Source organism: Aminobacter sp. SR38 (assembly GCF_014843375.1).
Classification (GTDB): domain Bacteria; phylum Pseudomonadota; class Alphaproteobacteria; order Rhizobiales; family Rhizobiaceae; genus Aminobacter; species Aminobacter ciceronei.
In genome coordinates, this window is sequence record NZ_CP062112.1 from 3,766,319 (window position 1) to 3,877,785 (window position 111,467).

At 63.7% G+C, this 111,467-nt stretch carries 112 protein-coding genes and 1 tRNA gene (1 of these 113 cut by a window edge); 63 read left to right on the forward strand and 50 right to left on the reverse strand.

What is annotated here, in order from left to right; all coding sequences use genetic code 11:
* From IG197_RS18455 to tkt, 3 genes are all read right to left on the reverse strand, one after another.
* On the reverse strand, window positions 1-1,836 hold the 5' portion of the coding sequence (locus tag IG197_RS18455) for a potassium/proton antiporter (RefSeq protein ID WP_067957175.1). Its footprint begins 24 nt before the window's first position; only the first 1,836 of its 1,860 coding nucleotides appear in the window; the start codon lies at window positions 1,834-1,836; its stop codon lies beyond the left edge, outside the window.
* A gap of 288 nt (window positions 1,837-2,124) precedes the next feature.
* Window positions 2,125-3,135: a type I glyceraldehyde-3-phosphate dehydrogenase gene (gene gap / locus IG197_RS18460; protein ID WP_192314028.1), complete on the reverse strand. Its 1,011-nt coding sequence runs from the start codon at window positions 3,133-3,135 to the stop codon at window positions 2,125-2,127.
* A gap of 22 nt (window positions 3,136-3,157) precedes the next feature.
* The gene (gene tkt / locus IG197_RS18465; protein ID WP_192314031.1) at window positions 3,158-5,146 is read right to left on the reverse strand and encodes a transketolase; all 1,989 of its coding nucleotides are present in this window, start codon (window positions 5,144-5,146) and stop codon (window positions 3,158-3,160) included.
* Between the two features lie 282 nt (window positions 5,147-5,428).
* Here tkt and IG197_RS18470 point away from each other — a divergent pair, with 282 nt between their 5' ends.
* Complete coding sequence (locus IG197_RS18470; protein WP_192314034.1) at window positions 5,429-5,701, forward strand: DUF4164 domain-containing protein; 273 nt, start codon at window positions 5,429-5,431, stop codon at window positions 5,699-5,701.
* Window positions 5,702-5,708: 7 nt separating this feature from the next.
* Complete coding sequence (locus IG197_RS18475) at window positions 5,709-6,071, forward strand: cell division protein ZapA (RefSeq protein WP_192314037.1); 363 nt, start codon at window positions 5,709-5,711, stop codon at window positions 6,069-6,071.
* Between the two features lie 109 nt (window positions 6,072-6,180).
* On the opposite strand, the gene rpoH is transcribed toward IG197_RS18475, so the two are convergent.
* Entirely contained in the window at window positions 6,181-7,080 is a 900-nt protein-coding gene (gene rpoH, locus IG197_RS18480) for an RNA polymerase sigma factor RpoH (protein ID WP_192314040.1), read from the reverse strand.
* A gap of 185 nt (window positions 7,081-7,265) precedes the next feature.
* Window positions 7,266-8,294: an RluA family pseudouridine synthase gene (locus IG197_RS18485; RefSeq protein ID WP_192314044.1), complete on the reverse strand. Its 1,029-nt coding sequence runs from the start codon at window positions 8,292-8,294 to the stop codon at window positions 7,266-7,268.
* Window positions 8,295-8,318: 24 nt separating this feature from the next.
* Here IG197_RS18485 and IG197_RS18490 point away from each other — a divergent pair, with 24 nt between their 5' ends.
* From IG197_RS18490 to IG197_RS18500, 3 genes are all read left to right on the forward strand, one after another.
* Window positions 8,319-8,699, forward strand: a complete 381-nt coding sequence (locus IG197_RS18490) for a fimbrial protein (RefSeq protein WP_067957196.1) — start codon at window positions 8,319-8,321, stop codon at window positions 8,697-8,699.
* On the forward strand, window positions 8,696-9,103 hold the full coding sequence (locus tag IG197_RS18495) for a VOC family protein (protein ID WP_192314047.1): 408 nt from the start codon (window positions 8,696-8,698) through the stop codon (window positions 9,101-9,103). Before IG197_RS18490 ends, IG197_RS18495 begins: the two co-directional genes overlap by 4 nt.
* Before the next feature lie 89 nt (window positions 9,104-9,192).
* Window positions 9,193-9,267, forward strand: a tRNA-Glu gene (locus tag IG197_RS18500).
* A gap of 340 nt (window positions 9,268-9,607) precedes the next feature.
* Here IG197_RS18500 and IG197_RS18510 read toward each other — a convergent pair.
* Complete coding sequence (locus IG197_RS18510) at window positions 9,608-9,844, reverse strand: hypothetical protein (protein ID WP_067957254.1); 237 nt, start codon at window positions 9,842-9,844, stop codon at window positions 9,608-9,610.
* Window positions 9,845-9,868: 24 nt separating this feature from the next.
* Here IG197_RS18510 and IG197_RS18515 point away from each other — a divergent pair, with 24 nt between their 5' ends.
* Both IG197_RS18515 and IG197_RS18520 read left to right on the forward strand, forming a co-directional pair.
* The gene (locus tag IG197_RS18515) at window positions 9,869-10,360 is read left to right on the forward strand and encodes a hypothetical protein (protein WP_192314050.1); all 492 of its coding nucleotides are present in this window, start codon (window positions 9,869-9,871) and stop codon (window positions 10,358-10,360) included.
* 83 nt (window positions 10,361-10,443) lie between these two features.
* The gene (locus tag IG197_RS18520; protein WP_192314053.1) at window positions 10,444-10,614 is read left to right on the forward strand and encodes a hypothetical protein; all 171 of its coding nucleotides are present in this window, start codon (window positions 10,444-10,446) and stop codon (window positions 10,612-10,614) included.
* 47 nt (window positions 10,615-10,661) lie between these two features.
* Here the strand turns inward: IG197_RS18520 and IG197_RS18525 are convergent, their stop codons facing one another.
* The 3 genes from IG197_RS18525 to IG197_RS18535 all read right to left on the reverse strand — a co-directional run bounded on the left by IG197_RS18525 (window position 10,662) and on the right by IG197_RS18535 (window position 11,827).
* Complete coding sequence (locus IG197_RS18525; RefSeq protein ID WP_192314056.1) at window positions 10,662-11,114, reverse strand: GFA family protein; 453 nt, start codon at window positions 11,112-11,114, stop codon at window positions 10,662-10,664.
* 52 nt (window positions 11,115-11,166) lie between these two features.
* Complete coding sequence (locus IG197_RS18530) at window positions 11,167-11,466, reverse strand: DUF982 domain-containing protein (RefSeq protein WP_154385688.1); 300 nt, start codon at window positions 11,464-11,466, stop codon at window positions 11,167-11,169.
* A gap of 112 nt (window positions 11,467-11,578) precedes the next feature.
* Window positions 11,579-11,827, reverse strand: coding sequence for a DUF982 domain-containing protein (locus tag IG197_RS18535; RefSeq protein ID WP_192314059.1), 249 nt, complete (start codon window positions 11,825-11,827; stop codon window positions 11,579-11,581).
* Window positions 11,828-12,145: 318 nt separating this feature from the next.
* Here IG197_RS18535 and IG197_RS18540 point away from each other — a divergent pair, with 318 nt between their 5' ends.
* A complete protein-coding gene (locus tag IG197_RS18540) occupies window positions 12,146-13,024 on the forward strand; it encodes a hypothetical protein (protein WP_157097006.1) in 879 nt (292 codons plus the stop codon).
* A gap of 173 nt (window positions 13,025-13,197) precedes the next feature.
* On the forward strand, window positions 13,198-13,872 hold the full coding sequence (locus tag IG197_RS18545; RefSeq protein WP_067957269.1) for an outer membrane protein: 675 nt from the start codon (window positions 13,198-13,200) through the stop codon (window positions 13,870-13,872).
* Window positions 13,873-13,951: 79 nt separating this feature from the next.
* On the opposite strand, the gene IG197_RS18550 is transcribed toward IG197_RS18545, so the two are convergent.
* Together IG197_RS18550 and IG197_RS18555 are read right to left on the reverse strand one after the other, a co-directional pair.
* Window positions 13,952-14,446, reverse strand: coding sequence for a hypothetical protein (locus IG197_RS18550; protein WP_192314062.1), 495 nt, complete (start codon window positions 14,444-14,446; stop codon window positions 13,952-13,954).
* A gap of 359 nt (window positions 14,447-14,805) precedes the next feature.
* Window positions 14,806-15,033, reverse strand: a complete 228-nt coding sequence (locus IG197_RS18555) for a hypothetical protein (RefSeq protein WP_067957276.1) — start codon at window positions 15,031-15,033, stop codon at window positions 14,806-14,808.
* A gap of 709 nt (window positions 15,034-15,742) precedes the next feature.
* Between IG197_RS18555 and IG197_RS18560 the strand changes: the two genes are divergently transcribed.
* The 8 genes from IG197_RS18560 (at window position 15,743) to phoB (ending at window position 25,879) form a co-directional block, all read left to right on the forward strand.
* The gene (locus tag IG197_RS18560) at window positions 15,743-16,099 is read left to right on the forward strand and encodes a putative quinol monooxygenase (protein ID WP_067957278.1); all 357 of its coding nucleotides are present in this window, start codon (window positions 15,743-15,745) and stop codon (window positions 16,097-16,099) included.
* Window positions 16,100-16,343: 244 nt separating this feature from the next.
* Window positions 16,344-19,289: a response regulator gene (locus IG197_RS18565; RefSeq protein WP_192314065.1), complete on the forward strand. Its 2,946-nt coding sequence runs from the start codon at window positions 16,344-16,346 to the stop codon at window positions 19,287-19,289.
* Window positions 19,290-19,579: 290 nt separating this feature from the next.
* Window positions 19,580-20,617 (forward strand): PstS family phosphate ABC transporter substrate-binding protein, encoded by a 1,038-nt coding sequence (locus IG197_RS18570; protein WP_192314068.1) that lies wholly within the window; start codon window positions 19,580-19,582, stop codon window positions 20,615-20,617.
* Window positions 20,618-20,719: 102 nt separating this feature from the next.
* The gene (gene pstC, locus IG197_RS18575; RefSeq protein ID WP_192314082.1) at window positions 20,720-22,186 is read left to right on the forward strand and encodes a phosphate ABC transporter permease subunit PstC; all 1,467 of its coding nucleotides are present in this window, start codon (window positions 20,720-20,722) and stop codon (window positions 22,184-22,186) included.
* Window positions 22,183-23,499, forward strand: a complete 1,317-nt coding sequence (pstA, locus tag IG197_RS18580) for a phosphate ABC transporter permease PstA (RefSeq protein ID WP_182573774.1) — start codon at window positions 22,183-22,185, stop codon at window positions 23,497-23,499. The genes pstC and pstA overlap by 4 nt, the downstream gene beginning before the upstream one ends.
* Before the next feature lie 24 nt (window positions 23,500-23,523).
* Window positions 23,524-24,348 (forward strand): phosphate ABC transporter ATP-binding protein PstB, encoded by an 825-nt coding sequence (gene pstB, locus IG197_RS18585; RefSeq protein WP_154385679.1) that lies wholly within the window; start codon window positions 23,524-23,526, stop codon window positions 24,346-24,348.
* A gap of 38 nt (window positions 24,349-24,386) precedes the next feature.
* Window positions 24,387-25,091 (forward strand): phosphate signaling complex protein PhoU, encoded by a 705-nt coding sequence (gene phoU, locus IG197_RS18590; protein WP_067957295.1) that lies wholly within the window; start codon window positions 24,387-24,389, stop codon window positions 25,089-25,091.
* 98 nt (window positions 25,092-25,189) lie between these two features.
* A complete protein-coding gene (phoB, locus tag IG197_RS18595) occupies window positions 25,190-25,879 on the forward strand; it encodes a phosphate regulon transcriptional regulator PhoB (protein WP_067957297.1) in 690 nt (229 codons plus the stop codon).
* Between the two features lie 26 nt (window positions 25,880-25,905).
* Here phoB and IG197_RS18600 read toward each other — a convergent pair whose 3' ends face one another.
* Window positions 25,906-27,147 carry an ROK family protein gene (locus tag IG197_RS18600; RefSeq protein WP_192314085.1) on the reverse strand — a complete coding sequence of 414 codons (1,242 nt, stop codon included), beginning with the start codon at window positions 27,145-27,147 and terminating at the stop codon, window positions 25,906-25,908.
* Window positions 27,148-27,397: 250 nt separating this feature from the next.
* Between IG197_RS18600 and xylF the strand changes: the two genes are divergently transcribed.
* The 4 genes from xylF (at window position 27,398) to IG197_RS18620 (ending at window position 32,463) form a co-directional block, all read left to right on the forward strand.
* Entirely contained in the window at window positions 27,398-28,438 is a 1,041-nt protein-coding gene (xylF, locus tag IG197_RS18605; protein WP_154385677.1) for a D-xylose ABC transporter substrate-binding protein, read from the forward strand.
* A 140-nt stretch (window positions 28,439-28,578) separates the two neighbouring features.
* Complete coding sequence (locus tag IG197_RS18610) at window positions 28,579-29,931, forward strand: sugar ABC transporter permease (RefSeq protein ID WP_192314088.1); 1,353 nt, start codon at window positions 28,579-28,581, stop codon at window positions 29,929-29,931.
* Window positions 29,932-29,952: 21 nt separating this feature from the next.
* Window positions 29,953-30,741, forward strand: coding sequence for an ATP-binding cassette domain-containing protein (locus IG197_RS18615; protein ID WP_192314091.1), 789 nt, complete (start codon window positions 29,953-29,955; stop codon window positions 30,739-30,741).
* Window positions 30,742-30,861: 120 nt separating this feature from the next.
* Entirely contained in the window at window positions 30,862-32,463 is a 1,602-nt protein-coding gene (locus tag IG197_RS18620) for a CHASE domain-containing protein (RefSeq protein ID WP_192314094.1), read from the forward strand.
* A 72-nt stretch (window positions 32,464-32,535) separates the two neighbouring features.
* Here the strand turns inward: IG197_RS18620 and IG197_RS18625 are convergent, their stop codons facing one another.
* The 5 genes from IG197_RS18625 to IG197_RS18645 all read right to left on the reverse strand — a co-directional run bounded on the left by IG197_RS18625 (window position 32,536) and on the right by IG197_RS18645 (window position 35,576).
* Window positions 32,536-32,781, reverse strand: a complete 246-nt coding sequence (locus IG197_RS18625; protein ID WP_067957313.1) for a YMGG-like glycine zipper-containing protein — start codon at window positions 32,779-32,781, stop codon at window positions 32,536-32,538.
* Window positions 32,782-32,941: 160 nt separating this feature from the next.
* Entirely contained in the window at window positions 32,942-33,262 is a 321-nt protein-coding gene (locus tag IG197_RS18630) for a hypothetical protein (protein ID WP_067957315.1), read from the reverse strand.
* Between the two features lie 98 nt (window positions 33,263-33,360).
* Window positions 33,361-34,332, reverse strand: coding sequence for a sensor histidine kinase (locus IG197_RS18635; RefSeq protein WP_331461904.1), 972 nt, complete (start codon window positions 34,330-34,332; stop codon window positions 33,361-33,363).
* Window positions 34,333-34,541: 209 nt separating this feature from the next.
* Window positions 34,542-34,706, reverse strand: a complete 165-nt coding sequence (locus tag IG197_RS18640; protein ID WP_018429836.1) for a DUF1328 domain-containing protein — start codon at window positions 34,704-34,706, stop codon at window positions 34,542-34,544.
* 75 nt (window positions 34,707-34,781) lie between these two features.
* Complete coding sequence (locus IG197_RS18645; protein WP_067957319.1) at window positions 34,782-35,576, reverse strand: response regulator; 795 nt, start codon at window positions 35,574-35,576, stop codon at window positions 34,782-34,784.
* Window positions 35,577-35,771: 195 nt separating this feature from the next.
* Between IG197_RS18645 and IG197_RS18650 the strand changes: the two genes are divergently transcribed.
* The gene (locus IG197_RS18650) at window positions 35,772-35,969 is read left to right on the forward strand and encodes a NepR family anti-sigma factor (protein ID WP_154385735.1); all 198 of its coding nucleotides are present in this window, start codon (window positions 35,772-35,774) and stop codon (window positions 35,967-35,969) included.
* 6 nt (window positions 35,970-35,975) lie between these two features.
* Window positions 35,976-36,524 (forward strand): RNA polymerase sigma factor, encoded by a 549-nt coding sequence (locus tag IG197_RS18655; RefSeq protein ID WP_067957322.1) that lies wholly within the window; start codon window positions 35,976-35,978, stop codon window positions 36,522-36,524.
* Here IG197_RS18655 and IG197_RS18660 read toward each other — a convergent pair.
* Entirely contained in the window at window positions 36,510-36,893 is a 384-nt protein-coding gene (locus IG197_RS18660) for a response regulator (RefSeq protein WP_067957325.1), read from the reverse strand. The genes IG197_RS18655 and IG197_RS18660 overlap by 15 nt on opposite strands.
* 147 nt (window positions 36,894-37,040) lie before the next feature.
* Between IG197_RS18660 and IG197_RS18665 the strand changes: the two genes are divergently transcribed.
* Window positions 37,041-37,802, forward strand: coding sequence for a Crp/Fnr family transcriptional regulator (locus IG197_RS18665; protein WP_192314100.1), 762 nt, complete (start codon window positions 37,041-37,043; stop codon window positions 37,800-37,802).
* Window positions 37,803-37,874: 72 nt separating this feature from the next.
* Here IG197_RS18665 and IG197_RS18670 read toward each other — a convergent pair whose 3' ends face one another.
* On the reverse strand, window positions 37,875-38,987 hold the full coding sequence (locus IG197_RS18670; RefSeq protein ID WP_192314103.1) for an AI-2E family transporter: 1,113 nt from the start codon (window positions 38,985-38,987) through the stop codon (window positions 37,875-37,877).
* Between the two features lie 122 nt (window positions 38,988-39,109).
* Here IG197_RS18670 and IG197_RS18675 point away from each other — a divergent pair, with 122 nt between their 5' ends.
* Window positions 39,110-39,436, forward strand: a complete 327-nt coding sequence (locus tag IG197_RS18675; RefSeq protein WP_067957331.1) for a YqjD family protein — start codon at window positions 39,110-39,112, stop codon at window positions 39,434-39,436.
* Between the two features lie 69 nt (window positions 39,437-39,505).
* Window positions 39,506-39,958: a hypothetical protein gene (locus tag IG197_RS18680; RefSeq protein ID WP_192314106.1), complete on the forward strand. Its 453-nt coding sequence runs from the start codon at window positions 39,506-39,508 to the stop codon at window positions 39,956-39,958.
* A 12-nt stretch (window positions 39,959-39,970) separates the two neighbouring features.
* Here IG197_RS18680 and IG197_RS18685 read toward each other — a convergent pair whose 3' ends face one another.
* Window positions 39,971-41,407 (reverse strand): sensor histidine kinase, encoded by a 1,437-nt coding sequence (locus IG197_RS18685; protein ID WP_246765187.1) that lies wholly within the window; start codon window positions 41,405-41,407, stop codon window positions 39,971-39,973.
* 126 nt (window positions 41,408-41,533) lie between these two features.
* On the opposite strand from IG197_RS18685, the gene IG197_RS18690 reads away from it, so the two are divergent.
* Window positions 41,534-41,704 carry a hypothetical protein gene (locus IG197_RS18690; RefSeq protein WP_169808314.1) on the forward strand — a complete coding sequence of 57 codons (171 nt, stop codon included), beginning with the start codon at window positions 41,534-41,536 and terminating at the stop codon, window positions 41,702-41,704.
* Between the two features lie 211 nt (window positions 41,705-41,915).
* Window positions 41,916-42,863 (forward strand): PRC-barrel domain-containing protein, encoded by a 948-nt coding sequence (locus tag IG197_RS18695; RefSeq protein ID WP_192314109.1) that lies wholly within the window; start codon window positions 41,916-41,918, stop codon window positions 42,861-42,863.
* 56 nt (window positions 42,864-42,919) lie between these two features.
* Here IG197_RS18695 and IG197_RS18700 read toward each other — a convergent pair whose 3' ends face one another.
* Complete coding sequence (locus IG197_RS18700) at window positions 42,920-44,476, reverse strand: alkaline phosphatase family protein (RefSeq protein WP_192314112.1); 1,557 nt, start codon at window positions 44,474-44,476, stop codon at window positions 42,920-42,922.
* A 231-nt stretch (window positions 44,477-44,707) separates the two neighbouring features.
* Here IG197_RS18700 and IG197_RS18705 point away from each other — a divergent pair, with 231 nt between their 5' ends.
* The 5 genes from IG197_RS18705 (at window position 44,708) to IG197_RS18725 (ending at window position 48,278) form a co-directional block, all read left to right on the forward strand.
* Window positions 44,708-45,640 carry a VOC family protein gene (locus IG197_RS18705; protein WP_192314115.1) on the forward strand — a complete coding sequence of 311 codons (933 nt, stop codon included), beginning with the start codon at window positions 44,708-44,710 and terminating at the stop codon, window positions 45,638-45,640.
* Between the two features lie 10 nt (window positions 45,641-45,650).
* The gene (locus IG197_RS18710) at window positions 45,651-46,277 is read left to right on the forward strand and encodes an alpha/beta hydrolase (RefSeq protein ID WP_192314118.1); all 627 of its coding nucleotides are present in this window, start codon (window positions 45,651-45,653) and stop codon (window positions 46,275-46,277) included.
* On the forward strand, window positions 46,274-46,573 hold the full coding sequence (locus tag IG197_RS18715) for a GNAT family N-acetyltransferase (RefSeq protein ID WP_192314121.1): 300 nt from the start codon (window positions 46,274-46,276) through the stop codon (window positions 46,571-46,573). The genes IG197_RS18710 and IG197_RS18715 overlap by 4 nt, the downstream gene beginning before the upstream one ends.
* Before the next feature lie 337 nt (window positions 46,574-46,910).
* Window positions 46,911-47,321: a hypothetical protein gene (locus IG197_RS18720; RefSeq protein WP_192314124.1), complete on the forward strand. Its 411-nt coding sequence runs from the start codon at window positions 46,911-46,913 to the stop codon at window positions 47,319-47,321.
* 183 nt (window positions 47,322-47,504) lie between these two features.
* Complete coding sequence (locus IG197_RS18725) at window positions 47,505-48,278, forward strand: glucose 1-dehydrogenase (protein WP_192314126.1); 774 nt, start codon at window positions 47,505-47,507, stop codon at window positions 48,276-48,278.
* A 2-nt stretch (window positions 48,279-48,280) separates the two neighbouring features.
* Here the strand turns inward: IG197_RS18725 and IG197_RS18730 are convergent, their stop codons facing one another.
* On the reverse strand, window positions 48,281-50,365 hold the full coding sequence (locus IG197_RS18730) for a PAS domain S-box protein (protein ID WP_154385669.1): 2,085 nt from the start codon (window positions 50,363-50,365) through the stop codon (window positions 48,281-48,283).
* Between the two features lie 128 nt (window positions 50,366-50,493).
* On the reverse strand, window positions 50,494-51,273 hold the full coding sequence (locus IG197_RS18735) for a response regulator (protein WP_154385668.1): 780 nt from the start codon (window positions 51,271-51,273) through the stop codon (window positions 50,494-50,496).
* Between the two features lie 199 nt (window positions 51,274-51,472).
* Between IG197_RS18735 and IG197_RS18740 the strand changes: the two genes are divergently transcribed.
* Window positions 51,473-52,198, forward strand: coding sequence for a response regulator transcription factor (locus IG197_RS18740; protein WP_192314128.1), 726 nt, complete (start codon window positions 51,473-51,475; stop codon window positions 52,196-52,198).
* Between the two features lie 22 nt (window positions 52,199-52,220).
* On the opposite strand, the gene IG197_RS18745 is transcribed toward IG197_RS18740, so the two are convergent.
* Entirely contained in the window at window positions 52,221-52,385 is a 165-nt protein-coding gene (locus tag IG197_RS18745) for a hypothetical protein (protein WP_192314130.1), read from the reverse strand.
* A 759-nt stretch (window positions 52,386-53,144) separates the two neighbouring features.
* Here IG197_RS18745 and IG197_RS18750 point away from each other — a divergent pair.
* The gene (locus IG197_RS18750; RefSeq protein ID WP_192314132.1) at window positions 53,145-53,606 is read left to right on the forward strand and encodes a L,D-transpeptidase; all 462 of its coding nucleotides are present in this window, start codon (window positions 53,145-53,147) and stop codon (window positions 53,604-53,606) included.
* A gap of 38 nt (window positions 53,607-53,644) precedes the next feature.
* On the opposite strand, the gene IG197_RS18755 is transcribed toward IG197_RS18750, so the two are convergent.
* The gene (locus IG197_RS18755; RefSeq protein WP_192314134.1) at window positions 53,645-54,589 is read right to left on the reverse strand and encodes a GDP-L-fucose synthase; all 945 of its coding nucleotides are present in this window, start codon (window positions 54,587-54,589) and stop codon (window positions 53,645-53,647) included.
* Window positions 54,582-55,673 carry a GDP-mannose 4,6-dehydratase gene (gene gmd, locus IG197_RS18760; RefSeq protein WP_192314136.1) on the reverse strand — a complete coding sequence of 364 codons (1,092 nt, stop codon included), beginning with the start codon at window positions 55,671-55,673 and terminating at the stop codon, window positions 54,582-54,584. The genes IG197_RS18755 and gmd overlap by 8 nt, the downstream gene beginning before the upstream one ends.
* 592 nt (window positions 55,674-56,265) lie before the next feature.
* Between gmd and IG197_RS18765 the strand changes: the two genes are divergently transcribed.
* The 9 genes from IG197_RS18765 to IG197_RS18805 all read left to right on the forward strand — a co-directional run bounded on the left by IG197_RS18765 (window position 56,266) and on the right by IG197_RS18805 (window position 66,814).
* Window positions 56,266-58,107 (forward strand): ABC transporter permease, encoded by a 1,842-nt coding sequence (locus IG197_RS18765; protein WP_371746554.1) that lies wholly within the window; start codon window positions 56,266-56,268, stop codon window positions 58,105-58,107.
* 1 nt (window position 58,108) lies between these two features.
* Entirely contained in the window at window positions 58,109-59,239 is a 1,131-nt protein-coding gene (locus IG197_RS18770) for an ABC transporter ATP-binding protein (protein WP_067957374.1), read from the forward strand.
* Between the two features lie 104 nt (window positions 59,240-59,343).
* On the forward strand, window positions 59,344-60,471 hold the full coding sequence (locus IG197_RS18775; RefSeq protein ID WP_067957376.1) for an ABC transporter substrate-binding protein: 1,128 nt from the start codon (window positions 59,344-59,346) through the stop codon (window positions 60,469-60,471).
* Between the two features lie 67 nt (window positions 60,472-60,538).
* Window positions 60,539-61,681: an ABC transporter substrate-binding protein gene (locus tag IG197_RS18780; RefSeq protein WP_067957379.1), complete on the forward strand. Its 1,143-nt coding sequence runs from the start codon at window positions 60,539-60,541 to the stop codon at window positions 61,679-61,681.
* Between the two features lie 88 nt (window positions 61,682-61,769).
* Window positions 61,770-62,576 (forward strand): HAD family hydrolase, encoded by an 807-nt coding sequence (locus IG197_RS18785; protein ID WP_192319855.1) that lies wholly within the window; start codon window positions 61,770-61,772, stop codon window positions 62,574-62,576.
* Window positions 62,573-63,427 (forward strand): inositol monophosphatase family protein, encoded by an 855-nt coding sequence (locus IG197_RS18790; RefSeq protein WP_192314138.1) that lies wholly within the window; start codon window positions 62,573-62,575, stop codon window positions 63,425-63,427. The genes IG197_RS18785 and IG197_RS18790 overlap by 4 nt, the downstream gene beginning before the upstream one ends.
* 139 nt (window positions 63,428-63,566) lie before the next feature.
* Window positions 63,567-64,391, forward strand: coding sequence for an inositol monophosphatase (locus IG197_RS18795; protein WP_192314141.1), 825 nt, complete (start codon window positions 63,567-63,569; stop codon window positions 64,389-64,391).
* A gap of 36 nt (window positions 64,392-64,427) precedes the next feature.
* Window positions 64,428-65,060 carry a dual specificity protein phosphatase gene (locus IG197_RS18800; protein ID WP_192314144.1) on the forward strand — a complete coding sequence of 211 codons (633 nt, stop codon included), beginning with the start codon at window positions 64,428-64,430 and terminating at the stop codon, window positions 65,058-65,060.
* Window positions 65,061-65,089: 29 nt separating this feature from the next.
* On the forward strand, window positions 65,090-66,814 hold the full coding sequence (locus IG197_RS18805) for a metallophosphoesterase (protein ID WP_192314147.1): 1,725 nt from the start codon (window positions 65,090-65,092) through the stop codon (window positions 66,812-66,814).
* On the opposite strand, the gene IG197_RS18810 is transcribed toward IG197_RS18805, so the two are convergent.
* Together IG197_RS18810 and IG197_RS18815 are read right to left on the reverse strand one after the other, a co-directional pair.
* Window positions 66,772-67,827 (reverse strand): substrate-binding domain-containing protein, encoded by a 1,056-nt coding sequence (locus IG197_RS18810; RefSeq protein ID WP_192314150.1) that lies wholly within the window; start codon window positions 67,825-67,827, stop codon window positions 66,772-66,774. The two genes, IG197_RS18805 and IG197_RS18810, sit on opposite strands and share 43 nt — an antisense overlap.
* Window positions 67,828-67,962: 135 nt before the next feature.
* Entirely contained in the window at window positions 67,963-68,454 is a 492-nt protein-coding gene (locus IG197_RS18815; protein WP_192314152.1) for an NUDIX hydrolase, read from the reverse strand.
* Window positions 68,455-68,650: 196 nt separating this feature from the next.
* On the opposite strand from IG197_RS18815, the gene IG197_RS18820 reads away from it, so the two are divergent.
* From IG197_RS18820 to IG197_RS18830, 3 genes are read left to right on the forward strand one after another with little or no spacing between them, the layout of a single operon-like run.
* Window positions 68,651-69,676 (forward strand): ABC transporter substrate-binding protein, encoded by a 1,026-nt coding sequence (locus IG197_RS18820; protein ID WP_192314155.1) that lies wholly within the window; start codon window positions 68,651-68,653, stop codon window positions 69,674-69,676.
* A gap of 3 nt (window positions 69,677-69,679) precedes the next feature.
* Window positions 69,680-71,935: an iron ABC transporter permease gene (locus IG197_RS18825; RefSeq protein WP_192314158.1), complete on the forward strand. Its 2,256-nt coding sequence runs from the start codon at window positions 69,680-69,682 to the stop codon at window positions 71,933-71,935.
* Window positions 71,935-73,005: an ABC transporter ATP-binding protein gene (locus tag IG197_RS18830; protein WP_185910313.1), complete on the forward strand. Its 1,071-nt coding sequence runs from the start codon at window positions 71,935-71,937 to the stop codon at window positions 73,003-73,005. Before IG197_RS18825 ends, IG197_RS18830 begins: the two co-directional genes overlap by 1 nt.
* Before the next feature lie 94 nt (window positions 73,006-73,099).
* Here IG197_RS18830 and IG197_RS18835 read toward each other — a convergent pair whose 3' ends face one another.
* From IG197_RS18835 to IG197_RS18870, 8 genes are all read right to left on the reverse strand, one after another.
* Window positions 73,100-73,537, reverse strand: a complete 438-nt coding sequence (locus tag IG197_RS18835) for a YqaA family protein (protein WP_192314161.1) — start codon at window positions 73,535-73,537, stop codon at window positions 73,100-73,102.
* Between the two features lie 10 nt (window positions 73,538-73,547).
* Window positions 73,548-73,943 carry a Cu(I)-responsive transcriptional regulator gene (cueR, locus tag IG197_RS18840; protein ID WP_154385653.1) on the reverse strand — a complete coding sequence of 132 codons (396 nt, stop codon included), beginning with the start codon at window positions 73,941-73,943 and terminating at the stop codon, window positions 73,548-73,550.
* 166 nt (window positions 73,944-74,109) lie between these two features.
* On the reverse strand, window positions 74,110-75,672 hold the full coding sequence (locus tag IG197_RS18845) for a multicopper oxidase family protein (RefSeq protein WP_192314164.1): 1,563 nt from the start codon (window positions 75,670-75,672) through the stop codon (window positions 74,110-74,112).
* A 73-nt stretch (window positions 75,673-75,745) separates the two neighbouring features.
* Entirely contained in the window at window positions 75,746-76,180 is a 435-nt protein-coding gene (locus IG197_RS18850) for a hypothetical protein (RefSeq protein WP_192314167.1), read from the reverse strand.
* Between the two features lie 41 nt (window positions 76,181-76,221).
* The gene (locus tag IG197_RS18855) at window positions 76,222-77,235 is read right to left on the reverse strand and encodes a 2Fe-2S iron-sulfur cluster-binding protein (RefSeq protein ID WP_192314170.1); all 1,014 of its coding nucleotides are present in this window, start codon (window positions 77,233-77,235) and stop codon (window positions 76,222-76,224) included.
* Window positions 77,236-77,237: 2 nt separating this feature from the next.
* Complete coding sequence (locus IG197_RS18860; RefSeq protein ID WP_192314172.1) at window positions 77,238-77,501, reverse strand: glutaredoxin domain-containing protein; 264 nt, start codon at window positions 77,499-77,501, stop codon at window positions 77,238-77,240.
* 109 nt (window positions 77,502-77,610) lie between these two features.
* Complete coding sequence (locus tag IG197_RS18865; protein WP_192314174.1) at window positions 77,611-80,133, reverse strand: heavy metal translocating P-type ATPase; 2,523 nt, start codon at window positions 80,131-80,133, stop codon at window positions 77,611-77,613.
* Window positions 80,134-80,149: 16 nt separating this feature from the next.
* Entirely contained in the window at window positions 80,150-80,428 is a 279-nt protein-coding gene (locus IG197_RS18870) for a hypothetical protein (protein ID WP_192314177.1), read from the reverse strand.
* Here IG197_RS18870 and IG197_RS18875 point away from each other — a divergent pair.
* The 7 genes from IG197_RS18875 to IG197_RS18905 all read left to right on the forward strand — a co-directional run bounded on the left by IG197_RS18875 (window position 80,403) and on the right by IG197_RS18905 (window position 85,889).
* Complete coding sequence (locus tag IG197_RS18875; RefSeq protein WP_067957421.1) at window positions 80,403-80,600, forward strand: heavy-metal-associated domain-containing protein; 198 nt, start codon at window positions 80,403-80,405, stop codon at window positions 80,598-80,600. The genes IG197_RS18870 and IG197_RS18875 overlap by 26 nt on opposite strands.
* 238 nt (window positions 80,601-80,838) lie before the next feature.
* Complete coding sequence (locus IG197_RS18880; protein WP_192314180.1) at window positions 80,839-81,684, forward strand: cytochrome c oxidase subunit II; 846 nt, start codon at window positions 80,839-80,841, stop codon at window positions 81,682-81,684.
* Window positions 81,685-81,754: 70 nt separating this feature from the next.
* Window positions 81,755-83,527, forward strand: coding sequence for a cytochrome c oxidase subunit I (ctaD, locus tag IG197_RS18885; protein WP_154385645.1), 1,773 nt, complete (start codon window positions 81,755-81,757; stop codon window positions 83,525-83,527).
* On the forward strand, window positions 83,524-84,228 hold the full coding sequence (locus IG197_RS18890) for a cytochrome c oxidase subunit 3 (protein WP_192314183.1): 705 nt from the start codon (window positions 83,524-83,526) through the stop codon (window positions 84,226-84,228). The genes ctaD and IG197_RS18890 overlap by 4 nt, the downstream gene beginning before the upstream one ends.
* Window positions 84,229-84,240: 12 nt before the next feature.
* Window positions 84,241-84,963, forward strand: a complete 723-nt coding sequence (locus tag IG197_RS18895) for a heme-copper oxidase subunit III family protein (protein ID WP_154385643.1) — start codon at window positions 84,241-84,243, stop codon at window positions 84,961-84,963.
* A 9-nt stretch (window positions 84,964-84,972) separates the two neighbouring features.
* Entirely contained in the window at window positions 84,973-85,353 is a 381-nt protein-coding gene (locus IG197_RS18900) for a cytochrome C oxidase subunit IV family protein (RefSeq protein WP_154385642.1), read from the forward strand.
* Window positions 85,354-85,493: 140 nt separating this feature from the next.
* Window positions 85,494-85,889: a cytochrome c family protein gene (locus IG197_RS18905; protein ID WP_067957437.1), complete on the forward strand. Its 396-nt coding sequence runs from the start codon at window positions 85,494-85,496 to the stop codon at window positions 85,887-85,889.
* A gap of 440 nt (window positions 85,890-86,329) precedes the next feature.
* On the opposite strand, the gene IG197_RS18910 is transcribed toward IG197_RS18905, so the two are convergent.
* The 9 genes from IG197_RS18910 to IG197_RS18950 form a co-directional block, all read right to left on the reverse strand.
* Window positions 86,330-86,935 (reverse strand): histidine phosphatase family protein, encoded by a 606-nt coding sequence (locus IG197_RS18910; RefSeq protein WP_192314186.1) that lies wholly within the window; start codon window positions 86,933-86,935, stop codon window positions 86,330-86,332.
* Complete coding sequence (locus tag IG197_RS18915) at window positions 86,935-88,029, reverse strand: ABC transporter ATP-binding protein (RefSeq protein ID WP_192314189.1); 1,095 nt, start codon at window positions 88,027-88,029, stop codon at window positions 86,935-86,937. The genes IG197_RS18910 and IG197_RS18915 overlap by 1 nt, the downstream gene beginning before the upstream one ends.
* Entirely contained in the window at window positions 88,026-89,771 is a 1,746-nt protein-coding gene (locus IG197_RS18920; RefSeq protein WP_192314192.1) for an iron ABC transporter permease, read from the reverse strand. Before IG197_RS18920 ends, IG197_RS18915 begins: the two co-directional genes overlap by 4 nt.
* Window positions 89,772-89,890: 119 nt before the next feature.
* On the reverse strand, window positions 89,891-91,000 hold the full coding sequence (locus IG197_RS18925) for an ABC transporter substrate-binding protein (protein ID WP_371746555.1): 1,110 nt from the start codon (window positions 90,998-91,000) through the stop codon (window positions 89,891-89,893).
* A 31-nt stretch (window positions 91,001-91,031) separates the two neighbouring features.
* Window positions 91,032-91,871: a MurR/RpiR family transcriptional regulator gene (locus tag IG197_RS18930; RefSeq protein WP_246765188.1), complete on the reverse strand. Its 840-nt coding sequence runs from the start codon at window positions 91,869-91,871 to the stop codon at window positions 91,032-91,034.
* Window positions 91,872-92,027: 156 nt separating this feature from the next.
* Complete coding sequence (locus tag IG197_RS18935) at window positions 92,028-92,501, reverse strand: hypothetical protein (protein ID WP_067957455.1); 474 nt, start codon at window positions 92,499-92,501, stop codon at window positions 92,028-92,030.
* Window positions 92,501-93,382: a MurR/RpiR family transcriptional regulator gene (locus tag IG197_RS18940; protein WP_067957457.1), complete on the reverse strand. Its 882-nt coding sequence runs from the start codon at window positions 93,380-93,382 to the stop codon at window positions 92,501-92,503. Before IG197_RS18940 ends, IG197_RS18935 begins: the two co-directional genes overlap by 1 nt.
* Window positions 93,379-94,443 (reverse strand): ABC transporter ATP-binding protein, encoded by a 1,065-nt coding sequence (locus tag IG197_RS18945; RefSeq protein WP_192314201.1) that lies wholly within the window; start codon window positions 94,441-94,443, stop codon window positions 93,379-93,381. Before IG197_RS18945 ends, IG197_RS18940 begins: the two co-directional genes overlap by 4 nt.
* Window positions 94,444-94,448: 5 nt before the next feature.
* Window positions 94,449-95,219 (reverse strand): SDR family oxidoreductase, encoded by a 771-nt coding sequence (locus IG197_RS18950; protein ID WP_192314203.1) that lies wholly within the window; start codon window positions 95,217-95,219, stop codon window positions 94,449-94,451.
* Between the two features lie 189 nt (window positions 95,220-95,408).
* On the opposite strand from IG197_RS18950, the gene IG197_RS18955 reads away from it, so the two are divergent.
* From IG197_RS18955 to IG197_RS18970, 4 genes are all read left to right on the forward strand, one after another.
* Window positions 95,409-96,644, forward strand: a complete 1,236-nt coding sequence (locus tag IG197_RS18955; protein WP_192314206.1) for a sugar ABC transporter substrate-binding protein — start codon at window positions 95,409-95,411, stop codon at window positions 96,642-96,644.
* A 74-nt stretch (window positions 96,645-96,718) separates the two neighbouring features.
* A complete protein-coding gene (locus IG197_RS18960; RefSeq protein WP_154385636.1) occupies window positions 96,719-97,588 on the forward strand; it encodes a carbohydrate ABC transporter permease in 870 nt (289 codons plus the stop codon).
* Window positions 97,585-98,412 (forward strand): carbohydrate ABC transporter permease, encoded by an 828-nt coding sequence (locus IG197_RS18965; protein WP_067957467.1) that lies wholly within the window; start codon window positions 97,585-97,587, stop codon window positions 98,410-98,412. Before IG197_RS18960 ends, IG197_RS18965 begins: the two co-directional genes overlap by 4 nt.
* A 35-nt stretch (window positions 98,413-98,447) precedes the next feature.
* Entirely contained in the window at window positions 98,448-99,923 is a 1,476-nt protein-coding gene (locus tag IG197_RS18970; protein ID WP_192314208.1) for a M81 family metallopeptidase, read from the forward strand.
* Window positions 99,924-99,957: 34 nt separating this feature from the next.
* Here IG197_RS18970 and IG197_RS18975 read toward each other — a convergent pair whose 3' ends face one another.
* From IG197_RS18975 to IG197_RS18995, 5 genes are all read right to left on the reverse strand, one after another.
* Window positions 99,958-100,878, reverse strand: coding sequence for an ABC transporter permease (locus tag IG197_RS18975; RefSeq protein ID WP_192314211.1), 921 nt, complete (start codon window positions 100,876-100,878; stop codon window positions 99,958-99,960).
* Window positions 100,878-101,945 (reverse strand): ABC transporter permease, encoded by a 1,068-nt coding sequence (locus IG197_RS18980; protein ID WP_192314214.1) that lies wholly within the window; start codon window positions 101,943-101,945, stop codon window positions 100,878-100,880. Before IG197_RS18980 ends, IG197_RS18975 begins: the two co-directional genes overlap by 1 nt.
* Window positions 101,929-103,470 (reverse strand): ABC transporter ATP-binding protein, encoded by a 1,542-nt coding sequence (locus IG197_RS18985; protein ID WP_192314216.1) that lies wholly within the window; start codon window positions 103,468-103,470, stop codon window positions 101,929-101,931. The genes IG197_RS18980 and IG197_RS18985 overlap by 17 nt, the downstream gene beginning before the upstream one ends.
* A gap of 195 nt (window positions 103,471-103,665) precedes the next feature.
* The gene (locus IG197_RS18990) at window positions 103,666-104,760 is read right to left on the reverse strand and encodes a BMP family ABC transporter substrate-binding protein (RefSeq protein WP_192314219.1); all 1,095 of its coding nucleotides are present in this window, start codon (window positions 104,758-104,760) and stop codon (window positions 103,666-103,668) included.
* Between the two features lie 46 nt (window positions 104,761-104,806).
* On the reverse strand, window positions 104,807-105,577 hold the full coding sequence (locus tag IG197_RS18995) for a GntR family transcriptional regulator (RefSeq protein ID WP_067957483.1): 771 nt from the start codon (window positions 105,575-105,577) through the stop codon (window positions 104,807-104,809).
* A 244-nt stretch (window positions 105,578-105,821) separates the two neighbouring features.
* Between IG197_RS18995 and IG197_RS19000 the strand changes: the two genes are divergently transcribed.
* From IG197_RS19000 to IG197_RS19020, 5 genes are all read left to right on the forward strand, one after another.
* A complete protein-coding gene (locus tag IG197_RS19000) occupies window positions 105,822-106,688 on the forward strand; it encodes an aromatic ring-hydroxylating dioxygenase subunit alpha (RefSeq protein ID WP_192314222.1) in 867 nt (288 codons plus the stop codon).
* 27 nt (window positions 106,689-106,715) lie between these two features.
* Window positions 106,716-107,621: an aromatic ring-hydroxylating dioxygenase subunit alpha gene (locus tag IG197_RS19005; protein WP_067957489.1), complete on the forward strand. Its 906-nt coding sequence runs from the start codon at window positions 106,716-106,718 to the stop codon at window positions 107,619-107,621.
* Window positions 107,622-107,662: 41 nt separating this feature from the next.
* The gene (locus IG197_RS19010) at window positions 107,663-109,429 is read left to right on the forward strand and encodes a Rieske 2Fe-2S domain-containing protein (protein WP_192314225.1); all 1,767 of its coding nucleotides are present in this window, start codon (window positions 107,663-107,665) and stop codon (window positions 109,427-109,429) included.
* Between the two features lie 9 nt (window positions 109,430-109,438).
* Window positions 109,439-110,086 (forward strand): glutathione S-transferase family protein, encoded by a 648-nt coding sequence (locus tag IG197_RS19015; protein ID WP_067957496.1) that lies wholly within the window; start codon window positions 109,439-109,441, stop codon window positions 110,084-110,086.
* A 68-nt stretch (window positions 110,087-110,154) separates the two neighbouring features.
* Window positions 110,155-111,282, forward strand: coding sequence for an S-(hydroxymethyl)glutathione dehydrogenase/class III alcohol dehydrogenase (locus IG197_RS19020; RefSeq protein WP_192314228.1), 1,128 nt, complete (start codon window positions 110,155-110,157; stop codon window positions 111,280-111,282).
* Window positions 111,283-111,467: the final 185 nt, after the last annotated feature.

Genomic DNA, 111,467 nt, shown 5'->3' on the forward strand with positions numbered 1-111,467 from the left:
GGAGGTCGTCGACGCTTCCGTCTTGGCCTGCTTCTCCGGCCGCTTGGCGAAGAAGCGCCTGATGCGGTCGCTGATCTCGCCGCCGCTGAGGAACACCGGAACCGGCGGCGGGGGCGGGGCGGGCTCGATCGACAGGCCGACAGAGACGATGCGGCCCTTTTCGTCGACGTCGCGGACGATCAGGTCGATCAGGCCGAGCGAGACGCGGTCGGCATATTCGACATGGCCGCGCAGGCGCAGCTTGATTAGCTCGGCGATGGTCAGCTTGCGCTCTTCTTCCTTGACGGTCGCGCCATAGGCGGCTTCCAGCTCGCCGGCGAGATGGGTCTGGTCGACGGTGAAGGCGCCGAAGAAATCTTCGTCCTCGGCATCGACCTCGGCACGGCTGGCGAAGAGCCGGTCGAGCAGGCGCGGGTAGCGGTCGGGCACGAAGATGTAGACGTTGTCTCCTGCCTGCAGGCGGCCCATGTCCTGGAAGCGCATCGAGCGGCCGTCGCGTACGACCAGCGAGGGCCGCGCCCAGCGCGGGATTCGCTGCCCCTTGGCGACCGGCGAGCCCGGTACGACGCGATAGGCGAGTAGCTCGTGGTGAGCGGAGCCGGGCAGTTCGAGCTCGACCTTGTCGAGCGGGCCGAAGCGCTGCGGCACGATGAGGCCGAGGCGGCGGGCGAGCGGGCCGACCGTCCAGCCCTGGATGACGAGCGACGTCAGCACGATGATGAAGGCGATGTTGAAGATATCCCTGCCGTTCTCCAGTCCGCCGAGCACGGGGGTGATGGCGAGCAGGATGGAGACGGCGCCGCGCAGGCCGACCCAGGAAATGAAGGCCGTTTCCTGGCGCGGGATGTTAAACGGGATGAGGCAGAGCCAGACCGCCACGGGGCGTGCGACGAACATCAGGAACAGGCCCAGCACCAGTGCTGCGACCAGGATTTCAGGGAACTGCGACGGCGTGGCGAACAGGCCAAGCACCAGGAACATGATGATCTGGGCGAGCCAGGACATGCCGTCCTGGAAGCGCTTGAGCGTGGATACGGCGCGGATGTCGGAATTGCCGGCGACGAGGCCGGCGAGATAGACGGCGAGGAAGCCCGAGCCGCCGACAGCACCGGCTGCGGCGAAGACCAGCAGCGACAGCGTCAGCACGAAGATCGGCAACAGGCCACGGTCGAGGTTGAGCCGTTCGACCAGCTTGACGATGAGGAAGCCGCCGAGCAGGCCGATGGCGGCACCGAGGATCATCTGGACGAAGAAGCCGACGACGAGATCGACAAGCAAAAGGTCGGTGTCGGGCTTGGCTCCGAGCGCGATGATCTCGACAAGGGTGATGGTCAGGAAGATGGCGATCGGGTCGTTGGTGCCGGACTCGATTTCGAGCGTCGAGCGGACGCGCTCGCGCAGGTTGATGTTGCCGGCGCGCAGCAGGAAGAACACGGCGGCAGCGTCGGTCGAGGCAACGGCGGCCCCGAGCAGGAAGGATTCGAGCCAGGTGAAGCCGGTGAGATAATAGGCGGCGATGCCGAAGACGACGGTGGTGATGCCGACGCCGATGGTGGCGAGCGTAAGAGCCGGCATGCCGGCCTGGCGCAACACGCCGACGGGCGTGCCGAAGCCTGAGTCAAACAGGATGACGGCAAGTGCTATGGCGCCGACGAAATAGGCGATGTGGGCATTGTCGAAGACGATGCCGAGGCCGTCGACGCCGCTGGCAAGGCCGATGCCGAGGAACAGCAACAGCAGCGGGGCGCCGAAGCGGAAGGCGATCAGGCTCGAAAACGCCGCCGCCACGACCAGCGCCGTGCCTACCAGCGTGATGAGATATACCGCCTGTTCCATCCCCGACCCGTCTGCGAACCACCTGTTAGCTGCGTCGGTTGAGAGTGCGGCGAAGAAAAGGCCATGTCCAAGCAAGAATGGATTTTTGCCGGCTTGGACCAAACATTTTTGCATTGCGGTAGAAATGAAAACGCCCGGCCGAAGCCGGGCGTTGCCAATAGGTTAGTGCATGACCCCGAAATCGAAAGTCGATTTCGGAAAGGATCATGCAGCCGTTAAGTGCTACAGCGTCCTTTGCGCGTCCTGGCGGACGCGCGGCGCTGTAGTCGCCCGAGGCGGGCGCGGCAATCAGCCGATGGTGCGGCCCATCACGACGGCCGTGTCGGCCATGCGGTTGGAGAAGCCCCACTCATTATCGTACCAGGACATGACGCGCACGAGGTTGCCCTCGATGACCTTGGTCTGGTCGAGCGCGAAGGTCGACGAGGCCGGGTTGTGGTTCATGTCGATGGAGACCAGCGGCTCGTCGGTGTAGGCAAGCACGCCCTTGAGCGGGCCATTGGCGGCAGCGACGAGCACCGCGTTGACCTCTTCGACCGTGACGTTCTTCTTGGCCAGGAACTTGAAGTCGATGCAGGAGACGTTCGGGGTCGGCACGCGGATCGAGACGCCGTCGAGCTTGCCCTTGAGTTCCGGCAGCACCAGGCCGACGGCCTTGGCGGCACCGGTCGAGGTCGGGATCATCGACATCGCCGCGGCGCGGGCGCGGTAGAGATCCTTGTGCATGGTGTCGAGCGTCGGCTGGTCACCAGTGTAGGCATGGATCGTGGTCATGAAGCCCTTTTCGATGCCGAAGGCATTGTTGAGGACCATGGCGACGGGAGCCAGGCAGTTGGTGGTGCAGGACGCATTCGAGATGACGATGTGGTCCTTGGTGATCTTGTCGTGGTTGACGCCGTAGACCACGGTCAGGTCGGCGCCGTCGGCGGGTGCCGAGACGATGACACGCTTGGCGCCGGCGGCGAGGTGCGCCGAAGCCTTGTCCTTCGAGGTGAAGATGCCGGTGCATTCGAGCGCGATGTCGACGCCGAGTTCCTTCCACGGCAGCTGCGACGGGTCCTTGATCGCGGTGACCTTGAACTTGTCGGTGCCGATGTTGATCTGGTCGCCCTCGACCTTCACTTCGTGCGGGAAGCGGCCATGCACGCTGTCGTAGCGCAGCAGGTGGGCGTTGGTCTCGACCGGGCCGAGATCGTTGACGGCGACGACGTCGATGTCCTTGCGGCCCGACTCATAGATGGCACGCACGATGTTGCGGCCGATGCGGCCGAAACCATTGATGGCAACTCTAACGGTCATGTTGGTTCTCCTGGGGGACGTCTTATGCCTGAAGCCGAGCCGTGGCGGCCTTTGCGGCAGCCTCGGCGGTGATGCCGAAATGCTTGTAGAGCTCTTCGATCGGGGCGCTGGCGCCGAAGCCGTGCATGCCGATGAAGACGCCGTCGGAACCGATGAAGCTGTCCCAGCCCTGGCGGATGCCAGCCTCGATCGCGACCTTGACCTTGGCATTGCCGATCATCGCCTTGCGATATTCCGGGCTCTGCTGTTCGAACAACTCGAAGGCGGGGACCGAGACGACGCGGGTCGGGTGGCCGGCGGCCTGCAGCAGCTTGCGGGCGTCGAGCGCGATCTCGACCTCGGAGCCGGTGGCGAAGATGGTGACTTCGGCATCGCCGTCGGCAGTGGCGAGTTCATAGGCGCCGTAGCCGCAGAGGTTTTCCTCGACATATTCGGTGCGTACCGCCGGCAGGTTCTGGCGGGTCAGCGCCAGCGTCGACGGGGTCTTGCGATTCTCCAGCGTCAGCTGCCAGCACTCGGCAGCTTCCGTGGCATCGGCCGGACGGAAGACGATGTGGTTGGGGATGGCGCGCAGGGCCGCCAGATGCTCGACCGGCTGGTGGGTCGGGCCGTCTTCACCGAGTCCGATCGAATCGTGGGTCATGACGAAGCCGACGCGGATGCCCATCAGCGACGCCAGGCGCATGGCCGGGCGGGCATAGTCGGAGAAGCACAGGAACGTGCCGGAATAGGGGATGACGCCGCCATGCAGCGCCATGCCGTTCATGGCCGCGCACATGCCGAGCTCACGGATGCCGTAGTGGACGAAGCGCTGGCCGTAGTCTTCGGCCGAGATCGGCTTGGTCTGGCTGGTCTTGGTGTTGTTGGAGCCGGTCAGGTCAGCCGAGCCGCCGATGGTTTCGGGTACCACGCCGTTGATGACCTCGAGCGCCATTTCCGAAGACTTGCGGGTGGCGACCTTCGGCTTGTCGGCGGCGAGCTTCTTCTTGTAGTCGGCGATCGCGGCGTCGAAGCCGGCGGGCAGGTCGCCGCGCATGCGGCGCTCGAACTCGCCACGGACTTCAGTGCCGGCCTCGGCGAGGCGCTTTTCCCAGTCGACGCGCTTCTTGGCCGAGTTGAGGCCGGCGAGACGCCAGGCGTCGAGGATGTCGGAGGGGATCTCGAAGGCCGGGTATTCCCAGCCCAGCGCCTTGCGGGTCGCCTCGATCTCGGCGGCACCCAGCGGCGAACCGTGGACCTTGTTGGTGCCGGCCTTGGCCGGCGAGCCGAAGCCGATGGTGGTCTTGGCGGCGATCAGCGTCGGGCGGTCGGAGCGCTTGGCGGCCTCGATGGCACCGGCAATGGCTTCCGGATCATGGCCGTCAATGGCCAGCGTGTTCCAGCCCGAGGCGGCGAAGCGCGCCAACTGATCGGTCGAATCCGACATCGAGATCGGGCCGTCGATCGAAATGTTGTTGTCGTCCCAGAAGACGATCAGCTTGTTGAGCTTGAGGTGACCGGCAAGCGACAGCGCCTCCTGCGAGATGCCTTCCATCAGGCAGCCGTCGCCGGCGAGCACGTAGGTGTAGTGGTCGACGAGCTTGTCGCCGAACTGGGCATTCATGATGCGTTCGGCGAGCGCCATGCCGACGGCGTTGGCGAGACCCTGGCCGAGCGGACCGGTGGTGGTCTCGATGCCGGCGGCGTGGCCGTATTCGGGGTGGCCGGCGGTCTTGGAGCCCAGCTGGCGGAAATTCTTGATCTGCTCGATGGTCATGTCCTCGTAGCCCGAGAGATAGAGCAGCGAGTAGAGCAGCATCGAGCCATGGCCGGCCGACAGCACGAACCGGTCGCGATCGTGCCAATGCGGGTTGGCCGGGTCATGCTTCAGGAAGCGGGTGTAGAGCACGGTCGCGACGTCGGCGGCGCCCATCGGCAGGCCGGGATGGCCGGAGTTGGCCTTCTCGACCGCATCCATGGACAGAAAGCGGATCGCATTGGCCATCCGGTCGTGTTTTTCGCGCGAGGACATCGTCCCTCCCATAGCCGAGAAAAGGGGCCGCCGACGGCCCCAGAAAGGTGGGGCGACACATAGCAGGCACAGGGCTTGAGTCAACAAATCGGTGCGTTTTCGCACCCTCATTGCGGCGCGAAGTCACGCCCCGGCCATTTTCGCGTGCCGGCCTCGACACGCTTAGTGGGGGAAAGACAAAACAGCTTTGTTGACGCCTCCTTCAACCGGTGCCTAATGTTTCCGTGATAACGCGTTCTGAAACGTGCGCGATTCGGTGATGGGCGAGGGTCTACGGGAGCCATGACCGGGGATACGACACTCAGGGAAGTCATTGGCCGGCTAGGCAAGGCGATCGAGACGCTTGAGGGCGCGGTCGCAGCGCGGCTCGAGCACGACCAGGATTACGGCGAAGCCGAAGCCGAGGTCCAGCGCATGAATGCCGACCGTGCGCGGCTGGCGCAGGAGCTCGACAATTCCGAAGCCCGGGCCGAACGGCTGGAAGAAGCCAACAAGGAAGTCTCGCGGCGGCTCGTGACGGCGATGGAAACGATCCGCGCCGTGCTGGACAGGTAGGGTGGAGATGGCGCAAGTCACCGTTACCATCGATGGCAAGCAATACCGCATGGCCTGCGACGAGGGCCAGGAAGAGCATCTCGTCGACCTCGCCAACCGCTTCGACCGCTATGTGCTGCATCTCAAGGATTCGTTCGGCGAGATCGGCGACCAGCGACTGACCGTGATGGCCGGCATCATGGTGATGGACGAGTTGTCCGAGCTGCAGAAGCGCGTCAAGGGCATGGAAACCGAAGTGCTGACGCTGCGCAAGACGCGCGACGATGCCTTGACCAAGGCCGATAAGAACGATGCGGCGCTGACCGGCGCGCTGGGCTCGCTGGCCGAGCGCATGGAGCAGCTGGCGCTGAGCCTGACGAAAAAGGCTTGAGCGCGGGGAAAGTTCTGGGACGGGCTTCCACCTTCGGGGGAAGATGGAGACCGAAAGAAAAACGCGCCGGCATGCCGGCGCGTTTTTTGTTTCAAGCTGAGGCCGATTGTCAGGCGTCGATGGTGCGCAGCGCCTGGGCCTGCTTCTTGGCAGCGGCCTTGACCGCGTCCTGGACCTTTTCGAAGGCGCGGACCTCGATCTGGCGGACGCGCTCGCGGCTGATGTCGAATTCGGCCGAAAGCTCTTCCAGCGTCAGTGGCTCGTCGGCAAGGCGACGCGCCTCGAAGATGCGCTTTTCGCGGTCGTTGAGCACCGACATGGCGCTCGCCAGCATGCCGCGGCGGTTGTCGAGCTCGTCCTGCTCGATGAGCATGGTTTCCTGGCTGTCATGGTCGTCGACAAGCCAGTCCTGCCACTCGCCCGACTCGCCTTCGCTGGCGCGGATGGGTGCATTCAGCGAAGCGTCGCCCGACAGGCGGCGGTTCATCGACACCACCTCGGCCTCGGAGACATTGAGGCGCGTGGCGATCTCGGTGATGTGCTCGGGCCTCAGGTCGCCGTCGTCGAGCGCCTGAATCTTACCCTTGACCTTGCGCAGGTTGAAGAACAGACGCTTCTGGTTGGCGGTGGTGCCCATCTTGACCAGCGACCACGAGCGCAGGATGTACTCCTGGATCGAGGCCTTGATCCACCACATGGCATAGGTGGCGAGGCGGAAACCGCGCTCCGGCTCGAATTTCTTGACGGCCTGCATCAGGCCGACATTGCCTTCCGAGATGACTTCGCCGATGGGCAGGCCATAACCGCGATAGCCCATGGCGATCTTGGCCACCAGACGCAGGTGGCTGGTGACCAGCTTGTGGGCGGCGGTGGTGTCTTCATGCTCGTTGTACCGCTTGGCGAGCATGTACTCTTCCTGCGGCTGTAGCATCGGAAAGCGACGGATTTCTTCCAGGTAGCGGCTGAGGCCGCCTTCGCCGGAAACGATACTGGGTAGTGACTGGGCCATAAAGCACCCTCCCTCTTTGCGAGATATGCCCCCTGATCCAGGCGAGCATGTGGCGCGGCTGCCGAATGCCTGTCGCGCTATGGGTCTTATACAGGAACAAAACCAGAAAAGACACGATTTGTTCAACGCGAAACAGAGTGTCACGCCTAAGTGAACAATACGAGTCAGGTTTTCTGATCGAAGGTTCAGAGATTGCGAAAGCCTTCGACCAATTCCCCCATGTCGCGAGGCAAGGGCGCCTCGAACCGCATGATGAGATGGGAAGCCGGGTGGCGAAATGCAAGGAGGCGGGCATGCAAAGCCTGGCGTGGAAATGCCTTGACCGCGGACTTCAACGGTTCGGGCAGCCGGTTCGACTTGGTCCGGAAGGCCTGGCCATAGTCGGGATCGCCGACGACGGGGTGGCCGATATGGGCCATGTGAACGCGAATCTGGTGGGTGCGCCCGGTTTCCAGCCGGCATTCGACCAGGCTTGCCGTGGTGAATTCGGCCTGGTCCTGGCCGAACCGCTCCTGCACGGTGAAATGGGTGATGGCGTGGCGGGCGTCGTCGCGGTGTTCGGGCACCACGGCGCGGCGGACACGGTCGGCGTGGCGGCCGAGCGGAGCGTCGATGGTGCCGGCCATGCGCTGCGGAAAGCCCCAGACCAGCGCGTCATAGGCGCGTTCGAGGTCGCCGGTGCGGCCATGGTCGGCGAAGGCCTCGGACAGCGACTTGTGGGCGCGGTCGGTCTTGGCAACGACCATGACGCCCGAGGTCTCCTTGTCGAGGCGATGGACGATGCCGGGCCGCTTGACGCCGCCTATGCCCGACAGGCTGTCGCCGCAATGGTGGATCAACGCATTGACCAGCGTGCCGGTCCAGTTGCCGGCGCCGGGATGGACGACGAGGCCGGCCGGCTTGTTGATGACGATCAGCTCGTCGTCCTCATAGAGAATGTCGAGCGGTATCGCTTCGCCCTCGGGTTCGGCCGGTTCGGCCTCGGGCATGTCGATGGCTATTTCGTCGCCGGCAGCCAGCTTGCGCTTGGCCTCCTCGACGACCTTGCCGCCGATGCTGACCGCACCCTGCTTGATCAGCGCCTGGACGCGGCTGCGCGACAGATCGGGGGCGAGGCGGCCAGCCAGCCACTGGTCGAGCCGCACACCTGCGGCATCGGCGTCGGCTTCGAGCACTATCAAAGTGCCTGTCGCTTCGCTATCTGATGCGCTCATAACAATTGTTCCGGAAGCTTTGCCATGTCTCGGCCCGCTATCGAAGAAGAAGACAAGCCGCTCGACCCATCGGTTGAGCGTGTCCGCAGGAAACTGGTCCGCTTCTTCATCATCAATATAGGGCTGTTGTTCATCGCCCTTATGGCCGTCCTCGGCGGCGTTGTCTACAAATCGCGGACGCCGGAGGCGGCCGCTCCGGTGGCGAGCGGCGACATCCAGGTGCCGGCGGGCGGCCAGATCAGCGGCGAGATCATCCTGCCGGTGGGCGCCAAGATCATGTCGCAGGCGCTGTCGGGCAACCGCATCTCGATAGACGCCGAACTCGTCGACGGCAGCAGGACCATCTTCCTCTACGACATGTCAGAACGGCGCCTGATCGGCCAGTTCCAGGTCCGCACCAAGTGAGCGGCTTCGCCGCCCGGCGCCGCATCGCCACCGTCTCGGTGGTCGTCGCCGATTACGACCAGGCGATCGCCTGGTATGTCGGCAAGCTCGGGCTTTCCCTTGTCGAGGATGTCGACCTCGGCGGCGGCAAGCGCTGGATAACTGTCGAGCCGGGCAGCGGGCAGGGCGCAAGGCTGCTGCTCGCCAAAGCGGATGGCGAGAGCCAAGTGGCGGCAATCGGCAACCAGACCGGCGGGCGTGTGTTCCTGTTTCTGGAGACCGACGATTTTGCCCGCGACCATGCGGCGATGCTGGCCAATGGCGTCGAATTCCGCGAAGCGCCGCGCCACGAGGCCTATGGCACCGTCGCCGTGTTCGCCGATCTCTGCGGCAATCTGTGGGATCTGATCGAACCGAAGCGTTGATGCCCCTGCGGCAGCCTGGACAAGTGCAAATAACGCGTGCCGGGCTGTTGCTTTTTCGAGAACGCCAGCCTATATGGCCGATCTCGGCTGCGCCCATCGTCTAGCGGTCAGGACACCGCCCTCTCACGGCGGGAACAGGGGTTCGATTCCCCTTGGGCGTACCAACGATTTCAAGCACATACTGTAACTCGAGCCGCTGCCGTCAAACGACGGTCAAGCAGGGCCATTGGTCTGACGCTCTAGATCCTGCGATCGCGCCTGGCTGGCCCATTCTAGTTGTCCGGCCAGTGCGCAGGAGCGTTTCGCATGCTCATTCCCGAAACGCCGACGACGCTCCGGGCATTGTTTGTCGCGGTCATTCAATTGCCCTTGGTCACTTAGCGGTCGCGGCCTACTCGATGATGGCGGCAACGGCCTCGGGCTTCGAGACGGCGTGGCTGCCCGCCGTTTCGGTGACGGTCGCGCCCGCGCGCTCGGGCGCCATGCGCTGCGCTGCCGGCGGGATCATGCGGTCGTCGGGCGCGCCCAGGTAATAACTCGGCCGACGAGCGCAAGAACCTTCCGACCTTCGGCGGGTATCTCGCGACCGATCTCTGGCAGGAACTTGCCGAACTCGTGACACCGGTCACACCCAACGCCTAGGCTGTCGTCGGCACGGTCGAGGACCTGGAAGCGCAGACGCGGATCAAGGCGCAGAAAGCCAGGAAGGCGATCGACACGTCGTTCCATCATCTTGCCCATGACCTGCTCACCGCGAGAAACTGGATGGATGTCAGCGAAGCCCAGAACCCGGGCAGGCAGTTTGGTGCGGCGCCGACCGCCGCGCCGAGCGCGCTGCGGGAGGAGGTGCCATGGCAGCAGCCTGCAGCGGAACGGCCCAAGCGGCCGCTCGGCTTGGTGGTCTATGACTTCATGCAACAGAACCCGGCGTCCAATTTCTGTTCGGGCGGGCCGAAGGCACCCGACCTGCCCACGCTGCCAAAGGCAGCCGTGTTTTCCGCAGCCAACTATTGGCTCCAGACGGTTGGCCGTCGCGCGGACCAGCGCGACGCCACTGATCCGCGCGAAATCCTGTGCGGTGACAGCCGCCGCGCCAGCGACGACCGACCTGTCCTGGTCTTCGACGACCTCCTGGCTTTCCGGACTACAGCCCCGTGCCGGAATGCCCACCTAAGGCCTGACGTACCGCGAGATGTCAGGCCCTTTCTTTTGGTGGCGACATGCATTGCCGGCATGTCGCGTGGCCGCAGCGTGTGACCGCCGCTGCCACGTCGTTGCGAAAACGCCAAGTGGAACCTTGCCTGCCCGTCGGCGTTGCGGTGACAAAGGAGAATGCCGTCATGCTTCGAACACTAGCACTGTTTGTCGTCGGTTATGCAGCATACAGGATCGGTCGAGAGTTCATCGCCAGCGTGCCGTCGGATTTCGATCCCGTGCCGGCAGCGCCGAAGCGTCGCCGCAAGCCGGTCGTGAAGCCGAGCGCCAAGACCGCCACGGCGACCACGCACTGAAAGCCCTCGGAAATCAGGGCGGGTCCCAAACCCGCTGATTTCCGCGCCTACGCTTGCTTTCTCAAAGCGCTACGTTCGGCGGGGGCGGTTTCGGAAACAGCGGCCGGCGGCTGACGGTCGTGGTCGAACTGCTGCGCCTCGGGCAGAGGATGCAGCCAGTTTTCCCGTCGGCCAGTCCAGAGTTCATATTGAGGCGTCAGATCGGAGGGCACCACGTCGAGACTGCCGAGCATGACTTCGGCCTCGTCGTCGCTGACGAAGGTGACGCGGCTGCCGCAGGTGACGCAGAAGCTTCGCTTGCCATAGGTATTGACCTGGCCCGTCTGTTCGAGGGTCGAAACCGGCCAGACGGCATAGGCGGAAAATGCCGAACCGCTGGTCTTGCGGCAATCGGCGCAGTGGCAGATCCCGACACGCAGAGGCTCTCCGGTCACCCGGAATGTGACGGCACGGCAATAGCAGCTGCCGAATCGGATTGTCTCGCTGCGACAGTTTTCCATGGCAGAGCTCCTTTCCGCTTCAAAGGAAAGCCACAGGCAAACGTTCCCCGGATTAGAGGGGCATGCGGCCGCGTTTCGGCGTTACGATCCATGGCTCGATCGACACCGCTTCGGTTTCGCGGATGCCGACGGAGCGGGCAAAGCCGGCAAAGGCATTGCGGGCACCATCGACCGACAGCCGGTCCTCGCGTGCCGCATGGCAGGCGCGCATCGCCGTGTTGTAGATCGGTCCGCGCCTTTGTTCGGGCCACCTTGCGAGGAAGCCGAGCGCATCGGCGACACTGGCAATCTGCAGGATGGCCTGATCGGCGTCCCTGACGAAGATCGGGGTGGAAAAGGTTTTGGCTGTCATCACTTCCTCCCGGGTCATGGACCGTCTTTCGAGCAAGCGAACCTGCCGGCTTTCGGCGCGACAGGCAGACCAGGAAAATGGCGACGGCAGCCTTTCCCGTCAAGAATGGAGTTCAAGCCGCATCCGGCGACGCGGCCAGTATTCCGGCCTCGTTGCAAAAGCTTTCGAAAGCTTCCCTTGCCTCATCGACAGGGATCGAGCCGTTGATCGCGGCCTGGAGGGCGTTTTCTGCGAGATAGAAGAACGGGTTGCGCTTGTCTTGCGGCCAGCCGTCAAGAAACTCGACGGCATCCGGCACCGAGACGACCTCGCGCAGCGAAAACTCTCCATCTTTGACCCAGACGTTCGGTGTAAAATCCATCCACCAAAACGCGCCCGATGGCGGAGAGTTGCATCGGCGGCCTCAGTGCGCAGTCGATCGATAGCATTTTTTCTTAACAAGAGAGGGCATCGGCCGACAACGCTCGAGGTGCCATGCCGCCGCGAAATCATCCTGTGCTATCGGTTCTCCTGTAGGGATCAGCAAGGTTCAATTCAGGATTGCTTGATATCAACTGGCCGAGTTACTGACCGGAACTGGAGCCGCCTTTGAAGGGGGCTCATTGCCAAAAATGCAATTGCCATCGCGACTTTCATGCACATGCCCGCCCAGAATCCGCCCCGCCGCCCGACAGAGCCGATGAGCGCAGCGGAGCTGACTGCGCATCCGCTCTTTCCACGCATCGACCGGCGCCTGGCTCTCCATCTGATCGCCATCCACGAGCAGACGCCAAGGCTGGCGCGGCTCAAGGCTTCGCACCGCAAATGGCTGATGACCCAGTCGCTCTATGCGCTTACGCTCGAGCGCACCGAGGACGACCCTCATTCCGGCCTTTCGCAGTCGCGCCTGGTCGACATCGCCACCAGCATCGGCGCTGTCAGCCACAACACGGCACGAGCCTTTCTGCAGGAATTGCTGACCTACAAGTTTCTGACCGAGATCCCCACCCCGCACGACAAGCGGCTACGCCTGCTCGACACGACCGAGGCGAGTCGGAAGGCGATGACCGGCTGGTTCATGGGGCATATGAGCTGCCTCGATGAACTGGACAATGGCGGGCGGCACGCCCGCTGCACCGCCGACGACAGGATCTTCCGCGCCGCCCAGCCACGCGCAGCCCGGCGGCTGATCGAGAACCCGGTGTGGCGTTATCCGGCCGAAAGCATCAATTCGTTCCTGCAGTCGGAACTGGGCGGGATGATCCTGCACGAGCTCATATCGCGCATCGAAGATTTCATCCCGCAAGACGGCAAGGTGATCGTCGGTCCCTCCAGCCTGGCGGAACTCGCCGCGCGATACTTCATCTCCGTCACGAACCTGCGCAGAATGTTCAAGAAAGCGGAAACAAGCGGGCTGATGGGCTGGTCGGAGGCATCGGACCAAAGGGTGTTGTGGCTGTCGGCGACGTTCCTGGACGACTATTTCCTGTGGCAGGCGCAGAAATTCGCCGCCCTTGACGAGGCCTATTGCTGGGCGGTCCAGAACATTGTCGGGCACAACCACTCTGCAACCGGCTGATCCAAGCGCGACGATGTAGAAATGCCGCGACATCAACAGGCGGCAAGATAGAACCAGATTTGGTCGTTTCCGGACGCGCAGGCAGCCCTTATCAGGCGCTGAAGGGCGTGCGGCAGTCAGGTTCAGGGCAACGAAAGGTTGTCGTGCTGTGCCCCTTCATTCCAGGGGTTTTCATGAAAACAGTTCTTCTTGCTTCGACCTTGATGCTTGCCGTTGCGGGCAGCGCGTTTGCCGCCGATGTGGTTGCCCACGAGCCGGCGCCGGCGGAGGCGCCCGCTGGTTTTGTCTGGACCGGTGGCTATGTCGGCCTGCATGGCGGCTACGCCTGGCTCAATGGTACGGTCGATGTCGCTACGGCCGAACGGCCCTTCGATATCGATGGCTTCGACAACGGGCTGCTGGGTGTCCATGCAGGCTACAATTGGCAGCTTGGCGGCGGTTTCGTCGGCGGTATCGAGGTTGACCTCTCGCATGCCTGGACCAAGCGGGACTTGGTCGTCCGTGTCAGCGTTCCCGATTTCCCGCCGATGGACATTCCCGTCGAAGCCGGGACCAACTGGCAAGGCAGCGCGCGCCTGCGCGCCGGCTATGCGATGGACCGTACGCTGCTTTTCGCGACGGGCGGCGTTGGCTTCGCCAATACCTACGTGAAGATGCAGGCCTATGACGAAAGCAAGACGTTCCTCGGCTGGACAGTGGGTGCCGGCATCGAGCACGCGTTCACCGACAACTGGATCGGCCGCCTCGAATACCGTTATGCCGATTTCGGTTCGGAGACGTTTCCGGGCGACATCAAAATCGGTCTCAACGAGCACACCGTGCGCGCCGGCATCAGCTACAAGTTCTGACCGGCACTGCCCGACTAGAAAAGAGCCCGGCTTCGCGCCGGGCCTTTTTTCGTCATGGAACGGCAGGTCCGGCTGGACCTCACTCGGCTGGCAGGCTGCGCACGAATTCGACGCCGTCGATGACAAGCAGGTGTGGCTCGGGTGCGGCGGCGATGCGCTGGACGCCGTCGCTGCAGGTAAACACCGGCCAGCCGCTGTCGGCGCACAGGATCTCGACGAACCAGTTGCCGAGCTGGTCGGTCAGGCTGATGCGCAAGGCGCCGTCCTTGAGGCGCCGCGCATGGGAGCCGTTGGTTGCAGTCCAGGTCCAGGGTCCGCCGAGAGGCGGCCGGGAGAACATGACAAAGGGATAGGTCCTGGGCGGCAGGTCTTCATATTCGGCCGCCAGGCGATAGCGCATCATTGCGGTGGTGTAGTCGGCGGCGATGGACGGCCAGCGCGCATAGAGCATGCCGACGCCGTGCAGATGCGGATCGACAAGCAATTGGCGAGCACGGCTCTCGGCAGCATGGGCCGCCGTTGCCACGGCGACGGCGGCGATGGCAGCAAGCAGCATTGCGATGCGTCGCGACATGTGCCCGGGCCTCAGAGCCCATCCCGGATAGGAACGAGCGCTCATTGGAGCGTGACCTTGCCCGCGAACCTGTTTCCCAGTTTTCGGGAAAGAATCAGTCGACATCATTGTCGCCGCTTGCCGTAGCGGGATCAATGGCGGGATGATTTCTGCCTTCGGACCGCAACAGGGCAGGGCCGATCGGAAAAAATCTTGGGAAAATTGAATCGGGATGAAAGCCCCGAAAGCCTCCTGCGTTCGGGCATCAGGTCGATGCCAGAACCTGGTGAAGCGCGCCAACAGGCTGGCGTCCAATTCACCCGGTCCCGAAAGCCTGATGCTTTCGGGCTAGCAATTCGGGGTTGCAGACCGCCTTTTCGTCAGGCGGCGGCTCTTGCCCTGAAACGGGGTATGCTTGCCAGCAGCAGATCCTTGTCACGCACGCCGCTACGATAAAGCTTGAGGAGCGTCCTCGCTATCTCGCTTGCCCAGACGGAACTCGGGTCTTCGCCGCGTTCGTGGCAGATCTGGTCGAACACATGCTGAAGAAGCGCGAGATCCCTGGGATAAATCGGGGAGTTAGGCTGGGTGAAAAGTACGTGCTCCATAGTCTTCTCCCATATGGTGCTTGTTCTTTTGTCTTATGCTTTGCTGCTGAGTTTTTGCCTGCTTGCTGCCGCGGTCAGCAAAGCTGATCGCGATCAAGAACCAAATCCGCGCTCATGCCCTTGGGTATAGAACGAGGATAGAGTTCAGCATCGTCACGTATGTGGAAGCATCTGCCGCAGGCGATCGCATCAATATGCCTCCTTGAGGCAAAGGTTGCATGCAGGCGTGGGTCATTTCAGGGCAGAAATTCTGCTCTACAACCTGTGTGATGTCGAGTCACTCTGGGTTGCAACGGAGTTGCAGGAAAAGGTGCTCAAATGAAGGTGAAAGGGCCCGCCAGGAGGGGGACGGCAGGCCCTTTCTGGACGTGGCTGAAAGGAAAAGACCACGCCCGGTGTGCCAGAACGCAACTCTTCGGGGCGGGAAATGGTTCCCTTCAGACGCGCTTGCTTTACATCAGGACATCGACAGTGATCATTTGCCTTCATCATTTGTTCACCATCAACTCCCCACCATTCATGTGCGCAATGTATCGAGTGCGCGTCTTTGGCAACGCCCGGCGGGCTGCACAACCCTTCGCCCGCCGGTGCGCCTCAGGCCCCTGACATGGCCTTCCCAACGCTGCCTGCATGACTTAGCCTGACGCTATCGCCGCTGCCCGCTGGCTCGCCGGCGGGATCGCAGGAAAGGCATAAGCTCTTGGCTGAAATGACCATCATCGTCGAATTCGAGACAGTGGACGGGGCGGAGGAGCAGTTCCTCGACCTGATCTCGGAACACGCCCGTGCCACGCTGCAGGAAGAGCCGGGCTGCCTGCGCTTCGAGGTCATCAAGCCGGTGGAGCGCGACGGCACGCCGATCGCGAACAAGGTGATGGTCAACGAACTTTATGCCGATGAAGCGGCTGTTGCCGCGCATGAGCGGAACCCGCGCATGCCGGATGTGCAGGCGGCACTTTCGCCCTTGCTCAAGTCGCGCCGGCTGATCCTGGCGCGGTCGCTCGGCCTCGTCGATCCCAATGGCGGCATGCGGCCGGAAGAGCTCAACGCGGCCAATGACGATTAGCGCGGAGGTTTCAGGCCGACCTGGCACCGCTCGTGGCGATTTCCCGGTTGCCCGATGCTGACGTTGCGGAAAGTAAGCGCAGGTCAGGTGTAGTTTTCGTGGTTTCTCGTTCCAGTTACATTTGGAATTGCTGATGTGCGGCGATGCGATGTTAAGGTTAGTCAGTCGTTAATGCTTCTGCGGCAAGGTTTGTCGTGGCGGTCTGCGGGGGAGCAGCATCGCTCCATGCATGCAGGGCTGACGGATGCGGAAAATTCTGGGCTCGGACGTCAACGATCCGACCGGCGAGCCGGCCAATGAGCGGGGGCTGACGAACGAGGCTGGCGGCGCGCGGGCCCTGGACGATCTCGACCTGCCTTATGCCGATCTCGAACGCACCATCGAATCGATGAACATGGGCGTGGTGCTGGTCGATGCCGGCCTCAACGTGCAGTTCATCAACCGGGCTTTCCACGACATCTGGAGGCTGACAGTCGGCCAGGTCGCCGTCGGCTGCCCGTTCAGGGCGTTGATGGACATCAATCGCTACAGCGGTGTCTATGCCGTCGCCGACGCCGACTGGGAAAGCTACGTCGCCCTGCGCGAGTCCGAGATTGCGGCCGGTGATGTCGCGCCGCGTGAATTCCGCCGCGCCGACGGCTGTACCATGATCTATTCGGTCACTGCCCTGTCCGGCGGCAAGCGGCTGGTCTCCTATTACGACGTCAGCGAGATGAAGCGCCGTGAGGTCGAAGCGATCGAAGCCCGCCATCGGCTGGCCGAAGTGCTGGAATCGCTGCCGGCCGGCGTCGTCATCTATGACCGCGACGACCGTTTCGTGCTTGCCAACCGCAAGCTCAAGAGCGCCTTGCCGGCACTCCATGACGTACTCACCGAAGGTCGCACGCTGCGCGACAGCATGGTGGCAGCGCAGCGCTCGGGCTACTTCCGCGACACCAGCGACGACGACCTTGATGCCCTCTATGACGCCGATCCTGAGGCGTGGGTCGAGGGCATGATGGAACGCTATCATTCCAGCCAGGCGGTGCGGGAGCGGCGCAATCCCGATGGCCGCTGGTACCAGATCTTCGACCAGCGGCTGGCCGACGGCACCTTCATCGGCGTGCGTGTCGACATCACCGAACTCAAGCAGCGTGAGCGTGCGCTGCAGGACTCGATGCGCGAGAACGAGGTGTTCCGCAGCCTGATCGACAATGTTCCGGTGTCGATCTACGCCAAGCACCACGACCTCAGGCTGATGTATGTCAACCAGGGTTGGTGCGAGCTGACCGGCTATTCCAAGGAAGAGGCCATCGGCAAGACCGATCTCGAGATTTTCGGCTCCGAAGGCGAGCCCTTCATGGAGGCCGACCGCGAGGTCATGCGCCGCGGCACGACGGTTGAGATCGAAGAGACGGCGACATGCGCCGACGGGACGATGCGCCACCAGTTCGCGCGCAAGAGCGCGATGGTGGCCTCCGACGGTTCGCTCTATTTGATCGGCTCGACAACCAACATCACCGAGCTCAAGCAGCGTGAAGTCGAACTCGAGGAAGCGCAGCGCCGGGCCGTGCTGGCCGACCGCGCCAAATCCGAATTCCTTGCCAATATGAGCCACGAAATCCGCACGCCGATGAATGGCGTGCTCGGCATGGCCGAGCTTCTGGCGAAATCCGATCTCGACCCCAAGCAGAAGACCTTCACCGACATCATCGTCAAATCGGGCAATGCCCTGCTGACGATCATCAATGACATCCTCGATTTCTCGAAGATCGACGCCGGCCAGCTGGTGCTCGACCCGATCCCGTTCAACCTGTCGGAGGCGATCGAGGACGTCGCCACGCTGATGTCGACGCGGGCCAAGGAGAAGGATCTCGAGTTGATCGTCAGGATGCAGCCCGATCTCCGGCATCTCTATGTCGGCGACGTCGGCCGCATCAGGCAGATCATCACCAATCTGCTCGGCAACGCGGTGAAGTTCACCGATTCCGGCCATGTGCTCGTCGACGTGACAGGCCGCAGCGACGGCGAGCAGACCAAGCTGCATGTCGCGGTGACCGACACCGGCATCGGCATCCCCGAGGCCAAGCTCAAGCTGGTTTTCGAGAAGTTCAGCCAGGTCGACGCGTCGTCGACGCGGCGGCACGAAGGCACCGGCCTCGGCCTTGCCATCACCTCGCGCCTCGTCGACATGATGGGTGGCGAGATTGGCGTGGAGAGCGGTGAGGGGGCGGGTTCGACCTTCTGGTTCTCCTTGACCCTGCCCAACGCCGGCCGGCTGGAGACGCGGCCGGCAGCACTGATCGACGTCACCGGTGCGCGCGTGCTGATCGTTGACGACAATGCGGTCAACCGCACAATCCTGACAGAACAGATGCTGTCGTGGGGCTTTGATTCCTGTGCCGCCAAGAGCGGCGCCGAGGGACTGCAGGTGCTGCAGGCCGCGCAGGCGATGGGCATCAATGTCGACTGCATCGTGCTCGACTACCAGATGCCGGGCATGACCGGTGCCGAGATGGCCCGGATCGTGCGGCAGTCGCCGACCCTGTCGGACACGCCCGTCGTCATGCTGACCTCGGTCGACCAGTCGCTTTCTGGTCCTGGGCACCGCGATCTCGCAATTGATGCCCAGCTGATCAAGCCGGCGCGCTCGTCTGCTCTGCTGGAGGCGCTGGTCGCGGCGATCCAGCGCAAGCGGGCGCCCAACCTCACACCGGCGCAGATGGTTGAAGCGCAGGTGCCGGCTAAGCTTCCCAGCAGCCCTGCGCCGCAAGCAACGCGCCTCCGCGGCGGCCAACGGCCGGGCGGCGATGGTGGGCTCGACATTCTCGTTGCCGAGGACAACGAGGTGAACCAGATGGTGTTCAGCCAGATCCTGGCCGAAACCGAGCTCAGCTTCGAGATTGTCGGCAATGGCAGGCGCGCGGTTTCAGCCTATGGCGAGCGTCGTCCCAGGATGATCCTGATGGACGTGTCGATGCCCGAGATGAACGGGCTCGAGGCGACGAGCGAAATCCGCAGGCTCGAACGCGGCACCGGCATGCGCGTGCCGATCATCGGTGTCACTGCGCACGCACTCAAAGGCGACAAGGAACGCTGCCTCGAAGCCGGCATGGACGACTACCTGCCCAAGCCGATCAGTCCGCGGGCGCTGCTGGAAAAGATCGAGCGCTGGTCGTGGCAGGACGAGGAGCGCCGCGGCGCCGTCTGACCCGAATCCGGAAACCACGCCGGGCCGACGCTCGAAGACTGTGGAAATGTGACAGCTTCCAGTGGGCAAAGACCGGCCTGCCGTTGCGTAGGCGGCTTGCTTTCGTTGCCTGCCTGTTGTTTGCCTCGCGCCGGCAAAGGACCGAGGAAACGACCCGCTCGGCGCCATGCACAGCAACCGTTACAGGGGTGACACGAAACTGTCATGCAACTGTAATAGAGGGGGGCTATTGGCTCACCGGGCGCCGAGGAAAGGCGTCATAAGAGATACTCCAACAGGAGCAGGCCCCAATGAAAAAAGCTCTTCTCACTGCGTCGGCTGCTGCCTTCGCGATCGCAGCCTCGGTAGGCTATGCCTCGGCCCGCGACCAGATCCAGGTTGCCGGTTCCTCGACCGTTCTGCCCTATGCAAAGATCGTTGCCGAACAGTTCGGCGAGACCTTCACCAACTTCAAGACCCCCGTCGTCGAATCGGGCGGTTCGGGCGCTGGCATCAAGGAATTCTGCAAGGGCGTCGGCGAGAACACCATCGACATCGCCAACTCCTCGCGTCCGATGAAGAAGGACGAGATCAAGTCCTGCGTCGACGCAGGCGTCAAGGACATCCAGGAAGTGAAGATCGGCTATGACGGCATCGTCTTCGCGACCGACGTCAAGGGCCCGGACTGGGCGCTGACCCCGGAAGACGTCTACAAGGCGCTCGCGGCCAAGATCGCTGTCGACGGCAAGCTGGTCGACAACCCGAACACCAAGTGGAACCAGGTCAACCCGAACCTGCCCGACTGGGACATTGCTGCCTACATCCCGGGCGAAAAGCACGGCACCCGCGAAGTGTTCGAAGAAAAGCTGCTGATCGCCGGCTGCAAGACGCTCGGCGGCGTTGACGCCGGCAAGGCTTCGGGCCTCGACGACAAGGCCGCGGAAGCCGCCTGCAAGGCCGTGCGCAAGGACGGCAAGGCTGTCGACATCGACGGCGACTACTCAGAGACGCTGGCCCGCATCGACTCGAACAAGACCGGCGTCGGCGTGTTTGGCCTGGCCTTCTACGAAAACAACGCCGACAAGCTGAAGGTCGCCACCGTCGGCGGCATCACGCCTTCGGTCGAGACCATCGCCAAGGGCGAGTATCCGGTGTCGCGTCCGCTGTTCTTCTACGTCAAGAAGGCGCATCTCGGCGTTGTTCCCGGCCTGAAGGAATATGTCGAGTTCTTCCTCGACGACCAGATGGTCGGCCCGGAAAGCCCGCTCGCCGACTACGGCCTGGTTGCTGCTCCCGACGCAGAGCGCGCTGCCCAGCGCGAAGCCTTCGGCGCCGGCAAGACCATGTAATCAACGAACTGCCACGGGGCGTCGGAAAAATCCGGCGCCCCGTGGAATATTTCGCCGACTGTCCCGTTCGGCACAAAGAACCGAATTCACCGAGGCCGGCCCATGTCATTCCTGCTTGTCTTCGCCATCGTGCTCGCAATAGGCTTGGCCGCCTTCGTGGTTGGCCGGCAAAGGGCGCGCGCGCAGGACGACGGAACCGTCAAGCCGCACTCGCGGGCGCACTACCATGGCTGGTGGGCATTCCTGACCGGCGTCGTGCCGGCGGTGCTGTTCCTCGCCGCCTGGGACATCGGCGCCAGCGCCTATCTCAACAGCCACATCCATTCGTCCCTGCCGGCCGATGTCGCAGACGGCACCGTCGCGCATGAAGATCTGGCCGCAGGCCTGGTCAAGAGCCTCGCCAGCGGATTGCGCAAGCTCGACAGCCAGACGCTTGCAGCACTGCCCTCGACCTTTACCGAGCTGCAGCCGATGCTTGCCGCCAAGGGCGTGGCGCTGGCTCCCGACACACAGGACTACATGATTCCGATCGCGACTGAGACCAACAGCGTCTCCGACCGCCTCGGCATGATCTCGGCCGTCGTCTCGATCGGCCTCGCCCTGATCGGCGTCGGCTTCGGGCTGAAGGGCATCAGCCCGCGCGCCAGGGCACGCAACAATGTCGAGAAGGTGATGCTGTGGAGCCTGCTCGGCGCCTCGACGCTCGCCATTCTCACGACCATCGGCATCGTTTTGTCGATGCTGTTCCAGACGATCGCCTTTTTCGAGAAGGTGCCGCTGACCAACTTCTTCTTCGGCACGGTGTGGGATCCGCGCTTCGCCGCTGCTGGTGCGGCCGCCAGCGAAGGCCAGTTCGGCCTGATCCCGCTGCTTGCCGGCACGCTCTACATTGCCTTCGTCGCGCTGCTGGTCGCAGTGCCGATCGGCCTGATGTCGGCGGTCTACATGTCGGAATACGCCGCACCCAAGGTACGCGCGGTGGTCAAGCCGGCGCTCGAGCTGCTCGCCGGCATCCCGACGATCGTCTACGGTATCTTCGCGCTCGTCACGCTTGGGCCTTTCCTGCGCGACATCAGCGCGGCGCTCACCGGCGGCACCCCGTTCATCCAGGCGCAGTCGATCCTGACCGCCGGGCTGGTCATGGGCGTGATGCTGATCCCGGTGGTCTCTTCGCTCTCCGACGACATCATCACCGCCGTGCCGCGCGCCATGCGCGACGGCTCGCTCGGCCTTGGCGCCACGCGCTCGGAAACGATCAAGCGCGTCATCCTCCCAGCCGCTCTCCCGGGCATCGTCGGCGCCATCCTTCTGACCGCCTCGCGCGCCATCGGCGAAACGATGATCGTGGTGCTGGCAGCGGGCGTTGCCGCCAACCTGACGCTCAACCCTTTCGAGGCGATGACCACCATCACCGTCAAGATCGTCAATCAGCTGACCGGCGATCTTGAATTCAACACGCCGCAGACGCTCGTCGCCTTCGCGCTCGGCATCACGCTGTTCGCGCTGACGCTGGTGATGAACATCGTCGCCCTTTACATCGTCCGGAAGTACCGGGAGCAGTACGAATGACCGATATTTCGCTCGACACGCTGACCGCGTCAGCTGCCCGTCCGCGCCGCGACATCGGCCTCAAGAAGCGCTATGCCGCCGAACGCCGCTTCCGCCTCTATGGCGTGCTGGCGATCGCCATCGGCCTGGCCTTCCTGGCGGTGATGCTGACCTCGATCGTTTCCAAGGGCTACACGGCCTTCTGGCAGACGACGGTGACGCTGCCGATCAACTTCGACGAAAAGATCATCGACCCGTCCAACAAGCGGGCGACCGATCCGAATGTGCTGATCACGGCGAACTATCCCAAGCTCGCCGAGCAGGCGCTGATCGAGAAGCTCGGCATCGACCCGAACAACAAGGCCGATGTGCGCAAGCTCAAGGGCTTCCTGTCCGACAGCTCGCGCGTCCAGCTCCGGGCGATCGTCGCCGCCGACCCGTCGGTCATCGGCACGACCCGCAACGTCGACATCCTCGCCGCCGCCAATCTCGACTCGGCTTTCAAGGGTCAGATCGACCTCGACGTGCCGGAAAGCCGCCGCAAGGTGTCGGACCAGCAGGTCGAATGGATGAACAAGCTCAAGGCCGAAGGCGTGATGGCCGAGCATTTCAACACCGGCCTGTTCAGCTACGGCGCATCAAGCCGTCCTGAAACGTCGGGCGTCGGCGTAGCCCTCATCGGCTCGTTCTACATGATGGTGATCGTGCTTTTGCTGGCGCTGCCGATCGGCGTCGCCGCCTCGATCTATCTCGAGGAATTCGCCAAGAAGAGCCGCTTCACTGACCTGATCGAGGTCAACATCAACAACCTCGCCGCCGTGCCGTCGATCGTCTTCGGTCTGCTCGGCCTGGCCGTGTTCATCAATTTCCTCGGCCTGCCGCGTTCGGCATCCTTCGTCGGCGGCCTGGTGCTGACGCTGATGACGCTGCCGACCATCATCATCGCGACGCGCGCCGCCTTGGCTGCCGTGCCGCCGTCGATCCGTTCGGCAGCGCTTGGCCTCGGCGCCTCGAAGATGCAGATGGTGTTCCAGCACATCCTGCCACTGGCCGCTCCCGGCATCCTGACCGGCACCATCATCGGCCTGGCGCGTGCGCTCGGCGAGACAGCACCGCTTCTCTTGATCGGCATGGTCGCCTTCGTCGCCGACTATCCCAAGACGCCGTTCGATCCCGCAACCGCACTTCCGGTGCAGATCTACATGTGGGCGAACGAGGCCGAACGCGCCTTTGTCGAGCGCATGTCGGGCGCCATCATCATTCTTCTCATCTTCCTCATGGCCATGAACATCGTCGCCATCGTCCTGCGCCGCCGCTTCGAGCGCCGCTGGTAGGGCATGGACAAGGAGCATCCTGCTATGAACATCATGACCGAAAAATCCCTCGACGACGCGGTGAATGCTGAGATGAACGCCAGAACGAACGAAATCATCAAGATGCGCGGCGACAAGGTGACCGTGCACTATGGCGAGAAGCAAGCGCTGTTCGGCGTCGATCTCGACGTTCGCCAGAATCAGGTGACGGCGCTGATCGGCCCGTCGGGCTGCGGCAAGTCGACCTTCCTGCGCTGCCTCAATCGCATGAACGACACCATCGACGCAGCCCGCGTCGGCGGCAAGATCACCCTCGACAGCGAAGACATCTACGATCCCAAGATCGACGTCGTCGAGCTGCGTGCCCGCGTCGGCATGGTGTTCCAGAAGCCGAACCCGTTCCCGAAGTCGATCTACGAGAACGTCGCCTACGGCCCGCGCATCCATGGTCTCGCCAAGAACAAGGCCGAGCTCGACGTGATCGTCGAGAAGAGCCTGCAGAAGGCCGCTCTGTGGAACGAAGCCAAGGACCGCCTCAACGAGCCGGGCACCGGCCTGTCGGGCGGCCAGCAGCAGCGCCTGTGCATCGCGCGCGCCATCGCCGTTTCGCCCGAGGTGATCCTGATGGACGAGCCGTGTTCGGCGCTCGACCCGATCGCCACCGCCAAGGTCGAGGAGCTGATCGACGAACTGCGCGAGAACTACACGATCGTCATCGTCACGCACTCGATGCAGCAGGCGGCGCGCGTGTCGCAGCGCACGGCGATGTTCCACCTCGGCTATCTCGTCGAGGAAGGCCCGACCGACAAGATGTTCACCAACCCCGACGACAAGCGGACGCAGGACTACATCACCGGCCGCTTCGGCTGAGTGGGTTTCGTCGCGGCACACGATACGAGGAAGAAATCATGGGCGAACATACAGTCCGGTCCTTCGACGAAGAACTTCAGCACGTCGACCAGCTCATCCGCGACATGGGCGATCTTTCCGGCGCAATGGTGGCCGGCGCCATCCGCGCGCTTCTCACGTCCGACCAGGCACTGGCGCAAAACGTCGTTGCCGACGATACGATCATGGACGCCAAGCAGCGCGATCTCGACAATTCGGCGATCACTCTGATCGCCAAGCGCCAGCCGATGGCGCAGGACCTGCGCGCCGTGGTCGGTGCCATCCGCATGGCGGGTGACCTCGAGCGCATCGGCGACCTCGCCAAGAACATTGCCAAGCGCGTCGGCGCCGTCGGCCAGTCGCCGACCCCGCGCAATCTCTCGCATTCGATCGATGCGATGGCGCAGCTGGTGCTTGGCCAGGTTCGCGGCGTCGTCGATCTCTATGTCGCGCGTCAGGCCGAGGGCCTGAAGGATCTGCGCGCCGACGACCAGAAGATCGACATCCAGTACACCGCCGTGTTCCGCGAACTCCTGACCTACATGATGGAAGATCCGCGCAACATCACGGCCTGCACGCATCTGCTGTTCTGCGCCAAGAACCTCGAGCGCATCGGCGACCATGTCACCAACATCGCCGAGAACGCCTATTTCGTCGTGACGGGTACGCAGCTGCCGCTGAACCGGCCCAAGGTCGACGAGACCACGACGACGGTTCCGGCCTGAGCATTTCCGCAACCGCATGCGTTTGGCGCGGGGGCGCTGCATAGGTTAAATCAGCGCATGGTCCACAAGCGGCCATGCGCAAGGACAAGGTATAGCCAATGATCGCTCCCAAGGTCATGGTCGTCGAAGACGAAGAGCCGCTGGGCGTGCTGCTTCGCTACAATCTCGAATCCGAAGGCTATCAGGTCGAGGTCGTCACGCGTGGCGACGAGGCCGAGATTCGGCTCCAGGAAAACGTGCCCGACCTGCTGGTGCTCGACTGGATGGTGCCGGCGCTGTCGGGTATAGAACTGTGCCGCCGGCTCAGGATGCGTCCCGACACCGAACGCCTGCCGATCATCATGCTGACGGCGCGGGGCGAGGAAAGCGACAGGGTGCGCGGGCTTTCGACCGGGGCCGACGACTACCTGGTCAAGCCGTTCTCGACGCCGGAATTCATGGCGCGCGTCAAGGCGCTGCTGCGCCGGGCCAAACCCGAGGTGCTGTCCTCGGTGCTCAAGGTCGGCGACATCATGCTCGACCGCGAGTCGCACCGCGTCTACCGCAAGAAGAGCGAGATCAAGCTCGGGCCGACCGAATTCCGCTTGCTCGAATTCATGATGCGGCACCCGGGCCGCGTGTTCTCGCGCAGCCAGTTGCTCGACAATGTCTGGGGCGAGACGATCTATATCGACGAGCGCACCGTTGACGTGCATGTCGGGCGCCTGCGCAAGGCGGTCAACAACGGCCGCATGCCTGACGTGATCCGGACCATTCGCGGTGCCGGCTACGCCATCCGCGAGGACTGAGCCGCTTCGGGCTCTTTTCCGCTCAGCTAGGCGACGTCGGCACCGGCACGGCGTGGAGCCGTGCCTGCGGCAAAAATCTCCTGATCAATGGCAAGCAGCGCGCGCATCATCGCGCCCTCGCGTTTGAGCGGAACCTCGTTGGGTTCGGTGTCGAAGGAGATCGCCTTCGAGTGCAGCCCGCCCGCCGTCTTGGCGATGGCCGCGCGCACATGTGGCTCCATGATGTCGAAGGCGGTTGCGCCGACGCCGACGAAGGCGAGGGGGGCGGGGTCGAACAGCGCAAACATCGAGCCGAGTCCAAAGCCGATGGCTTCGCCGGCCTTGCGAAAGGCCTCGCGTTCGGGGCCATCATGGTCACGTGCCGCATCGGCCACGGCCCTGATGTCGTCGTCGGACAGGTCGGCCAGCGGCTCGGCATTCTCGTCGCCAACCCTTGCGTTGCGCCAGATGGCGTAGTTGCCGGCATAGGCCTCGATGCAGCCGCGGCGGCCGCAACGGCAAAGCGCGCCGTCCGGGCGGTGGATCATGTGGCCGAACTCGGCACCCGACGACTGCGTGCCGGTGAACAGCTCGCCCTTGATGACGAGGCCCATGCCGATGCCGTGCGAGAGCAGGATGGCGATGAAGTCGTCGCGATAACGCACCGGATCTCGCCAGCGGAGGGCCTCGGCGATCATGTTGCAGTCGTTCTCAACCGAAACAGGTACGCCGAACTCCTGCTCCAGCCGGTCGGCGAAGGGGATGTCGTCGTATCGGGTGATCGGAGACCACAACAGCTTGCGCGAGGCGGCGTCGGTGATGCCCTGGACGGCGATGGCGATGCGTAGGACGGCGCCGCCCGAAGCGCCGGCGCTGTCGATCAGGCGCCGGACCATTCCGACGCATTCGTCGACCAGCGCCTCGGCAGGCATCTGCTGCGTGACAAGCCGCCGGGTCTCTTCGGTCACGGTGTTGCCGGCATAGTCGATGATGGCGGCGGACAGGCTGTTGAGCGAGAGCACGACCGCAACGACAGACGCAGCATCGGCATCGAGCATCAACCCGACCTGCGGCCGCCCCCGTTTCATGGAGACGGGTTCGCTGAACTTGGCCTCGGCAAGGATGCCTTCTGATATGAGATCGGAGGAAATCGTCGAGATCGTCGAATGGCTGAGGCCGGTGGTGGCGGCGATTTCGGTGCGCGATGGCTGGCTGGCTCGGCGAACCGCGGATATAACCATGGCGCGGTTGCGCCGTCTCAGATCGTCGTGACGTATGCCGACCGACATGTGCTCGTCTTCCTCCCGGCGAAGCGCTGCCCTTCTTAAGCGGCAGTCCCTTACGCGCCAAGTGATTGTGACAGAGCCAGCGCCAAATGTCTCTATTTATTTCGGGCTCCGAAAAAAATAAGGAGCGCTCGCGAAACCATGTTGACAGTGGCCGGGCATTGAGTCAGTATTTTTTCGAGGCTCGAAAAAAAAGAGCTTCTCCAAGGGCTATCGCGAAGTAGGCGCGCCCATTGGGCGCAGGGAGGAAATAATGAAAAAGTTTACCACCGCCATCCTGGCGGGCGTTGCCATGACTCTGTCGCTTACGGCAGTGGCTTCGGCAAAGGACAAGGTCATCGGCGTCTCCTGGTCGAACTTCCAGGAAGAGCGCTGGAAGACCGACGAAGCCGCCATGAAGGCCGCCATCGAGGCCGCCGGCGACAAGTACATCTCGGCTGACGCGCAGTCGTCGCCGGCCAAGCAGCTGACCGACGTCGAAAGCCTGATCTCCCAGGGCGCCAACGCCCTGATCATCCTGGCTCAGGACGCCTCGGCCATCGGACCGGCTGTCGACAAGGCCGTCGCCGAAGGCATTCCTGTTGTCGGCTACGACCGCCTGATCGAGAACAAGGATGCCTTCTACCTGACCTTCGACAACAAGGAAGTCGGCCGCATGCAGGCCAAGGGCGTGTTCGCCGCCAAGCCTGAAGGCAACTACGTCTTCATCAAGGGCAGCGGTGCAGATCCGAACGCCGACTTCCTGTTCGCCGGGCAGATGGAAGTGCTCAAGGAAGCCGTCGACGCCGGCAAGATCAAGAATGTCGGCGAGGCCTATACCGATGGCTGGCTGCCGGCCAATGCCCAGAAGAACATGGAACAGTTCCTGACCGCCAACGACAACAAGATCGACGCGGTCGTGGCTTCGAACGACGGCACCGCCGGCGGCGCGATCGCAGCGCTTCAGGCACAGGGCCTTGCCGGTTCGGTGCCGGTGTCGGGCCAAGACGGCGACCATGCCGCGCTGAACCGCATCGCGCTCGGCACTCAGACCGTCTCGGTGTGGAAGGACGCGCGCGAGCTCGGCAAGAACGCCGCCGAAATCGCCTCGCAGCTCGCCGATGGCAAGAAGATGGAAGAGATCGCCAACGTCACCAAGTTCAAGACGCCTGGCGGCCTCGAGCTGAACTCGGTCTTCCTGACGCCTGTTCCGATCACCAAGGACAACCTCAACGTCGTCATCGACGCCGGCTGGGTTGGCAAGGACGTGGTCTGCCAGGGCGTGGCGGCCGGTTCGGTCGCAGCCTGCAACTGAGATCGGTTCGATCCGGTCGGTCAAACGCCGCGGCTTGCCCGCGGCGTTTTTCAAAAGCGCCCGCTTCATGACATGGCGGATTGACCCTATCATGCGCACACCGGCTGCCGCTTAGACGGCTATCCGGTCGGGAGGTAACAATGACAGACACGACAACCAACGCGCCGGCAGACCGAGCGCGAACGACCGAACTCAGCCCGGTCGGACGCTTTCTCAAGGCAACCGAGATCGATACGCGCATGCTCGGCATGGTCGGTGCGCTGCTCCTGATCTGGGTCGGGCTGCAGGTGATTTCGAGCTTGCGCCTTGGCGTCAACCCGTTCGAATTCGACAGCCGCACCTTCCTAACCGCCCGCAATCTGTGGAACCTGTCGGTGCAAGCGTCTGCCGTGGCGATTATGGCGACCGGCATGGTGCTGGTTATCGTCATGCGCAATATCGACCTGTCGGTCGGGTCGGCCGAAGGCCTGGTCGGCATGGTGATGGGCTTTGCCCAGGTGCATTTCCTGGTCAAAGCCGTCGGTCTCGAACTTGGTAATCCGTGGATCTGGGCGTTGGCACTTGCCATTGGTATTGCGCTTGGCCTGATGATAGGCGCGCTGCAAGGTTTCGTCATCGCCTACATGGAGGTTCCTGCCTTCATCGTGACGCTGGGCGGATTGCTGATCTGGCGCGGGGCGGCCTGGTGGGTCACGTCAGGCCAGACGATCGCGCCGCTCGATGCCACCTTCCAGCTCATGGGTGGTGGTCCGCAGGGCGCCATCGGAGCGACGTGGAGTTGGATCGTCGGCCTTGTCGCATGCCTGGCTGTGGTGTTCCTGCTGCTGCGTGGCCGCCAGCAACGCAAGCGCTTCAAGTTTCCGCTGCGGCCGGTCTGGGCAGAGGCATTTCTCGGCGCCGTTACCTGCGGGGTCATCCTTGGCGCGATCTGGATCGCCAACTCCTACCCTTGGCCGATCGGTATCGTGCGTCGCTACGCCGAGGCCAACGGCATTACCATCCCTGAAGGCGGCCTGTTCATCGCCCATGGCATCGCCATTCCCGTCCTGATCGCGGTGGCAGTGGGCATCGTCATGACCTTCGTCACCAACCGCACACGCTTTGGCCGCTATGTCTTCGCCATCGGCGGCAACCCGGAAGCAGCCAACCTCGCCGGTATCAACACGCGCTGGATCACCATGAAGGTGTTCATGATCATGGGCGTGCTGGCGGCGATCTCGGCGGCAGTCTCCAGTGCTCGCCTGAACTCGGCTACCAACTCGCTCGGTACCCTGGACGAACTGCTGGTCATCGCGGCAGCGGTCATTGGCGGCACCTCGCTCGCCGGTGGCTCCGGCACCGTTGCCGGTGCCATGCTGGGTGCGCTTCTGATGCAGTCATTGCAGTCGGGCATGGTGCTGCTCAACATCGACACGCCGCTGCAGAACATCGTCGTTGGCCTGGTGCTGGTCGTGGCCGTCTGGCTCGACACGCTCTATCGCAAGCGCGTCTAACGAAATCCGGGAGCCAAGATCATGGAACAGACCCGTATCCCGCTCGTCGACCTCAAGAACATCTCCATCGCCTTCGGCGGCATCCGTGCCGTCGACGATGCTTCGGTCGACCTCTATCCCGGTGAAGTGGTGGCGCTGCTCGGTCACAATGGTGCCGGCAAGTCGACGCTGATCAAGATCCTGTCGGGTGCCTACAAGCGCGACGCCGGCACCATCATGGTCCGGGGCGAGGAGGCCGCGATCTCCAACCCGCGCGACGCCAAGAAATACGGCATCGAGACGATCTACCAGACATTGGCGCTGGCCGACAATGTCGATGCCGCCGCCAACCTCTTCCTCGGCCGCGAGATCATGACCGCCTATGGCACGCTCGACGACGTCGCCATGGAAGCCGAGGCGCGCAAGGTGATGGGCCGGCTCAACCCGCGCTTCCAGCGCTTCAAGGAGCCGGTCAGCAAACTCTCCGGTGGCCAGCGTCAGTCTGTGGCGATCGCACGTGCCATCCTGTTCAATGCCCGCATACTGATCATGGACGAGCCGACGGCAGCCCTTGGACCACAGGAGACGGCGCAGGTCGGCGAACTGGTCAAGCAGCTCAAGGCCGATGGCATCGGCATCTTTCTCATCAGCCACGACATCCACGACGTGTTCGATCTCGCCGACCGTGTCTGCGTGATGAAGAACGGCCAGGTCGTCGGCACGGCCCGCACCGAGGACGTGACCAAGGATGATGTGTTGGGCATGATCATTCTCGGCAAGTGTCCGCCTGGCGCAACGCCCGGACCGGGGGCAATGCAGATCGCTGCCTGAACAGGCCCTTTGCCGGCTCAGGCAGGCCGCACGTCTGGCTCAATGCACGATCGCGAAAAGCAGTTTCACCTTTGCGCGATCGTGCTTTAATGGTGCGTGGGTGACGCGAGCCAGCCGGAATTGAGAAAGTACTTCCCCAGTCTGATCTTTATCGCCGTGACCCTCGTCAGCCTGACGATGGCCGGGCTCGTGTATCTGGCGACCGTGGAGGCGGCGCGGATCAAATTCCAGTCCGTCGCCGACGACGCGCTCAACCGCATCGAGGGCAGGCTGGAATTCGACCTTGCCTTGCTGCATGCGACGCAAGCGATGTTCGTGGCGCAGAAGGGCCATCTTTCGCGCGACCAGTTCCGCGACTATTTCGCTTCGCTCGATGCGGAGAAGAATTTCCCCAGCCTGCGCGGCATAGGCTTCCTCAGGCTGATCGAGACCAGCCAGAGCGAGACGGTCATGCGCGAACTGAAGGACGGCTACGGCATCGACCGGGCGCTGTTTCCTGAGACGACGCTGAACTGGCGGACGCCCATCGTGCTGTTCGAGCCGATGAGCAAGGCCAGCCTCGATGCGATGGGCTACGATATGGCAACCGACCCGCTGCGCCGGCCCGCCATCGAATCGGCAATGGCGGCCCAGGGCGAACCCAGGGCGACGGGCAGGGTGCTGCTCGGCCAGGGCGACAACGAGAAGCAGCCCGGGATCCTGGTGCTTTCACGCGTCGACCGCCCGGCGGCAGAAGGTCCGGCACCCGCTGGTTTTCTCTATGTCGCCTTCCGCACGTCGGAGCTTTTCCAGGCAGCACTCGGCAAGGCGCCGCTACTGCCGGTGGCGGTGGAGGTATTCGACGGGACGATGGGCGATGACACGCTTTTGTTCCGCTCGCAGGTGCCACCCGATCCCAGCTATGGCAACGAGTTTTCGGTGACGCGCGAGGCCAATGTCGCCGGCCGCAGATGGACCGTCAATTTCAGGCCGAGCACAGCGTTCGCGCCGCCATCGCCGCGTGCCGCGCCGCTGATGCTCGGGGTTTTCGGTCTCGTGCTGGCGGGTGCGATCGCGCTTGTCGCGCGCTATCAGCAGCGCGCCTATGAAGCCGCGGCGCAGTTGCACGAGACGACCGAGAAGAGCCTGCTGGAAAAGGACCTGATGCTTCAGGAAATGAAGCATCGCATCAAGAACTCGATTGCCCGCGTGCTGGCGATGGCGCGGCAGACCGCGGCGCACTCCGAGAACATCAATGACTTCTCGTCGTCCTTCTCGGCGCGGCTTCAGGCAATGGCAGCATCGCAGGACATGCTGACACGCTCGCGCTGGCAAAAGGCCGATCTCAGCGAATTGCTGCGCATCGAGTTGGGCCAGGTGTTCGGCAAGGAATTGCCGGAGGACATGATGAATGGTCCGACGGTCGAACTGGACGAGACGACGACGCAGGCACTTGGGCTGACCTTCCATGAGCTTGCGACCAACGCGTTGAAATATGGCGACGGCGACAACTCGGTTGGCGGCCTGAAGGTGAACTGGCGCATGAACGGCCAGGGCAAGAAACGGCGGCTGGTGCTCAATTGGGCCGAACGCAACGGCAATGGCGTATCGGAGCCTGAGAGGACCGGCTTTGGCACCAAGCTTATCGACATGAACATCACCCGCGAGCTCGATGGCAAGATCATGCGCCGCTACGCCAAGGACGGACTGCTGGTGGAGATCGACATACCCTATCGCGGCTGACCCGCTGCACCGACGCTCCAAAGAAAAACCCGGCGACGGCAGGGCCATCGCCGGGTTTGCCTGCAAACCGTATTAGCGGCAGCGTGCCGTGTAAATCTGGCCGCGGCTGTTGCGGTATTCGCAGTAGCCATTGCGCAGGTTGCGGACCAGCAGGCCCGAGGCCGCGCCGACGGCACCGCCGATGAGTGCGCCCCGGCCACCGCCGATGAGAGCGCCGGCAACAGCACCTACGCCCGTGCCGGTGGCTACGTCGCGCTCGGTCGTCGTGCAGCCTGAGATTGCAACGACGGCTGCAACGACAAGGATAAGCTTCTTCATGTGGTCAGTCCTCTCACTTTAACATCGCCCGGTGAATACTTAGCGTATCGGTCCAAAAATCGGAATCGTTTTTCCGCTCGCCGCATCAATTCAACGGCTTAGCGTATCCGCATGATGTCGGCTCCTCGGTCTGAAGGGGACAGGCTGATACGCTTGCGCATCAGTGGAGATATGCCGGCTTGCCGCTCGCCGCATCCGCCGCCACGACGACGCTGGAAACCGACAGCGACGCTTCGAGCATACCGTTGGGCAGCACATTCCAGGTCAGTTGGTCGTAGTCGTCCTCTAGCGCGGGATCGACCTCGAGGCATTTGGCAAAGGCGCGTCTGTCGCGCGATGTGAACGCGGTCAGAACCTTCGGCAACTCGGCCTGGCAGGCGTCATATGCCTCGAACAAGGGCGCTGGCGCCGGTGTCTCGCGGCAACCCGTCAAATCCTGCGAGCAGGAAACGACCAACAGAAACGCTGCGATGTGTTCCATGACAAACCACCTCGGCCAAGAAACGGCGGGTGGCGGGCAAAAGTTCCGTGATCCAATCGAGCTAAACCGTTTGAATCTCCGGTGTCATGTGGCGACGGCTAATCCCTGTCGATTTCGAAGTTCGCCTGGGGCATGAGGAGACGGTATTGTAGCCTGTCGACGCCGATTTCGAGTACGGCACTGCCGCTCAGCGCCGCCGGCACGACGCGCTCGAGCGCGACCGAGCCGAAGCGCTTCTTGCGTGTCGTCGCGTCGGCAGTCGGGCCGATTGCCTCCGACCAATGCAGCGCCAACTGCCCTTCGCCATCGGGACCGGATACCCTGCTGGCCGTCACCTCGACGTGACCGTCTGCACGCGAAAGCGCGCCAAAGCTCACTGAATTGACCGCCAGCTCGTGCACGGCAAGACCGATATGCAGGGCGGCATTGGGGGTGAGATAGGGATCCTCGCCAAGGATGTGGACGGCATGCTCGGTGTCGCTACTGTAGCGTTTGACCTGGCCGATTACGAGTTCGCGAAAGCCTGCGCCGCGCCAGTTCGACGACGTGACCAGATCCTGCGACGAGGCGAGCGACTGCAGCCGGCCGCGAAAACGCTCGAGGAAGACGTCGATGGAGCCGGAATAGTGACCGGTCTGGCTGGCAATGCTCTGGATGATGGCAAGCAGGTTCTTGGAGCGGTGGCTGACCTCGCGCAGCAGCGCCTTCAGCGTTTGCTCGCGCCGCTTCTGCTCTGTGGTTTCGATGACGGTGACGACGACACCCTGGACCTGGCCGCTCGACGAATGGTCGGCGTCGATACAGACATCGTACCAACGCATGCCTGCCGAGTTGTCGGCGATGCTGACCTCGAGCCCGTCCGAATTGCCGGTGGCAAGGACGTTCTTCTTTGCAGCCACGAGCCGGTCGGCCTGCTGTTGCGGCAGGGAGTTGGCCGTCCCGGACTGCTCTTCCAGCACCTCTGCCCAAGGCGGCTGCAGATTGTGTGACCACACTGTCTGCAGGGTGTGATCCTGGTAAAGCACGGCGATGCCGGCATTGCGGGAGACGTGGAGAAGAGCGGCGTCCAATCGTGAGCTCGGTCCCATTGATGCTGAGGGATTGGCCATGCCACGAGAGCCTTTGCTCTGCTTCTTGCGGTTCAGCCGAATGATTTCGACTGGAACCAAATGGGACCGCCGGGTAACGCGTCAGTGCTGAGCGCTACCCGGCGGCGCTGGACTCCGACTGAGGGGGCCGGCTTCCAGTCTCGGGTTGGTTCTTCATGTTACCGACGTCATCACGCGCGCCTGAACAGGCCCGCAATGAGCGAGATGACAAGAAACGCCAGGAAGATGAAGAACAAGATTTGCGCGATGCCGGCAGAAGTTCCGGCGATACCGCCGAAGCCGAGGGCGCCGGCGATAATCGCGACGACAAGGAATACGAGCGCCCAATACAGCATGATCTATCTCCTTCAAATGATGAATGAAAAACGTGCCGCCGCAAGGATGGTTCCCTGAGGCGAGGCCAAAAAGCCCTATGCCGCAGCCTTTGCCTGTCTGTCAAAGAACAATGCCTGACTTATCAGCGCCTTGACCATTTCAGGGTTGAACGGCTTGGTGACGAGGAAGGCCGGCTCGGGGCGCTCGCCGGTCAGCAGGCGCTCGGGGAAGGCGGTGATGAAGATCACAGGCAACGGCGCTGACGACAGCATCTCGTTGACGGCGTCGATGCCCGAGCTGCCGTCCGCGAGCTGGATGTCGGCCAGGATCATCTTCGGGCGCGTCCGCTTGAACAGCGCTATCGCTTCCGCACGAGTGCGCGCCGTGCCGACGACGCGGTGGCCGAGGCTCTCCACCATCTCCTCGATGTCCATGGCGATCAGTGGTTCGTCCTCGATGATCAGGATGTCGGTCGCGACCTGGCGCGAGATTTCGCCGCTCGCTTCATGGAGCAGCTTGGTGAACTCTTCCTCGTCGGCGTCGAGCACTTCGGCAGCTTCAGCCTCGTTGAAACCTTCAACGGCAACCAGAAGGAATGCCTGGCGCGGACGCGGCGAGAGTGCGGAGAGATTGGCGGCAGCGCGCTTTTCCCAGGCCAGGCTCGGGCCATCCTGGGGAACGCGGATGGAGACTGAGGTGAAAAGACGGGCAAATATCTTGTAGAGCGCAATGCGATCGTTGGAAGCGGACGGGAACACATCGATGTCATCGATCAGTGCTTCGAGCATCGCAGCCACCAGCGCATCGCCGCTCTCCTGGGAACCTGCCACCGCACGCGAGAAGCGACGGAGATAAGGCAGGTGGGGGGCAATTCTCGTGGATAATGTCATGGTCGACGTCTCCCTCATGTGACGTTGCTGAAACTGTTGTGAAGCGACACACAACGCTTGGTCTGTGCAAAAGTTCCTCTTTTGTGGAACCTATCCGCATTTGAGGAGTTGGGTGCAAAATTCGATAAACCGCAAAGGTTGTTGCGCGCCGTTTGGGGCGGGACGTCCGACGGGGCAAAAGGGCAAAGCAAGCATATGACAAGGCAGACAAGTGGCGCAGCCAGCGCCAGGCCGAACCGTCTTCGCGACGGTGAGCCCCTTGGGGCAAATTCAGAAATCGGCCGCAAGCTCAAGCAATATTACGATGAACTGGTGTCCGACGAGGTGCCGGATCGATTTGCCCAGCTGTTGAGCCAGCTGGAACAAGCCGAACCTGAGCAGCAGAAGGACTGACCGGGCATGGCAGCTTCCCAAGGTTTCAAGGGCGACTTGCTCGCGACCATTCCTGGCCTGCGCGCTTTCGCCATGTCGCTGTCGCAGAACGCCGACAGGGCCGACGACCTTGTCCAGGAAACGCTGGTCAAGGCGTGGGACAAGCAGTCGAGCTTTCAGCCCGGCACCAACCTCAAGGCGTGGCTGTTCACCATCCTGCGCAATGAGTTCTATTCGCAGATGCGCAAGCGTGGCCGCGAGGTGCAGGACAGCGACGGCCTTCTGACCGCACGGCTCGCCGTGCATCCGAGCCAGCCCGGCCGACTTGATCTCGACGATTTCCGCAAGGCGCTCGAGCAACTGCCGGAAGACCAGCGCGAGGCGATCATCCTGATCGGCGCGTCGGGCTTTTCCTATGAAGAGGCGGCGGAAATCTGCGGCTGTGCCGTCGGCACCATCAAGAGCCGGGTCAGCCGCGCCCGCAACAGGCTGCAGGAGATCCTGGATATCTCGGGCGAGGCCGACTACGGCCCCGACGCGATCGCGGCCCAGGTGATGGGCTCAACTGTCAGCTGAGCGCGCGCGCTTGCGAATGCTCTCGGTGACTGCCTCGATGAGATCGGCGCCGGCGTAAGGCTTGCTCACCAGGGTCACGTCAGGGAAGTCGACGAAGATCTCGTCAAGCTTGTCGTAGCCCGAAGCGAATACGAACGGAACGCCAGCCGCTTCCAGCGAGCGGGCGAAGTCGAAGGTCGGCTCGCCGCCGATCATGACGTCGATGATGGCGGCATCAAAGGGCGCGGAGATTTCACGTGCTTCGCGGAGATTGCCAGCGATGGCGACTTCGCCGGCGCCGTGGTCCCTGCAAAGCTGCTCGACGTCGAGTGCGATCAGCGCCTCGTCTTCGAGAACAAGTATACGCAGTCCTGAAAGCGGGCTCGACACGTCGTGGGGCACTCCATGGAATCGAAGCCGAACATGACGGCAGTCGCGGCTGCTGTCATTTAAAAAAGACATGCTGCGGCAGCGGCGCACCCGTGAGGAACCTTCGGCGCCATTAAGGCGTTGCCGGTCACATTTCTGGAGGAATTCATGACCGAGCAAGGCATTCCGACCGACACTGTGCGGCAGGTTTCGTGCGAGAAGTGCCCGCTCAGGCCGTTGCCGACCTTCCGGCCGTTCGACAATGACGAGCTGGCTTTCGTCAGCAGCTTCAAGCGCGGCGAGCTGTCCGTCGACAAGGGCGCGACGCTGCTTTCCGAAGGCAGCAACAGTGCCCATCTCTACACTGTGCTGGCGGGATGGGGATTTCGCTACAAGCTGCTGGAGGACGGGCGCCGCCAGATTCTCAACTACGTGCTGCTTGGCGACATGATAGGCCTGCAGGGCAGCCTGATGGGCGAGATGCAGCACTCGGTGGAGGCGCTGTCGCCGATGCTTTTGTGCATGTTCGAGCGCGACAGGCTGATGGAGCTTTATCGCGGCTATCCGGGGCTGGCCTACGACATCACCTGGATCGCCTCGCGCGAGGAGCGCATGCTCGACGAGAACCTGTTGAGTGTCGGGCGCCGGTCAGCCCTGGAGCGAGCCGCCTATTTGCTCGCCTTCATTGCCAGCAGGGCGCGGAAGGTCGGCATGGACGGGACCGGCAAGGTGGAGATTCCGATCACCCAGCAGCACGTCGCCGACACGCTCGGACTGTCGCTGGTCCACACCAACAAGACCATCCGCAAGCTGATCGACCGCAAACTCGTGCAGTGGCGCGATGGCGGCTGCAAGGTGCTCGACATCGAGGGATTGATGGCGCTGGCGAACTGGGGCGGCCTCGACGAAGGTGTCCGCCCTCTGCTTTGACAGGAGCGTTGTCTTCTTGTGCTTGCGCAATTCCGGACGGCAAAACGCGGCGCATTTTTCCTGGAACTGCGCTTAGCGCCCGTATTGTCGGTCGAGTTCGTCGACGCCCCAGTTCACGCCGGGCAGCACATTGCGGATGATGGCGTAGCCGACGAGCAAGGCCGGGATGGCGATGAAGCCGCCTACGGCGCCCCACAGCCAGATCCAGAACGCCAGTGCCAGCAGCACGACGAAGGGATTGAGCGTCATCGTCCTGCCGATGACCAGCGGGGTGACGAACTGGCCCTCGACGGTGTTGACGCCGAGATAAAGGATCACCGGCAGCAGGCTCGTAGCCAGCGTGTCGAACTCGGTCAAGCCGACGGCGAACAGGATCGCCACCATGGCCAGCGGGCCGATGAAGGGGACGAAATTGGTGAGGATGGCGAGCGCGCCCCACAGCGGCGCCGAGGGCACGCCGAGCAGATAGAGGCCGATGCCGACGGTGATGCCCTCGGCGATGTTGATGACGGTGATCGACAGCAGATATTGCGACACCAGTTGCTCGACGTCGCGGAAGATATGGGCGACGCGCCAGCGCAGGCGACGGTTGAAGCAGACCCTGAGGATGGCGATCCTGGTCTGGTCGCGCGTGGCGACGAAGAAATAGAGGCTGGCGAAGAACAGCAGGATCTGGGCGATGACCGCAGGCGCCAGTGTTGCCATCGTCTCGACGCCCATGCCTTCGTCGACCGAGACCGACACGCCTTCGCCGCCGGTGACCTGGCGCAGCTGGTCGCGCATGCTCTTGAAGGTCTCGAGCGGCCCCTTGAGGTCAGCCAGCTGGGTGGCGAGCTGAGACCAGATCTGCGGCAGGCGTTGAAGCCAGAAGCTGAGCGGTGAGCTGACCAGCAGCGCAAAGACGCAGACCGAGACGATAAACAGCAGGACGACGATCGCCGCCGACAGTGCCGGGGGCACCATGAAGCGTTCAAGCCGCGAGGCAAGCGGACCAAGCATCAGGCCGACGACGACGCCAAGTACGATGGGGGTGAGGATGAACTCGCCGGCATGCAGGGCGAACACCGTGACGACGACGCCGATGAAGATGATCGATACCTGTGCACCGCGCGTGAGAAGAATCTCGAAGTTGGATTTCGGCGGAAGGCGCACGGTCGGCGCCTTCTTGATGGTGCGAGTTGGCATCGAAGATTTTCCAGCTGAATGAGGCTGGCAAAACGTCCGGTGGTCGGCGATGGTTCCTTGGAACGACGGAACCGACAGGCGCATGAGGCGTTTCGACCCCATCGAACGCAAGGAGCAATGACATGGCTGCAGCTGCAGGAAAGGCCGGCAACGGCACTAAGACGACGCCGGACCTCGAGGCCGACATCAAGCAATTGAAGGCCGATATCGAGGCGTTGGCCAAGCAATTGGCGGCGACCGGCGAACATGGCTACGGCGCTGCGCGGCGTGCCGCGGCGCTGGGGGCAGAGCAGATGAAGGCGCAAAGCGACGCAGCCGTCGAAGCGTTGCGCAGCAATGCCCGTGACATCGAAGACCAGATCATGACCACCGTGCGCGAGAAGCCGGTGACGTCGCTTGCCATCGCCGCCGGCGTTGGTTTTCTCGTCGCGCTGCTGGCGCGGCGCTAGCGCGCCGATCGGAGATCAACCGATCTTCGATCGGCGATGCGCAATTTTCAGGCACAAGCCGGGGGACATATGCTGGCATCACTGATTGCGAGTTTCGCGACCGGCGAGACGACTTTGGCACTGAGGCGGACACGTCGCGCGGCGGCTGCCTACTTGGCGGCCGGGATCGCTGGCCTATGCGGCGCGGGCTTTCTCGTCGGCGCCGCCTTCATCTGGGCGGCTGAGAAATTTGGTCACCTCGAAGCGGCAATCGGTTTTGGCCTCGGTTTCCTGCTGCTGGCGGGGTTGATCCTGCTCGTGCACAAGCTGATGGCCGGGTCGCGGGCACGCGAAGACGAGCGTCGCCGGCGCGCCGATATCGCGGCGCTGGGTACGACGGCCGTGATGGCAGTGCTGCCGACATTGCTGCGCAGCAAGGGTGGCATCGGCGCGCTGCTGGGACCGGTGGTGGCGCTGGCCGCCTATGCGATCTATCGCGAGAATCGCAAGCCGGACGACGGCGATGGCGTGGCGGGCGAATAGGCCCGCCAGATGTCAGGCTTCGGCCGTTTCACCTAGCGGCATCGAAATGTGGGCACGCACGCCCTCGCTCGGAAATTCGTGCGTCACCTCGCTGGAGATGACTTTTGCCAGGCTGCGGCGGATGAGGATCGAGCCGAAACCGTGATGGCTCGGCGGGACGACCTCCGGTCCGCCGCTTTCAGTCCATTGTAGCTCCAGCCGCTTGTCGCTGGTCACTGTCCACGACACCAAAACGCTGCCACCCGGCGCAGATAGCGCGCCATATTTGAGCGCATTGCTGGCCAGCTCGTGCAGGATCAAAGCCAGGCCCAGCGTCTGATCAGGGCTGAGCAGCGCGTCGGGGCCAGAGATTGAAATGCGCGGGGCGTCATCGTCGTCGAAGGGCGAGAGTTCCAGCCGCGCGAGGTCACGGATGCCGATGCCGCGCCATTCATATTCCGACAACAATCCGTGGGCGAGGCCAAGCGCGCGCAGGCGCTGGCTGAAGGCGTCGAGGAATTCACGCGGCTCGCGGGCGTGGCGCACCGTCTGGGTGGCCAGCGCTTGCACGGTGGCTAGCGTGTTCTTGACCCGGTGATTGATCTCGCGCAACAGCAGGCGCTGGCGCTCCTCGGCACTGCGGCGCTCCGTGATGTCGTAGTTGACGCCGAAGACCAGCGTCGGACGGCCGTCGGCGTCACGCTCGACGACGCGGCCGCGGGCGGCGAGCCAGCGCGGCGGGTCGAAGCCGCGGATGCGGTATTCGCCGGAATAGTCGTCGCTGCCCTCAAGCGCTTCCTGGAAAATCTTGCGTGTCTTGCCGATGTCGCGACGGTCGATGGAAACGACGATGTCGCGCGCCCGCATTTTTGCAGCCGGCGGCATGTTGAAGAGTTCGGGCAGCAGCGTGTCGCATTCGACGATGCCGGTGCGCGGATCCCAGACCCAACTGGCAAGGGCAGCGGCTTCAAGTGCTATCGCGCGGCGGGTTTCGGCATGCACAAGCGCGGCCTCGGCGCGCGCGCCAGCTTGCGAGCGGTCGCGCAGGACGACGAGGCTGCCCGCAAGGGCGGCGACGTCCTGCAACTGCGCCTGCCTGTCCGGATCGGGCGCAGGGCGCCGTTCGTTGTCGAGCACCAGCAGTGCTCCGAAGGTGCGTCCTGACATGACGATCGGCGCGCCGGCATGCAGAAAAAGTGTACGGTTGACTGCTTCGGCAGGGCCGTTTGCGAGGAACCCTTCCGCCAGATCCAGTGCCTCAGTGATCTGAGCGGAGGACAGTCCGACGTCCGCCTGGACAAGCTGTCGTCCGTCCTGGTCGGCGAGGGTGAGCAGTGCTGCCGGTGCCGACATCAGGGCGGCTGCAAGCTTTGCCATCCGGTCGAAATCAGGATCGCGCTGCGCGCGCCCTTGGGCCTCGTCGGCGCTGTCGCCGGCGTCGTTGCTCGCATTGCTTCTGTCGTCTTGCACTTGGCCATCCCTCTTGGCCTGGGGAAACTAGACGGGTGCGGCACGCTTGAAAAGCCTTGGCCGAAACTTGGGAACCATGCCGTTATGCTGTCGTTAGCCCTCCTGGAACCATTTGGGAGAGCAGCGATGAGCAAGATCATTCCAGCCCGAAAGGCGCGTCAGGGGACGCGCGGCCGTCACGTCCTGCTGGTGCTTCTGGCAGCGCTGATGCTGGCCATGGCGGCATGGGGTGCCGCAGAATTCTATGGCGAGATGATCGATCAAGATGCCAACCAGACGACCACGGCTCCCGGCTAAGTATCTTGGTTTCCATGGAGATTTCGTCTCGCCCGTCCAATTGCGGGCGACGGTTTCGAAGGCCAGGCCGGCCAATCCCGACAGGGGAAAAATTCGGAACCATGGCGGGGTCACGGCGTTGTGAACCCGTAGGAGGCCGCGCCCGACCGTTCCGGCAAAAGACAGGTCAAGGCGCGGCATGCATGAACAACACGCACGAGGAGACTTTACCATGATCCGCAACCTCTTGGCCACGACCGCCATTGCAGCCCTGCTTGCGACGGGCGCCTATGCCCAGGACACCACAGCACCTGCACCGGCTCCGGCAGCCCCTACGGAAGCTGCCCCCGCGACACCTGAGGTGATCCCGCATGCCGAGGGCTTCCTTGCCGCCAACATCATTGGCGAGAAGGTCTATAACGGCACCGCCGACGACGCCGAGAACATCGGCAACGTCAACGACATCGTCCTGACCGCCGACGGCAAGGCCGACCAGTTGGTGATTGGTGTCGGCGGTTTCCTTGGTATCGGCGAAAAGAATGTCGCCGTCAGCTTCGACAAGTTCGACTGGGCCGAGAAGAACGGCGACCGCTGGCTGGTGATGTCGACGACCAAGGAGCAGCTGCAGGCGCTGCCCGATTTCAATCGCCGCGCCTATGATCCGGCTCCCGCAGCCGTAGCGGCGACCGATCCGGCCGCGCCGGCCACCGACCAGACGGCGCAGGCGCCGGCAACGCCCGAGGCGACGCCCCCTGCGACGGAACAGACCGCCCAGGCGCCGGCCGCCACGCCTGATGCGGCGACGGCCGACGACACCAAGACGGCGGCGATCGACAAGTCGACTCTGAAGGAGCTGCCGGCGGCCGATCTGCGCGCCGAAGAGCTGATGGGCACCACCGTCTATGGTGCTGACGATGCCAATATCGGCGAGATCGGCGACATCCTGATGACCGCCGACGGCAAGATCGATGCCTATGTCATCGACGTTGGCGGCTTCCTTGGCGTCGGTGAAAAGAAGGTCGCGGTCGGCAGCGACAACCTTGCCTTCATGGTCGATGCCGACGGCAAGAAATATCTCTACACCACCTTCACCAAGGAGCAGCTCGAAGGCCAGCCCGTTTATGACGCGGGCAGCTGGGCCGAAAAGCGCGACGAGCAGCGCCTGATCATCGTTCAGTAGTTGCGGCGTACCTGAGAGGAGGGGCCCGCGCTTCGGCGCGGGCCTTTTCGTTGAGGTTATGGCAAGCGCAGGAAATGGCCTGTCGGGCCATTCTCTGCCAGCTCCGATAGCGCCAGTGACTGGTCGAGATGCCTGGCGCGCCAGGCCAGCAGCCTTTCGGCAAATTCCAAGCGCACGGCCAGCCACTCCGGATCATTGGCGAGGTTGCGTGTTTCGCCGGGGTCATTGGCGAGGTCGTAGAGCAAAGGCGGCAGGCCGCCGCCGAAATGCACGTATTTGACCGCTTCAGTGCGGATGACCGACAGGTTGAGCTGTCGCGAACCGGTGCCGAAATAGGCTTCCGTGGTGCCGTTGGCGACCGAGCGGAAATCGTATTCCCAATGGGCGGCGTCGCGCCAGTCGGCGGGCTCGTCGCCATCGAGGAAGGGTTTCAGCGATTGGCCGTCTAGATGCGGCTGCGCCGCTCCGCCGACCAGCTCAAGCAAGGTCGGCATGATGTCGACGGCAGCGGTGAAGCGGTCGACGGTGCTGCCGGCCGCCCGCTCATGACCGGGTGCCTTGACGATGAGCGGGATGTGGTAGGAGCCGTCGAACCAGCCGCCCTTGCCGAGCATGTGGTGGTCACCCATCATTTCGGCGTGGTCGGAGGTCAGGATGACGATGGTGTTGTCCCAGTCGCCCTTGTCGCGGATGCCTTGCCAGATGCGCCCAAGCTGGGAATCGACCTCCGAGATCATGCCGTAATAGAGCGCGCGGATCTTGCGGAATTCGTCCTCGCTCCAGTCGCCGACCTTGCCGGGGGCGCCGGGGATGAAGCTCGACTTACCCTGGTGATGCTCGAGGTGGTAGGCGAGGAAGGGGTGGCTTGCCTTCTCCGCTTCGAAGCTCGGCGCCTTGTTGTAGGCCGGGCCTTCCGCCGGATCGTACATGGTGTTGAACGGCTCCGGCACGATGAAGGGCGGATGCGGGCTGAGGAAGGAGACATGGGCGAACCAGGGCTCGCCCTTGTCCTGTTCGCCGAGCCAGCGCAGGAACTCGCCGGTGAGGAAAGCGGCCGGCGTTTCGTCTTTCGAATAAATGGGAACCGCGTTGCTGACCTCGGGCGCATCGGCATTGGCCGGCCGGTGGACATCGGGGAAGCCGGCGCTGGAATCGATGCCGCTCTGGGTGAGCCAGGACAGCCAGCCCTTCTGGTGCTCGGGCAGAAGCTGGCGCGTGGTGAAGCCGGGCAGGACACCTTCATAGCTGCGCAGGAACGGGTCGCCCGGCGCGCGGTTGCGCGGGTCGGGCGAGACGTCGGTGTAGCCGAACAGGGTCGGGTCGTAGCCGACGCGGCGCGCGGCACGGGCGATGTTGTCGTGGCGATCGTCGAGCGGCGTGCCATTGCGGCAGACGCGGTTGTTCATCTGGTAGAGGCCGGTGTAGAGGCAGGCGCGCGCCGGCGAACAGGGGGCCGCACCGGCATAGTGGCGGGAAAACAGCACGCCCTCGCGCGCCAAAGCGTCCGAATTTGGCGTCTTCACCACGGGATGACCGACAGCCGACAGGCTGTCGCCGCGCCACTGGTCGCAAGTGATGAGAAGAATGTTCTGCCGTCTGCCGGTGCCTGCCAAGCTCGCCCCCTGGAACTGAAATCGCGGGCCAAGGAAGCCGGATTCACCGCCATGCGCAAGCATCCTCTCTGCCGCAGCGGTCATACCAGAAAGTGTGAACGAGCTCGCCTTCATTGTTCACTTTTTGGATACTGACCATTCTGTGACCGGCCACTATGACGCGACATTCGATGCGCCCATATTCGGCCCAACAGAGCGGCAGGGGCCGCGGCAAGCGAAAGGAGCAAGACGATGCTCAACCAGATCAAGGGCCTGCACCACGTTACCTCGATGGCTGGGGATGCGGCTGAAAACAACCGGTTCTTCACCCACAAGCTCGGCCTGCGCCGGGTCAAGAAGACAGTCAATTTCGACGCGCCCGACGTCTACCACCTCTATTATGCCGATGAGCTGGGCACGCCCGGTTCTGTCATGACCTATTTTCCGTTCCCGAACATCGGCAAGGGCCGTCCCGGGGTCGGCGAGGTCGGCACCACTGTGTTCTCCGTTCCCGAGGGTACGCTGCCCTTCTGGGAGAAGCGCTTCACCGAGCAGGACGTCAGCGGACTCGCGCGTGACGAGCAGTTCGGCGAGAAGCGCCTGAGCTTCGCCGGTCCCGATGGCGACGGTTTCGCGCTTGTCGAGGCCAAGGGCGACAGCCGTGCGCCCTGGATCAAGGGCGGCGTCGGCAATGACGAGGCGATCCGCGGCTTCCACTCGGCTTCGCTCAGGCTGCGCGATGGCGGGGCGACCGAAGAGCTTTTGAAGTTCATGGGCTATGAGACGGTCGACACGTCAGGCAACATCAAGCGGCTGGCGTTGAAGGACGGCAATGGCGCCGACGTCATCGACATCGAGACCTTGCCGGGTGCGTCCTTCGCCGGTCTCGGTGCGGGATCAGTGCACCACATCGCCTTTGCTGTCGAGAATCGGGCCAAGCAACTCGAGGTGCGCAAGGCGCTGATGGAGACGGGCTACCAGGTGACGCCGGTGATCGACCGCGATTATTTCTGGGCGATCTACTTCCGCACCCCCGGTGGCGTGCTGTTCGAGATCTCGACCAACGAACCCGGCTTCGACCGCGACGAGGACACCGCCCATCTCGGCGAGGCTTTGAAGCTGCCGTCGCAGCACGCGCATCTCAGGGATTATCTGGAAAACAACCTGCAGCCGCTGGGCGACTGAGGAGGGACCGATGAGCAAGGACGCTTACATCCACAAGGTGCTGCCGGGGGAACCCGGCGGACCGCTGGTCTTTGCCTTCCACGGCACCGGCGGCGACGAGAACCAGTTGCTTGGCTTTGCCCGTGAGCTGGCGGCGGGGGCGACCATCGTGTCGCCGCGCGGCGACGTCTCCGAAATGGGTGCGGCGCGCTTCTTCCGCCGCACCGGCGAGGGCGTCTACGACATGGAGGATCTCGCCAGGGCGACCGGCAAGATGGCCGAATTCGTCAAGACGCATGTCGCGGCAGTGGAGCCGTCGCAGGTGCTGGCGCTCGGCTACTCAAATGGCGCCAACATCCTGGCCTCGGTGCTGTTTGCCGAGCCCGATCTGTTCGATGCTGTCGCACTGATGCACCCACTGATCCCGTTTGCGCCTGACGTGAAGGGCAGCCTCAATGGCCGGCATGTGTTGATCACGGCGGGGCGGCGCGATCCGATCTGTCCGCCTGACCTGACGAGCCGGCTCGACGCCTGTTTGCGGCAAGCCGGCGCCGATATCAGTCTCGAATGGCATGACGGCGGCCACGAGGTGCGGCCCAACGAAATCGAAGCGGTGAAAAGCCTTTTCGCCGGCGTGACAAAAGGAGCGGCAGCATGACTGAAGAACTGGCGGCGATCGAGCGCGAGGACCGCGGCAGCAAGGGACGTTATGTCATACGCGGTGCCGGCGGCGCCGATGCGGAGATGACCTACAGCAATGTCAGCGAGACGCTGTTCATCATCGACCACACCGAGGTGCCCGATTCGTTCCGCGGCCAGGGCGCCGGCCTGAGGCTGGTGACGCGGGCGGTCGAGGACGCGCGCGCGGCGGGCAAGAAGATCATCCCGCTCTGCCCGTTTGCGGCGGCGCAATTCCGCCGTCACCCCGAATGGGCCGACGTGCTCAACAGCTGACATTGAGAGTTGTTGTCTGGCGTCGGCCAGGCAGCAGCATAGCGATCGCGAAAGGCCGGTGCAGGCGACTGCATCGGCCTTTCGTTTCTTTTCGAATGTGCCTGAATTTCAGGCAGGCTGTTACAAAGGCGATTCTGTCTGTTTCTCGAAATGGTACAGCCTCCAGGTGGAAATGACTGAAATGGCGACTGTTTGTGACCGATTAGACAGAAATGCTGACTGTTTGTGATGTTTATCGGTTGTTGCATTAGGCGTCACTGATCAGCATCGCTGTGTTACAAAGCGCGATTACATTCACATTAACAGGGGAATGAAATTTAACGAAAAGAGCTGCCCAATGTCCGGTTCCACCCAGCTTGCCGAGTTCGACCACAAGTTCCAGCCGCGTTCACACATCTATCGCCGCCCGCGCCTTGCCATCCGCCAGCGTGCCAACGAGCACCCGATGGCAATGTTTTCGATTTTCGTATTTGCCTCGCTGGCGTCGATGGCCCTGGTGCCGACCAGTGGTCCGGCCTTTGCCTCGATGGGCACGCGGCTCGGTGCGTTCGAGGGCGCGCACACGACCGCCAAGACAGACCGGCTGCCGCTGTCCGAGACCGATATCGCCTGCCGCGGGCAGGCCTGGGGCGCCGAAAGCAAGATCTGCGTCGAGACCATCGCCAAGGAAACCGGCATGCGCGAAGCCCGTAAGGTCAGGCTGATCGCCAGTGCCGAGCCGGTCCGCACCACGCCCAACATCTTCTAGCGCTCTCCGAGCGCTGCCACCTATCCCCGCGCCTGCACAGATATCCTCCAGCGCGTACCTCCCCCGCGGCCTCGGCTGCGGGGGCTTTTTTTGTTCCGGTGTCGGCCGGCCTTAGTCTCTCGGGACGATGCAGCAACGACCGTCGTCGCGCGACCGTCGTACCCTCAAGCGAGGGGAGCAGCGATGGGCCGCGTCGAAGGAAAAGTTGCGATCGTCACCGGAGCGGCGTCAGGCATGGGCGAGGCGAGCGCCAGGCTGCTGGCCCGCCAGGGTGCCGCCGTCGTCGTCAGCGACCTGCAGGCCGACAAGGGCCGCCAGGTCGCCGAGGCGATCAGGATCGCCGGTGGACGCAGCCTCTATGCCGAACATGACGTAACCTCGGAAGCAGGCTGGCAAGAAGTGATGGCAAGGACGCTCGAAGCATTCGGCGGGCTCCACATCCTGGTCAACAATGCCGGTGTCGGCGCGCCCTTCGGCAGTGTCGAGGACCTCAGCCTCGACGACTGGCGCCAGGTGATGGCCGTCAACATGGAGGGCGTGTTCCTCGGCACCAAATATGGCATCGAGGCGATGCGAAGGACCGCCAAGGGCGGGGCGATCGTCAATTTTTCGTCGACAATGGGCCTTGTTGGAAGCCCGTCGACGGCTGCCTATGTCGCGAGCAAAGGTGGGGTGAAGCTGTTCACAAAGTCGGCCGCCTTGCACTGCGCCAAGCAGCGCTACGGCATCCGTGTCAACTCGATCTGTCCCGGCTGGATCCGCACGCCGATGTCGTCGGGCGCGCTGGACAAGCTGGCTGTGAGCGGCGAAGGCAACAAGGCGGTCGAGCTGACGCCGCTCGGTCGGGTCGGCGAACCCGAGGACGTCGCTTACGGCGTGCTCTATCTCGCTTCGGACGAATCGGGCTTCGTGACCGGCACCGAACTGGTCATCGACGGCGGCTACACGGCGCAGTGAGCTCAGGCTCCGTCGGCGACCTGTTCGCTGACGGCGCTGAGCGCGCTGCGAACGTCGAAAGTGCTGAACGGCTTTTCCAGAATATGCGGCTTGAGGTTGGGCGGCAGCTGCTCAAGCTCGGCTTTGGCGCCGATCAGGTCGCCGGTGACGAGCACGAAGCGTGGCGCCATCTCGGGCTGTGTCGCGACGATGTCGCGGAAGATGGTGATGCCGCTGCGGTCGGGCATGCGCAAATCGGAAAAGATGATGTCGGGCTGATCGGCGAGCGCCTCCGAGACCGAGTCCCAGGTCGAAACGATGCGCGACTTGACGCCCATCAGTTCGAGAATGTCGGCCAGCGAAGCGGCAACGTCGGGCTCGTCATCGATGATGACGGCATGGCGCAGCCCGCTCGACTTCGGCGTCGCTTCGAGCATCGTGCCGTGGCCGTCGCCCATCGGCGGCAGTTCGACGACGAAGCGGGCACCCGTCGGCATCACCGGCTCGAACCAGACCTTGCCGTTGTGGCGGTCGACGATGGCCTTCGAGATGGACAGGCCGATGCCGGTGCCGACGCCGACCGGCTTGGTGGTGAAATAGGACTCGAAGATGCGGTCGCGGATCGCCTCTGATATGCCGGGGCCGGTGTCCTCGACCGAGAAGCCGGCGCTGCCGTCGGCATTGCGGAACGTCCTGACGCGAATGATGCGGTCGCCGGGTGCCGCGGCCAGCGCATGTTGGCTGTTGACCAGGAAGTTGGCGGCCACCTGGGTCATATGGTCGGCATCGGCCATGACGCTCAGCGTGCCCGGCACAAGCTCGGTGGCGATGCTGATGCCGCTGGAACGTGCGCCATAGGCGGTGACTTCGAGGGCGGCGCGGATGACCTGGTTGAGGTCGGTCTCGGCGCGCGAGGTCGGGTGCAGACGGACCATGCCGAGGAAGCTCTTGACGATGCGGCCGCAGCGTTCCGCGGCCGCCCGCACCTTTTCGGCGCGGACCTTGGTCTGTGGGTCGGTGGCAAATTCGTGCAGCAGCGTCGATTGCGCCACCACCACGGCGAGCGGATTGTTGAGCTCGTGCGAGACGCCGGCGAGCAGCGAGCCCATTGCCGCCATCTTTTCGTTCTGATGCAGCTTTTCGCGCTGGCGGTTGATCTCTTCCTCGGCGCGGTGCTTTTCCCTGAGGTCGCGGATCGAGCCGAGCACGAGGCGTCGGTCGGCGAGCCGCATCTCGTTGGCGGTGAGCTCGATCGGAATGATCTCGCCCGACGCGTTCTGGGTCACGGTCTCGAGCCGGTGGCCGACCATCGGCGAGCCACGCCCGGCCAAATATTCGGCACCGTTGTTGTAGCCCTTGCGGTAGTAAGTGGGGATCACCGTGTCGAGCAGGTCCTTGCCCAGGATTTCGTCGCGGGTCCAGCCGAACATCTTCTCGGCCGCCGGGTTGAACTCGATGATCGAGCCGGTCTCGTCGACCACCATGATGGCGTCGAGCGAGGCCTGCAGCATCGTCCGGCGGATGATCTCACTGACATGATACTCCGACAGCGAACGCTCGATGGCATCGCCAAGGGCGGCCGCAATGATCTCGAGTGCTGCGATTTCGTCGTCGTTCCAGTGGCGCTCGACGATGCAGTCATTGACGGCGAGCGTGCCCCAGAGATGGCCATGCGCCGACACCGACACCGACAGGAACGACTTGATGTGCTGCTTTTCGAAGTCATTGCGCAGGAAGCCGCTGAGGTCGCGGGTCAGGCCGGTGAAGATCTTGCCCTGGCGGCCTTCCTCGGCGAGGCGTTCAAGCAGCGGGTCGGAATCGACAAGCGTCTGGTTGATCGTCGTCGGCGGCGCAGCGACGGCGTCGATCTTCGGGTCGACCCAGAATGCGGCGATCGACTGCGCGAAGCCCTGGCCGGGCACGTCGCGCAGCCGGAACAGGATGGTGCGATGACCGCCGAAACCTGTAGCGAGACTGCGCAGGATCGTGTCGATCTCGATCTGCCAATCCTGGGCTGCGCGCAGCCGGCGCACGATCTGCCCGGCCACGATGGTGGGGCTCGGCGTGCCCGACGGGTTGTCGGTGCGGGAGACGGTCAACAATGTCATCGCGGTTCCTGGCGGGCCCGGAGGCTTTGGTGCGCCATGCGTCCAATAGGACGCATAAAGGACGCTCCAGTTTCATAATCTGCGCATCGTGCTTTCCGAAAATCGACTGCGATTATCGGGTCGATGCGCTAGTAGCCTTCGCTGCCGGGCAAGGAGAAGATGTAGCCTTCGCCACGCACGGTGCGCAGAAATTTCGGGTTCGCCGGATCGTCTTCGATTTTCTTCCTCAGGCGCATGATGCGAATGTCTACGGCGCGTGAGGATTCGGGGTCTTCGGCAAAGCCGATGGCCTCGGAAATCGTGGTTCGGCTGAGCAGCCGGTTGGGCCGCGTCAGGAAAACCTCGAGCATGTCGAATTCGCTCTTGGCGAGATCGATGATGGCGCCACTGCTGCCGGTGACGAGGCGACCGTCGAGGTCGGCCTGGAACGGCCCGAAGGCGATGGTGCGGCGCGGCGGCTGGGCGGCCAGCAGCGACTGCCGGTAACTCTCGGGCTGCGGCACGCGCCGGATGACCGAGCGCACGCGGGCCAGAAGTTCGCGCAGTTCGTAGGGCTTGACCATATAGTCGTCGGCGCCGATCTCGAGGCCGACGATGCGGTCGAGAGCCGTGCCTGCGGCGGTGGCGTAGATGATTCCGATCGGCATTTTCGCCCTGAGCCAGCGGCCGAGCGACAGCCCGTCTTCGCCGGGCATGGCGATATCCAGGATGGCAAGCTGGAATTGTTCGGTTTCGATGATGCTGCGCAGGGCAGCGGCACTCTCGACAGCAGTCACGTCGAAGCCGTTCGCGCCGAGATATTCGGCGACGGCATCCCTCAGGTCGGGCTCATCTTCGACGATGACAATCCGAGCGCGCAGTTTAGTCTCGCCTCCGCTACCGGCGGAAAGTAGATTGGGTATAAACATGATGTCCAGCGATCATTTCAGGTGGGCAGTTGCCAATGGCTTCCTGCCTCGTTAGGGGCGATTTTGGGCTAGGGGCGAGGCGACTGGGGACCCATCCCCGGCCGAGCGCATCCCTGGGCATTTTCTTGCCACGGCAGGCGCCGCGCAGTCCGCGCCGGCAGGCCATGGTCGCACTGAGGCTGACGATGCGGGGTGGAACGTGGCTGGAAGATCGGTCGTAGCGCTTATCGCCATTGCGGAGGTGATTGCCTCCGACCTGGCCGATCATCTCGAACGGCGCGGCCATGACGTGCGTTGTGCCAAGCGGCTGTGGGAGGCCGAGCCGCTTTTGTCGGCGAAGGGGATCGATGTCGTCGTTGTCGGCGACGGCGTGACGCCGGCCGAGGGGCGTGACCTGCTGCGCCGTTTCGGCGGCGAGGGCGGTCCCGACTTCGTGCTGATCTGCCGACCCGGTGAACTGGTCGACAAGGTGCTGGCGCTCGAACTTGGCGCCGCCGATGTCGTGGAGAGCCCTCTCGTGGTGAGGGAGCTCGCCGCGCGCATCGGCGGCCTCCTCACGCGCCGGGGACGCGGCACGCAGGAATTGGTGGTGCTGGAGAATTCGACGGTCGACCTGCGCTCCGCACTCGTCATGCACAGCACCGGCGAGGAAGAGCAGCTGTCGCCCGGCCAGATCGCGCTGCTCAAGCTGTTCCTGTCGCAACCAAGGCGCGTGCTGACCCGCGACGACATCATGGCGGCGGCGCCGGCTGAAAGTGCCGATGCCTTCGACCGCTCGATCGACTCGCGCATCGTGCGCCTGCGCCGCAAGCTCGACACCGAAAGCATCACGACCATCCGGGGTTCGGGCTATCGTTTCGACCCCCCGACAAGGACGGCCGGCCAGGAGGCCGGCACAACCACTCCAACCGAAAACCCGAACTGATGACGCCGAGCTGACCAAAATGTCAGCTTGCCGGAGCAACGACCGCCGGCGCGGCCATCTCGACAATCGCCGTCTCTTCGGCATGGGCCCTGTCCTTGAGGAGCACGCTCGCTACGCCCGCGAAGCCAAGCAGCCCCTGGGTATAGAGCAGTGCCGAAAGCACCGATGCTGCGAACTGTCTCTTCATTGCAGTGGCCCCGTTTTCCGTTTCAGGGGTTCAATCAAAAATGGCTACCGAGATACCCGCGCCGCCTGACCTGCCGTGGACGGCGCGGGTATCCTGTCCTCGCTGCGAGTGACGCGCGAGGGTCTGCTCACCCAGGCCAGGCACCCACGCCCATGGACCCGGCCGATGTGCAGAGTTGCGACGAACAAGGCTGCTGCGAAGAAGATGGCTGCGGAGGCCACCGGCGCCATGTCCTGCACCGGTGGCAATTCAGCTGCCATAGCGTTGCCCGGACTGGCCAGAAAGCCGATTCCTGACAGAATCGCCGTAGCGACGCCCACCCGCAGGAACCATCTCGCAGCCAGCCGTTTCGCGCTCATCCAACCTTCGCAACGTTCGTTTCGTCGTGGCTGAATGTGCCGGCCGGCTGTATCGGGAAGATGCCGCCGGATGGCCTTTAGTGCTTCCGAATGTTTCAAGGACGTTGCCGGGCCGGCCGGCGCTTGAATTGCGCTTTCAGCGGCATAACCCGACGTCATATCAAATGAATCATAAGCGGCGGCGGCCTGCGAGCGCTGCTTCAGCCCAGTTTGCGTCGCCGCGCGGCTGTTGCAAACCTAGGGGATGTCAATGACCGCGAAACCAAACTTGGCAATTTAGAAACGAATATGAAACGTAAAGAATATCTAAACGAAATATGTCTGAAACACGGCTCTGGCAAAAGACGTCCATTCCGAAATGCATTTTTACTGCCGGCGCGGCCGGCTCAAGGGGGACGTCATGAATTCCGAACTGAAGAAGCGCATCATCAACATTGCCGCCATCGCTATGACCGGCGCTGCACTGCTGCTGGCTGCCGGCCAGGGCAGCGCCTTTGCCGCGAGCAAGATCGTGGCGCGGGTGTCGATCAGCCAGCAGCGCATGCATGTCATCATCGATGGTCGATCGGCCTTCATCTGGAAGGTGTCGACTGCGGGCCGCGGCTATGTCACGCCGAAGGGCTCCTACAAGCCGACGCGCATGCACGAGATGTGGTATTCGAAGAAGTACGACAATGCGCCGATGCCGCATTCGGTGTTCTTCAATGGCGGCTACGCCGTGCATGCGACCAACCACATCAGCCGCCTCGGCCGCCCGGCCTCGCATGGCTGCGTGCGCCTGCACCCCGACAATGCGGCCGACTTCTACGAGCTGGTCCAGGCCTATGGCCCGTCCAACACCAGCATCCAGATCGTCAACTAGGCATTCGGGCCAGCCCGGGCGGGCGCGACCCGTCTCGGCTAAAGCGCGTTGTTGACAAACCAGTCGTAGGTCGAGCGGATGCCGCTTTCGAGTTCGATGCGCGGGCGCCAGCCGAGATGGGCGAGCTTGTCGCCGCTCATCAGCTTGCGCGGCGTGCCATCCGGCTTTGACGTGTCGAGGGCGATGCGGCCCTCGAAGCCGACGACACGCGCCACGGTCTCGGCCAGTTCGAGGATCGTTACGTCGGTGCCGGAGCCGACATTGACGTGCTGGTCGCCGGAATAGGACTTGAGCAGGAACACCATGGCGTCGGCGGCGTCGTCGACATGGAGGAACTCGCGCCGCGGCGTGCCGCTGCCCCAGATCGTCAGTTCGGCCGCACCAGACAACTTGGCCTCATGCGCCTTGCGGATCAGCGCCGGAAGGACGTGGCTGGACGTGAGATCGAAATTGTCGCCCGGGCCGTAGAGGTTGGTCGGCATCGCCGAGATGAAGTCGGCCCCATGCTGCTTGCGATAGGCTTCAGCAAGCTTGAGGCCGGCGATCTTGGCGATGGCGTACCACTCGTTGGTGGGTTCGAGCGCGCCGGTGAGCAGCGAATCCTCCGCGATCGGCTGCGTCGCGAATTTCGGATAGATGCAGCTCGAACCGAGGAACAAAAGCTTTTCCACGCCGATCTTGTGCGCGGCATGGATGACGTTGGTTTCGATCGCCAGGTTCTCGTAGAGAAACGCGGCGGGATAGGTGGCGTTGGCGAGGATGCCGCCGACCTTGGCGGCAGCGAGCAGCACCGCTTGTGGGCGGGTCTCGCCCAGCCAGGCCTCGACCTCGGCCTGCCGGGTCAGGTCGACGGTGTCGCGCCCGGCGGTGATGACTTCGCAGCCTTCCCGTGTGAGGCGGCGCACAAGCGCTGAGCCGACCATGCCGCGGTGTCCGGCGACCCAGACGCGCTTGCCGGCGAGCGGATAGAGGATGTCAGCCATTGCTGCGCTCACCGGTTTTTGCCAGCCCGCGACGATCTTCTCGAACCATCTCGGCCACCAGCTGGTCGAAGCTGGTGTTGTGGTGCCAGCCAAGCGCCTGCCGTGCCTTGGAGGCGTCGCCGAGCAGATAGTCGACTTCGGTCGGGCGGAAGTAGCGCGGGTCGATCTCGACGAGAACGCGGCCGGTGGCGCTGTCTATGCCGGTTTCGCCGACACCCTCGCCACGCCATTCGATGCTGGTGCCGATCTCGGCGAAGGCCTTTTCGACAAAGGTGCGAATCTTGTGGGCTTCGCCGGTGGCGAGCACATAGTCGTCGGGCTTGTCCTGTTGCAGCATCATCCACATGCCGAGCGCGTAGTCGCGGGCATGGCCCCAGTCGCGCCGGGCGTCGAGATTGCCGAGATAAAGCCGGTCCTGGATGCCGGCCTCGATCGCCGCCACGGCGCGGCTGATCTTGCGGGTGACGAAGGTTTCGCCGCGCAGCGGGCTTTCATGGTTGAACAGGATGCCGTTGGAAGCGTGGATGCCATAGGCTTCGCGGTAGTTGGCGACGATCCAGTAGGCGTAGAGCTTGGCGGCGGCGTAGGGCGAGCGCGGGGCGAAACCCGAAGTCTCGTTCTGCGGCGCCGGGATGTTGCCATAGAGCTCGGAGGTCGAGGCCTGGTAGAAGCGCGTCTTGCCGACGAGACCGAGCAGGCGGATGGCTTCCAGCAGCCTGAGCGGCCCGAGCGCATCGGAGTTGGCGGTGTATTCGGGCGTCTCGAAGCTGACCTGGACGTGCGACTGGGCGCCGAGATTGTAGATCTCGTCCGGTTGCGTTTCCTGCACGATGCGGATCAGGTTGGTGGCGTCGGTGAGGTCGCCATGATGCAGGATCAACCTGGGGTCGGCGACATGCGGGTCTTCGTAAAGATGCTCGATGCGGCCGGTGTTGAAGGACGACGAGCGGCGCTTGATGCCGTGGACGACATAACCCTTCGATATCAGGATCTCGGCGAGATAGGCGCCGTCCTGTCCGGTTACACCGGTGATCAGCGCCACCTTGCCGTTCTTTGCCGGCGCTGATTTCTGCTCGTTCGACATTCCGTTTCCTTGCCCGATTCCTGCGGTTCCTGCGTGCGGCGCACCCTAGAGATGTTGAGTGCACTGCGAAAGAGGCGGCTTTGGGGTCATGCGCCGAGTGCGCTTTCCCGGGCATTTCTGCATGTTTTGCCACAGCAACATTTTGTGCATTGCACGGCAGTGCATATTTGCGGCATGCAAGGGTTGTCCAATCGAGGTTGATGAAGCCAGCATTGGCAAAATTTGGCCATTTCAGACAAAATCATATGTTTTGCACGCCTGTGCAAATTTTTGCAGAATCTGGATTGACATGAACGTACCGTCGATGGAATGAATATGCCAACAGGCACGGGAATGTGCCGCACCGCCGGGAGGCGGCGGTGGTGTCGGAAGCAGGACGGGTGAGGTGTGTCCGGGCGGCTCAAGCTGCGGGGCGCAAGGTCCGCTTCGAGGCGCCCAACGGAGGAGAATTCATGCTCATGCCATCGCATGCAGGCCATGCAGTGCATCTGCGCCGGGTCGTCCCCGGTGACGTGTGCAGCAGCCATGACGGAATCTGCCGGCGGGGCGTGACCTCGTGAGCGGCCAATCGCAGAGTTCTGTCCAGACGGTGGTGAAGCCGGCGACCGTAACCCACGGGACTGTGGCTACCCTGAAGTCGCCGACCCGCTCACAGCGCCTGCGCTACCGGACCAAGGTGGCGCTGCGCGAGCCGACGACGATCATCGGCGTGCTCGCCGCGGCACTGTTTGCCTATCTCATCGTGGTGCCGATCATCTCGATGCTGTCGGATGCGATGCGGGTGCAGTTCGGCGACGAACGCCGCATCAAGCAGGATGTCGGCGAACTGACCTGGTACTACATCGACCGCGTCTTTCTCTCGCGCATCTCGCACGACCTGTTCTGGGAGCCGCTGGTCAACACGCTGAGCGTGGCGGCCGGCGCTATCACGCTGTCGATGCTTGTCGGCGGCACGCTTGCCTGGCTGCTCAGCCGCACCGACATGTTCGGCCGCCGCTGGTTCGCCACCGCCCTCATCGTGCCCTACATGCTACCGGCCTGGACCTTCGCACTGGCCTGGACGACCCTGTTCAAGAACCGAACCGTCGGCGGACAGCCCGGCTGGCTGGAATCGATCGGTTTTTCGCCGCCCGACTGGCTGTCCTACGGCCAGTTGCCGGTGACAATCATCCTGGCGCTGCACTACTCGCCCTTCGTCATCCTTTTGTTCGGCAACGCGCTGCGCCGCTTCGACTCGCAGCTCGAGGACTCGGCCCGGATTCTCGGCGCCGGCAGGCTGACGGTGGCCCGCAAGATCATCATGCCGCTGATGCGCCCATCGCTGATGTCGGCGATGGTGCTGATCTTCGCCAAATGCCTCGGCGAGTTCGGTGTGCCCTACGTGCTCGGCCTGCCGGTCAATTTCGACGTCCTGGCGACCTCGCTCTACCAGAACATCTCGTCGCGCCAGGTCGGCGTGGGAGCGGTGCTGGCAGGCGCCATCATGCTGATCGGCATCATCACCATCACCATCGATGCCCGGCTGATGCGCGAGGCGCGCCGCTTCGTCACCATCGGCTCGAAAGGCTCGATGAACCGGCTGAGCCCGCTCGGCATCCTCAGGCTGCCGGCGACCGGCTTTGCCGCGCTGATGTTCCTGCTCAGCGTCGGCCTGCCGATCGGCACGCTGTTCCTGTCGACTGTGATGCGGGTGCCCGGCCAGTTCAACCTCGACAATTTCACGCTCGACTACTGGATCGGCACCAACCTCAACACGGTGGCGCTGCAGACCGGCATCCTGCTCAGCCCGGATCTTTGGAACGCAGCCTGGAACAGCTTGCGCATCGTCGGTGTCGCCTCGATCACCTCAGGTATCCTCGGGCTGCTGGTCGGTTATGTGGTGGCGCGTACCCCGGTGAAGCCGCTCGGCACCTTCCTGCGCCAGGTGACGTTCCTGCCTTATCTGGTGCCCGGCATCGCCTTTGCAGCTGCCTATCTGTCGCTGTTTGCCGTGCCGCGCGGGCCGATCCCGGCACTCTACGGCACGACGCTGATCCTGATGCTGGCGCTGATCGCCGACCAGATGCCCTATGCCTCGCGCGCCGGCATCGCCGCCATGACACAGCTCGGAAAGGATCCGGAAGAGGCGGCTCAGATCGCCGGCGCCGGCTGGTTCCGCCGCATGATCTCGATCGTCATCCCGATCCAGAAGGGGTCGCTGACGACGGGCATCCTGTTGCCCTTCATCTCGGGCATCAAGGGCCTCAGCCTGTTCGTCGTGCTGGCGGTTCCTTCGACCGACGTGCTGACCACCTATTCGCTCCGGCTCGTCGACTACCACTACACGCAGGCCGCCAACGCCGTCGTGCTGATCATCGCCGGCCTCGCCTATTTCGGCGCGCTGCTCGGCCAGAAGCTGACCAAGACCAATCTCGCGCAAGGACTGGGGAACTGACATGCCGAAGATCAACCTGAGCGGCGTCGAGAAGAACTACGGCGGCAACTCGGCCAACGCAGTGGCCGATCTCGATCTCGAAATCGGCGATGGCGAGTTCATGTGCCTGTTGGGCCCATCCGGCTGCGGCAAGACCACGACATTGCGCATGATCGCCGGGCTGGAGCATCTGACGGCGGGCGAGATCCGCGTCGGCCAGCGTGTCGTCGATTCGGTCGTCGATGGCGTGTTCGTGCCGCCGGAAAAGCGCGAGATGGGGTTGGTGTTCCAGAGCTACGCGCTGTGGCCGCATCTGACCATCGAGCGCAACACCGACTTCGGCCTGCGCCTGCGCAAAATGCCCAAGGCCGAGCGCGAGCAGCGCGTCGACCAGGTGATGAAGACACTTGGCATCGAGAAGTATCGAGATCGCTATCCCTCGCAACTGTCTGGCGGCCAGCAGCAGCGCGTGGCGCTGGCCCGCATGCTGGCGGTCAATCCGGAGGTGCTCTTGCTCGACGAGCCGCTGTCCAACCTTGATGCCGCTCTTCGTCTTGAGATGCGGGCCGAGCTCAAGCGGCTGCACCGCGAGTTCAAGACCACCATCGTGTTTGTCACCCACGACCAGTGGGAGGCAATGACGCTGGCCACCACCATCGCGGTGATGAGCGAGGGTGAGCTGCAACAGGTCGGGACGCCCAACGACATCTACGAGCGGCCGGCCAACCGCTTCGTGGCGCAGTTCGTCGGCAATCCGCCGATCAACATCGTCGAGCTGGGTGATGGAAAATCGGAGGTGTCGCAGCTCGCCAATGCCTATCTCGGCGCGCGTTTCGCTGAGTTGCGCGACGCGGGCTCGATCGGCATCCGACCGGAGGCGATCCGGCTGGCTGATGCCGAGCGCGGCGTGGCCGACGGCGCCGTTGCCGGCCAGGCCGAGGTGACCGGCATCCTGCCCACCGGCGGCAGCTGGATCATCGAGCTCACCGCTGGCGGCGAGAAGCTGTTCATGACCACGCACCAGTCGCCGGAGGTCGAGGTCGGCGAGGCCGTGACCTGGTGGGCCAAATCAAAGGCGCTGCATGTCTTCGACAAGGCAGGCCAGCGCATGGAAGTGGCCGACAGGCTGATGCGGCCGGCGAAGCTGCATTGAGGAGAATTCCCTTCGGGCGGTGGAGGACTGCCCCGGGGCGAAGCAAGCAGGACCATCGGGAACGACACGGCCGGCATGGCGCCGGCCTGACAAGGGAGGAGAGAATGAGCAGGGATTTCAGTGTGAAACGGCTCCTGGCGGCGACGGCACTGGCTGCCGCTGTCGGATCGTTTGCCGGCGCGACACAGGCCGAGGAATTCGACCTCAACGCGCTGGTCGAGGCGGCGAAGAAGGAACCGCCGATCAATGTCTATTCGAGCACCGGCAAGATCGTGAAGCAGGCCGAGGCCTTCACCAAGAAGTACGGCGTGCAGGCGACCGGCACCAAGGCCAATGCCGCGGCGCAGCTGGAAATGGTGATCCGCGAGGGCCAGGCCAAGAACGTGCAGGGCGACGTCATCCAGATCAGCGACGTGCCCGCCGGCGTGGCGCAGTTGGTGCCGCAGGGCTTCGTCGAGAGCTGGCTGCCGCCGGATCTCGCCGCCAAGATCCCGGCGCAGTACCAGAACCCGCTGACCGTCTCCAACGAGGCCAACGTCTTTGCCTACAACACCCAGCTCAACGAAAGCTGCCCGGTCAAGAATATCTGGGAGCTGACGGAGGCCAAGTGGAAAGGCAAGCTCGCCATGCAGGACCCGCTCAACAAGGCGTCCTATGTCGACTGGTTCAACCAGATGGCGACCAACGCCGATGACAAGGTGGCTGCCGCCTACAAGGAGTATTACGGCAAGGATCTCGAAGCGGGTGAGGACGGCGCTACCGGCGCCTGGGTCAAGGCGCTCGCCGCCAACGGCCCGTTGCTCACCGATGCCGACGAGGCAGCTGCCCAGGCGGTCGGCGCTCCCGACCAGAAGGAGCAGTTCATCGGCCTGATCAGCTCGGCCAAGTTCCGCAACAACCAGGACGTCGGCTCCAAGCTTGGCCTGTGCAAGGATTTGAAGCCCTTTGCCGGTTGGATGTATCCGAGCCTCGGCTTCATAGCCAAGGGCACCGACAGCCCGAACGCATCCAGGCTGTTCATCCACTATCTGATGACCGAGGAGGGCATCGCCCCGCAGGCGGCCGACGGCAAGATGTCGACCAACAGCGACGCCAAGCTGCCCGACGACGAACCCTCTGGCATCGGCAAGGTGCTGGACCAGATCTTCCCCTACGACTCGGCGTCGGCCCAGAGTGACTGGGACGCGCGCCAGGATTGGCAGGATCTCTGGCGCATCAACTACAAGAAATAGCGCTTGCGATTGTCGCGCCCGGCACTGACGCCGGGCGCGTTTCAGCCGGATTTTTGGGGAGGAAACGATGAAACCGGCATTTGGAACGAGCAGGAAAGTTGCACTGGCAACGACGGCGCTGGCCGGGCTGATGACGGCCATGGTGATGGCGTCGGCTCCGGCGCGCGCGGAAACCTTTGACCTCAACGCGCTGGTCGAGGCGGCGAAGAAGGAAGCGCCGATCAATATCTATGACAGCACCGGCAAGATCGTCGAAATGGCCGAGAACTTCACCGCCAAATACGGAGTGAAGGCAACCGGCATCAAGGTGTCGGCGAGCGCGCAGCTCGAGATGATCGTGCGCGAGGGCCAGGCCAAGAACGTCAAGGGCGACGTGGTGCTGATTACCGACGCGCCAGCCGGCCTGGCGCAGTTGCTGCCGCAGAAATTCGTCGAGAGCTACCTGCCGCCTGACATGGCCGACAAGATCCCGGTCAAGTTCCAGAACCCGCTGGCGATCACCACCAATGCCGCTGTCTGGGCCTACAACACCGAGGCCTACGATGCCTGCCCGGTGAAGAACATCTGGGAGCTCACCGATCCCACGTGGAAAGGCAAGGTCGCCTTCTACGATCCGCTGTCGAAGGGCACCTATCCCGACTGGTTCAACCAGACTGCGACGCATGACGACGACAAGATGAAGGCTGCCTACAAGGCGCATTTCGGCAAGGATATCGAGGTCGGCGAAGACAGCGCGACGGCTGCCTGGGTCAAGGGCTTTGCCGGCAATTCGCCGCTGCTTGCGGATGCCGACGACGCGATCTCCGAAGCTGTCGGCGCGCCCGGCCAGAAGGAACCGTTCTTTGGGCTGATGAGCTCGGCCAAGTTCCGCGACAATGCCGACAAGGGTTTCAAGCTCGGGCTCTGCGAAGGGCTCGATCCCTGGCCGGGCTGGACCTATGTCAAGCTCGGACTGATCGCCACCGGCACCAAGAGCCCGAACGCGGCCAAGCTGTTCATCCACTACATCCTGACCGCGGAGGGCATCGCGCCGCAGGTGAAGGACGGCAAGCTGCCGACCAACCCCGACATCGGCCTGCCTGCCGACGAGCCGTCGGGCATCGGCAAGGTGCTGGACAAGCTGCAGCAATACGACGCCTCGACCGCACTCGAAGATTGGGACGCGCGCCAGGATTGGCAGGACCTCTGGCGCGTCGCCTACAAGAAATAGTTTCCCGGTGGGCTAGGGACGGGGCCCTTCTCCTTCGGCTCCGTCCCGCTTTTTTCCGCTTTCATCGGGAACAACTGGAGACGTGATGATGTCTGACAATTCGGGGCGAAAACTCGCGCCACCCAGGGCATTGCTGCTCGACTTTGGCGGCGTGATCGTATCGACGACGCACCTGCCCGGCTGGCGGGAGCGGCTGGCCTTGCATGTGCATGGCCTGCTCGTCCAGGCCGGCGCGCAGGCGTCGGCACTTTCGGTCGAGCAGATCACCGCCGACATCAAGGCCGGCGGCATCGCTGACTCGCACTGGAAGGATGCGATGTCGCGACCACTTGCGCCGCGCGAGCTGCGCCACGAGGAATTCTGGGGCGACTTCGTCGCCGGCGACTGGCCGCAGCAGGCGCGGGATGTCGTCGTGGCCGAGGCCTACGACCTCTGCCGCAAGATGGGCAACTGGAAGAGCGAGCGTGTCTTGCGCACCGGTATGCTCGACCTGCTCGACGCGGCAGATGGCGCAGGCGTGCCGGTCGGCATCGTCAGCAACGCGCTGTGCGGCCAGGTGCATGTCGATTTCCTCGATGTCCATGGGCTGACTGGGCGCTTTGCCGTGGTCATCCACAGCGACGAGGTCAAGCTGCGCAAGCCGAACCCCGAGGTGATCTGGCTGGCGACACGTTCGCTCGGCATCGAGCCGGAGGCGGCGTGGTATGTCGGCGACAATTTCGACCGCGACGTGCTGTGCGGAAAACGTGCCGGGATCGGCGGCAACATCCTGATGGAAGCCAAAGGTACATACGACCTGCCCTATGAATTGAAGCTCAAGCCCGATGCCATCGTCGCCGACCCGGTCGGGCTGCTCGGTCTTTTCCATGAAGCCACACGCGGGATCGCGGCATGACTGGTATCGAGGAATCCAGGCGCCTGAGAACGGTTGCCGAACAGGCGGCGCAGCTGATGCGCACCCCGCTGCTGGCGGCATTTCGCTCCAACATGGCGGTCGACTACAAGGTCGATCTGCATGACGTGGTGACCCAATACGACAAGGAAGCGGAAGTGGCGATCCGCGCCTTCATCCTGGCCGAGGTGCCCGGTTCCGTGGTGATAGGCGAGGAGGCCGGCGAAAGCGGTGCCGGCCGGGTGCGCTGGTATGTCGATCCGATCGACGGCACCTCCAACTTCGCCCGTGGCTTTGCCTTCTGGTGTGTGTCAGTCGGCGTGGCGATCGAAGGGCAGGTCGCTGCCGGCGCGGTTTATGACCCCGTCGCCGACAAGCTGTTTTCAGCCGATCTGACTGGCGCCTGGCTGAATGGCGAGCCACTGCGCTCGTGCGCCATATCTGACGAGCGACATGCGACGCTGATCACGGGCTATCCCGTGGCGCGCGACTTCCGGCGCGACGGGCAAGAGCAGACGCTGGCCAATTTCGCCGAACTGGTCGAGACGTTTTCGACGTTGCGGCGGCCGGGCAGCGGCGCGCTCAGCCTGTGCCACGTCGCGGCCGGCTGGGTCGATGCATCAGCCGGATTTGGCAGCAATCCGTGGGACGTGGCCGCAGCGGTCCTCATCCTGAAGCAGGCTGGCGGCAGCTATCACCCGCTGACCCTCGGCAAGGTCGATGCCAGCGTGCCCGACTTCATGTGCCCCGGCTATGTGGCGTTGGGAGAGGGCGCCGACTATCCGACGCTGATGCGGGTGGCGCGGCGCATCTCCGACGGTCGCGATGCCGCCCGGGGACGTGATGCGGCATGATAGAACGCCTGTGCATGGCCATAAGGACGTCGGCTTCAAGTTGTTCGATGAAATACGGAAACACCATTTAACTTAATGCGTTGACGATTTTGCACAGCTGTGCAAATTGAGGTCAACTTGTATCACAGGCGGCATTGAAATGACGGTTCACGCAAAAGCCACCGAAGCAACTGATGAAACCGGCCTCGACCGGCGCGCAGCATTCTGCCGCGACATCGCGCGTTCGGCGGGTGTCGTGGCGCTCGACGGCTTCAGCAACAGGGTGGCCGGCTTCGGCATGAAGGGGCCGCAGGATTTCCTGACTGAGACGGATGCCGCGGTGGAGCGACATCTCAAGGCGCGCATCGCCGCAGAGTTCCCCGAGGACGGCTTTCTCGGTGAGGAGGGCGGTGGGGCGATCAAGTCGGATATCTGGGTTGTCGACCCGATCGATGGCACGGCGAACTTCGCCCGCGACATTCCGCATTTCTGCATCTCGATTGCTTTCGTCAGCAATGGCGAGACCGAGATCGGCGCGATCTATAACCCTGTCCTGGACGAGCTGTATTTCGCTCGTCGCGGATATGGTGGCGACCGCAACGGCAGGGCCTTGTCGGTTGCACGCACAAGCGATTTCGACGCCGCCTGCGTGGAGTTCGGCTGGTCGAACCGCAAGACCAACAAGCGCTATCTCGAAGTGTTGTCCAATATCCTCGAGCGTGGCGCCAATGTGCGGCGCGGCGCTTCGGGCGCGCTGGGTCTCGCTTACGTCGCCGATGGCCGCTCGGATGCCTATGCAGAGTTGCACATGCATGCCTGGGACTGCCTGGCCGGACTGCTGATGGTCAAGGAAGCGGGCGGCGTTGTTGCGCCTTTCCTTGCGCTCGGCGGGCTGACCAAGGGCGGAGCGGTACTTGCCGCAGCGCCCGGCGTGGCGCTCGGCATGAGCGAAGCGACCGGCATCGCACTCGAAGCCGGCAAGTGAATTTCTTCACACATCATCAAGCATCAAGGCCGCCACATGCAACTCAACAGCCCGCGATATGAGCGCCCGGCGCTCAGCCTGATCGAGCGCGACATCGCCGGCTACGGCATCGACATCTATGTCGGTGGCATGGACGGTGCTGGCGATCTCGATCTGCTCAGGGAAAAGAACATCACCACGGTGGTGAACTGCGCCGTCAATCTCGATTTCAACTACGCCACCGAGCCGTTCGGCGAGGGCGAGGCGGCCGATGCGATCTACGGCGTCGGTGCCGTGCGTTACTACAAGCTCGGCCTGATCGACGGGCACGGCAATCCCGAGACGATGATGCTGTCGGGCTTTTATCTGCTGCGCGGTGCGCTCAGCCAGGTGCTGCCTGACAAGGCCACCTACAGGCGGCGCGAGAAGGGCAATGTGCTGGTTAACTGCCGTGGCGGCCGCAGCCGCTCGGTTTCGCTGGTTGCGCTGTTCCTGTATGTCGAAATGCCTGAAAAATTCCCCACGCTCGACACCGCCCTAGACCATGTGCGCGCGCAGCGCGAGTTGCACCGCGACGAATGGCATGAAGCGCCCAAGCCGATGCTGGTCGAGGCCGCACGCAAGGCAGCACAGTGGATCGCCATGATCGACAAGGGCTTGCCCGTGCCGGCCCTGGCTTACAAGGACTGACGGCGAGGCCCGTCCGTAGCGAGAATGAAATGAAGATTGCCGTCATCGCCGACCCGCATTTCCACGACATCAACTACCGGCAAGGTGTGGGCGTCGGCGAAGGTGCTGCGATCCGGACACTTGCCGATACGGCGGCGTCGACCCGCGTCTTCAACGAGAGCTATCACGCGACCCGTGCCCTGCTCGACGACATCGTACGAAGGGACATCTCGCTTGTCGTCGTCGCCGGCGACCTGACCGACGACGGCCAGCAATCGACGATGGCAGCGGCGACCGCGCTTCTCGACGACTACTCCAGGCGCTTCGGCCTGCGCTTTGTCGCGACGCCGGGCAATCACGATCTCTATGCCATCCATGGCCGGCACCAGAGCAAGCGTTTCCTCAATGCCGACGGTTCGCACACGCTGGTGACAAGCGATCCGGCGATGGCGCAGGGCGGATCCGTCGAGCGCATCGTCTCGGATGAGATGTATTGCGGCGGCTATGGTTCGGCCATTCCGGTGCTGGGCGCCTACGGCTTTTTCAGGCGCGACGGCGACCTGCATTGGGAGTGCCCGTTCGGGACCGACGACAGGTTGGAGGCACGGACCTTCGAGATCGTTTCCGCCGACGGGCAGACCATCAGGCGGATGATCGATGCCTCATTCCTGGTCGAGCCCGTCGAAGGCCTTTGGCTGCTGTCGATCGACGCCAATGTGTTCGAGCCACACAATGGCGACCTCGATCCGGCGTTGGAGAAGAGCTATCACGACAGCACCGATGCCGGCTGGAATTCGATGCTGCGCAACAAGGGTTTCGTCTTCGACTGGATGACCGATGTCACGGCCCGAGCCAAGGGGTCGGGCAAGCGGCTGATCGCCTTTTCGCACTACCCGATCATCGATCCGCTCAACGGCACCTCGGCCGACGAGGCCAGGCTGCTCAACGACACCAGCTTCCTGCGTCGCACGCCCAATCCCGAGGTGTCCAGGGTCGCGGCGGCGACCGGCATCAAGCTGCATTTCAGCGGTCATCTGCATATCAACGACACCGCGGTGTTCCGCGACGGCGACGATTTCCTCGTCAACATCGCCGTGCCGTCGATTGTCGGCTTTCCGCCTGCCTACAAGATTGTCGAGTTTGACGGCGAGCGCTTGGATGTCGAGACCATCACCATCGCCGATGTGCCGGATTATGACGCGGCGTTTGCGCATTACCGCATCGAGGCGGCAAGGGACGGCGTCTCGGCTGCCGTCACCGAAGCGGACAGCCATGCCGACTTACTCAGCCGGCACCTCACTGAAATGGTGCGCCACCGCTACCTGCCCAAGGAGTGGCCGCAGGATCTGGCGCGTCTGGTACCGAAGCTGACACTTGGCGACCTCGATGCCTTCGCGGCGATGTCGCAGCCGCTGTCTGTCGAGGATGCCGGCGCCATCGTCGGGCGCGCGCAATATGCGTCAGGGACGATGGCCGCGCTGCCGCTGTTCGAGGTGATCGTCGACTGGTACCGGCTGCGCAAGGGCAGGGAGATCGCGCTCGACTTCATCGATCCGGCGCGCATCGCTGCCTATCGCCTGACAGCGCAGCGATACGCCGCTGGCTCATGGCCGCGGGGCAGCCTGCAGGATCGTTTCGGCTCGTTCCTGCGCATGATGATCGACTGGCTCGACAGCCAGCCGTCGCGCGACTTTTCCGTCGACCTCGCCACCGGCGAGGTCGATCGCAACGATCACTTGGGCCGCACGGTCCGGCGCCAGACCGGAGCTGCGTGAAAGCAGACGCGGCCGCCACTCACGGCGCCATGGCCGTTGATCACGTCCGGGCCGTTGTTAACGTCCGGATTGTCGCTGTCGAGCAAGGTCGTGATGTGCTCGGCGATCTGGGCGATCGGCTGGCGGAAGGTCGTCAGCTGATAGGATGCCCAGCTCGCCTGTTCGATGTCGTCGAAGCCGACGACACAGAGATCGGCCGGCACGTTCATGCCGAATTCGACGCGCGCCGCATCCATGAAGCCGCAGGCCAGCAGGTCGGTGACGCAGAAAGCGGCGTCGGGCCGTTCCGAGCCGCTGAGCAGCAGCCGTCCGGCCTCGAAGCCAGCACCATAGCCCGTCGGGCCGGCGCGTGTGATGGAGACGGCGAGGCCGGCCTCGCGCGCTGCCTCTTCGAAGCCGCGCTCGCGGGCCACCAAGCTGGGTGTGCCGGCCTGCGAGGAAACGACCGCGATGCGGCGGCAGCCGGCACGGTGCAGCATGTGGAAGGCTTCGCGGGCGGCGACCGTGTTGTCGACGGTGATGCTTTCGGGACCGTCGAGATGGTCGTCGCGGTTGATCAGGATGACGTGCTGGCCGCTGTTGATGCAGGTGTTGATCAGCGACGCCGGCGGCGTGCCAGACAAGACCACTGTGGCATTGGCGCGGTAGTTGAGCGTCTGGCGCAGTGCTGCCTCGACGCTGTCGCTGTCGCCCGACGTGTTGATGACCATGGCGACGCGGTTGATCGCCTGCAGGCGCCGCGTGATCGCGTCGAGCAGGCGCGAATGGTAGGGCGTGTTGATGTCGGCGCCGATCAGGCAGACGATGCCGCTGTCTTCGTGGATCAGGCTGCGGGCGAGATGGTTGACGTGGTAGCCGAGCTGTTCGGCTGCTTCGAGCACCTTCTTGCGGGTCGCCTCCGAAACGCTGGCGCCGTCGGTGAAGGTGCGCGACACCGCCGAGCGCGACACGCCAGCCAGTTCAGCGACCTGCTGTGCGCTGACGAATGACCTGCCCGGCTTCATTTCGGACATTGCACAGCTCCAGTTTGGCCACGCGGTGAACCGCTTCGCAAGAGTTGCACAAATGTGCAACGTACTGTCCCTGATACAATCGGATTGTCGCGCCTGCAATCCTGCAGCTGCAATCTTGCAGTGTCCGGCCGTGGCCTAGGATGCGGCGTCAGCCATGGCCTCGACAGCCGGCATGAGGTCGGCAGAGGACAGGCTGCGCATCAGGGTGGCAAGCTCGGGTTCGTCGATCAGCACGGCGGCATCGGCGGGCGAGAGCCAGGCACGCTGGCGGGCGCCGGCTTCCTGCCAGGCATCGAGTTCCTCGCTGACCTCGATAAGATAGGCCGTGACCACGACGTGGACGAAGCTGGTCGACAGCCGCTTCCAGTAGCAATAGCTGCCTGCGGGCTTTTTCAGGGCTTTGCCGCGCACGCCGGCCTCTTCGCGGGCCTCGATCAGCGCGGCCTGGCGCCCGCTCTTGCCCTTCATCGGCCAGCCTTTGGGGACGATGAAACGGCGCGTGCCGCGCGACGTCACAAGCATGACCTGAAGCTCGCCGCCCTCGTTCACGCGGAACGGGATGGCAGCGACCTGGGCAATGCGCTCGCCCTTGCTCGCCTTGCGGATGGTCTTCTTGTCCTTCGGCATTTTCGCCCGTTCATTCCTTTGTCGGTATGAAGCACTGTCGGCTTCGATTGTATCACCTCGGCCCGTTAGGGTTCATGACGCTCAAGATAGTGCAATGAACACGATTGCAAAATGCGTAAAAAGCACTCACTCTGCAAGTGACCAAAGCGACAACAGATCGTTAGACGGCGAATAATTGTGTGGAGGGAATCGAAATATGAAAACTGCCCTTTTGCGTTCGGCCGCGCTGGCCGGGTTGATGATGGCCGGCGGCGCGTCGGCGCATGCTGAAAGCCTGACGCTCTATTGCAGCGCCGACGAGGCCTGGTGCCAGCAGATCAAGACCGGCTTCGAGGAAAAGACCGGCATCACAGTCGATATGACCCGCAAGAGCTCGGGCGAGACCTATGCCCAGGTGCGCGCCGAAGCGAGCAACCCCAAGGGCGACGTGTGGTGGGGCGGCACCGGCGACCCGCATCTGCAGGCAGCCGAGGAAAACCTGACCGAGGAATATGTCTCGCCGATGCGCGGCGAGTTGCACGACTGGGCGATCAAGCAGGCCGAGGCGGCCGGCAACAAGACGATCGGCGTCTACTCCGGCGCGCTTGGCTTCGGTTACAACAAGGACCTGCTGGCCAAGAACGGCTTGCCTGAGCCGAAGTGCTGGGCCGATCTGACCAAGCCCGAATATAAGGGCCAGATCCAGATCGCCAACCCGAATTCGTCGGGCACCGCCTACACGACGCTGGCGACGATGGTGCAGCTGATGGGCGAGGATAAGGGCTTCGAATACATGAAAGCCCTGCACAAGAACGTCAACCAGTACACCAAGTCGGGCTCGGCGCCGATCAAGGCCGCCGGCCTCGGCGAGACCACCGTCGGCATCGTGTTCATGCATGATGCGGTGGCGCAGACGGCCGCTGGCTTCCCGATCGTGACGGTCGCCCCCTGCGAGGGCACCGGCTACGAGATCGGCTCGATGTCGATCATCAAGGGCGCGCGTAATGCCGAGGCGGCCAAGAAGTTCTACGACTGGGCGCTGTCGGCGGAGATGCAGGGCAAGGCCAAGGACGTCAAGTCGTTCCAGCTGCCGTCGAACAAGGCGGCGACCGTGTCCGAGCTGACGCCTGATCTCTCGACGATCAAGCTGATCGACTACGACTTCAAGAAGTACGGCTCCAGCGAGGAGCGCAAGCGGCTGCTTGGCAAATGGGACACGGAGGTCTCCTCGCTGCCGCAATAATCCATGCGCTCCCGCGACGTAAGCGGCCGCCTGCATCCGACCGTCGTCCTGTGGACGGTGGTCGGATTGCTCGGCTTTGCCGTGCTGCCCTGGTATGGCGTCGAAGACGGGTTCTTCGGCTTGTCCTGGCTGTTTGAGGGTTATCCGCTCGACAGCGAGTTCGCACCGGCCCTGGTGCTCAATCTCAAGGGCGAAAAGCTGTGGCTCGCGCCGCTCGGCATGTTGTTGGCCGCGCCGTTGCTGCTGTGGGGGCGGAGAAAGTCCGACCCGCTGTTTGGCAAGCTGCTCGTTGCGATCGGTGCGGCGGGCTTTGTCTGGCTGCTGTTCCAGGGCTTCGCCATCGGCCTGCGCGGCTGGCAGTTCGGCTGGCTGCAAGGCCTGTTCGGCGAGCTCGGCGACCGCCAGTTCGGCATGGGCTATGGCGCGCTTCTGGTCGGCCTCGCCTTCCTGTTCCTGTTTTCCGTCGGTCTTGCCGCGCGCGGGGCCGTCGGCGGCGACGTCTTCGTCGTCTCGACAATCGCTTTCGTGGTGGCGGCGGTCGGCCTTTTCATCTTCATGCCGATTCTGCAGATGCTGGCCAATGCGCTGGTCACCGAGGACGGCGGCTATTCGGTCACCACCTTCCTCGGCAAGCTGTTCAGTCCGCGGCTTTGGAGCCTCGGCTGCCTGGCCGGCGGCAGCCGCTGCGGCGTCGCCTGGAACTCGCTGTTCCTCGCGGTGCTCGTCGGGGTGCTGACGACGGTGCTCGGCCTCGTCTTTGCGCTGATGGTGACCCGCACCGGCTTCCGCCATGGCAAGCTGCTGCGCGCACTGACGGTGCTGCCGATCATCACGCCGCCCTTCGTCATCGGCCTCGCCATCATCCTGCTCTTCGGCCTATCCGGTGCTGTCACGCAGACCTTTTCGGAGCTGTTTGGCATCCAGCCGACGCGCTGGATCTATGGCCTGCCGGGCCTGTTGATCGCGCAGCTGCTCGCCTTCACACCGATCGCCTTCCTGGTGCTGATCGGCGTCGTCGAAGGCGTCAGCCCGTCAATGGAGGAGGCGGCACAGACGCTGCGCGCCAATCGCTGGCAGACTTTCTGGACGGTGTCGCTGCCGCTGATGCGACCGGGCCTCGCCAATGCCTTCCTGCTCGGCTTCATCGAGAGCATGGCCGACTTCGGCAACCCGCTTGTGCTGGGCGGCAATTTCGACGTGCTGTCGACGGAAATCTTCTTCGCCATCGTCGGCGCGCAGAATGACGAGGCGCAGGCAGCGGTGCTCGCCATCGTCCTGCTCGTCTTCACGCTGCTTGCCTTTTACGCCCAGCGTTTCTGGCTCGGCAAGAAGTCGTATACGACGATGTCCGGCAAGGGCGATGCTGGCGTTCATCCGCAGCTGCCCACGGGCCTCAAGCGCGCCGTCTACGCCACGGCTGGCTTCTGGGTCGCCTTCACCATCTTTGTTTATGCGACGATCTTCTACGGCAGCTTCGTCAAGCTCTGGGGCGTCGACCACAGCCTGACCCTGGCTCATTATGTGAAGGCATTTGCGGTGGGCTGGAACGAGTTCGGCATCCACTGGAAGGGCTCGGCCTGGAGCTCGTTCTGGACGACTTTGCAGATCGCCTTGATCTCGTCGCCGCTGACGGCGGCCATCGGCCTGCTCACCGCCTATCTTCTGGTGCGGCAGAATTTTGCCGGCAAGAACGCTTTCGAGTTCGGCACCATGCTGTCCTTTGCCATTCCGGGCACCGTCATCGGTGTGAGCTATGTCATCGCCTTCAACGTGCCGCCGATCGAGCTGACCGGGACCGGCATCATCCTCGTTCTGTCCTTCATCTTCCGCAACATGCCGGTCGGCGTGCGGGCAGGGGTGGCGTCGATGTCGCAGATCGACAAGAGCCTGGACGAGTCGTCGCTGACGCTGGGCGCCAATTCGTGGCAGACGTTCCGCAAGGTGGTGCTGCCGCTGCTCCGGCCGGCGATCGTCGCAGCACTCGTCTATTCCTTCGTGCGCGCCATGACGGCGATCAGCGCCATCATCTTCCTGGTCAGCGCCCGCTACGACATGTCGACGAGCTACATCGTCGGCCGTGTCGAGAACAACGAGTACGGTATCGCGATCGCCTATTCGGCGGTGCTGATCGGCGTCATGCTGGCGGTGGTCGGGCTGATGCAGCTGCTTGTCGGTCGCCGCAACATCGGTCGCCGTGGCCATGAACTCTCGCAGTCGCGGACCAATGTGAGCCAACCGGCATTTTCGGGAGGGAGCTGATGATCAAGAGCAACGCCGCTTCGGTGGAGTTTCGCGCGGTCACCAAGGTCTACGGCAAGAGCCCGGCGCCGGCGGTCAACGACGTGTCTTTGTTTGTCGAGGCAGGCAAACTGGTGACGCTGCTCGGCCCGTCCGGCTGCGGCAAGACGACGACTTTGCGCATGATCGCGGGGCTGGAAATGGCGACGCGCGGACAAATCCTTATCGGCGGGACCGACGTTACGCATCTGCCGGCGACCGACCGCGACGTGTCGATGGTGTTCCAGTCCTATGCACTGTTTCCGCATATGACGGTCAATGAGAACGTCGAGTACGGGCTGAAATTCTCCGGCTTCGCCAAGCGGGAAATCGGCGATCGTGCCCGCGCCGGGCTCGAACTCGTCGGCCTCGGGGGGTATGGCAACCGTCTGCCGAGCGAGCTGTCCGGCGGCCAGCAGCAGCGCGTCGCCGTGGCGCGGGCGCTTGTGCTGGAGCCGCAGGTGCTGCTGTTCGACGAGCCACTGTCCAATCTTGATGCCAAGCTCAGGCGCCGGGTACGCGAGGAAATCCGCGACATCCAGACCAAGCTCGGCCTGACGGTAGTCTACGTCACCCATGACCAGGAGGAGGCCTTGGCCGTCTCCGACCGCATCATCGTCATGAACAATGCCGTCATTGCCCAGGACGGCACGCCGCGCGAACTGTATGACGCGCCGGCGGATGCCTTCGTCGCCGACTTCATCGGCGAGGCCAATATCTTCGATTGCGATATCGCCTCGGTAGAAGGTGAGCTTGCCACTGTGCGGCTAGGCGGTTTCGAAACGCAGCTCGACGCGCGCGGCATGCGGCCGGGGCCGGCGAAGCTGGCGGTGCGGCCAAGCCGGATCCAGATCCGGGCGGTGGGCGCGCCGAGCACCATTCCCGGGAGGCTCGATAAGGTGACCTATGTCGGCTCCGACCTCGAGTTCATGATCGGCACCGAGTTCGGCGAGGTCTTTGCCGTGTCGCCCGACGTCGATGCGCCGTTCGTGCCGGGGCAGGACGTTGGCGTGGGGTTCGCCGCACGGGGACCGGTGTTGATCAGGGCCTGAGGTTGCCTGTTGCACCGAAGCGCTTCGCTTGAACACAGTTGCCATGCCGTGACCAAGACGCTTGCCTCAGGAGACCAGTCCAGACGGGTTGGTCTCAGATGAAACTCTGCGCTGCCGCCGCCACTGCGAGGTAGCGCAGCAGCTTGGCGGCCCCGACCAACCCCAGAAAACTCCACAACGGCTCTTTCAGCGTGCCGGCGATCAAGGTCAGCGGGTCGCCGATGATCGGCACCCAGGAGAGCAGCAGCGACCAGCGGCCGTAGCGGTGGTACCAGGCCTCGGCGCGGGCGAGAGCGGCTGGACTGGCGGGAAACCAGCGGCGGTCCTTGAAGCGCTCGACCTGGCGGCCGAGCAACCAGTTGACGAGCGAACCGAGCACGTTGCCGAGGGTGGCGACGGCGATCAGCAGGGCGAGCGAGTAGCCGCCATTGACGACCAGCCCGGCGAGCAGGGCTTCGGACTGGGCGGGCAAAAGCGTCGCGGCGGCGAAGGCCGCGACGAAGAGGCCGCCATAGGCGGCGAGGCTGGTCATCGAAAGCCGGCTACTGGGTGACGCGGCCGGACAGGCCGTCGATGATCGGGCAGTCCGGGCGGCTGTCGCCATGGCAGTTATGCACGAGGTGGCGCAGCGTGTTGCGCAGCTCGGTCAGCTCGGCGAGCTTGCGGTCGATCTCGGTAAGCTTGGTCTCGGCAAGGGCCTTGACGTCAGCACTTTCGCGCTCCTTGTCGCCATAAAGCGACAACAGCTGGCGGCATTCCTCGACCGAAAAGCCGAGGCTGCGCGAGCGCTGCAGGAAACGCAGGCGGTGCACGTCCGACATCGAATAATCACGATAGCCGTTGTCGGCGCGGTCGGGGCGCAACAGGCCGATGTCCTCGTAATAGCGGATGGTCTTGGCCGGCAGGCCCGACTTTTCCGAAGCGGTACCAATGTTCATCTGTCACTCCTTGCGCATCCTGGAGCGGCCTTGTGCGTCCATCCGGATGCACGGCGCTCGAGAGCGAGTTGTTGTCATATAAAGCTTCCAGTAACTGGAAGTTCAAGGGGCTGGCGAAATCGTGATGGGCCGGGGCAACTGATGCCGCCCCGACCCACTTTCAGGCTCAGTCGGCGTAGGCCATCGACGTCATCATGCCGCCAACCATGTGGTAGAGATGGTGGCAATGCAGCGCCCATTTGCCGGCATTGTCGGCGTCGAAGGCGATGGTCACCATACCCATGTTGGCCGGCACCAGCACCGTGTCACGCACCGCGCCGGCAAAACGCTTGCCGTTGACGGCGACCACCTGGAAATGGTGGCCGTGCAGATGCATCGGATGCGACATCGTGGTGTGGTTCATGAAGGTCAGCTCGAAACGGTCGCCGCTCGCCACCGCCAGCGGCTTGTCCTGGCCGTGCATGGCGCCATCTAGCGTCCAGACATAGTTGGGGCCTTCGCCGAGCATCATCGTGTGCTTGCGAGTTGCTGCCTTCTCGGACAGCGGCTTGGTGGCACGCAGCCTTTGCTCAAGGTTGACGCCCACGGCGGGGAAATCCTCGTCGGCCATGTCGGCAAGCTTGCCGACCGACGCGCCCTTGGCGGCGAGCACGACACCGGTGCGCATGCGGCCACCTTCCTGCACGGCGAAGACCGGCCAGGCAGAGGCTTCCTTCGGCAGTTCGAGCAGGATGTCGAGTCGCTGGGCGACGGCGAACTCGAAGCGCGTGCCTTCAACCGGTTCGACCGGCATGCCGTCGACCGCAAAGAGTTTGCCCTGGAGCTTGCCGAGGTCGAGCCACATGTTGGTCGAGGCGGCGCCGTTGATGAGGCGCAGCCTGACACGTCCGCCTGGCTCGACGGAAAATATCTCTGGGTTGTCGAGGGTGCGATCGTTGGCCAGAAGCGCGTCGTACTGCACGTCCTGCAGGTGGGACATGCCGCCCATCTGGCCGCCCATCTGGCCGGCCGCCCGGCCACTCATCTGCATGGCGCCCATCGCGCCATGGTCCATCGTGTCGTGGCTTGTCTGGCCGCTGGGCATCGCCGTGACGGACATGTTGTGGCCCTCGTGGCCGCCGCCGGCTGCCGGCGCGGGTGTGGGAGCGGGCGCCATGGCGCTCATGTCGTGGCCGCCCGCCTTGAGTTCGGCGAGGATCTCCTGCGGGTGGCGGAAGGTGAAGTCGTGGAACAGAACCACCACCTCCTGCACGTCCTGGCCTGCTTCGTCAGGGTCGCGAACGATCAGCGGAGCTGCGAGCATCAACTGCTCCTGAAGACCGAAATGTGAATGCATCCAGAAGGTGCCAGCGCGGGCGAGGGGGAAGTCGTAGTCGTGGCTGCCGCCGTCGGGGATCGGCTCCTGCGAAATGCCGGCAACACCGTCCTGCCGCCATGGTGGGGTGAGGCCGTGCCAGTGGATGGCGGTCGGCTCGCCGATGAGGTTCTTCAACCGGACGCGGAAGTTTTCGCCGGCATTCATGACGATGCCGGAAGAGCCGTCGGCTTGATGAAGGCCGAAGACATTGGCGGCCTTGCCCTTGACCTCGATGACGCGCTTGCCGGCGGTGATGACCTTGTGGCCGTCGGCACGGGCCGGGCGGACCGGCATGAGCAGGGACGGGACTGCGGCAGCAGAAAGCGTTGCCGCTGATGCCGCGAGGAAGCCGCGGCGCGAAAGGGTGTTCATTTCATAGTCTCCAGAACTGATGTCTCCCGGCACGAAGCGGGCCGGGGCTTGCACGTCGAAACGCGCCGGCAGTTCAGGAGAGGGACGGCGGTCTGAGATGCGGCGAGGCGATCGCGCCGTGGAGCGGCTCGGTCTTCGCGGGCGCTGGCGAGATGGCTGTCAGGTCGGGAAAGGCTGTCGGCAGCGGCAGCGGTGCGCAATAGCTGCACGAGGCGAGACACTGCGCCAGGCAAGCCTTCTCGTCCTGCGAGACGTCGCCGCAGCAGGCAATGTCAGCCTTGGCGTGATGCGATACGGTCTGGACGGCATGCGGCTGATGCTGGCTGCCGCCCTGATGCGCGGAAGCTGCCTGGCCGAGCGCAAGGAAGAACAGCAGCGCCAGCGGCAGCATCAGGCGCAGGATCTTGAACGCCTTGGCCCTGCCGTCGTCCATGACGGCAATGCGCGCGCCAATCTGCCCGCGCCGGTTGGCGAGGAAAGGACGGGTCGTGTCTGCGACGTGCCGCATGGATTGCATATCCTATTAATGGGGATTGCACCCCTGCAAGGTCAAGCGCCGTTGTTGTCGCTGCCCTCGGGGGTGAAGAAGGCGTCGGCGTGAATGTCGAAGGCATGCACCCCAAGCGCGCCAAGTGCCGCCAAACAGGAATCGACCATCGCAGGCGGTCCGGCGACATAGGCCTTGGCGCCGGTGAGGTCGCTGTGGTCCTGTGCCAGCGCATCGGCGATGAAGCCGCTACGCCAGCCATCGGATGCGGTCTGGGAAAGCACCGGCATGAAGCTGAGGTTGCGAAACTGTCTTTCCAGCGCGCGGAAATGCTCGACCAGATAGAGGTCACGCTCGGCGCGGACGCCGAAATAGACATGGATCGGCTGAGCCATGCCCTGATGCAGCGCCGTCTCGACGATCGACTTGATCGGCGCAAGGCCGCTGCCGCCGGCAAGGGCGACGATCGGGCCTGAATGCACCTCGCGGAGATAGGCGGAACCGGCCGGGCCATCTATCTGGACAGTGTCGCCCGCAACAAGCGAAGCGTGAATCCGGCCGCTGGTCAGGCCGCCCGGCACGGCCCTGACATGCAGCTCGACAAGCTCCTCGTTCGGCCGGCTGGCCATCGAATAGTTGCGCGCCGGTGCACCCGGCACTGCCAGCGACAGATATTGGCCGGCGGCGAAGCGGAAGCTTGTACGATCGGCGAGCGCGAGGCGGATCGAAAGGATGTCGTGCGTCATGCGCTCGATGGCGACCACCTCGGCCTGCTGTGCCTCTGTCGGCTGAGGAGCGAAGGCCTCGACCAGCCATTCGACGACGACGTCGTCGCTCGGCACTGCACGGCAGGCAAGGATGAAGCCGTCGGCGCGGTCCTGTTCGGAGAGCGCGAAGGGCGAGTGTTTGCCGAGCTCGACATGACCTGAGACCAGGCGCGACTTGCAGGCGCCGCAGCGGCCGGAACGGCAGCTGTGGGGGTAGGCGATGCCGGCATCGAGCGCTGCCTGCAGGATCGTCTTGCTATCGCCGACGGCAATGCGGCGGCCCTGTTGGGGAAGGGTCAGGAAGGTCATTGTCAGGCCGCCCGTGTCAGGTCGAGCAGTGCCTCGATCTCGGCGCGCTGGGTCGGGAAGGTGCCATAGAAGACATGCTTGCCGTCGATGATGGTGATGGGGGCGACGCGCACGCCGGTGCGGCGCTTGGCTTCGTCGGCGATTGCAGGATCGCGCAGGTCGCGCTCGACGAAGGGCAGTTGCTCAGCATTCAACCAGCGCTTCAGTGCCAGGCAATCGGGGCAGGTCGGCGTGGTGTAGATCTCGATCCAGGGAGCGTTCGGCATGGCGGCCTCGCGTGATGAAGATTGGGGAGGAGCGGCCTGCCTCATTGCGCGAGCGTGCCGTCCGGAACGTTCCGGTTGCATGCGCCGCCAAGCAGGCCGCTGGACTGACTTATTCGGCCGGGACCAGCGACGGTGCGCCGGATACGGTGGTAGCACGGGCCGGAGCCTTGAAGCGCTTCAGCCGCATCGCGTTGCCCAGCACGAAGACGCTCGACATTGCCATCGCGCCCGCCGCCAGCATCGGCGACAGAAGCGTGCCGCTGACCGGGTAGAGCACGCCCGCCGCGACCGGGATGAGAGCGGCGTTGTAGGCGAAGGCCCAGAACAGGTTCTGCCTGATGTTGGCAATCGTCGCCTTCGACAGGGCGATGGCGTTGGTCACGCCGAGCAAGTCGCCCGACATCAGCACCACGTCGGCGCTTTCGATCGCAACGTCGGTGCCGGTGCCGATGGCGATGCCGACATCGGCCTCGGCAAGCGCCGGCGCATCGTTGATGCCGTCGCCGACAAAGGTCACTGCCCGGCCACCGGCACGCAGGCGCTTGACGGCGTCGACCTTGCCGTCGGGCAGAACCTCGGCGACGACCTCGTCGATGCCGAGCTGGGCGGCGATGGCTTCGGCCGTGCGACGGTTGTCGCCGGTGATCATCGCCACCTTCAAGCCCAAGTCGTGCAGGGCGCGGATCGCCTGCGGCGTCGTCGGTTTGATCGGGTCGGAGACCGCAATCACCGCAGCCAGCTTGCCGTCGACCGCCGCATAGAGCGGGGTCTTGGCCTTGAGCCCCATGCGGATCGCCGTCTCGGCGAAGCCCTGCACCGAGATGCCGAGCTTGGCCATGTAGCGGTCGGCGCCGACGGCGACGTGGTGGGTGCCGACGCTGGCGCTGACGCCGAAGCCGGGCACCGCCTCGAAGGAACCGACCTCGGCCAGAACAAGGCCTTCATCCTTGGCCGCTGCGACGATGGCTGCCGCAACCGGATGCTCCGACTGGGACTCGACGGCTGCCACCAGCGCCAGCACCTTGGTGCGGTTGAAACCTTGGGCGACGTCCAGATCGGTCATGACAGGCTTGCCGGCGGTCAGTGTACCGGTCTTGTCGAGCGCGACGACCTCGGTCGATTTCAGTGACTGCAGCGCCTCGCCGTTGCGGAACAGGACGCCGAGTTCGGCGGCGCGGCCGGTGCCGACCATGATCGAGGTCGGCGTGGCGAGACCCATGGCACAGGGGCAGGCGATGATCAGGACTGCAACGGCGTTGACCAGCGCGAAGGTGGCGGCCGGCTGGGGGCCGAAGACCAGCCAGACGAGGAACGTCGCAGCCGCTGCCACCATCACGGCAGGCACGAACCAGGCGGTGACCTTGTCGACCATTGCCTGGATCGGCAGCTTCGAGCCCTGGGCCGTTTCGACCATGCGGATGATCTGGGCCAGCAGCGTGTCGGCACCGACCTTGGTGGCGCGGTAGGTGAAGCTACCGGTCTTGTTGATCGTGCCGCCGACGACCTCCGCACCCTCGCCCTTGCTGACGGGAATGGGTTCGCCCGAAATCATCGATTCGTCGACGAAGGACGAGCCTGAAAGCACGATGCCGTCGACCGGAACCTTGTCGCCGGGACGCACCTGGACGACGTCGCCGAAGACAACCTCATCGAGCGGGACGTCGACGAAGCTGCCGTTGCGCTCGATACGCGCCGACTTCGCCTGGAGGCCCACAAGCCGCTTGATCGCCTCGGAGGTGCGGCCCTTGGCCTTGGCCTCGAGCACGCGACCGAGCAGGATCAGCGTGACGATGACGGCCGACGCTTCGTAATAGACGTTGGCGGTGCCGGCCGGCAGCAGGCCCGATGCAAAGGTGGCGACGACCGAATAGGCCCAAGCGGCGGTGGAGCCGAGCACGACCAGCGAATTCATGTCGGGTGCCAAGCGCAGCAGTGCCGGCACACCCTTCCTGTAGAAGCGTAGGCCGGGACCGAACTGGACGATGGTCGCCAGCACGAAGAAGGCGATGTAGAGCTGCTGCTGGGGGACGTTCATCATCAACCAGTGGTGCAGCGCCGGGATGGCATGCCGGCCCATCTCCAGCACGAAGATCGGCAGGGTGAGGGTGGCGGCGACGGCGAAGTCGCGCTTGAGGTGGGAGAACTCGCGATTGCGCGCCTCTTCGCGGCTGTCGCTGCTGGCGGCCGCGAGCGACGCGCCGGTCCGGCGCGGCTCGTAGCCGGCCTTGCGGATGGCGGCGTCGATGGCCGAGCGGGTGGTGCCGCCCAGCGTCTCGATGGTGGCGCGTTCGGTGGCAAGATTGACTGAAGCCGTCGTCACGCCGGGCACTGCGGCGATGGCCTTTTCGACCCGACGCACGCAGGAGGCACAGGTCATGCCCTCGATCTCGACTTCGATCGTCGCGGCCGGCACGTCGTAGCCGGCATTGCGAATCGCGGCGATGACGCCGTCGGAATTGACGTCGGCGTCGAAGCTCACATCGGCGCTTTCGGTGGCGAGGTTGACCGATGCCGTGACGACGCCGGGGACAGCCGCAATCGCCTTCTCGACGCGGCGCACGCAGGACGCGCAGGTCATGCCCTCGATCGGGAAGCTTTGTCTTGTCGTTGCCAGGTTCAAGGGAGCGTTCATCGGTGCGGACCTCTAGTTAATCACTTTCGGCCCAGAGGTCTAAGGGTTCCAGCGTTGGGAAGGTCAATAGAACTTTTGCGATTGTCGTCGATTTTGTCAACATGCTGAAATACTGAGCTTTCCCGATGGAGAGTGCCGGGTCTTCCGGGTTTTCGCGCAATCCCAAGCTGGTAACATATCCGTGATCGACAAATCGATTGACCTTCCTGTAGCTGGAAACACCAGATTGCAGGAACGGCGCGATGCCGGCCCAACCAAGGATTTCTTGAATGCTGAAGATGAATGTTCCCGACATGACCTGCGGTCATTGCGCCGGCATGGTGACCAAGGCCGTGCAGAGCGTGGACGCTGCCGCCCGCATCGACATCGACCTGAAGGCGCAAACCGTCTCGATCGAAACCGCAGCGGATGCCGCCAAGGTAGCCCAGGCGCTCGACGCCGCCGGCTATCCGGCCCAGGCTGTCTGAAGCCTGCCTTCCGGAAGGGCGGCGCGACCGGGGGCGGTGCGCCGCCCGCTTGGTTTGACTTCGCCTTCGACAGCATAAACCTTGCCGCGCAAGAGTTTCCGCAGCCACAAGTGGCCGCGCGAACATGACGCAACCTGCAACCGCCCTCATCCCCTAGTATTTCCGCGCCAAATCAAGCTATGATGCGGCTGGCCTTCCTCAAGGGACAGCGTCCCCTGGAATGCCGGGAGGACAGAGGATGGCCATAGCGCTCGTACTCGTTCTTGTTGTCATTGGCTCGGTGCTGTTCCACGTGCTGAGCCCTTGGTGGTGGACGCCGATAGCCTCCAACTGGGGCTACATCGACAGCACTCTTGTTGCGACCTTCTGGATCACCGGCGCCGTCTTCTCGGCGGTCGTTCTGTTCATGGCCTATTGCGTCTATCGCTTCCGCCACAAGGAAGGGCAGAAGGCCGCCTACGAGCCTGAAAGCAAGAAGCTCGAATCCTGGCTGACAGCGATCACTGCCATTGGCGTGGCGGCGATGTTGGCGCCTGGTCTCTATGTCTGGAAGCAATTCGTCACCGTGCCCAAGGATGCGACCGAGGTCGAGGTCGTTGCCCAGCAATGGCAGTGGAGCTTCCGGCTGCCCGGCGCCGACGGCAAGCTCGGCACCTCCAATGCCCGCCTTGTCAGCTCCGACAATCCGCTCGGCATCAATCCCGACGACCCGAACGGCCAGGACGACGTCGTGGTCGAGGCCGCCGACCTGCATCTGCCGATCGACAAGCCAGTCAAGATGCTGTTGCGCTCTATCGACGTGCTGCATGATTTCTACGTGCCCGAGTTCCGCGCCAAGATGGATATGGTGCCGGGCATGGTCACCTATTTCTGGTTTACCCCGACACGGACGGGAACCTTCGAGGTGCTGTGCGCGGAACTCTGCGGCACCGGGCACGGCTTCATGCGCGGCATAGTCATGGTCGACACCGCGCAGGACTACACGACATGGCTGCAGCAGCAGTCGACCTTTGCCCAGTTGAGCGGTCCCGCCAAGGTTGGCGTGCTGGTCGACCGGGGCAAAGTCACGGCCAGCATGGAATAGGAGACACGGCGCGACCGCTCGAAGGCGGCCTCACCGCGAAAGCAGAGGCATAGAGCAACAGGGTGCACGCATGGTCGATGTCACGCCGCATGGAGCAGACCTCATCCCGCCGGCCGAAGTGGGCGAGATGGAGCTCTACCATCCGCACAGCTGGTGGACGAAGTACGTCTTCTCGCAGGACGCCAAGGTCATTGCGATCCAGTATTCGGGTACGGCACTGGCCATCGGGCTCGTCGCGCTGGTGCTGTCCTGGCTGATGCGGCTGCAGCTCGGTTTTCCCGGCACCTTCGATTTCATCACGCCCGAGGCATATTATCAGTTCATGACCATGCACGGCATGATCATGGTCATCTACCTGCTAACCGCGCTGTTCCTCGGCGGCTTCGGCAACTACCTGATCCCACTGATGGTCGGCGCCAGGGACATGGTGTTTCCCTACGTCAACATGCTGAGTTACTGGATCTACCTCCTCGCCGTGCTGGTGCTGGTGGCAAGCTTCTTTGCGCCCGGCGGGCCGACCGGCGCCGGCTGGACGCTCTACCCGCCGCAGGCGATCTTGTCTGGCACGCCGGGGGGCACGGGGCCGGGCATCATCCTGATGCTGGTGTCTTTGATCCTGTTCATCATCGGCTTCACCATGGGTGGCCTCAACTATGTCGTGACCGTGCTGCAGGCGCGGACGCGCGGCATGACACTGATGCGGCTGCCGTTGACGGTGTGGGGCATCTTCACGGCGACCGTCATGGCGCTGCTGGCTTTTCCTGCGCTGTTCGTCGCCTGCGTGATGATGTTGTTCGACCGCGCCATCGGCTCGAGCTTCTTCATGCCGGCGATCGTCGAGATGGGCGAGCAGTCGCCGCACAATGGCGGCAGCCCGATCATGTTCCAGCACCTGTTCTGGTTCTTCGGCCACCCCGAGGTCTACATCGTGGCGCTGCCGGCCTTCGGCATCGTTTCCGACCTGATCAGCACGCACGCCCGCAAGAACATCTTCGGCTACCGCATGATGGTGTGGGCCATCGTCGGTATCGGCGCACTCAGCTTCGTGGTCTGGGCGCACCATATGTATGTCTCGGGCATGCACCCCTATTTCGGCTTCTTCTTCGCCACCACGACGCTGATCATCGCGGTGCCGACGGCGATCAAGGTCTACAACTGGGTGCTGACATTGTGGCGCGGCGACATCCACCTGACCATTCCGATGCTGTTTGCGCTCGCCTTCATCGTCACCTTCGTCAATGGCGGGCTGACCGGCCTGTTCCTCGGCAACGTCGTCGTCGACGTGCCGTTGTCGGACACCATGTTCGTGGTTGCCCACTTCCATATGGTGATGGGCGTGGCGCCGATCCTCGTGGTCTTCGGCGCGATCTATCACTGGTATCCCAAGATATCAGGCCGGATGCTCAACGAGTTCATGGGCCGGTTCCATTTCTGGGTCACCTTCATCGGCGCCTATCTGATCTTCTTTCCGATGCATTATGTCGGGCTGGTCGGCGTTCCCCGGCGTTATCCCGAGCTCGGCGACACCGCCTTCATCCCGCCGTCGGTTCACACGCTGAACGAGTTCATCACGGTTGCGGCACTCACCGTCGGCTTCGCCCAGCTGGTGTTCCTGTTCAACCTGTTCTGGAGCATCCGCCACGGCAAGGAGGCGGGTGACAATCCATGGCGGGCGACGACGCTGGAATGGCAGACCGCCGGCACGCCGCCGCCGCACGGCAATTTCGGCAAGGAGCTGCCGGTCGTCTATCGCTGGGCATATGACTACAGCGTGCCCGGCGCGCCCGAGGACTTCATCGCGCAGAACGACCCGCGCCCGGTGACGCAAGGCGGGCATGCATGAGCGCCATCCTGATCTTCCTGGGCATGGTCACCGCGATTGCCGGCTGGTGGCTGGCGCGGCAGCGGCTGATGTCGAAGCCTTGGCTCGAGGTCGGTCCGATCGACGGCTTTCCCGAGACGGAAGCGCCGGTCATGCATCCGGCGAAGATCGGGCTCGGGGTCTTCCTCGCTGTCGTCGGCGCGATTTTCGCGCTTTTGATCAGCGCCTATTTCATGCGCATGGCCTATGCCGACTGGCAAGCGACGCCGATGCCGTGGCTTTTGTGGCTCAACACCGGCATGCTGGTGCTGGCGAGCGTGGCGTTGCAATGCGCGGTGGTAGCCGCGCACAAGGGCCAGCTCGACAATCTCAAGCTTGCGCTGCTGACCGGAGCGCTGGCGTCGGTGGCATTTCTGGGCGGCCAGCTGCTGGCATGGCGCAATCTTGCCGCTGGCGGCTACTACGCCGCCGACAACCCGGCTGTCAGTTTCTTCTACCTGATCACCGCGATGCATGGCCTGCACATCATCGGCGGGCTCTTCGTACTTGGCCGGGCGAATATCAGGGCATGGCGCGGCGACAGGCTTGCGCGGCTCGTGCTGACGACAGAGCTGTGCGCCATGTACTGGCACGCGCTGCTCGTCGTCTGGCTGGTGCTGTTTGCCGTACTGATGGGCTGGGCGGCCGATTTCATCGACATCTGCCGCAGATTGCTGAGCTAGGAGGACACGCCGATGGCCGAGACCTCGCTGGGACATGTCGACCACACCGCGCCGCGGCCACCGGGCCTGCGCGGCTTCATCGCCGACTGGTCGTCGGACCAGCGCGCCTTCAAGGGCGTGTCCTGGGGGAAGGCGATGATGTGGATCTTCCTGCTCAGCGACACCTTCATTTTCGGCTGCTTCCTGTTGTCCTACATGACGGCGCGCATGTCGACGGTCGTGCCGTGGCCGAACCCGAGCGAGGTCTTCGCCCTGCATCTGTTCGGCCAGAACATCCCGCTGATCCTGATCGCGATCATGACCTTCGTGCTGATCTCGTCGTCCGGCACGATGGCGATGGCGGTCAATTTCGGCTACCGCCGCGACCGCAGGAAGACGGCGGTCCTGATGCTATTGACCGCGCTACTTGGCGCCACCTTCGTCGGCATGCAGGCCTTCGAGTGGACGAAGCTGATCAGCGAGGGCGTGCGGCCATGGGAGAACCCGTGGGGTGCGGCACAGTTCGGCTCGACCTTCTTCATGATCACCGGCTTCCACGGCACCCACGTGACGATCGGCGTGATCTTCCTGCTGATCGTCGCGCGCAAGGTCTGGCGCGGCGATTACGAGACCGGCGAGCGGGGGTTCTTCACCAGCCGGCGCGGCCAGTATGAGAGCGTCGAGATCATGGGGCTCTACTGGCACTTCGTCGATCTGGTGTGGGTGTTCATTTTCGCGTTCTTCTATCTTTGGTGAGGTGAAGCGATGGCACAGGCAGAGGCGCAGGATCACGGGCTGCACGGACATGCGGCTCCCGCTCCGGCAATGGCGCATGCCGAAGGACAACAGCACCCGATCAAGCTCTATCTGGTGGTCTGGGGCTGGCTGTTCATCCTCAGCGCCTGCTCTTACGCGGTCGATTATTTCGCCCTTCAGGGCATGCTGAGATGGAGCCTGATCCTGATCTTCATGATGCTGAAGGCGGGACTGATCGTTGCCGTGTTCATGCATATGGCCTGGGAGCGGCTTGCGCTGAGCTACGCCATCATCGTGCCGCCGCTGGTGATCCTGGTGTTCGTCGCAATCATGGTGATCGAATCCCGCTACACCGAAATCACCCGCGTGCTGTCCTTCGGCGCGGGATAGGCCACGTCCACCAGCCGCCCTTCCTTGCCGCGGCAGTTGCAACGGCAAGCTGCAACGGAATGGCGCATGGCGCGTTGCCTTGCGCCGGATTAGTATCGCGCCCGTTGGCGCAATGCGCCGGCCACAGTGAGGAGATAGCCATGAAACTGACGGCATGGGGCGCTCAAGCCCTTCTTGCAGCTTCGGTTCTAGCCACCAATCCGGTTCATGCGGCGGGCGATGCGGCCGCCGGCAAAAAGGTCTTCACCAAATGCATGGCCTGCCACGACATGGCGGTCGACAAGAACAAGATCGGCCCATCGCTGCATGGTGTCATCGGCCGCACGGCCGGCACGCTGCCGAGTTTTGAAGCCAAATATTCCGATGCGATGAAGCAGGCGGGTGCTGGCGGCCTGGTCTGGGACGAGGCCAACATCGCCGCCTACATGAAGATGCCGAAAGAAAAGGTCCCGGGCAACAAGATGGCTTTTGCCGGTCTCAAGGACGACACCGACATCGCCAATGTGATTGCATATATCGAAGAGATGTCGAAGTAGCCGCAAGATGGCAGCCGGATGCTCGCAGGCAGCTCGTGCCTCGCGAGCAGTTTCTGCAACATATGCACATTTATTGTGCGGCATCCTCCAAACGGGGGATGCCGCCGCTGCCCAAATGGTGTTCATGACTGGGCGGGCGCCCTAGCGCCCGGCGGATGCAAATGCATTTTCCGGGCGGCATTGCGGATGGCGGCGCTGCGATTGTAGACCCGGTCTATATTGCAGGTTTGCGTTTTAAATATCTAGCTATTGGTGCCTCTTTGCGGGGGGAAATTGCGGCATTCCTTGGGAGACCACGGAAGCCGCACCATTTCCTTAGGCACGGCCTGTTCAGACCAGTTGCGAGCGTCGAGAGCGTTTCCTCTTTCTTCTCTTCGCGGAAACTCTCTATCTTCTTGTTTTTGCGCAATTCCGGACGGAAAACCGCCGCACACTTTTTGCTAGTCCGGTGCGTCGAAATCGGGCGCCACAGCCGCGATATTGTAGGCTTCGAGCCGTGCCGTCGGGGCGTCGGCCGTATCGAAGCTCAGTATCGTTGCAGTACCAGGCGTCACCGGCACGACACGTGAGGGCGGCAGCCCCAGGAAGGCGTGGCAGGCAGCGCGGATGACACCGCCATGGACGATGGCGAGCGTGTCGCCGTTGCACTTCTTCAGGCAGTCCCGCAACCCTTCGACGATGCGGGCGCAGAAATCCGCCCATGCCTCGCCGCTGTCGGGGGTGAAGGTGCCGGCGCGCCAGGCGAGATATTCGTGCGGACGCTCGGCCTCGAGCTCGTGCTTGATGCGGCCGGTCCAGTTGCCCATATCGATCTCGCGCAGGCGCGGGTCGAGCGGCGCGTCGCCATAGCCGAGCAGGCTTGCCGTCTGGCGCGTACGGCCGAGGTCGGAGACCACGACGCGGTCGGGCGCCATCGCCCTGGCGAAGGACGCAAAACTCTCGACCTGCCTGATGCCCCGCGGCGATAGCGGCGCGTTGTCGTGGCCCTGGAGCCTGTGCTCGGCATTCCAGGTGGTCTCGCCATGGCGCACCATTACCAATCTCATCAGTCGATCCTTTCACCAGTCATTGCAAAAACCGCGCTCGGCTCGCCCAGGAAACTGAGGCGGATCTGTTCGCCGATCGCCGCGCTGAAATAGCCGTCGGCCATGGCGGTCAGCCGTTGGCCGTTGGAAAATGCCGTCACCATGGTGCGCCCTGCGATAGGGGCGGCTTCCTCGAAGCGCGCGGTGATCGCAGGTTGACCCTCGATGTCGCCGACCTTGATGTCATGGGCGCGGTAGAGAAGCTGGACGCCGTCATGCGCCTTGGCGCGCTGCGCATCGGCCAGCCGTAGGCCATCATAGACGAGGCCACTGTCCTGTTTCGTCACCGAGATGAGATTGGCCGGCGGCGTGCCGAGGAAGGTGGCGACGAAGGTCGTGCGCGGGTTTTCCAAAAGCTCGAGCGGCGCGCCGAACTGGTCGACCTTGCCGTTATTGAGCACAGCGACATGGCTCGCCATTGTCATCGCCTCGACCTGGTCGTGGGTGACGTAGACAGAGGTGGCACCTGTGGCGCGGTGGATGCGCATCAGTTCGCTGCGCATCTCGATGCGCAGCTTGGCGTCGAGGTTGGACAAAGGCTCGTCGAACAACAGGATGCTCGGCTTGGGGCCGATGGTGCGGGCAATCGCCACGCGCTGCTGCTGGCCGCCGGAGATCTCGGCCGGGTAGCGTTCCTTCAGCGCCGAGATGCCAAGCAGACCGAGCACTTCGTCGACGCGCGCGGCACGATCCGCCTTGCTCCACTTGGCCACCTTGAGCGGCCACTCGATGTTGCCGGCGACCGTCATATGCGGCCACAATGCATAACTCTGGAAGACGAGGCCGGCGTCGCGGCCGCCGGCGTCGGCGACAAGGCCGCGCGTGCCGTCCGAGACGGTGCGGCCCATGAAGGCCATCTCGCCTTCGCTCGGTGTTTCCAGTCCGGCGAGCATCCTGAGCAGCGTGGACTTGCCGCAGCCGGACGGGCCGACAAGCACCAGGAACGCGCCCTGCGGCACCGAGATGTCGACATTGTCGACGGCGGTGAAGCTGCCGAAACGCTTGCTGACGTTGCGGATCGCGATCGCAGCCGGATTGCCGTTGGCGGGGTTCATGCGGATTTCCACTTCTGGACACGGTTCTGCAGGCGGTGCGCCAGGAGCGTGGCGATGACGCAGAGGACGAGGATCACCATGGTGATGGCGTTGGCAAATTGCATGAAGCCTTCGGCGGCATAGCGGTAGGCGAGCATGCTGAGCACGGGCGAGGTCGAGGTGAACAAAAGCACCACCAGCGACAGGTCGCGGACGATCTTGACGAAGACCAGCAGGGCGCCGGCGAGCAGGCCGCGGATGGCGAGCGGCATGATGATCGCGCCCATGCGGCGGAAGAAGCCGGCGCCGGTCAGTCGCGCGCTTTCCTCGATGTCGGCCGAGATCTGGCCGAGCACCGAGCGGCCCGACTGCACGGCATAAGGCAAGAGATGCGCCGAGGCTGCAAGCACCAGGAGGAGGAAGGTGCCGTAGAGCGACGGCAACGGTCCGATCGGCGCCCCGAACAGCGCGATATAGGCGGCGGCGAAGGCGATCGAGGGGATCAGGATCGGGGTGAACGAGACCTGGCCGAGGACGGTTGCGAGCACGCTGCCCTTGTTGCGGGCGATGGTGTGGGCCAGCGCCAGGCCGAGCGCCATGGTGGTGATCGCCACCGTGACAGCCAGCTTCAGCGTCATCCACAGCGCCTCGATCAGCACCGGATTGCGGAAGATGCCGGCCTGGCCCTGGGCCATGTCGGTGCCGCCTTCGCCGATCCAGAAATGCGTCGTCCAGTTGGAGAACAGCGAACCGTTCTGCAAGGCGAAGCTGGAGGCGGTGAGGATCAGCGCCGGCAGGAAGGTGGTGAGCAGGCAGAGCAGGACAGCGACTGCAAACAGCGGCCAGCGCCATCTGCCGAGCGGAAAGCGTTTGGTGCGACCGCCCTTGCCGGTGACGGTGACGAAGTTCTTGCGGCCGGCGACAAGGCGCTCGCCGAGCCAGAGGAAGGAGGCGGAGACGACGATCAGAAGCAGTGCGATGACGAAGCCGCGTTCGGTTTGGCCGGTCTCGATCATCCCGAACAGGCGCGTCGACAGCGTCTGCATCCTGACCGGCAGGCCGAGCAGGGCAGGGGCGGCGAAGTTGGAGACGGCACCGGCAAATGTCAGCGATGCGGCGGCGATCAGCGCCGGTGTGACCACCGGCAGGATGATGCCGAAGAAGATGCGCGAGCGCTTGGCACCCGCGACCTGCGCTGCCTCGACGAGATCGGCGCCGATGGAGCTCAAGGCCGCCGAGATGACGGTGAAAGCAAGCGAATAATAGTGGGCGATGAGCACGATCAATGTCGGCAACAGGCCCCAGGCGAGCCAATCGGGCACGATGTAGCCGTTCGCCTCGAAGAAGCCGACCGAGCCGCCGAGGCGGCTGTTACGGAACAAAGCACCCCAGGCAAGGGCCGCGGCAAAGCTCGGGATCATGAAGGGCAGAGTGGCGAGCAGGCCGAGCGTCCTTGGCGCCGGCACGTCGGTGAGCACGACGAGCCAGGCAAGGAAGCCGCCCATCAAAAGGCAGCCTGTGGCAACGCCGATGCCGAGCAGCACCGTGTTCAAGAGCGGGCGCCACCACAGGTTTTCGGACATTTTCGAGGCCAGCACCGCCTGCCAGGCGTCAAGACCTTCGATGGTCAGCGTCGACAGGACAATTTTGACCAGCGGCGCGATGACCAGGATGCCGACGACAAGGATCAGGATGATGGGAACGAGTGTTTCGGAGCGCAAAAAGCCTCTCCGGGACAACACGGATGTTGTTACGGCGGACATGACATTCTTTCCGGGAATTGCAGTGCGCGGGCAACGGTGCCGCGGCAACACGAGGCGGCGGACAGCTGGGCACGGAGAACAGACCGGCGCCTCCCCCCAAGGCGCCGGTCCGGCCGCGGTCATTGCAGCGTCAGCACCAGGTCTGCGATACGCTTGCGGGCAGCGGCTGTCTTCACCGGATCGATGCGCCAGGCCTTGAGCTCCTTGAGCGGCACGGAGTCGGCGTTGTCCTTGATCGACGGCCGCACGGCATAGTCGCCCGCGACGTTGAAGGGCTCGAAGGCCGGTCCGCCGGTGGCAGAATCGTCGCCCATCATGAAGTCGATCAAAAGCCGCGCTGCCGCCGGGCTCGGCGCCTTGTCGACCAGTGCGAGAACCGCCGGGAACAGGATGCCGTTGGACGGCTCGACGTCGTTGGCGACCTGCAGTGCCCAGCCTTCCTTCTCGTTGTCGCGGCGGTCGGAATAGGTGGCGAAGCCGACTGGCGGGTTCTTGGCGGTCTTGTCGCCGATCGCCTTGTTGATGACATCGGAGTTGGGCACCAGGACGAGGTCGTTGGCAAAGAGGTCGCGGACGAATTGCTCGCCGGCGCCCTGCAGGTCGCTGTCGACTGATATCGGCTTGCCGAACTGCGCCTCATAGGCCTTGGCCATTTCGTCGGGGCGGAGCGAGAACTCGACCAAGAGGTCGAGCAGCTCGCCGCGCTGCAGAGGATCGACCATCAGCACGCGGCCCTTCCATTCCGGCGTCGTCAGTGCCCACAGGTTCTTGACCGGCGCGCCATTGGGATTGGCAACTTCGTTGTACATCAAAACCTTGGTCGACAGGCGCTGGGTCAGAAGCGGCGTCTTGTGCTCGTCGGCGAGTTCGCCCGCCACGCGTGGCGGAATGTAGGGCACGACACGGTTGGTCTTGACCAGGTCCTCATAGACCACCGGCGTGTCGGCGATGTAGAGCACGTCGACGGCGTTGACGCCGGCGGTCTGCTCGGCGACGACGCGGGCGATCTGCTTGACCGAGCTCATGTCGATGCCGACCAGGTCAATGCCGGGATAGGCCTCCTCGAATGCTTTCTCCACCTTGGCGATACGGCTCGACAGCGAGAAGACGGTGACCTTGCCTTCCTTCTGTGCCAGCGGCAGCAGTTCCTTGACGCTCATCGCGTCGAGTTCGGCGGCGCTTGCCGTCAGGGGCAGTATGGCGGCCGCTGCAAACAGCGCCCATTTCATCGACTTGAGCATCTTTCCCTCCCAGGTTTTCTCAATCGAATTCGTCGAACAGGCCGGACAGGCGCTCCAGCGCGCCCATGACGCGGGTCTGGTGCCGGCCGACGATGGTCAGAAGAATGGCGTTGACGATGGCGAACGGCACCGTCGGCGTCTGGAACTCGCTGCCCGAGCGGCCGCGCGGTGCCGCCAGCACGAGGTCGACAGCCGGCTGCATCATCGTGCCGGCGAGGTCGGTGACGAGCACCGCCTTGGCGCCCTGCGCGTGGCAATGCTCGATCAGTGGTGCATAGCTCGCTGGTTGCTTGCGGAAGGCGAGCGCCAGCACGAGGTCGCCCTGCTGCATGCCGACGACACGCTCGGCGATGTCGCGGCCACGGCCTTCGAGCACGATGGTGGTCATGCCGAAGCGGTCGAGCCGGCGGCGCAGGAACTGGGTGATCGACTGGGCATGGCCCTGGCCGAACAGGAAGATGCGTTTGGCATCGACGATCATGTCGGCGGCGCAGTTGATGCTGTCTTGCGAAACGGCAAGGCGGAGGTGCTCAAGCGCTGCGATCTCGCTGTCGATCAGGTCGAGCAGAAAGTCGCCATGCTCGACCTTGGCGACGGAGCGGCGCATTCGCTCGGCGGCGTCCTGGCTCTCGACCAGCTCGCGCTGCAGCTGTGAGCGCAGTTCTGGATAGCCCTTGAAGCCGAGCTTCTGGGCGAGGCGGGTCGTTGCCGCCTCATGCACGCTGGCGCGTTCGGCAAGCCGGGCGCTCGAGAGGAAGGCTGCCTCGGCGGCGTTTTCGAGCAAGGCCGAGACGAGCCGCTGGTCGGCCCCGGTGAGGCGGGTCGAATGGCTTTTGATGCGATCCAGCAGCGTCATCATCTTGCATCCATATTGCACTCGACTCTTAAGATGCAAGATATCTTGCAGTCAAGCGCAAAGGTTGCAAGATCAGACTTTCTGCCTTGCAGGGACCAGATGGCGGAAAACGAAAAAGGCGCCCTCGGGGCGCCTGGAGAGTTCGGACAGGCCGCAAGCCTATTTGTATTTCATGTAGCCGACGAAGCCGGTGATCCTCCAGCGGTCGTTCTGCTTGCGGCAGAAGTAGAGCGTCTGCCAGTTCAGCACGTCGTCGCTGCCGTCAGCGCGGCGGATGGTGCCGTCGAACTTCTTGCGCGCCAGGGCAACATCGCCTGATATGTCGATCTCGGTCAGGTTCGTGGCGCGGAAGATGCCGTCGGCAAGCGGCTCGGCATAGGCGGTTGCAGCCGTCTCGGCCGCCTGGCGCAGCCACTCGTCGCGATAGGTCCCGAGCGACGGAAAGGCGGCATTCCAGTCGTCAGGATTGGCAGCGTTGTGGGCATGGATGCCGAGGAAGCGCTGTTCGTCGAAGTCGTCCGCGACCATCGACCAGTCCTGATCGACAAAGGCTGCGATATCGCGCTCGACCAGCATCTCCCAGATCCGGGCGCGGTCGATGTCGTCGGGGAAGGGGTTCTGCCTGGAGTTCATCAGTCACCTAGGGGAAGTCTTGGGTCGTCGACCTTCAGCATGCTGAGGCTTTGCTTGATGCGGCGCAGACCTTCGAGCACGTTGGTGCCGCGGGATTCGGCGGTGGCTGTCGCGATCATGTCGAGGATGGCGAGCAGGGCGAAACGCGATGAGGTTGGCTTGTAGATGTTGCCGTCCTCGATCGGCTGGAACGGGATGACGATGTCGGCGACTTTGGCCAGTGCCGATCCGGGCGCGGTTATGGCTACGGTCTGCGCGCCATATTGGCGGGCGACCTGTACTGCATCGATCACCGACTTGGCATGGCCGGAAACGGAGAAGGCAACGACGGTCGACTCGGGTCTGGCGACCGCCGCGTACATGCGCTGCAGCTGGCCGTCGACCTGGGCCACGGCAGACAGGCCGAGGCGAAACAGGCGGTTCTGCAACTCCGTCGCCATCATCGATGAGATGCCGCCGGAGCCGAAGCACAAGATGTGCGGCGAGGCCGAAAGCCGCTCGGCCACCGAGATCAGCGTGCCCATGTCGAGACTGTCCGAAGCGCGCTGGATCGCCACGACAGCGGCTTCGGTGACGGCGGAGGCGATGCGCTGCTCGCGTGCGTCGCGGCTCAGCGGCTCGGGCTTGAGATACTGGCCGCCGATGGCGATGGCCTGTGCCAGGAAGAACTTGAAATCGCGCACGCCGTCGCAGCCGAGGTTGCGACAGAAGCGGGTAACCGTCGGTTCGCTGACGCCGACACGCGCGGCGATCTCCGAAATGGCGGCCTTGGAAGCGAAGTCGAGATCCGACAGTACAAGGCTGGCCAGGCGTTTGTCGGACTTGGAGCCGTCCTGCGCCATGACCTGAAGCCGGGTGATGATGTCGGCGATGTTGCTCATACGGGCAGGCCGGTTGCCTTGTCGAAAAGATGGATGTTTCTGGGATCGGCGGTCACCGGCAACGTCTCGCCCGGCTTGACCGACACGCGGTCGCGGAACACGGCACGCACCTGCTCGCCGCCGACCGCGCCATAGATGTGCGTCTCGGAACCGGTCGGCTCGACGACGTCGATCCTGAGCTTCATCGCCGCATCGGTGCCGCTGATGACGAAGTGCTCCGGCCGGATGCCCGCCTCGACCGTGCCTGCAAAGGCCGACGCGCGGCCGCCGTTCAGAGCCAGTCTTTCGCCGTCGGCCGTCTCGAAATAGGCGCCCGCCGCACCGAGCCTGCCCGAGACGAAGCTCATCGACGGCGAGCCGATGAAGCTCGCGACGAACTTGTTGGCCGGTCTGTCGTAGAGTTCGAGCGGTGCACCCACCTGCTGGATCTTTCCCTGGTTCATGACGACGATGCGGTCGGCCATGGTCATGGCCTCGATCTGATCGTGTGTCACGTAAACCACCGTCGATTTCAAGCGCTGATGCAGCGCCTTGATCTCGGTGCGCATCTGGACGCGCAACTGGGCGTCGAGATTGGAAAGCGGTTCGTCGAACAGGAACACCGAGGGTTCGCGCACGATGGCGCGGCCCATGGCGACGCGCTGGCGCTGGCCACCGGAGAGCTGGCGCGGATAGCGGTCGAGATAGGAATGCAAGTTGAGGATGGCAGCGGCGTTCTTCACCTTGGCATCGATCGCCGCCGCTGCCTCACCTCTGATCTTCGGGCCGAAGCCGATGTTTTCGGCCGCGGTGAGATGGGGAAACAGCGCATAGGACTGGAACACCATGGCGATGTTGCGCTTCTGCGGCGGCAGGTCGTTGGCGCGCACGCCGCCGATCAGAAGATCGCCATGGCTGATCGGTTCGAGCCCAGCCAGCATACGCAGCAAGGTCGACTTGCCGCAGCCGGAGGGGCCGACGAGCACGACGAACTCGCCGCTCGGAATGTCGAGATTGATGTTGTCGAGCACGCTGTGCTGGCCGAACGACTTGGACAGGTTGCGGAAGGTCACGCCGGTCATGGTCTTCACGCTCCCAATATGTCGTCGATGAAAGGCAGGCAGCCGGCGGTCAGCCCGGCGTCGACAGGCAGCACCGTGCCGGTAATGCCTGAGGCGCGCGGCGAGGCGAGGAAAGCGACCGCTTCGGCCACCTCCTGCGCATTGACGATGCGGCCAAGCGGATAGAGCCGCTGCAGCTTGCCCAGGATCGCGGGGTCCTTGGCAAGGCGATGATCCCAGGCGGGCGTATGGATAGAGCCCGGGCAGACGACGTTGGCGCGGACGCCCTGGCGGCCGTGCTCGACAGCAATGGCGCGCGACAGGGCATTGATGCCGGCCTTGGCAGCCGCATAGGCCGGATTGCCGAAGTGCGACAGCGCGTTGACCGAGGATATGAAGACGAAGGTACCCGAGGCGCGCTTGACCATCGGCTTGAGCAATGCGTTGGTGAGGCTGGCGACGCCGGTCAGGTTGAGGTCGATCTCGGTTTCGATCCGCTCCTGGGTCAGCGTCGGCATGGTTTCGGCGCGCGTCCAGCCGGCATTGTTGATGACGATGTCGGGCACGCCGTCAGCTTCGACCAGCTTGCGCGAGGCGGCTTCCAGCCTGGCGCGATCGGTCAGGTCGAAGCTGTGGCGGCCGGCGAGATCGAGCCCGTCCATCGCCTCGATGGACTGGTCGCAGCCGATGACGCGGGCGCCGCGCGCGGCAAAAATAGTGACCAGCACCCGGCCGAGGCCGCCGCCGGCTCCGGTGATCAGGACGGACTTTTCCCGAAACTCGTCGTCTAGGTTCAATTCTGTGCTCCCACAGCGATCTTGGCCGCTTTCTGCCTTCAGGACTATGGCTGAAAATGTAATTAAGCAACAAAGAAAATTGCTTGATATGCTGAAAATCGCCGATAATGTAAGAAAGTCACTTAATCATATAAGCGCAAATGCGCTGGAGGAGCGGGCTTGCGCCCGCGGGAGCAAGGGAACACCGACATGGCGATTTCAAAGTGGAAGACCGGCCTGCTGGCCGGGTTGAGCGTGCTGGCCTTGGCGGCTCAGGCGAATGCCGGCGAGGTCCGGGTGACGGTTGCCGAATACAGCTCGAAGACCGGCCCTTATTTCCAGGAAGTGGAAAAGGCGTTCGAGGCAGCCAATCCCGGCATCGACGTCAAGTTCGAGGTCGTGCCGTGGGACGTGCTGCTGCAGAAGCTGACCACCGACATCACCGCCGGCACCAATGCCGACCTGTCGATCATCGGCACGCGCTGGCTGATCGACTTCGTCCAGCAGGACGTCGCTGAGCCGCTCGACAGCTACATCACGCCCGACTTCAAGGGCCGTTTCATCGACACCTTCCTGTCGCCTTCGATCATGGACGGCAAGACCTACGGCCTGCCGATCGCCGCTTCGGCGCGCGCCATGTATTACAACAAGGAACTGCTCGAGAAGGCAGGTGTCGCCAACCCGCCGGCGACCTGGGCCGAGCTCAAGGACGCTGCCGCCAAGATCAAGGCGCTGGGCGGCGAGAACTATGGCTACGGCTTGCAGGGCAAGGAAATCGAGACCGACGTCTATTATTATTACGCGATGTGGTCGCAGGGCTCGGAGATCCTCGACAAGGACGGAACGTCGGGCCTCGACAGCGCCGGCGCCATCGAGGCGGCCAAGCTCTACAAGTCGCTGATCGATGAGGGGCTGACCCAACCCGGCGTCACCTCCTATGCGCGTGAGGACGTGCAGAACCTGTTCAAGCAGGGCAAGGTCGGCATGATGATCACCGCGCCCTTCCTGTCCAACCAGATCAAGGAAGAAGCGCCGAACCTGAAATATGGCGTCGCTGCCATCCCGGCTGGACCGACGGGTGCACGCGGTACCTATGGCGTCACCGATTCCATCGTCATGTTCAAGAACTCGAAGAACAAGGAAGAGGCCTGGAAGCTGCTCGACTTCCTGTTCCAGACCGACTGGCGCGCCAAGTTCACCCAGGGCGAGGGCTTCCTGCCGGTGAACAAGGAAGAGGCCAAGATGGACTACTACGTCAACAACGCCGACCTCGCCGCCTTCACGGCACTCCTGCCCGACGCCCGCTTCGCGCCGGTCATTCCGGGCTGGGAAGAAATCGCCCAGATCACCTCTGATGCGATGCAGAAGGTCTATCTTGGCGAGGGCGATCCGGAAGCCCTTCTCAAGGAAGCAGCTGTTAAGGCCGACGGCATCCTGAAGAAGTAGTCTCTTCTCCCTTCCGCCGGTGGCGCACTGGGTGCGCCGCCGGTTCCCTTTCCCGTGCTCCGGCCAAGGCTCTCATGCACAATCGCGCCCTGCCATATCTGCTGACGCTGCCGAGCCTGATCCTGGCCGCGGTGGTGATCTTCTGGCCCGTCGTCGACCTGATCCAGATCGCCACCCATGACGTCAGCCGCTTCGGCCAGCTGCGCGACTTCAACGGCGTGGCCAATTTCTCGGCGCTGGTCGCCGATCCCGATTTCATCAAGGCGCTGCTGCGGACCGGGGTGTGGACGGCCGCCGTGGTTGGCGGCGCGCTCCTGGTCTCGATCCCCGTGGCGGTCATCCTCAACACTGACTTCTACGGCCGCTCGGTGGCGCGGGTCATCGTCATGCTGCCCTGGGCGGTGTCACTGACGATGACGGCCATCGTCTGGCGCTGGGCGCTGAATGGCGAAAGCGGCATGCTGAACTCTGCCCTGCGCGGGCTCGGCCTCGCCGACCAGAACATCCAGTGGTTGGCTAGTGCTGCGACCGCATTCCCGATGCAGATCATGATCGGCATCCTGGTGACGGTGCCGTTTACCACCACCATCTTCTTGGGTGGGCTGTCGTCGATCCCCGACGACCTCTACGAAGCCGCCGCCCTCGAAGGTGCGGGGCCGGTGCAGCAGTTCAAGCGGATCACTTTTCCGCTGCTCAAACCCTTCGTCAACATCGCCATCGTGCTCAACACGATCTATGTCTTCAATTCGTTCCCGATCATCTGGGTGATGACGCAAGGCGGGCCGGCCAATTCGACCGACATCCTCGTCACCCATCTCTACAAGCTGGCTTTCCGTGTCGGCAAACTCGGCGAGGCCTCGGCCGTCTCGCTGGTGATGCTGGCGATCCTGCTCGTCTTCACCGCCATCTACATCAGGCTCGCCATGCGGGGAGAACGGGCATGATCTCGCCGAAGCTCAAGCGCACCTTCATCGCCTGGGCGCTGCTCGCGCCGCTGGTCGTGGTGACGCTATTTCCGTTCGCGGTGATGTTCCTGACCGCCGTCAAGCCGGCCCAGGAAGTGCTGACGCCAAGCTGGTGGCCGAGCGAATTCCGCTGGCGCAATTTCTACGACATGTGGGTCGCGGCCGGTTTCGGCCAGGCGCTGGTCAACTCGTTGCGCGTGTCGCTGATCGCCACCATCGGCGCCATCCTCGTCTCTATTCCCGCCGCCTATGCCATGTCGCGTTTCCGCTTTGCCGGGCATGGCGCCTTCCGGCATTTCCTGCTTGTGTCGCAGATGATCTCGCCGATCGTGCTGGTGCTCGGCCTGTTCCGGCTGCTCGCCTCCTTCGGTCTTGTCGAAAGCCTGAATGCCGTCGGCGGCGTCTACATGGCCTTCAACATCGCCTTCACCGTGTGGATGCTGCAGAGCTATTTCGACACCATCCCGCGCGATCTCGAGGAAGCCTCGTGGATGGAAGGTGGCAGCCGCTGGCTGACCCTGCGCAAGGTGTTTTTGCCGCTCTGCGTGCCGGCAATCGCCGTCACCGCCATCTTCACCTTCATCAATGCGTGGAACGAGTTCGTCGTCGCACTGACCATGCTGCGCAGCCAGGAAAGCTACACGCTGCCGATCCAGGTGTTTTCGCTCGTCGCCGGCCGCTATACCGTCGAATGGCACTACGTCATGGCTGCAACGCTCGTCGCCACCGTGCCGGTCGCCATCCTGTTCGTCTGGCTGCAGCGCTACCTGGTCCGCGGGCTGGCCCTCGGCGCCGTCAAGTAACCCTTACCTCCCGACAACAAAGAAACGAACCCAAGATGCGCATATTCACCGCCTCGCTGGCGACAGAAACCAATACCTTCTCGCCGGTGCCGACAGACCGTGCATCGTTCGAGATGGCGTTCTATGCCGGGCCGGGCCAGCATCCGGAGACGCCGACCTTGTGCTCGTCGCCGATCGTGGCGCTGCGCCGTCGCGCCGAGGCCGATCGCCTGACCGTCATCGAGGGCACGGCGACCTGGGCCGAGCCGGGCGGACTGGTGCAGCGCCAGACCTTCGAGGCGCTGCGCGACGAGATCCTCGACCAGCTCCGGGCTGCCATGCCTGTCGATGCCGTCATCCTCGGCCTGCACGGCGCCATGGTGGCGCAGGGTTATGACGACTGCGAAGGCGACCTGCTCGCCCGGGTCCGTGACATCGTCGGGCCCGACGTCGTTGTTGCTTCCGAGTTCGATCCGCACAGCCATCTGACGCCGAAACGCGTCGCCGCCTGCAACGTGCTCGCGGCCTTCCTCGAGTTCCCGCATACCGATTTCTATGAGCGCGGCGAACATGTCGTCGAGCTTGGACTGGCCGCTACGCGCGGCGAGATCAAGCCAGTCATCTCGACCTTCGATTGCCGCATGATCACCGTGTTGCCGACCAGCCGCGAGCCGATGCGCTCCTTCGTCGACCGCATCAAGGCGCTGCACGGCAAGGACGGCATCCTGTCGGTGTCGGTGATCCATGGTTTCATGGGCTCCGACGTGCCGGAGATGGGTTCGCGCATCGTGGTCGTCACCGACAATGACAAGGCCAAGGGCGATGCGCTGGCCGAAAAGCTCGGCCGCGAACTCTACGCCATGCGCGAGAAGACGGCGATGGACATGGTCGACACCGATGCCGGCATCGACCGGGCGCTGGCCGCGCGCAAGGCCAACCCGACCAAGCCGGCAGTCATCGCCGATGTCTGGGACAATCCGGGCGGCGGCGTTGCCGGCGACGGCACTTTCGTTCTGCGCCGGATGCTGGAGCGTGGCCTCGACAAGGTCGGCGTCGCCACCATCTGGGACCCGATCGCGGTGACCTTCTGCCATGCCGCCGGCAAAGGTGCCGTCATCGACCTGCGCTTCGGCGGCAAGGCCGGCCCGCAGGCCGGCGAGCCGATCGACGCCAGGGTTCAGGTGCTGAAGACCGTCGAGGAAGGCTGGCAGAGTTTCGGACCGAGCCGCGTCACGCTCGGGATGACGGCGCTGGTGCGTATTGTCGGTACCGAGGTCGACGTCATCCTCAACACCAACCGCACCCAGACCTTCGAGCCCGACATTTTCTCAAATCTCGGCGTTGATCCTGCGGACAAGGACATTTTGCTCGTCAAGTCGACCAACCATTTCTATGCCGGTTTCGCGCCGGTGGCGGCCGAGATCGTCTATGTCGACGCGCCGAGCTCCTATCCGAGCAATCCGCGCGTCACAAATTACACCAAGCTTGTCCGTCCGATCTGGCCCAGGGTCAGCGATCCCTGGGCTGTGTGAGGCGGCGGGGCGCTTAGCCCCGCCTGTCGTTTCGTCAGGTCGCTGGACGGAACGGCTTGGCCAGCGAGGCCGGGAAGTGCAGCGCCAGCATCTGGCGGTTCTGCGAGATGATGACCAGCACCACGATCGTTGCGAGATAGGGCAGGGCGGAGAGCAGTTCCGAAGGCACCGCGATACCAAGCGCCTGGCCCTGCAGCTGCAGGATGGTCATGCCGCCGAACAGCCAGGCGCCGAGCAGCACGCGCAGCGGCCGCCAGGTCGCGAACACCACCAGCGCCAGCGAGATCCAGCCCTTGCCGGCGGTCATGTTCTCGACCCAGAGCGGGGTGTAGGCAACCGACAGATAGGCGCCGGCAAGTCCAGCCATCAGCCCGCCGAACAGCACGGCGAGATAGCGGATCCTGATCACCGGATAGCCGATGGCATGCGCCGTCTCGGGTGACTCGCCGATGGTGCGCAGCACCAGTCCGCCCTTGGTGCGGTACAGGAACCAGCTGATGACGAAGAACATGATGATGGCGAAATAGACCATCGGGTCGAAGCGGAACAGCATCGGCCCGATCACCGGAATGTCGGAGAGATAGGGGATGTTGATCTTCTTCAGTGCGTCGATCGGCGCCGAGCCGAAATTGCGACCGAGAAATGCCGACACGCCCGAGCCGAAGATGGCGAGCGCCAGGCCGGCGGCATACTGGTTGGTCAGGAAGGTCAGCGCCAGCACGCCGAACAGCAGCGATGCGGCGGCCCCTGCAAGCGCGCCGGCAAGGATGGCGACCGGCATCGGCAGCCCGGCGACGATGGCCCAGAAGGCGAAGGCGGCACCCATCAGCATCATGCCTTCGATGCCGAGGTTGAGGACGCCCGATTTCTCGACGACGAGTTCGCCGAGCGCTGCAAAGATCAATGGTGTTGCGGCAATGATGGTGCCGGTGAAGATGGCAATGAACAAGTCCATCAGGCATGCTCCGGAATGCGGCGAAGCCGGTAGAAGATGAAGAAGTCAGCGGCAAGCAAGAAGAACAGCAATATGCCTTGGAAGATGCGGGTGAGCGCAGCCGACAGGCCGAGGTTCATTTGCACTGCTTCGCCGCCGAGGAACAAGAGCGACATCAGCAATCCGCCCAGCACGATGCCAAAAGCGTTAAGACGGCCGATGAAGGCGACGATGATCGCTGCGAAACCATAGCCGGGCGAGATTTGCGGCGACAGCTGTCCGAGCGGGCCGGAAACCTCGGCCATGCCGGCGATGCCAGCGGCAGCGCCACCGGCAAGCAAACCGGTCCACACGGCAGCGGATTCGCGGAAGCCGGCGTAGCGTGCTGCCAGAGGGGCTGCGCCCGAGACCGACATCTTGTAGCCAAGGAAGCTGCGGTCAGTGAACAGCCACATCAGGAACACGGCGACCACGGTGATGAACACCGAGGCGTTGAGCCGGTAGGCATAGTCGAAAGGCTCGAACATCGCCGCCGCCGACAGCAGGGCCGTCTGCGGATAGTTGAAGCCGGCCGGGTCGCGCCAGGGGCCGTGCACCAGCCACGACAACAAGAGCGTCGCGATATAGGTCAGCATCAGCGTGACCAGGATTTCGTTGGTGTTCATCCGCGCCCTGAGGAAGGCGGGGATGGCGGCCCAGGCCATGCCGGCGATGGCGCCGGCGAAGAACATCAGCGGCAGCAGCAGCCAGCTGTCGGGATTGGGGTAGAACAAGCCCACGCCGCAGGCGGCGATGGCGCCGATGATCAACTGGCCCTCGGCGCCGATGTTCCAGACATTGGCGCGGAAGCCGACGGCAAGGCTGCAGGCGATGAGGATGAGCGGCGACGCCTTGAGCAGCCACTCGGACAGCCCGTTCAGCGAATTGAGCGGGGTGATGAAGAAGGCTTGCAATGTCGCCAGCGGGTCGTAGCCGAGCACGGCAAACAAAAGCGAGCCGACGAGAAGGGTGAGCACGGTCGCGATGACCGGCGCCGCCACCCGCATCCTGGCGGATGGTTCCGGTCTTTGTTCAATCCTGAATCGCAACTTCGCCTCTCCCATTGGTGCCGTTGCCGCGGTCGACCCTTGTCATCAGCAGGCCGATTTCCTCGCGGTTGGTTTTTGTCCTGATCAGTGGCGGCGAGACCTGGCCCTGGCAGATGACGAGCAGCCGGTCGCAGATCTCGAACAGCTCGTCGAGCTCCTCCGAGATCACCAGCACGGCCGCGCCCGACCGGCTCAGATCGACAAGCGTCTGACGGATGAAAGCGGCAGCGCCGACGTCGACACCCCAGGTCGGCTGCGCCACCAGGAACAGCTTCGGGTCGAGCGCGATCTCGCGGCCGACGATGAATTTCTGCAGGTTGCCGCCCGACAGGCTCTGGGCGCTCGACTGCGGGCCGTTGGCCTTGACCTTGAAGCGCTCGATGATCTTGGCGGCGAAGCTGTTTGCCTGCTTGCGGTCGACGAGACCGTTGCGCACCAGGCCGGAGCGGTGGGCCGTCAGCACGGCGTTCTGCCACAGCGCGTGCGGCGGCACTGCGCCGCGGCCAAGCCGCTCTTCCGGCACGAAGGCCATGCCGAGTTTGCGCCTTTCGCTGGCGTTGAGATGGGCCGCAGCCTTGCCGCCGATCTGGATCGACAGCGCATTGGCATGTGTCCGTTCGCCGCTGAGCAGCGAGATCAGCTCGGCCTGGCCGTTGCCGGAGACGCCGGCAAGCCCGACGATCTCGCCACCGCGTATCTCGAAGGAGACGTTCTTGAGTTCGACGCCGTATTTGTCGCGGGCAGGGGCGGTGAGCCCGCGCACCTCGAGCACCGGTTTGTCGCTCGGCACCGAGGGTGAGACGTGCATTTCGGGCAGCTCGGCGCCGACCATCAGCCGCGCAAGTTGCGCCGAGGTGCTTTCCTTGGGTCTTGCGGTGCCGGTGACCTTGCCGTTGCGCAGCACTGTCGCGGTGTCGCAGAGCTCCTGCACTTCATCGAGCTTGTGGCTGATGTAGACGATCGAACAGCCTTCGGCGGCGAGCTGGCGCAGCGTCTCGAACAGCTTGACGACGGCCTGCGGCGTCAGCACCGAGGTCGGTTCGTCGAGGATCAAAAGCTTCGGCGCCTGCAGCAGGCAGCGCACGATCTCGACGCGCTGGCGCTCGCCGACGGACAGGTCGTGGACGCGGCGATAGGGGTCGATCGGCATGCCGTAGCGGTTCGACAGTTCAGTGATCTGGCGCGCCAGCGTGTCGAGGTCGAAGCTGCTCGACACCGCAAGTGCGATGTTCTCGACCACGGTGACCGATTCAAACAGCGCGAAATGCTGGTAGACCATTTCGATGCCGAGCGCGCGCGAGGTCGCCGGGGTGTGCGCGGCAATGGGCTTGCCGTCGCAGAAGATCTCGCCGGAATCCGCCTGGGCGGCGCCGTAGATGATCTTCATCAGGGTCGATTTGCCGGCGCCGTTTTCGCCGAGCACGGCGTGGATTTCGCCTGGCATGATCGACATCGAGATGTCGTCATTGGCGATGATGCCGGGATAACTTTTGGTGATGTTGCGCAATTCGAGGCGTGGGGGCATAGCCGGGTCCTGCCGTGAGGGTTGGACGGTGCGCAGCCATAGACCAACCGGGGCTGTGCATGACCCCGAAAATCGGAACCGATTTTCGGGAAGGATCGTGCACCCGTTTTAAGCGCTACAGCGTCCTTTGCGTGTCCAACTGGACACCAGGCGCTGTAGCGCCCCGGTGGAATTGCTAGCGGTTGCGAGGGAGGATCAGGCGAGCTTGCCGATCATTCCCTTGACGAACCAGTTCATGCCGCGGATGTCGGCATCGGCCAGCACGCTGCCGGCCGCAACCTTGACGTTGCCGTCCTGGTCCTTGAGTTCGCCGGCATAGGGGTGGATCTTGCCGGAGCCGATGTCCGTCTCGAGCTGCTTGAGCTTGGTGATCACGTCGGCCGGGATCGCCTCATTGTAAGGCGCCATCTTGACGACGCCACCGGCGAGGCCGTCCCAGCGCGCCTCGGGCTTCCAGGTGCCCGCGGCTACGCCCTTGGCGGCGCCGACATAGTCGCTCGACCAGTCGAGGGTGAAGGCGGTGAGCTGCTTGCCCGAGCCGAACTTGGCCATGTCGCTGGCGTAACCAATCGACCATGCGCCGCCTTCGCCGGCAACCTGCACGCCGGTGGCGGTATCGGTCATCGAGCAGATGACGTCGCAGCCCTGCGACAAAAGCGTGTTGGCGGCTTCCTTTTCCTTGCCCGGATCGAACCAGGAATTGAGGAAGATGGCGTTGCAGGTGGCCTCGGGATTGACGCTCTGGGCGCCGAGCAGAAGCGCGTTGGCCGGGCCGACGATGTCGGGGATCGGAAAGCCGCCGATGAAGCCGATCTTGCCATTCTTGCTCATATGCGCGCCGGCGGCACCGGCAACGAAAGTGCCTTCGTAGTACTTGGCCTCGAAGGTGCCGAGATTGGCGAGGTGGACGATACCGGAGCAATGCTCGAAGGCGACCTTCGGGAAGCGCGGCGCCACCTTCTGCATCGGCGTGCCATGCGAGAAGGAGGTGCCGAAGATCAGTTGGTTGCCGGAAGCGGCGAGCTCGCGGAAGACGCGTTCGGCGTCCTGCGGCATGAAGATATTGTCGATGACGGTGAGCGCCACCTTGTCGCCGAACTCGGCCTTGATGGCATCGACGCCAAGGCTGTGCTGCTTGGTCCAGCCGATGTCGGCGATCGGCGAGACATAGACGACGCCGATCTTGAGCGGCTCCTGGGCGCTGGCGATGCCGGCAAGGCCGCTGGTGCCGAGTGCCGCGCCCGCGGCACCGGAATATTGCAGAAATTGCCGTCTGGTCAGATTGAACATGGTGGTAACCCTCTGTTGGTTGGATGCGCCCGGCTTTGTGCCGGGTCTATTTTACGACGTGGACATGGGTGTGCGTCCGTGCCCCGCCATTCTCTCCTGCCTTCTTTCTTGGCGCCGGTTTCGGCGGCTCGCCTGCCTTGCCGTCGAGATAGGGTTCGAGCGCTTCGCGTGGCGTCAGCTCGGGAAAGACCTGGCGGTCCATGATGTAACCGCGCACGACGGAGCGGTGGTGCGCGTCGATCAGCTCCATTGCCGGCTTGAGCCGGCCCTTTTCGAGAAGTTCGATGAGCTTGGCGTGGTCGTCGAGCAGGTTGCAATAGTCGAAGTCGGCGGTGATCAGCGAACGCAGCAAGGTGGTGCGGCGGACCAACTGGGCGTGAATTTCCTGCATCACCTTGTTGCGGCTTAGGCGCACGAAGACGGTGTGGAACTCCTGGCCGAGCACGTCGGCGAGTGCGTCGTTGCCTGAAGCCACGGCCTTGCGCTGGCGCTCGACATGCTGGCGCAGTTCGGCCCAGCCGGCAGGCCCGAGACGGTCGCTCAGCTGGGCGGCGACGCCCTGTTCGACAAGGGTCAGCGCGTCATAGATCTCCATCGCGTCCTGCATGCTGGGACGGGCGACGAAGGCGCCGCGGTTGCGCTCGATTTGGGCAAGGCCGTCGTCGGCAAGGCGGATCAGCGACTGGCGGATGACGATGCGGCTGACGTCGAAGACCTCCGACAGCTCGCGCTCGCCAAGCTTGCAGCCGGGCACGAGGCGGTGATCGAGGATCGCCCGCGTCAGTATGTCGGCAATGGCCTGCGAGCGGTTGCTCATGGCGTTCTCCTTCCCGCCAGCGCCTTTGGCTTGCTTGACGGCCAGCCCGGGTTCGCGCCACGCCGGCGGCGTCGCATATCCCGGGTTACGGTTTCCATATCGGTATTCAATCGCTGGCGTCTGTCAACCAAAATTCTCACATCGGCATGCAATTTCTTATTGATTGATATCCAATCCTGTGTTTCCAATGAGGACATAACAGAGCTAGGTTCACGGGGAAGTGCTAGCCAACAGGGAGGGTGCGATGAGCACAGCAGCCCTTTGTAGCGACAGAGTCCTGCTTAACGATTGGCATGTGGTTGCGGACCTCGCCAACCTGTCGGTCGGCGCGCCGTTTCACACCCGTCTGCTGGGCGTCGACATCACCATCCATTGCCGCGGGCGCTACAACAAGGAAGTCGTCCGCGACGACACCGGCGCCCTGGTCACTTCGACCAAGCGCTACGGCTTCCTCTGGGCCTGCCTCGGCAAGCCGGAGCGCGACATCGTTTTTGTGCCGGAGGCCGAGGAGGGCGATCGGTATCTCGTCACCGGTGGCTCGATCGCGGTCAAGGTGTCGGGCTTGAGGATGGTCGAGAACTTTCTCGACATGGGCCATTTCCCCTTCGTTCACACCGGCTGGCTCGGCGACGAGCCACATACGGAGGTCGCGCCCTACAAGGTCGAGCTGACGGCCGCCGACGAGCTGGTCGCGACCGAATGCAAGTTCTACCAGCCGGTGGCTTCGCCGACGGCCAAGGGAGGTTTTGTCGTCGACTACATCTACAAGGTGATCCGGCCCTACACGGTGGCGCTCTACAAAAGCAATCCGGTGCAGAAGGATCGGCTCGACGTCATCACCCTGTTCGTCCAGCCGGTCGATGAGGACAATTGTGTTGCCCATCCCTTCCTTGCCTACCTCAAGGATGGGATCGACGAGGCTGGCATTCGCAGCTTCATGCAACTGATCTTCGCGCAGGACAAGCCGATCCTGGAGAACCAGGTGCCCAGGCGCCTGCCACTCGACCCTCGCGCTGAAACGCCCATCCGGGCCGATGCCGTCGCCGTGCTGTACCGGCGCTGGCTGCGCGACAAACCGGTCACTTACGGCGCAATACCGGCGCGGATGTGATCCGCACCCTTTGTGAAGGATATGCATATGACCAAGACGCGATGCACGGATCAGGTGATCCTCGACCTCTGGCACCCGCTGGCCGCCCTGTCGGAAGTGGCAGCTGGTGTCGTCGTCGACACGGTGCTGCTCGAGGAGCGTCTCAGCTTTGCCATTGACGGTGAGGGAAATGCGGCTGTCTGGCGCGATCGCGCCGATCTCGCCGAGGGCAGCCCTGTCGATATTGCCGTCATTTCCGGCAAGCTGCCGCTGAAGCTCGCCTATGGCTACATCTGGACCTCGCTCGGCAACCCGCCGGCCGACTTGTTCCCGATTCCAGAGTTTGACGAGGTCGATCGCCGCAAGCTCAACGCCGCCACTTTTGGCGTCAATGTCTCGGCGCCGCGGGCGATCGAGAACTTTCTCGATATGGGCCACTTCCCCTATGTCCACACCGATATCCTCGGCGCCGAACCGCACACGGAAGTGAAGGAATACGATGTCGAGATTTCCGTCGATCGCGACGAAATCCTGGCGACACGCTGCCGCTTCTTCCAGCCGATGGCATCGACGGCCTCGGACGGCGGCGCCGACGTCGACTACATCTACCGCGTGCCGCATCCCTATTGCTCGGTGCTCTACAAGTCGAGCCCGCTCGACGAGAGCCGCCTCGATGTCATCGCCGTCTTCCTGCAGCCGATCGACCAGGAGCATGTCCGCGCCCACATGCTGCTGTGCGTGCTGGACGAAGACAATGAGGATAAAGTCATCAAGCGCTTCCAGCAGACCATCTTCGGGCAGGACAAGCCGATCCTGGAAAACCAGTTCCCGAAGCGCCTGCCGCTCGATCCGCGCGCCGAAACACCAATCCGTGCCGACAAGTCGGCGATCGCCTACCGCCGGTGGCTGAGCCAGAAGGGCGTGACCTACGGGGTCATCCCGGCCGCCACCTGAGCGCCTGAGGGCGCCAACGAAAAGATCTTAGCGAGGACCATATGCTCGACCTAGCCAAATCCAGATGGCATCCCATCGCCGCGGCGCACGACCTTCCGTTGCGTCATGTTTTCCACGGCCAGCTGCTCGGCCGCGAGTTCGCGGTCTGGCGTGCCGATGATGGATACGTCAACATCTGGGAAAACCGCTGCCTGCATCGCGGCGTCCGCCTGTCGATCGGCATCAATGATGGCCGCGAGCTGAAGTGCCAGTACCATGGTTGGCGCTACTCGAACCGCACGGCCGGCTGCACCTACATCCCGGCGCACCCGGCCGACGCACCGGCCCGCACCATCACCAACCGCACCTTTGCCGCCACCGAGCGTTACGGTCTCGTCTGGTCGGCGGAAGAACCGCAGGGCGAAGTGCCGGAAGTGGCAGGGCTCGCCGAGGGTCGGCTGCTGGCGCTGCGCGGCATCCCGGTCAATGCGCCGGCCGACGTGGTCGCCGCCAGGCTGAAAGGCTACCGCTTCCAGCCGAGCGGCAGGATCGACGGCTCCGCCGCCAAGGTCGCGGTCGAAGCTGCAAGCACCTTTTCGGTGGTGCTGCGTTCAAGCGAGGCTGATGCCACCACGCTGGCCGTGTTTTTCGTCCAGCCGGTCGATTCCAATCGCTCGGTGATCCGTGGCGTGCTCGACGGGCAGGTCGAAGGCGCTGCGCGCCTTGCCGTGCTGCGCCATCACAATGAGCTGCTCTCCAGGCTGCGTCTGGCGGTCGAGGCCGAGGCGGCGCGCGAGCCGGCACCGGCGCCGCTGGAGCCGGTGATCGAGCGTGTCTCGCCCGAACTCGCCGAGATGCCCGAGGAGAGCAAACACGGCCGCAAGGCGACGATCCGTGTCGAGGTCGCCAGGAAGTGGCCGGCCGCCGATGGTATCGCCGGCTTCGAGCTTCGCCCGATCAAGGGCCTGCTGCCGACCTTCCAGCCCGGCGCCCATATCGACGTGCACCTGCCCAATGGGCTGATCCGGCAATATTCGATCACCAACGGCCCGGGCGAAAGCGACAGCTACGTCATCGGCGTCAAGCTGGAGCGCGATTCCAAGGGCGGGTCGACCTGCCTGCACGAGACAGTGCGCGAAGGCGACGTGCTGGCGATTTCCGAGCCGCGCAACAATTTCCCGCTGCGCCGCGACGCGGTGAAGACCATCTTCATCGCCGGCGGTATCGGCATCACGCCGTTGCTCGCCATGGCCCAGGCGCTCAACAACCAGAACTTGGTGCATGAGCTGCACTACTTTGCCCAGAACGAAGCGCAGCTTGCCTTCCCGGAGAAGACCAGCACGCTCGGCGCCTCGCTCAAGCCGCATCTCGGCCTTTCGCCAGACCAGACCGGCGCCAAGCTGCGCGAGATCCTCAGCGGCTACGGTCCCGACAAGCATGTCTATCTCTGCGGTCCCGGCCCGATGCTGGAGGCGGCGCGTCATATCGCGGCTGAGATGGGCTGGCCCGAAACGGCGGTGCATTTCGAATACTTCAAGAACACCAATGTCATCGACGACAGCACCAGTTTCGAGGTGGCGCTGGCGCGCTCCTGCATGACGCTGACGGTGCCCGCCGGCAAGACGATCCTCGAGGTGATGCGCGACGCCGGCATCGACATGCCGTCTTCCTGCGAGCAGGGCGCCTGCGGCACCTGCCTCGCCACCGTCATCGAAGGCGAGCCCGACCACCAGGACGTCTATCTCAACGATGCCGAGCGCAAGTCCGGCACCAAGATCATGACCTGCGTGTCGCGTGCCAAGTCGGCGCGGCTTGTGCTCGACCTCTAGGAGTTTTTGATGATCACGCTCTACGACTACGAACTGTCGGGCAACTGCTACAAGCTGCGCCTTTTGATGAGCATGCTCGGCGTCGACTGGAAGACGGTGCCGGTCGATTTCTACCCCGGGCGCGAGCACAAGTCGGACTGGTTCCTCAGGATCAATCCGCTCGGCCAGCTGCCTGTCATCGACGACGACGGGCTTATCCTGCGCGACGCCCAGGCGATCCTCGTCTACCTCGCCTCGAAATATGACGCGGCGGGAACCTGGTACCCGCGCGACAATCCCGCCCTGCTCGGCGAGGTCAGCCAGTGGCTGGCCTTTGCCGACGGCATCACCGCCACCGCATCCGCCGCCCGCCTGCACGACGCTCTGTTCTACGACTTCGACGTCGAGGCGGCCCGCACTGGCGCGCACCGGCTGTTCCGCATTCTCGATGAGCATCTGTGGTTCGGCGAGCAGGAGGGGCGCGACTGGATCTGCTCGGCGTCACACCCGACGATCGCCGACATCGCCTGCTTCCCCTACATCATGCTGTCGGAAGAGGGCGGCATTTCAAGACAGGACTATCCGGCGATCCGCCGCTGGTGCGATCGGGTCAAACGCATCAAGGGCTTCACGGTCATGTCCGGCGTGTTCCCCGCAGGGCCTGCCAAGGCGGCCTGAAGTCAGAAGACAACATTCAAGCCGGTGACATGCACGGCTGACAATCCAGATTTGGGAGTGAGAAGAAAATGAAAACCCGCGCCGCCGTCGCCGTAGGAGCCGGAAAGCCGCTCGAGATCATGGAGGTGGACCTCGAGGGGCCGCGCGAGGGCGAGGTGCTGGTCGAGATCAAGGCGACCGGCATCTGCCACACCGACGAATTCACGCTGTCGGGCGCCGATCCCGAAGGCATCTTCCCGGCCATTCTCGGCCATGAGGGTGCCGGCGTCGTCGTCGATGTCGGCAAGGGTGTCACCTCGCTCAAGAAGGGCGACCACGTCATCCCGCTCTACACGCCGGAATGCCGCTCCTGCCCGTCCTGCCTCAGCCGCAAGACCAACCTCTGCACCGCGATCCGCTCGACGCAAGGCCAGGGGCTGATGCCTGACGGCACCTCGCGCTTCTCGATCGGCAAGGACAAGATCTTCCATTATATGGGCTGCTCGACATTCTCGAACTTCACCGTGCTGCCCGAGATCGCACTCGCCAAGGTCAATCCGGACGCCCCCTTCGACAAGATCTGCTACATCGGCTGTGGGGTGACGACAGGCATCGGTGCGGTCATCAACACCGCGCGCGTCGAGATCGGCTCGACGGCCATCGTCTTCGGCCTCGGCGGCATCGGCCTCAACGTGCTGCAGGGCCTCAGACTTGCCGGCGCCGACATGATCATCGGTGTCGACATCAACAATGAGCGCAAGGCCTGGGGCGAGAAGTTCGGCATGACGCATTTCGTCAATCCGAAGGAGGTCGAGGGCGACATCGTTCCTTATCTCGTCAACATGACCAAGCGTGGCGCCGACCAGATCGGCGGCGCCGACTACACCTTCGACTGCACCGGCAACGTCAAGGTGATGCGCCAGGCACTTGAAGCCAGCCATCGCGGCTGGGGCGAAAGCATCGTCATCGGTGTCGCCGGTGCCGGCCAGGAGATATCGACGCGGCCGTTCCAACTGGTCACCGGCCGGACCTGGAAAGGCACCGCCTTTGGCGGGGCGCGCGGCCGCACCGACGTGCCGAAGATCGTCGACTGGTACATGGAGGGCAAGATCCAGATCGACCCGATGATCACCCATACGCTCAAGCTCGAAGACATCAACAAGGGTTTCGACCTGATGCATGCAGGCGAAAGCATCCGCAGCGTGGTCGTCTACTAACTCCCAAAGCCGGCCAGGCCCCCATGGCCGGCTCCCCCAAACGCCACGGCTTTTCGCCGGCCCTCAAGCCTCCCAGCTTGGCCCGCGTGTTCCCGAAGCTGGGCGTCGACCGGCGGCGTGTCCGAGGTTTCCACAACCCCTCGGCCGCGCCGCCGGCATCTCTTTGAACGGTTGCAGGTCGCCGC

Bases quoted from the DNA above. Each gene is read 5' to 3' on its own strand.
- gap (WP_192314028.1), bottom strand. From the start codon at position 3,135: ATGACCGTTAGAGTTGCCATCAATGGTTTCGGCCGCATCGGCCGCAAC.
- tkt (WP_192314031.1), bottom strand. From the start codon at position 5,146: ATGTCCTCGCGCGAAAAACACGACCGGATGGCCAATGCGATCCGCTTT.
- IG197_RS18470 (WP_192314034.1), top strand. From the start codon at position 5,429: ATGACCGGGGATACGACACTCAGGGAAGTCATTGGCCGGCTAGGCAAG.
- IG197_RS18475 (WP_192314037.1), top strand. From the start codon at position 5,709: ATGGCGCAAGTCACCGTTACCATCGATGGCAAGCAATACCGCATGGCC.
- rpoH (WP_192314040.1), bottom strand. From the start codon at position 7,080: ATGGCCCAGTCACTACCCAGTATCGTTTCCGGCGAAGGCGGCCTCAGC.
- IG197_RS18485 (WP_192314044.1), bottom strand. From the start codon at position 8,294: ATGAGCGCATCAGATAGCGAAGCGACAGGCACTTTGATAGTGCTCGAA.
- IG197_RS18490 (WP_067957196.1), top strand. From the start codon at position 8,319: ATGTCTCGGCCCGCTATCGAAGAAGAAGACAAGCCGCTCGACCCATCG.
- IG197_RS18510 (WP_067957254.1), bottom strand. From the start codon at position 9,844: ATGGGCAAGATGATGGAACGACGTGTCGATCGCCTTCCTGGCTTTCTG.
- IG197_RS18515 (WP_192314050.1), top strand. From the start codon at position 9,869: ATGGATGTCAGCGAAGCCCAGAACCCGGGCAGGCAGTTTGGTGCGGCG.
- IG197_RS18520 (WP_192314053.1), top strand. From the start codon at position 10,444: ATGCTTCGAACACTAGCACTGTTTGTCGTCGGTTATGCAGCATACAGG.
- IG197_RS18525 (WP_192314056.1), bottom strand. From the start codon at position 11,114: ATGGAAAACTGTCGCAGCGAGACAATCCGATTCGGCAGCTGCTATTGC.
- IG197_RS18530 (WP_154385688.1), bottom strand. From the start codon at position 11,466: ATGACAGCCAAAACCTTTTCCACCCCGATCTTCGTCAGGGACGCCGAT.
- IG197_RS18535 (WP_192314059.1), bottom strand. From the start codon at position 11,827: ATGGATTTTACACCGAACGTCTGGGTCAAAGATGGAGAGTTTTCGCTG.
- IG197_RS18540 (WP_157097006.1), top strand. From the start codon at position 12,146: ATGAGCGCAGCGGAGCTGACTGCGCATCCGCTCTTTCCACGCATCGAC.
- IG197_RS18545 (WP_067957269.1), top strand. From the start codon at position 13,198: ATGAAAACAGTTCTTCTTGCTTCGACCTTGATGCTTGCCGTTGCGGGC.
- IG197_RS18550 (WP_192314062.1), bottom strand. From the start codon at position 14,446: ATGTCGCGACGCATCGCAATGCTGCTTGCTGCCATCGCCGCCGTCGCC.
- IG197_RS18555 (WP_067957276.1), bottom strand. From the start codon at position 15,033: ATGGAGCACGTACTTTTCACCCAGCCTAACTCCCCGATTTATCCCAGG.
- IG197_RS18560 (WP_067957278.1), top strand. From the start codon at position 15,743: ATGACCATCATCGTCGAATTCGAGACAGTGGACGGGGCGGAGGAGCAG.
- IG197_RS18565 (WP_192314065.1), top strand. From the start codon at position 16,344: ATGCGGAAAATTCTGGGCTCGGACGTCAACGATCCGACCGGCGAGCCG.
- IG197_RS18570 (WP_192314068.1), top strand. From the start codon at position 19,580: ATGAAAAAAGCTCTTCTCACTGCGTCGGCTGCTGCCTTCGCGATCGCA.
- pstC (WP_192314082.1), top strand. From the start codon at position 20,720: ATGTCATTCCTGCTTGTCTTCGCCATCGTGCTCGCAATAGGCTTGGCC.
- pstA (WP_182573774.1), top strand. From the start codon at position 22,183: ATGACCGATATTTCGCTCGACACGCTGACCGCGTCAGCTGCCCGTCCG.
- pstB (WP_154385679.1), top strand. From the start codon at position 23,524: ATGAACATCATGACCGAAAAATCCCTCGACGACGCGGTGAATGCTGAG.
- phoU (WP_067957295.1), top strand. From the start codon at position 24,387: ATGGGCGAACATACAGTCCGGTCCTTCGACGAAGAACTTCAGCACGTC.
- phoB (WP_067957297.1), top strand. From the start codon at position 25,190: ATGATCGCTCCCAAGGTCATGGTCGTCGAAGACGAAGAGCCGCTGGGC.
- IG197_RS18600 (WP_192314085.1), bottom strand. From the start codon at position 27,147: ATGTCGGTCGGCATACGTCACGACGATCTGAGACGGCGCAACCGCGCC.
- xylF (WP_154385677.1), top strand. From the start codon at position 27,398: ATGAAAAAGTTTACCACCGCCATCCTGGCGGGCGTTGCCATGACTCTG.
- IG197_RS18610 (WP_192314088.1), top strand. From the start codon at position 28,579: ATGACAGACACGACAACCAACGCGCCGGCAGACCGAGCGCGAACGACC.
- IG197_RS18615 (WP_192314091.1), top strand. From the start codon at position 29,953: ATGGAACAGACCCGTATCCCGCTCGTCGACCTCAAGAACATCTCCATC.
- IG197_RS18625 (WP_067957313.1), bottom strand. From the start codon at position 32,781: ATGAAGAAGCTTATCCTTGTCGTTGCAGCCGTCGTTGCAATCTCAGGC.
- IG197_RS18630 (WP_067957315.1), bottom strand. From the start codon at position 33,262: ATGGAACACATCGCAGCGTTTCTGTTGGTCGTTTCCTGCTCGCAGGAT.
- IG197_RS18640 (WP_018429836.1), bottom strand. From the start codon at position 34,706: ATGCTGTATTGGGCGCTCGTATTCCTTGTCGTCGCGATTATCGCCGGC.
- IG197_RS18645 (WP_067957319.1), bottom strand. From the start codon at position 35,576: ATGACATTATCCACGAGAATTGCCCCCCACCTGCCTTATCTCCGTCGC.
- IG197_RS18650 (WP_154385735.1), top strand. From the start codon at position 35,772: ATGACAAGGCAGACAAGTGGCGCAGCCAGCGCCAGGCCGAACCGTCTT.
- IG197_RS18655 (WP_067957322.1), top strand. From the start codon at position 35,976: ATGGCAGCTTCCCAAGGTTTCAAGGGCGACTTGCTCGCGACCATTCCT.
- IG197_RS18665 (WP_192314100.1), top strand. From the start codon at position 37,041: ATGACCGAGCAAGGCATTCCGACCGACACTGTGCGGCAGGTTTCGTGC.
- IG197_RS18670 (WP_192314103.1), bottom strand. From the start codon at position 38,987: ATGCCAACTCGCACCATCAAGAAGGCGCCGACCGTGCGCCTTCCGCCG.
- IG197_RS18675 (WP_067957331.1), top strand. From the start codon at position 39,110: ATGGCTGCAGCTGCAGGAAAGGCCGGCAACGGCACTAAGACGACGCCG.
- IG197_RS18680 (WP_192314106.1), top strand. From the start codon at position 39,506: ATGCTGGCATCACTGATTGCGAGTTTCGCGACCGGCGAGACGACTTTG.
- IG197_RS18690 (WP_169808314.1), top strand. From the start codon at position 41,534: ATGAGCAAGATCATTCCAGCCCGAAAGGCGCGTCAGGGGACGCGCGGC.
- IG197_RS18695 (WP_192314109.1), top strand. From the start codon at position 41,916: ATGATCCGCAACCTCTTGGCCACGACCGCCATTGCAGCCCTGCTTGCG.
- IG197_RS18705 (WP_192314115.1), top strand. From the start codon at position 44,708: ATGCTCAACCAGATCAAGGGCCTGCACCACGTTACCTCGATGGCTGGG.
- IG197_RS18710 (WP_192314118.1), top strand. From the start codon at position 45,651: ATGAGCAAGGACGCTTACATCCACAAGGTGCTGCCGGGGGAACCCGGC.
- IG197_RS18715 (WP_192314121.1), top strand. From the start codon at position 46,274: ATGACTGAAGAACTGGCGGCGATCGAGCGCGAGGACCGCGGCAGCAAG.
- IG197_RS18720 (WP_192314124.1), top strand. From the start codon at position 46,911: ATGTCCGGTTCCACCCAGCTTGCCGAGTTCGACCACAAGTTCCAGCCG.
- IG197_RS18725 (WP_192314126.1), top strand. From the start codon at position 47,505: ATGGGCCGCGTCGAAGGAAAAGTTGCGATCGTCACCGGAGCGGCGTCA.
- IG197_RS18730 (WP_154385669.1), bottom strand. From the start codon at position 50,365: ATGACATTGTTGACCGTCTCCCGCACCGACAACCCGTCGGGCACGCCG.
- IG197_RS18735 (WP_154385668.1), bottom strand. From the start codon at position 51,273: ATGTTTATACCCAATCTACTTTCCGCCGGTAGCGGAGGCGAGACTAAA.
- IG197_RS18745 (WP_192314130.1), bottom strand. From the start codon at position 52,385: ATGAAGAGACAGTTCGCAGCATCGGTGCTTTCGGCACTGCTCTATACC.
- IG197_RS18750 (WP_192314132.1), top strand. From the start codon at position 53,145: ATGAATTCCGAACTGAAGAAGCGCATCATCAACATTGCCGCCATCGCT.
- IG197_RS18755 (WP_192314134.1), bottom strand. From the start codon at position 54,589: ATGGCTGACATCCTCTATCCGCTCGCCGGCAAGCGCGTCTGGGTCGCC.
- gmd (WP_192314136.1), bottom strand. From the start codon at position 55,673: ATGTCGAACGAGCAGAAATCAGCGCCGGCAAAGAACGGCAAGGTGGCG.
- IG197_RS18770 (WP_067957374.1), top strand. From the start codon at position 58,109: ATGCCGAAGATCAACCTGAGCGGCGTCGAGAAGAACTACGGCGGCAAC.
- IG197_RS18775 (WP_067957376.1), top strand. From the start codon at position 59,344: ATGAGCAGGGATTTCAGTGTGAAACGGCTCCTGGCGGCGACGGCACTG.
- IG197_RS18780 (WP_067957379.1), top strand. From the start codon at position 60,539: ATGAAACCGGCATTTGGAACGAGCAGGAAAGTTGCACTGGCAACGACG.
- IG197_RS18785 (WP_192319855.1), top strand. From the start codon at position 61,770: ATGTCTGACAATTCGGGGCGAAAACTCGCGCCACCCAGGGCATTGCTG.
- IG197_RS18790 (WP_192314138.1), top strand. From the start codon at position 62,573: ATGACTGGTATCGAGGAATCCAGGCGCCTGAGAACGGTTGCCGAACAG.
- IG197_RS18795 (WP_192314141.1), top strand. From the start codon at position 63,567: ATGACGGTTCACGCAAAAGCCACCGAAGCAACTGATGAAACCGGCCTC.
- IG197_RS18800 (WP_192314144.1), top strand. From the start codon at position 64,428: ATGCAACTCAACAGCCCGCGATATGAGCGCCCGGCGCTCAGCCTGATC.
- IG197_RS18805 (WP_192314147.1), top strand. From the start codon at position 65,090: ATGAAGATTGCCGTCATCGCCGACCCGCATTTCCACGACATCAACTAC.
- IG197_RS18810 (WP_192314150.1), bottom strand. From the start codon at position 67,827: ATGTCCGAAATGAAGCCGGGCAGGTCATTCGTCAGCGCACAGCAGGTC.
- IG197_RS18815 (WP_192314152.1), bottom strand. From the start codon at position 68,454: ATGCCGAAGGACAAGAAGACCATCCGCAAGGCGAGCAAGGGCGAGCGC.
- IG197_RS18820 (WP_192314155.1), top strand. From the start codon at position 68,651: ATGAAAACTGCCCTTTTGCGTTCGGCCGCGCTGGCCGGGTTGATGATG.
- IG197_RS18825 (WP_192314158.1), top strand. From the start codon at position 69,680: ATGCGCTCCCGCGACGTAAGCGGCCGCCTGCATCCGACCGTCGTCCTG.
- IG197_RS18830 (WP_185910313.1), top strand. From the start codon at position 71,935: ATGATCAAGAGCAACGCCGCTTCGGTGGAGTTTCGCGCGGTCACCAAG.
- IG197_RS18835 (WP_192314161.1), bottom strand. From the start codon at position 73,537: ATGACCAGCCTCGCCGCCTATGGCGGCCTCTTCGTCGCGGCCTTCGCC.
- cueR (WP_154385653.1), bottom strand. From the start codon at position 73,943: ATGAACATTGGTACCGCTTCGGAAAAGTCGGGCCTGCCGGCCAAGACC.
- IG197_RS18845 (WP_192314164.1), bottom strand. From the start codon at position 75,672: ATGAACACCCTTTCGCGCCGCGGCTTCCTCGCGGCATCAGCGGCAACG.
- IG197_RS18850 (WP_192314167.1), bottom strand. From the start codon at position 76,180: ATGCGGCACGTCGCAGACACGACCCGTCCTTTCCTCGCCAACCGGCGC.
- IG197_RS18855 (WP_192314170.1), bottom strand. From the start codon at position 77,235: ATGACCTTCCTGACCCTTCCCCAACAGGGCCGCCGCATTGCCGTCGGC.
- IG197_RS18860 (WP_192314172.1), bottom strand. From the start codon at position 77,501: ATGCCGAACGCTCCCTGGATCGAGATCTACACCACGCCGACCTGCCCC.
- IG197_RS18865 (WP_192314174.1), bottom strand. From the start codon at position 80,133: ATGAACGCTCCCTTGAACCTGGCAACGACAAGACAAAGCTTCCCGATC.
- IG197_RS18875 (WP_067957421.1), top strand. From the start codon at position 80,403: ATGCTGAAGATGAATGTTCCCGACATGACCTGCGGTCATTGCGCCGGC.
- IG197_RS18870 (WP_192314177.1), bottom strand. From the start codon at position 80,428: ATGTCGGGAACATTCATCTTCAGCATTCAAGAAATCCTTGGTTGGGCC.
- IG197_RS18880 (WP_192314180.1), top strand. From the start codon at position 80,839: ATGGCCATAGCGCTCGTACTCGTTCTTGTTGTCATTGGCTCGGTGCTG.
- ctaD (WP_154385645.1), top strand. From the start codon at position 81,755: ATGGTCGATGTCACGCCGCATGGAGCAGACCTCATCCCGCCGGCCGAA.
- IG197_RS18890 (WP_192314183.1), top strand. From the start codon at position 83,524: ATGAGCGCCATCCTGATCTTCCTGGGCATGGTCACCGCGATTGCCGGC.
- IG197_RS18895 (WP_154385643.1), top strand. From the start codon at position 84,241: ATGGCCGAGACCTCGCTGGGACATGTCGACCACACCGCGCCGCGGCCA.
- IG197_RS18900 (WP_154385642.1), top strand. From the start codon at position 84,973: ATGGCACAGGCAGAGGCGCAGGATCACGGGCTGCACGGACATGCGGCT.
- IG197_RS18905 (WP_067957437.1), top strand. From the start codon at position 85,494: ATGAAACTGACGGCATGGGGCGCTCAAGCCCTTCTTGCAGCTTCGGTT.
- IG197_RS18910 (WP_192314186.1), bottom strand. From the start codon at position 86,935: ATGAGATTGGTAATGGTGCGCCATGGCGAGACCACCTGGAATGCCGAG.
- IG197_RS18915 (WP_192314189.1), bottom strand. From the start codon at position 88,029: ATGAACCCCGCCAACGGCAATCCGGCTGCGATCGCGATCCGCAACGTC.
- IG197_RS18920 (WP_192314192.1), bottom strand. From the start codon at position 89,771: ATGTCCGCCGTAACAACATCCGTGTTGTCCCGGAGAGGCTTTTTGCGC.
- IG197_RS18925 (WP_371746555.1), bottom strand. From the start codon at position 91,000: ATGAAATGGGCGCTGTTTGCAGCGGCCGCCATACTGCCCCTGACGGCA.
- IG197_RS18930 (WP_246765188.1), bottom strand. From the start codon at position 91,871: ATGATGACGCTGCTGGATCGCATCAAAAGCCATTCGACCCGCCTCACC.
- IG197_RS18935 (WP_067957455.1), bottom strand. From the start codon at position 92,501: ATGAACTCCAGGCAGAACCCCTTCCCCGACGACATCGACCGCGCCCGG.
- IG197_RS18940 (WP_067957457.1), bottom strand. From the start codon at position 93,382: ATGAGCAACATCGCCGACATCATCACCCGGCTTCAGGTCATGGCGCAG.
- IG197_RS18945 (WP_192314201.1), bottom strand. From the start codon at position 94,443: ATGACCGGCGTGACCTTCCGCAACCTGTCCAAGTCGTTCGGCCAGCAC.
- IG197_RS18955 (WP_192314206.1), top strand. From the start codon at position 95,409: ATGGCGATTTCAAAGTGGAAGACCGGCCTGCTGGCCGGGTTGAGCGTG.
- IG197_RS18960 (WP_154385636.1), top strand. From the start codon at position 96,719: ATGCACAATCGCGCCCTGCCATATCTGCTGACGCTGCCGAGCCTGATC.
- IG197_RS18965 (WP_067957467.1), top strand. From the start codon at position 97,585: ATGATCTCGCCGAAGCTCAAGCGCACCTTCATCGCCTGGGCGCTGCTC.
- IG197_RS18970 (WP_192314208.1), top strand. From the start codon at position 98,448: ATGCGCATATTCACCGCCTCGCTGGCGACAGAAACCAATACCTTCTCG.
- IG197_RS18975 (WP_192314211.1), bottom strand. From the start codon at position 100,878: ATGGACTTGTTCATTGCCATCTTCACCGGCACCATCATTGCCGCAACA.
- IG197_RS18985 (WP_192314216.1), bottom strand. From the start codon at position 103,470: ATGCCCCCACGCCTCGAATTGCGCAACATCACCAAAAGTTATCCCGGC.
- IG197_RS18990 (WP_192314219.1), bottom strand. From the start codon at position 104,760: ATGTTCAATCTGACCAGACGGCAATTTCTGCAATATTCCGGTGCCGCG.
- IG197_RS18995 (WP_067957483.1), bottom strand. From the start codon at position 105,577: ATGAGCAACCGCTCGCAGGCCATTGCCGACATACTGACGCGGGCGATC.
- IG197_RS19000 (WP_192314222.1), top strand. From the start codon at position 105,822: ATGAGCACAGCAGCCCTTTGTAGCGACAGAGTCCTGCTTAACGATTGG.
- IG197_RS19005 (WP_067957489.1), top strand. From the start codon at position 106,716: ATGACCAAGACGCGATGCACGGATCAGGTGATCCTCGACCTCTGGCAC.
- IG197_RS19010 (WP_192314225.1), top strand. From the start codon at position 107,663: ATGCTCGACCTAGCCAAATCCAGATGGCATCCCATCGCCGCGGCGCAC.
- IG197_RS19015 (WP_067957496.1), top strand. From the start codon at position 109,439: ATGATCACGCTCTACGACTACGAACTGTCGGGCAACTGCTACAAGCTG.
- IG197_RS19020 (WP_192314228.1), top strand. From the start codon at position 110,155: ATGAAAACCCGCGCCGCCGTCGCCGTAGGAGCCGGAAAGCCGCTCGAG.